General features: G+C 64.1%; 105 protein-coding genes, 1 tRNA gene and 1 other RNA gene (1 of these 107 cut by a window edge). 44 read left to right on the forward strand and 63 right to left on the reverse strand.

Going from position 1 to position 115343, the window contains the following annotated elements:
• Both ACODS0_RS04090 and ACODS0_RS04095 read left to right on the forward strand, forming a co-directional pair.
• Positions 1-211, forward strand: the 3' end of a protein-coding gene (locus tag ACODS0_RS04090) for an iron-containing alcohol dehydrogenase (protein WP_488833006.1). Its footprint begins 926 nt before the window's first position; only the last 211 of its 1137 coding nucleotides appear in the window; its start codon lies off the left edge, out of view; the stop codon is at positions 209-211.
• Positions 212-481: 270 nt separating this feature from the next.
• Positions 482-3316 (forward strand): bifunctional diguanylate cyclase/phosphodiesterase, encoded by a 2835-nt coding sequence (locus ACODS0_RS04095; RefSeq protein WP_488833265.1) that lies wholly within the window; start codon positions 482-484, stop codon positions 3314-3316.
• 3 nt (positions 3317-3319) lie between these two features.
• Here the strand turns inward: ACODS0_RS04095 and ACODS0_RS04100 are convergent, their stop codons facing one another.
• From ACODS0_RS04100 to ACODS0_RS04110, 3 genes are all read right to left on the reverse strand, one after another.
• Entirely contained in the window at positions 3320-4525 is a 1206-nt protein-coding gene (locus ACODS0_RS04100; protein WP_488833007.1) for a phospholipase, read from the reverse strand.
• A gap of 44 nt (positions 4526-4569) precedes the next feature.
• Positions 4570-5397 carry an HDOD domain-containing protein gene (locus ACODS0_RS04105; RefSeq protein ID WP_121420356.1) on the reverse strand — a complete coding sequence of 276 codons (828 nt, stop codon included), beginning with the start codon at positions 5395-5397 and terminating at the stop codon, positions 4570-4572.
• Between the two features lie 81 nt (positions 5398-5478).
• Complete coding sequence (locus ACODS0_RS04110; protein WP_055393981.1) at positions 5479-7848, reverse strand: Tex family protein; 2370 nt, start codon at positions 7846-7848, stop codon at positions 5479-5481.
• 376 nt (positions 7849-8224) lie between these two features.
• Between ACODS0_RS04110 and ACODS0_RS04115 the strand changes: the two genes are divergently transcribed.
• The 3 genes from ACODS0_RS04115 to ACODS0_RS04125 all read left to right on the forward strand — a co-directional run bounded on the left by ACODS0_RS04115 (position 8225) and on the right by ACODS0_RS04125 (position 11677).
• The gene (locus ACODS0_RS04115; RefSeq protein ID WP_488833010.1) at positions 8225-9880 is read left to right on the forward strand and encodes an IPTL-CTERM sorting domain-containing protein; all 1656 of its coding nucleotides are present in this window, start codon (positions 8225-8227) and stop codon (positions 9878-9880) included.
• Positions 9881-10112: 232 nt separating this feature from the next.
• Entirely contained in the window at positions 10113-10529 is a 417-nt protein-coding gene (locus ACODS0_RS04120; protein WP_057224757.1) for a hypothetical protein, read from the forward strand.
• 41 nt (positions 10530-10570) lie between these two features.
• Positions 10571-11677 (forward strand): DUF72 domain-containing protein, encoded by a 1107-nt coding sequence (locus ACODS0_RS04125; RefSeq protein WP_488833011.1) that lies wholly within the window; start codon positions 10571-10573, stop codon positions 11675-11677.
• 138 nt (positions 11678-11815) lie between these two features.
• Here the strand turns inward: ACODS0_RS04125 and ACODS0_RS04130 are convergent, their stop codons facing one another.
• The 15 genes from ACODS0_RS04130 to ACODS0_RS04200 form a co-directional block, all read right to left on the reverse strand.
• A complete protein-coding gene (locus tag ACODS0_RS04130; RefSeq protein ID WP_488833013.1) occupies positions 11816-13018 on the reverse strand; it encodes a multidrug effflux MFS transporter in 1203 nt (400 codons plus the stop codon).
• A 98-nt stretch (positions 13019-13116) separates the two neighbouring features.
• A complete protein-coding gene (locus ACODS0_RS04135; protein WP_121420361.1) occupies positions 13117-14139 on the reverse strand; it encodes a GGDEF domain-containing protein in 1023 nt (340 codons plus the stop codon).
• A 299-nt stretch (positions 14140-14438) separates the two neighbouring features.
• Complete coding sequence (gene istB, locus ACODS0_RS04140; RefSeq protein WP_116750439.1) at positions 14439-15242, reverse strand: IS21-like element ISThsp10 family helper ATPase IstB; 804 nt, start codon at positions 15240-15242, stop codon at positions 14439-14441.
• Positions 15232-16758, reverse strand: a complete 1527-nt coding sequence (gene istA, locus ACODS0_RS04145; RefSeq protein WP_488833016.1) for an IS21 family transposase — start codon at positions 16756-16758, stop codon at positions 15232-15234. Before istA ends, istB begins: the two co-directional genes overlap by 11 nt.
• Before the next feature lie 147 nt (positions 16759-16905).
• Positions 16906-17148: a hypothetical protein gene (locus ACODS0_RS04150; RefSeq protein ID WP_121506159.1), complete on the reverse strand. Its 243-nt coding sequence runs from the start codon at positions 17146-17148 to the stop codon at positions 16906-16908.
• Positions 17149-17310: 162 nt separating this feature from the next.
• Entirely contained in the window at positions 17311-17871 is a 561-nt protein-coding gene (locus ACODS0_RS04155) for a methylated-DNA--[protein]-cysteine S-methyltransferase (protein ID WP_488833018.1), read from the reverse strand.
• Between the two features lie 124 nt (positions 17872-17995).
• Positions 17996-18901 carry an SDR family oxidoreductase gene (locus ACODS0_RS04160; protein WP_431149488.1) on the reverse strand — a complete coding sequence of 302 codons (906 nt, stop codon included), beginning with the start codon at positions 18899-18901 and terminating at the stop codon, positions 17996-17998.
• Positions 18902-19053: 152 nt separating this feature from the next.
• On the reverse strand, positions 19054-19986 hold the full coding sequence (locus tag ACODS0_RS04165) for a glutathione S-transferase family protein (protein ID WP_431149489.1): 933 nt from the start codon (positions 19984-19986) through the stop codon (positions 19054-19056).
• 30 nt (positions 19987-20016) lie between these two features.
• Positions 20017-21687, reverse strand: coding sequence for an isovaleryl-CoA dehydrogenase (locus ACODS0_RS04170; protein WP_488833019.1), 1671 nt, complete (start codon positions 21685-21687; stop codon positions 20017-20019).
• A gap of 9 nt (positions 21688-21696) precedes the next feature.
• Complete coding sequence (locus tag ACODS0_RS04175; RefSeq protein WP_488833021.1) at positions 21697-22155, reverse strand: GNAT family N-acetyltransferase; 459 nt, start codon at positions 22153-22155, stop codon at positions 21697-21699.
• A 268-nt stretch (positions 22156-22423) separates the two neighbouring features.
• Positions 22424-23440, reverse strand: coding sequence for an NADP-dependent oxidoreductase (locus ACODS0_RS04180; RefSeq protein ID WP_488833023.1), 1017 nt, complete (start codon positions 23438-23440; stop codon positions 22424-22426).
• A 95-nt stretch (positions 23441-23535) separates the two neighbouring features.
• Positions 23536-23967: a PaaI family thioesterase gene (locus ACODS0_RS04185; protein ID WP_121420368.1), complete on the reverse strand. Its 432-nt coding sequence runs from the start codon at positions 23965-23967 to the stop codon at positions 23536-23538.
• 227 nt (positions 23968-24194) lie between these two features.
• Positions 24195-24986 carry an SDR family oxidoreductase gene (locus tag ACODS0_RS04190; protein ID WP_055394014.1) on the reverse strand — a complete coding sequence of 264 codons (792 nt, stop codon included), beginning with the start codon at positions 24984-24986 and terminating at the stop codon, positions 24195-24197.
• Between the two features lie 388 nt (positions 24987-25374).
• Positions 25375-25584, reverse strand: a complete 210-nt coding sequence (locus ACODS0_RS04195; RefSeq protein WP_488833026.1) for a hypothetical protein — start codon at positions 25582-25584, stop codon at positions 25375-25377.
• Positions 25584-27419: an acyl-CoA dehydrogenase family protein gene (locus ACODS0_RS04200; protein ID WP_488833028.1), complete on the reverse strand. Its 1836-nt coding sequence runs from the start codon at positions 27417-27419 to the stop codon at positions 25584-25586. The genes ACODS0_RS04195 and ACODS0_RS04200 overlap by 1 nt, the downstream gene beginning before the upstream one ends.
• 273 nt (positions 27420-27692) lie before the next feature.
• Here ACODS0_RS04200 and ACODS0_RS04205 point away from each other — a divergent pair, with 273 nt between their 5' ends.
• The 6 genes from ACODS0_RS04205 to ACODS0_RS04230 all read left to right on the forward strand — a co-directional run bounded on the left by ACODS0_RS04205 (position 27693) and on the right by ACODS0_RS04230 (position 34735).
• On the forward strand, positions 27693-28595 hold the full coding sequence (locus ACODS0_RS04205) for an alpha/beta hydrolase (RefSeq protein ID WP_067399857.1): 903 nt from the start codon (positions 27693-27695) through the stop codon (positions 28593-28595).
• A 120-nt stretch (positions 28596-28715) separates the two neighbouring features.
• Entirely contained in the window at positions 28716-30311 is a 1596-nt protein-coding gene (locus ACODS0_RS04210; protein WP_125953050.1) for a flavin-containing monooxygenase, read from the forward strand.
• A gap of 36 nt (positions 30312-30347) precedes the next feature.
• Positions 30348-31100 carry a glucose 1-dehydrogenase gene (locus ACODS0_RS04215; protein ID WP_067399863.1) on the forward strand — a complete coding sequence of 251 codons (753 nt, stop codon included), beginning with the start codon at positions 30348-30350 and terminating at the stop codon, positions 31098-31100.
• Positions 31101-31189: 89 nt separating this feature from the next.
• Positions 31190-32080 (forward strand): transporter, encoded by an 891-nt coding sequence (locus ACODS0_RS04220; protein ID WP_067399865.1) that lies wholly within the window; start codon positions 31190-31192, stop codon positions 32078-32080.
• A gap of 140 nt (positions 32081-32220) precedes the next feature.
• Positions 32221-33273: an alcohol dehydrogenase gene (locus ACODS0_RS04225; protein WP_067399868.1), complete on the forward strand. Its 1053-nt coding sequence runs from the start codon at positions 32221-32223 to the stop codon at positions 33271-33273.
• Positions 33274-33304: 31 nt separating this feature from the next.
• Positions 33305-34735, forward strand: coding sequence for an NAD-dependent succinate-semialdehyde dehydrogenase (locus tag ACODS0_RS04230; protein WP_067399871.1), 1431 nt, complete (start codon positions 33305-33307; stop codon positions 34733-34735).
• Positions 34736-35054: 319 nt separating this feature from the next.
• Here the strand turns inward: ACODS0_RS04230 and ACODS0_RS04235 are convergent, their stop codons facing one another.
• The 9 genes from ACODS0_RS04235 to ACODS0_RS04275 form a co-directional block, all read right to left on the reverse strand.
• Positions 35055-36002, reverse strand: coding sequence for a helix-turn-helix domain-containing protein (locus ACODS0_RS04235; protein WP_488833035.1), 948 nt, complete (start codon positions 36000-36002; stop codon positions 35055-35057).
• Positions 36003-36276: 274 nt separating this feature from the next.
• Entirely contained in the window at positions 36277-37452 is a 1176-nt protein-coding gene (locus ACODS0_RS04240; protein WP_488833036.1) for an acetyl-CoA C-acyltransferase, read from the reverse strand.
• Between the two features lie 35 nt (positions 37453-37487).
• Complete coding sequence (locus ACODS0_RS04245) at positions 37488-39587, reverse strand: 3-hydroxyacyl-CoA dehydrogenase NAD-binding domain-containing protein (protein ID WP_488833038.1); 2100 nt, start codon at positions 39585-39587, stop codon at positions 37488-37490.
• Between the two features lie 189 nt (positions 39588-39776).
• Positions 39777-40472, reverse strand: a complete 696-nt coding sequence (locus ACODS0_RS04250; RefSeq protein ID WP_055394026.1) for an ABC transporter ATP-binding protein — start codon at positions 40470-40472, stop codon at positions 39777-39779.
• Between the two features lies 1 nt (position 40473).
• Complete coding sequence (locus ACODS0_RS04255; protein WP_055394028.1) at positions 40474-41268, reverse strand: ABC transporter ATP-binding protein; 795 nt, start codon at positions 41266-41268, stop codon at positions 40474-40476.
• Between the two features lie 2 nt (positions 41269-41270).
• The gene (locus ACODS0_RS04260; protein ID WP_121420374.1) at positions 41271-42599 is read right to left on the reverse strand and encodes a branched-chain amino acid ABC transporter permease; all 1329 of its coding nucleotides are present in this window, start codon (positions 42597-42599) and stop codon (positions 41271-41273) included.
• Positions 42600-42603: 4 nt separating this feature from the next.
• Entirely contained in the window at positions 42604-43557 is a 954-nt protein-coding gene (locus tag ACODS0_RS04265; protein WP_055394032.1) for a branched-chain amino acid ABC transporter permease, read from the reverse strand.
• Positions 43558-43625: 68 nt separating this feature from the next.
• Positions 43626-44858 carry a branched-chain amino acid ABC transporter substrate-binding protein gene (locus ACODS0_RS04270; protein WP_055394034.1) on the reverse strand — a complete coding sequence of 411 codons (1233 nt, stop codon included), beginning with the start codon at positions 44856-44858 and terminating at the stop codon, positions 43626-43628.
• Positions 44859-45046: 188 nt separating this feature from the next.
• A complete protein-coding gene (locus ACODS0_RS04275) occupies positions 45047-46690 on the reverse strand; it encodes a 3-(methylthio)propionyl-CoA ligase (RefSeq protein ID WP_426307936.1) in 1644 nt (547 codons plus the stop codon).
• 216 nt (positions 46691-46906) lie between these two features.
• Here ACODS0_RS04275 and ACODS0_RS04280 point away from each other — a divergent pair, with 216 nt between their 5' ends.
• Positions 46907-47593 carry a Crp/Fnr family transcriptional regulator gene (locus ACODS0_RS04280; protein WP_121420376.1) on the forward strand — a complete coding sequence of 229 codons (687 nt, stop codon included), beginning with the start codon at positions 46907-46909 and terminating at the stop codon, positions 47591-47593.
• A gap of 40 nt (positions 47594-47633) precedes the next feature.
• Here ACODS0_RS04280 and ACODS0_RS04285 read toward each other — a convergent pair whose 3' ends face one another.
• A complete protein-coding gene (locus tag ACODS0_RS04285) occupies positions 47634-49340 on the reverse strand; it encodes a carboxylesterase/lipase family protein (protein WP_488833046.1) in 1707 nt (568 codons plus the stop codon).
• A gap of 194 nt (positions 49341-49534) precedes the next feature.
• Here ACODS0_RS04285 and ACODS0_RS04290 point away from each other — a divergent pair, with 194 nt between their 5' ends.
• The 6 genes from ACODS0_RS04290 (at position 49535) to ACODS0_RS04315 (ending at position 54241) form a co-directional block, all read left to right on the forward strand.
• Entirely contained in the window at positions 49535-50584 is a 1050-nt protein-coding gene (locus ACODS0_RS04290; protein WP_488833047.1) for an AraC family transcriptional regulator, read from the forward strand.
• Between the two features lie 61 nt (positions 50585-50645).
• Entirely contained in the window at positions 50646-52130 is a 1485-nt protein-coding gene (locus ACODS0_RS04295; RefSeq protein WP_488833049.1) for a protein adenylyltransferase SelO, read from the forward strand.
• A complete protein-coding gene (gene msrB / locus ACODS0_RS04300; RefSeq protein ID WP_055394045.1) occupies positions 52127-52540 on the forward strand; it encodes a peptide-methionine (R)-S-oxide reductase MsrB in 414 nt (137 codons plus the stop codon). Before ACODS0_RS04295 ends, msrB begins: the two co-directional genes overlap by 4 nt.
• Before the next feature lie 25 nt (positions 52541-52565).
• On the forward strand, positions 52566-53114 hold the full coding sequence (locus tag ACODS0_RS04305) for a septation protein A (protein ID WP_306555014.1): 549 nt from the start codon (positions 52566-52568) through the stop codon (positions 53112-53114).
• Between the two features lie 13 nt (positions 53115-53127).
• Positions 53128-53388 (forward strand): BolA family protein, encoded by a 261-nt coding sequence (locus tag ACODS0_RS04310; protein WP_488833053.1) that lies wholly within the window; start codon positions 53128-53130, stop codon positions 53386-53388.
• 67 nt (positions 53389-53455) lie between these two features.
• Positions 53456-54241 carry a peptidylprolyl isomerase gene (locus tag ACODS0_RS04315; RefSeq protein WP_055394051.1) on the forward strand — a complete coding sequence of 262 codons (786 nt, stop codon included), beginning with the start codon at positions 53456-53458 and terminating at the stop codon, positions 54239-54241.
• 150 nt (positions 54242-54391) lie between these two features.
• On the opposite strand, the gene ACODS0_RS04320 is transcribed toward ACODS0_RS04315, so the two are convergent.
• The 4 genes from ACODS0_RS04320 to ACODS0_RS04335 form a co-directional block, all read right to left on the reverse strand.
• Positions 54392-55186 (reverse strand): acetyltransferase domain-containing protein, encoded by a 795-nt coding sequence (locus ACODS0_RS04320; RefSeq protein WP_488833056.1) that lies wholly within the window; start codon positions 55184-55186, stop codon positions 54392-54394.
• A 171-nt stretch (positions 55187-55357) separates the two neighbouring features.
• Positions 55358-55434: transfer RNA gene (locus ACODS0_RS04325), tRNA-Pro, on the reverse strand.
• A gap of 206 nt (positions 55435-55640) precedes the next feature.
• Complete coding sequence (gene infA / locus ACODS0_RS04330) at positions 55641-55892, reverse strand: translation initiation factor IF-1 (RefSeq protein ID WP_010465645.1); 252 nt, start codon at positions 55890-55892, stop codon at positions 55641-55643.
• A 226-nt stretch (positions 55893-56118) separates the two neighbouring features.
• Positions 56119-57351: an HPP family protein gene (locus ACODS0_RS04335; RefSeq protein WP_488833059.1), complete on the reverse strand. Its 1233-nt coding sequence runs from the start codon at positions 57349-57351 to the stop codon at positions 56119-56121.
• A 481-nt stretch (positions 57352-57832) separates the two neighbouring features.
• Here ACODS0_RS04335 and ACODS0_RS04340 point away from each other — a divergent pair, with 481 nt between their 5' ends.
• The 7 genes from ACODS0_RS04340 (at position 57833) to asd (ending at position 64169) form a co-directional block, all read left to right on the forward strand.
• Positions 57833-59020 carry an ABC transporter substrate-binding protein gene (locus tag ACODS0_RS04340; RefSeq protein ID WP_488833061.1) on the forward strand — a complete coding sequence of 396 codons (1188 nt, stop codon included), beginning with the start codon at positions 57833-57835 and terminating at the stop codon, positions 59018-59020.
• Positions 59021-59175: 155 nt separating this feature from the next.
• Positions 59176-59817 (forward strand): LysE family translocator, encoded by a 642-nt coding sequence (locus tag ACODS0_RS04345; protein WP_488833063.1) that lies wholly within the window; start codon positions 59176-59178, stop codon positions 59815-59817.
• A 21-nt stretch (positions 59818-59838) separates the two neighbouring features.
• Complete coding sequence (locus ACODS0_RS04350) at positions 59839-60702, forward strand: branched-chain amino acid ABC transporter permease (RefSeq protein WP_121420385.1); 864 nt, start codon at positions 59839-59841, stop codon at positions 60700-60702.
• Positions 60703-60775: 73 nt separating this feature from the next.
• Entirely contained in the window at positions 60776-61774 is a 999-nt protein-coding gene (locus ACODS0_RS04355) for a branched-chain amino acid ABC transporter permease (protein WP_488833066.1), read from the forward strand.
• A complete protein-coding gene (locus ACODS0_RS04360) occupies positions 61767-62540 on the forward strand; it encodes an ABC transporter ATP-binding protein (protein WP_488833068.1) in 774 nt (257 codons plus the stop codon). The genes ACODS0_RS04355 and ACODS0_RS04360 overlap by 8 nt, the downstream gene beginning before the upstream one ends.
• Before the next feature lies 1 nt (position 62541).
• A complete protein-coding gene (locus ACODS0_RS04365) occupies positions 62542-63255 on the forward strand; it encodes an ABC transporter ATP-binding protein (protein ID WP_488833070.1) in 714 nt (237 codons plus the stop codon).
• 62 nt (positions 63256-63317) lie between these two features.
• Positions 63318-64169: an archaetidylserine decarboxylase gene (gene asd, locus ACODS0_RS04370; protein WP_488833072.1), complete on the forward strand. Its 852-nt coding sequence runs from the start codon at positions 63318-63320 to the stop codon at positions 64167-64169.
• A gap of 60 nt (positions 64170-64229) precedes the next feature.
• Here the strand turns inward: asd and ACODS0_RS04375 are convergent, their stop codons facing one another.
• The 29 genes from ACODS0_RS04375 to ompA all read right to left on the reverse strand — a co-directional run bounded on the left by ACODS0_RS04375 (position 64230) and on the right by ompA (position 88833).
• Complete coding sequence (locus tag ACODS0_RS04375; RefSeq protein WP_055394068.1) at positions 64230-64439, reverse strand: hypothetical protein; 210 nt, start codon at positions 64437-64439, stop codon at positions 64230-64232.
• Positions 64440-64569: 130 nt separating this feature from the next.
• Entirely contained in the window at positions 64570-65388 is an 819-nt protein-coding gene (gene hutG / locus ACODS0_RS04380; protein ID WP_488833075.1) for an N-formylglutamate deformylase, read from the reverse strand.
• 21 nt (positions 65389-65409) lie between these two features.
• Positions 65410-66792 carry a formimidoylglutamate deiminase gene (locus tag ACODS0_RS04385; RefSeq protein ID WP_488833077.1) on the reverse strand — a complete coding sequence of 461 codons (1383 nt, stop codon included), beginning with the start codon at positions 66790-66792 and terminating at the stop codon, positions 65410-65412.
• Positions 66793-66795: 3 nt separating this feature from the next.
• Entirely contained in the window at positions 66796-67635 is an 840-nt protein-coding gene (locus ACODS0_RS04390) for an alpha/beta fold hydrolase (protein WP_488833080.1), read from the reverse strand.
• Complete coding sequence (gene hutI, locus ACODS0_RS04395) at positions 67632-68915, reverse strand: imidazolonepropionase (protein WP_488833081.1); 1284 nt, start codon at positions 68913-68915, stop codon at positions 67632-67634. The genes ACODS0_RS04390 and hutI overlap by 4 nt, the downstream gene beginning before the upstream one ends.
• Positions 68916-69004: 89 nt before the next feature.
• Positions 69005-69619: a HutD/Ves family protein gene (locus ACODS0_RS04400; RefSeq protein ID WP_488833084.1), complete on the reverse strand. Its 615-nt coding sequence runs from the start codon at positions 69617-69619 to the stop codon at positions 69005-69007.
• Positions 69620-69640: 21 nt separating this feature from the next.
• Positions 69641-70531: a phytanoyl-CoA dioxygenase family protein gene (locus tag ACODS0_RS04405; RefSeq protein WP_488833086.1), complete on the reverse strand. Its 891-nt coding sequence runs from the start codon at positions 70529-70531 to the stop codon at positions 69641-69643.
• Between the two features lie 61 nt (positions 70532-70592).
• On the reverse strand, positions 70593-71387 hold the full coding sequence (locus tag ACODS0_RS04410) for an amino acid ABC transporter ATP-binding protein (protein WP_305000485.1): 795 nt from the start codon (positions 71385-71387) through the stop codon (positions 70593-70595).
• Positions 71384-72052: an amino acid ABC transporter permease gene (locus tag ACODS0_RS04415; protein ID WP_121506132.1), complete on the reverse strand. Its 669-nt coding sequence runs from the start codon at positions 72050-72052 to the stop codon at positions 71384-71386. The genes ACODS0_RS04410 and ACODS0_RS04415 overlap by 4 nt, the downstream gene beginning before the upstream one ends.
• Positions 72053-72086: 34 nt before the next feature.
• On the reverse strand, positions 72087-72836 hold the full coding sequence (locus ACODS0_RS04420) for a glutamine ABC transporter substrate-binding protein (protein ID WP_121506131.1): 750 nt from the start codon (positions 72834-72836) through the stop codon (positions 72087-72089).
• Positions 72837-72868: 32 nt separating this feature from the next.
• Positions 72869-73615 carry an IclR family transcriptional regulator gene (locus tag ACODS0_RS04425; RefSeq protein ID WP_199726983.1) on the reverse strand — a complete coding sequence of 249 codons (747 nt, stop codon included), beginning with the start codon at positions 73613-73615 and terminating at the stop codon, positions 72869-72871.
• A 105-nt stretch (positions 73616-73720) separates the two neighbouring features.
• On the reverse strand, positions 73721-75445 hold the full coding sequence (gene hutU / locus ACODS0_RS04430) for a urocanate hydratase (protein WP_488833091.1): 1725 nt from the start codon (positions 75443-75445) through the stop codon (positions 73721-73723).
• A gap of 39 nt (positions 75446-75484) precedes the next feature.
• A complete protein-coding gene (gene hutH, locus ACODS0_RS04435; protein ID WP_436129085.1) occupies positions 75485-77026 on the reverse strand; it encodes a histidine ammonia-lyase in 1542 nt (513 codons plus the stop codon).
• Between the two features lie 65 nt (positions 77027-77091).
• A complete protein-coding gene (gene hutC / locus ACODS0_RS04440) occupies positions 77092-77904 on the reverse strand; it encodes a histidine utilization transcriptional repressor HutC (RefSeq protein WP_228898276.1) in 813 nt (270 codons plus the stop codon).
• A gap of 22 nt (positions 77905-77926) precedes the next feature.
• Complete coding sequence (locus ACODS0_RS04445; RefSeq protein WP_488833093.1) at positions 77927-78706, reverse strand: ABC transporter ATP-binding protein; 780 nt, start codon at positions 78704-78706, stop codon at positions 77927-77929.
• Positions 78703-79539, reverse strand: a complete 837-nt coding sequence (locus ACODS0_RS04450) for an ABC transporter permease (protein WP_488833095.1) — start codon at positions 79537-79539, stop codon at positions 78703-78705. The genes ACODS0_RS04445 and ACODS0_RS04450 overlap by 4 nt, the downstream gene beginning before the upstream one ends.
• Positions 79540-79561: 22 nt before the next feature.
• Positions 79562-80527: an ABC transporter substrate-binding protein gene (locus tag ACODS0_RS04455; protein WP_488833097.1), complete on the reverse strand. Its 966-nt coding sequence runs from the start codon at positions 80525-80527 to the stop codon at positions 79562-79564.
• Positions 80528-80922: 395 nt separating this feature from the next.
• A complete protein-coding gene (locus tag ACODS0_RS04460) occupies positions 80923-82335 on the reverse strand; it encodes a HAMP domain-containing sensor histidine kinase (RefSeq protein ID WP_488833099.1) in 1413 nt (470 codons plus the stop codon).
• Positions 82332-83060: a response regulator transcription factor gene (locus ACODS0_RS04465; protein WP_121506124.1), complete on the reverse strand. Its 729-nt coding sequence runs from the start codon at positions 83058-83060 to the stop codon at positions 82332-82334. Before ACODS0_RS04465 ends, ACODS0_RS04460 begins: the two co-directional genes overlap by 4 nt.
• Before the next feature lie 17 nt (positions 83061-83077).
• A complete protein-coding gene (locus tag ACODS0_RS04470; RefSeq protein ID WP_055394234.1) occupies positions 83078-83404 on the reverse strand; it encodes a hypothetical protein in 327 nt (108 codons plus the stop codon).
• Positions 83405-83421: 17 nt separating this feature from the next.
• Positions 83422-83889, reverse strand: a complete 468-nt coding sequence (locus ACODS0_RS04475) for a Spy/CpxP family protein refolding chaperone (protein ID WP_055394104.1) — start codon at positions 83887-83889, stop codon at positions 83422-83424.
• 152 nt (positions 83890-84041) lie between these two features.
• Positions 84042-84317, reverse strand: a complete 276-nt coding sequence (locus ACODS0_RS04480) for a hypothetical protein (RefSeq protein ID WP_488833102.1) — start codon at positions 84315-84317, stop codon at positions 84042-84044.
• 40 nt (positions 84318-84357) lie between these two features.
• On the reverse strand, positions 84358-84558 hold the full coding sequence (locus ACODS0_RS04485; protein ID WP_488833104.1) for a hypothetical protein: 201 nt from the start codon (positions 84556-84558) through the stop codon (positions 84358-84360).
• A 168-nt stretch (positions 84559-84726) separates the two neighbouring features.
• Complete coding sequence (locus tag ACODS0_RS04490; protein ID WP_055394110.1) at positions 84727-85038, reverse strand: hypothetical protein; 312 nt, start codon at positions 85036-85038, stop codon at positions 84727-84729.
• Positions 85039-85187: 149 nt separating this feature from the next.
• A complete protein-coding gene (locus ACODS0_RS04495) occupies positions 85188-85448 on the reverse strand; it encodes a hypothetical protein (protein ID WP_121420406.1) in 261 nt (86 codons plus the stop codon).
• 867 nt (positions 85449-86315) lie between these two features.
• Positions 86316-86702, reverse strand: a transfer-messenger RNA (tmRNA) gene (ssrA, locus tag ACODS0_RS04500).
• A 12-nt stretch (positions 86703-86714) separates the two neighbouring features.
• Positions 86715-87380, reverse strand: coding sequence for an HAD-IA family hydrolase (locus ACODS0_RS04505; protein ID WP_176886246.1), 666 nt, complete (start codon positions 87378-87380; stop codon positions 86715-86717).
• A gap of 10 nt (positions 87381-87390) precedes the next feature.
• The gene (ubiG, locus tag ACODS0_RS04510) at positions 87391-88101 is read right to left on the reverse strand and encodes a bifunctional 2-polyprenyl-6-hydroxyphenol methylase/3-demethylubiquinol 3-O-methyltransferase UbiG (protein WP_218300001.1); all 711 of its coding nucleotides are present in this window, start codon (positions 88099-88101) and stop codon (positions 87391-87393) included.
• Positions 88102-88194: 93 nt separating this feature from the next.
• Positions 88195-88833, reverse strand: coding sequence for an outer membrane protein OmpA (gene ompA / locus ACODS0_RS04515; RefSeq protein WP_121506111.1), 639 nt, complete (start codon positions 88831-88833; stop codon positions 88195-88197).
• A 224-nt stretch (positions 88834-89057) separates the two neighbouring features.
• Here ompA and gyrA point away from each other — a divergent pair, with 224 nt between their 5' ends.
• The 16 genes from gyrA to mnhG all read left to right on the forward strand — a co-directional run bounded on the left by gyrA (position 89058) and on the right by mnhG (position 107977).
• Positions 89058-91724: a DNA gyrase subunit A gene (gene gyrA / locus ACODS0_RS04520; RefSeq protein WP_488833107.1), complete on the forward strand. Its 2667-nt coding sequence runs from the start codon at positions 89058-89060 to the stop codon at positions 91722-91724.
• A gap of 107 nt (positions 91725-91831) precedes the next feature.
• Positions 91832-92941 (forward strand): 3-phosphoserine/phosphohydroxythreonine transaminase, encoded by a 1110-nt coding sequence (serC, locus tag ACODS0_RS04525; RefSeq protein WP_121506109.1) that lies wholly within the window; start codon positions 91832-91834, stop codon positions 92939-92941.
• Positions 92942-92995: 54 nt separating this feature from the next.
• Complete coding sequence (pheA, locus tag ACODS0_RS04530; protein WP_121420410.1) at positions 92996-94093, forward strand: prephenate dehydratase; 1098 nt, start codon at positions 92996-92998, stop codon at positions 94091-94093.
• Positions 94094-94105: 12 nt separating this feature from the next.
• On the forward strand, positions 94106-94978 hold the full coding sequence (locus ACODS0_RS04535; protein ID WP_488833110.1) for a prephenate dehydrogenase: 873 nt from the start codon (positions 94106-94108) through the stop codon (positions 94976-94978).
• Positions 94979-95113: 135 nt separating this feature from the next.
• Positions 95114-97156, forward strand: coding sequence for a bifunctional 3-phosphoshikimate 1-carboxyvinyltransferase/cytidylate kinase (locus ACODS0_RS04540; protein ID WP_488833112.1), 2043 nt, complete (start codon positions 95114-95116; stop codon positions 97154-97156).
• A gap of 191 nt (positions 97157-97347) precedes the next feature.
• The gene (gene rpsA / locus ACODS0_RS04545) at positions 97348-99048 is read left to right on the forward strand and encodes a 30S ribosomal protein S1 (protein ID WP_304439398.1); all 1701 of its coding nucleotides are present in this window, start codon (positions 97348-97350) and stop codon (positions 99046-99048) included.
• Positions 99049-99185: 137 nt separating this feature from the next.
• On the forward strand, positions 99186-99521 hold the full coding sequence (locus tag ACODS0_RS04550; RefSeq protein ID WP_455423998.1) for an integration host factor subunit beta: 336 nt from the start codon (positions 99186-99188) through the stop codon (positions 99519-99521).
• 121 nt (positions 99522-99642) lie between these two features.
• On the forward strand, positions 99643-99972 hold the full coding sequence (locus ACODS0_RS04555) for a LapA family protein (protein WP_055402518.1): 330 nt from the start codon (positions 99643-99645) through the stop codon (positions 99970-99972).
• Complete coding sequence (gene lapB, locus ACODS0_RS04560; protein ID WP_488833117.1) at positions 99962-101119, forward strand: lipopolysaccharide assembly protein LapB; 1158 nt, start codon at positions 99962-99964, stop codon at positions 101117-101119. The genes ACODS0_RS04555 and lapB overlap by 11 nt, the downstream gene beginning before the upstream one ends.
• Before the next feature lie 40 nt (positions 101120-101159).
• Positions 101160-101624, forward strand: a complete 465-nt coding sequence (locus tag ACODS0_RS04565) for a ComEA family DNA-binding protein (RefSeq protein ID WP_488833118.1) — start codon at positions 101160-101162, stop codon at positions 101622-101624.
• Between the two features lie 115 nt (positions 101625-101739).
• The gene (locus ACODS0_RS04570) at positions 101740-104706 is read left to right on the forward strand and encodes a monovalent cation/H+ antiporter subunit A (protein ID WP_488833120.1); all 2967 of its coding nucleotides are present in this window, start codon (positions 101740-101742) and stop codon (positions 104704-104706) included.
• Positions 104697-105062 (forward strand): Na+/H+ antiporter subunit C, encoded by a 366-nt coding sequence (locus ACODS0_RS04575; RefSeq protein ID WP_015014440.1) that lies wholly within the window; start codon positions 104697-104699, stop codon positions 105060-105062. Before ACODS0_RS04570 ends, ACODS0_RS04575 begins: the two co-directional genes overlap by 10 nt.
• Positions 105059-106786 (forward strand): monovalent cation/H+ antiporter subunit D, encoded by a 1728-nt coding sequence (locus ACODS0_RS04580; protein WP_488833121.1) that lies wholly within the window; start codon positions 105059-105061, stop codon positions 106784-106786. Before ACODS0_RS04575 ends, ACODS0_RS04580 begins: the two co-directional genes overlap by 4 nt.
• The gene (locus ACODS0_RS04585) at positions 106783-107313 is read left to right on the forward strand and encodes a Na+/H+ antiporter subunit E (RefSeq protein WP_228898020.1); all 531 of its coding nucleotides are present in this window, start codon (positions 106783-106785) and stop codon (positions 107311-107313) included. The genes ACODS0_RS04580 and ACODS0_RS04585 overlap by 4 nt, the downstream gene beginning before the upstream one ends.
• Positions 107310-107588: a K+/H+ antiporter subunit F gene (locus ACODS0_RS04590; RefSeq protein WP_055402533.1), complete on the forward strand. Its 279-nt coding sequence runs from the start codon at positions 107310-107312 to the stop codon at positions 107586-107588. The genes ACODS0_RS04585 and ACODS0_RS04590 overlap by 4 nt, the downstream gene beginning before the upstream one ends.
• Positions 107585-107977 (forward strand): monovalent cation/H(+) antiporter subunit G, encoded by a 393-nt coding sequence (gene mnhG / locus ACODS0_RS04595; RefSeq protein ID WP_488833125.1) that lies wholly within the window; start codon positions 107585-107587, stop codon positions 107975-107977. The genes ACODS0_RS04590 and mnhG overlap by 4 nt, the downstream gene beginning before the upstream one ends.
• Positions 107978-108028: 51 nt before the next feature.
• On the opposite strand, the gene ACODS0_RS04600 is transcribed toward mnhG, so the two are convergent.
• Together ACODS0_RS04600 and ACODS0_RS04605 are read right to left on the reverse strand one after the other, a co-directional pair.
• Positions 108029-111679, reverse strand: coding sequence for a hydantoinase B/oxoprolinase family protein (locus ACODS0_RS04600; RefSeq protein WP_488833127.1), 3651 nt, complete (start codon positions 111677-111679; stop codon positions 108029-108031).
• A 79-nt stretch (positions 111680-111758) separates the two neighbouring features.
• Positions 111759-112295: a winged helix DNA-binding protein gene (locus tag ACODS0_RS04605; protein ID WP_487260468.1), complete on the reverse strand. Its 537-nt coding sequence runs from the start codon at positions 112293-112295 to the stop codon at positions 111759-111761.
• 187 nt (positions 112296-112482) lie between these two features.
• Here ACODS0_RS04605 and ACODS0_RS04610 point away from each other — a divergent pair, with 187 nt between their 5' ends.
• The 3 genes from ACODS0_RS04610 to ACODS0_RS04620 are packed head-to-tail and all read left to right on the forward strand — an operon-like array spanning position 112483 to position 115318.
• Entirely contained in the window at positions 112483-113466 is a 984-nt protein-coding gene (locus tag ACODS0_RS04610; RefSeq protein ID WP_488833130.1) for a TRAP transporter substrate-binding protein, read from the forward strand.
• Between the two features lie 17 nt (positions 113467-113483).
• A complete protein-coding gene (locus ACODS0_RS04615; RefSeq protein ID WP_488833132.1) occupies positions 113484-113993 on the forward strand; it encodes a TRAP transporter small permease in 510 nt (169 codons plus the stop codon).
• Between the two features lie 20 nt (positions 113994-114013).
• Positions 114014-115318 (forward strand): TRAP transporter large permease, encoded by a 1305-nt coding sequence (locus ACODS0_RS04620; RefSeq protein ID WP_488833135.1) that lies wholly within the window; start codon positions 114014-114016, stop codon positions 115316-115318.
• The last annotated feature ends 25 nt before the right edge of the window (positions 115319-115343 follow it).

Genomic DNA, 115343 nt, shown 5'->3' on the forward strand with positions numbered 1-115343 from the left:
CATGGGCCTGGCAAGCGCAGGCGATATTCCCGAAGCCATCCGCGACATGAACGCCCGCCTGGGCCTGCCCACCGGCCTGGCCGCCATGGGCGTGAACGAGGCGATGTTCGACGACATCATCAAGGGCGCGATGGCCGACCACTGCCACAAGACCAACCCGCGCATTGCCACGCCCGAGGAATACCGCGACATGCTGGCGCAGTCGCTGTAAGGGCCTGCCCAAAGCGTATTGGTGATCTCCCTGCGGCGGCGCCACAGCACCTGGCGTGCCGCCGCCTCCAACGCACATAGAAGCCTTCCTGCCGTGGCCGCTCCTGCGGGATTGCGCTGTCCAAACCCATCTCACGCGATTCACTACGCGCTAGACTCCGACTCGTCAACAATTAATTAACAATTCATTACCCTGGTGGAGAGCCAGTTCAATGTCGTTCTGGCGCTGCCCGGAGACTTTGATCAGGCCCTGGGGGGAGGGCCACTGTCGATGCGCACCGGAAATCTCAGCACCTGGCTCCTGCGGGGCACCTATCCCCGGCTGTATGTGCCTATCGTGCTGATCATCGTGCTGGTCAGCACGGTGCGCTACCACTACCTGGTGGCCACAGAAACCGACGAGGTGCGCCGCCATGCCGCCACCGAACTGCGCCGTGCTGGGGATGCGCTGCTGCCGTCGCTGGCGGCCCTGCTAGCCTCGGACCGCCAGGCCCAGGCCACGCTGCTCAGCGAAGGGATTGCCAGCTTCGGGCCGGGCATCCATTCGCTGAAATGGCAGGTGGACAACGAGCCCGCCACCGAAGCCAGGGCGCCCCGCCTGCCCGCCACCGCGCCAGACTGGTTTGCCCAATGGGTCAACATTGCACCGCCCTCGCAGCAGTTCAGCCAGGCGTTGTCCAGCGGCGGGGCCTCCGGGCGCCTGACGGTGACGCTGCAGGCGGCCCCCCTCGTCGGCCAGGTCTGGAGCACGGTGGTGGTGCAGTTGCGCATCTCGGCCCTCAACATTTTCACCATCCTGCTGCTGCTCACCCTGCTGCTGCGGGCCAATGCCCGCATGCTGCGCCGCCTGGCGGAAGCCACCGATGCGTTCCGCCAGGGCCGCCTGGACACGCGCATGGAGGTGACGGGCACGCTCGAATCGCGCGCCATGGCGGCCACCTTCAATGACATGGCGGGCAAGGTCCAGTCGCTGGTGCTGTCGCTGCGCGAAACCCAGCAGCAGCAAAGCGAACAACTGCACTTCACACGCCAGCTGATCGACGCCCTGCCCCTGCCGGTGTTCGTGCGGGATGCGAAGGGTGTCACCCTGGAAGTCAACTGCGCCTGGCAGCGGCTTTTTCATGCCCCTGCCGGTGCTGGCAGCGCTCAGGCCTCGCCACCCGCGTATCCCCAGGAGCTGTCGCCCGAGCGCTCCACCCAGATCGCCCAGGCGCAGGACAACGAGATCCGCGTGCACCCGGCCAACCACCAGCCCCCAAGGGACATGGCCTACTACGAGGCCCCATTCACCACCACCCGGGGCACGCTGGCCGGCACCATTGGCACCCTGGTGGATGTGACCGAACGCAAACGCGCCCAGGAGGCCCTGCGCGCCGAGAAGGAACGCGCCGAGGTCACGCTCGCCTCCATCGGCGACGGGGTGATCACCACCGACCCCTCGGGCTGCATCGAAACCATCAACGAGGCTGCACAGCTCATGACCGGCTTCACCGCCGACCAGGCGCTGGGGCGGCAGCTGGACGACGTGTTTCGCCTGTATGAAGAGCTTGCCAGCCGCAACGCCAGTTCTGCGGCCGAGCGGGACACCGTGCCCGGCGCGCTGCAGCCGGTCACGCACGAGGTGCTGATCCACCGCTCGGGCGAACGCTACGCCATCGAGTACACCGCGTCAGCGATCCGCCAGGGCGATGGCACGGCCGCAGGCTGCGTGCTGGTGTTCCGCGACGTGACCGAAACCCGCAACCTGCGCCACCAGATTTCATGGCACGCACGGCACGATCCGCTCACCGGGTTGTACAACCGCGCCGCCCTGGCCGAGCGGCTGACCCATGCCATCTTCGTGGCGCGGCAAAAAGGGCTGCTGCTGGCGGTGTGCATGCTCGACCTGGACCATTTCCAGACCGTGAACGACGCCCACGGAAACCGCGTGGGCGACCGCCTGCTCAAGGAAACCGCGCGGCGCCTGGGCGCCTTCATCACGCCGCAGGACGCCGTGGCGCGCATGGGGGGCGATGAGTTTGTGCTGCTGCTGGGCGAACTGCCCGACATACCCGCCATCGAGGCGCGTGTGGACGTGCTCATGCAGCAGCTGGCCGCCCCCTACGCCATCGACGACCGCGTGCTGCACACCACCGTGAGTGTGGGCGTGGCCGTGTTTCCGCAAGACGACGCCAACCCCGACACCCTGCTGCGCCACGCCGACCAGGCCATGTGCCAGGCCAAGGGCTTCGGCCGCAACCAGATGCATGTGTTCGACGTGCAGCTGGACCACGCCGTGCAGACCCGGCACACCCGCCAGACCCGCGTGGCCCAGGCGCTGCACGCGGGCGAGCTGGTGCTGCACTACCAGCCCAAGGTGAACCTGCGCACCGGCGAAATCCTGGGGCTGGAGGCCCTGCTGCGCTGGCAACACCCCGAGCAAGGCCTGCTGGGCCCGCAGCATGTGCTGCCCCTGATCGAGGATGCCGAGCTGGAGGTGGAAGTGGGTGAATGGGTGCTGCGCCAGGCCCTGGCACAGATGCGGCAGTGGACGGACGCCGGCATGCTGTGGGAGGTGAGCGTGAACATCTCCGCGCCCCACTTTCACCGGGCCAATTTTGTGGAGCGGCTCAAGGACATCCTGCACACCTGCCCCGAGGTGTCGCCCACCCGCCTGGAGCTGGAAATCCTCGAATCTGCGGCCCTGCAAGACATGCAGTACATGCGCCACATGATGCAAAGCTGCCAGGCTCTGGGCGTGCGTTTTGCGCTGGACGACTTCGGCACCGGCTTCTCCTCGCTGTCTTACCTGAAGCGCCTGCCCGCCGAAACCATCAAGATCGACCAGTCGTTCGTGCGCGGCATTCTGGAAGACGGCGACGACCTCACGCTCGTGAGCGCCATCGTCGCGTTGGCCGCCGCCTTCCACCGGCATGTGGTGGCCGAGGGCGTAGAAACCGCCGAGCAATGCGCCAAGCTGCTGGAGCTGGGCTGCGAGCGCGCCCAGGGCTTTGGCATTGCACGGCCCATGCCTGCGCACGAGGTGCTGACCTGGGCCCGGGAGCACGCTGCTCGCCATGCGGCCCGGGCGGTGCAGGAGGCGGCGCGGCGGCCTGCCTCAACCTGAGCACTACAGCGGTTGCACTGCGTTCATGTCGGGCCGCACCAGCCACGCCTGCCACTCGTCCACCAGCTGCTGGCTGGCCCGCGTAGCCGCAAGCCAGGCCTTGGCGCGCGCGGCGCTGTCGGTGCCGTAGTGGGTGAAATCGTTGCGGTCGGGCAGCTTGGCGTTGGGCAAGGAGCGCACCCAGTCGGGGCTGGGCGACAGCACCACCATGTTGTCCAGCGCCGGGGTGGAACGGTGGCGCCACTTGAGTCCCTTGTCCAGCCAGCCGGGCACCACCTGGTGCTGGAAATGCGGGTACAGCACCAGGCCGGGCGAGGCAGTCGGGCCAGAATCTGGGGGTTTTTGGCCGCCAGCGCTTGTTGGATAAGCGCTGCCAGCTATTAATTCAATAGCGTTCTGCGATTGCTGACCGTAGGCGAGGTGCAGGTGGTAGTCGGTGATGCCCCCGTCCCAATACGCTCCACGGGGCGCACCCGGAATGTTGTGCACGGCCTGCAGCACAAACGGGATCGAGCAGCTGGCTTGCAGCGCTGGCATGAAGTTGCCGCCGTGCAGCAGCACCTGCCGCGTGCGGTAGTCCGAGGTGCCAAACGGCAATGCAGCGCACGCAGCACCAACGCTCACACCAACACCATCGGCCGTGGCTGCATCGGACGAGGAGAACACCACCCGCTCCAGCCACGCCCCCATCGCCTTGCGGTGCACCGTGTTCGTCAGAAACGCGCCCAGATAGCCCAGCGGCGTGGCCACGCGGTGCTCGCGCCCTAGCAGGTGCCGCCCGCGCGAGGTGACGATGTGCAGGCGGTAGCGCGGGTGGCTCAGCACCTCGTCGATGCGCCCACCATAGAACGCCTGCAGGTTCTGCCCAAACCGCTCGCTCACATGCGCGGCCGTGGGGCGCTTCTTGCCCGGCGGCAGGTCGTAGTGCTGGTGGATGTAGTCGTGCTCCAGCCGCTCGAAAGCCGCCACCGATTGCTGCAGGCAGGCCGTGGCCATGCGCCAGGCGCCGATCGAGGCGCCCACCAGATGCACCGGCTGGCTGGACTGGGGCAGCCACTCCCCAAAGATAAAACGGTCCAGCGGACCCAGGATCAGGCCCTTGGGGCCCCCTGCCGCCGCAGGGATCACGCCCACATCGCCGGGCTGCAGCCCGTGGTTTTCAAGGCGTTGGCGGGCGCGGGGGCCGGCATGGATGCGCAGGGCTTTCATGGGCGGCATTTTCGCAAAGCCGCAAGGCGGCTCAAAACCAGCTCTCACACCACGTAGTCAGCAGCCTCAGGCTTCGCAGTCCAGTCGATAGGGTCTTGCTGCAGCACCATGTCGATGTCCAGCCCCAGGGCCAAGCCCACTTCGCCAGGGAACGACACGGCCAGTTCCTTTTCGCCCAGTTCTGCCTCGCGCGCTCGGGCGCGCCAGGACGCAAGGTGGATCACGCCCGCGAGGGGCTCGTAGGCATTGTTGTCAAACGGCGCGCTCTGGTGGTGCAGGGCATCCACCACCACCTCGGGCAAACGCCAGCGGCGCGCCAGCCCGGCCGTCACATGGCCATAGCAGTAGCCAAAGATGCGCTGCTCGATCTTGCCGCGCCGCAGGTCAAACGGGGCCACCAGTGTGTTGACCGACTGGGCTTTGTCCGGGTCGGCCAGGTGGATCACCAGCTCGCCCAGCGCGTGCAGCAGGCCGGTGGTGTACGCAGCGGTCTGGTTCTGGTGCACGATGCCCGCCAGCGACCGTGCCAGCTTGGCCGTGTTGAGGCTGTAGCGCCAGAACTGCTGCATGTGCACGCCGGGCACCGAGCGCGACGCGGTGCCCAGCGGTGCCGACGTGACCAGTGCGCGAACCTGGGCAATACCCAGCAGTGCCAGTGCCTCGGGGATGCCGGCAATCTGGCGCGGTACCTGGAAGGTGTGGGAATTGGCCAGCTCCAGCAGCCGCCCGGCCAGGGCCGGGTCGGTGCCGAAAAGCTGGTTCAGACGCCGCAGGCTGGGCTCTTCATGCGCCAGCTCGCTCATCAGCAATGCCACCGTGCGCGGAAGGCTGGGCAGAGCTACGGGTTGGGCCAGCAGTGCGTTCAGCTCCATGGGGTCAGGCACCAGAGTTGGGGTTGCTGGCGATTATGGCCCCCAACCTGCCGCAAACCCAGGCCATCCCGCCGCAATCCGTCAACGGCCCTTGGCCTGTTGCAACTTGGCAAATGCCGACGCCATGGCCGACTGTTGCACAGGCTCGGGCGCGCGGCGCTGGGGTTGTGCATAGCCGCGGCCAGCCCCCTCAAAGCGGTTGTCGCGGGGTGCACCCCGGTCGCCGCCCTGGCGCGGTGGCGCGTCGCCCAGCTTCATCGACAGGCCGATGCGCTTGCGCTCCACGTCCACCTCCATGACCTTGACCTTGACGATGTCGCCGGTCTTGACCACTTCGCGCGCATCGTTCACAAACTTGTGCGCGAGCTGGCTCACGTGCACCAGGCCATCCTGGTGCACGCCCAGGTCGATGAAGGCGCCAAACTGGGCCACGTTGCTCACCGTGCCTTCCAGGATCATGCCTTCCTTCAGGTCCTTGATGTCCTCGACGCCGTCGTTGAAGCGCGCCACCTTGAAGTCCGGACGCGGGTCGCGGCCGGGCTTTTCCAGCTCGGCCAGGATGTCCTTGACGGTGATCACACCGAATTTTTCGTTGGCGAACAACTCGGGCTTCAAGGTCTTGAGCATGTCGGCGCGGCCCATGATCTCGGCCACGGGCTTGCCCGTCTTCTCCATGATCTGCTCGACCACGGGGTAGGTCTCGGGGTGCACGCCGGTCATATCGAGGGGGTTGTCGCCCCCCCGGATGCGCAAGAAGCCCGCGCTCTGCTCAAACGTCTTGGCACCCAGGCCCGCCACGTCCATGAGCTGCTTGCGGCTCTTGAACGCGCCATTGGCCTCGCGCCAGCGCACCACCGCCTTGGCCACGCTGCCCGACAGGCCCGAGACACGGCTGAGCAAGGGCACGCTGGCCGTGTTCAGGTCCACGCCCACCGAGTTCACGCAGTCTTCCACCACCGTTCCCAGCGTGCGCGCCAGCTCGCTCTGGTTCACGTCGTGCTGGTACTGGCCCACGCCAATGCTCTTGGGGTCGATCTTGACCAGCTCGGCCAGCGGGTCCTGCAGGCGGCGTGCAATGGATGCCGCGCCACGCAGGCTCACGTCCACATCGGGCATCTCTTGCGAGGCGTATTCGCTGGCGCTGTAGACCGAAGCACCGGCCTCGCTCACCACCACCTTTTCAATCACGCGGTCCACCTTGGCCGCCAGCTTGATCAGGTCGGCGGCCAGCTTGTCGGTCTCGCGGCTGGCCGTGCCGTTGCCAATCGCAATCAGGTTCACGCCGTGCTTCTCGGCCAGCTTGGCCAGGGTATGCAGCGAGCCCTCCCAATCGCGGCGCGGCTCGTGCGGGTAGACAGTCGCGGTTTCCACCAGCTTGCCCGTGGCATCCACCACGGCCACCTTCACACCGGTGCGGATGCCCGGGTCCAGGCCCATCACCACACGCGGCCCCGCCGGCGCGGCCAGCAGCAGGTCGCGCAGGTTGTCGGCAAACACCTTGATGGCCACCTTTTCAGCGTCGTCGCGCAGGCGGGCGAACAGGTCGCGCTCGGTTGAAAGGCTGAGCTTCACGCGCCAGGTCCAGGCCACACACTTGCGGATCAGGTCATCGGCTTTGCGGCCCTGGTGGCTCCAGCCCAGGTGCAGGGCAATCTTGCCTTCGGCCATGCTGGGCTTGCCGGGTTCGGGCTCCACGGGCAGCACCAGCTTGGCCTCCAGAATCTCCAGGCCCCGGCCCCGGAACACCGCCAGCGCGCGGTGCGAAGGCACGCGGCCGATGGGTTCGTCGTATTCAAAGTAGTCGCGGAACTTGGAGACCTCGGGGTCGTTCTCGTTCTTGGACTCGACCTTCTTGCTGCGCAGCAGCCCCTCGGCCCACAGCCATTCGCGCAGGTTTTGCACCAGTGCCGGGTCTTCGGCCCAGCGTTCGGAAAGGATGTCGCGCACGCCGTCCAGCACTGCGGGCACGGTCGAAAAGTCCGCGCCCGTCTTGCCATCGTCCAGCACCTCGGGCGGCTTCGTGAAGGCGGCAGCCTCCACTGCGGGGTCCAGCGTGGGGTCGGCAAAGAGCTTGTCAGCCAGCGGCTCGATGCCGAACTCGCGGGCCATCTGGCCCTTGGTGCGGCGCTTTTGCTTGAACGGCAGGTAGATGTCTTCCAGCTCCTGCTTCGTTGGAGCTGCGGCAATGGCAGCACGCAGCGCATCGGTCAGCTTGCCCTGCTCGTCAATGCTCTTGAGCACCGCAGCGCGGCGGTCGTCCAGCTCGCGCAGGTAAGACAGGCGGGCTTCCAGTTCACGCAGCTGGATATCGTCCAGCCCACCGGTGACTTCCTTGCGGTAGCGCGCGATAAAGGGCACTGTGGCGCCCCCGTCCAGCAGCTCCACCGCTGCGCGCACCTGCTGTTCACTAACCCTGATTTCTGCGGCCAACTGCCGGATGATCTGCTGCATGTGTGGGCAAACTCTCTGAGACTCGGTCAAACAAACGAACAAAAACGCGAAGCGCGGGAGTTTGCCACAGGCACTTGGGGGCGTACGGGTGCAATAGCCCGGATGGTCGTGCCGGGTCGGCATTCAAAAAGCCTCGGACTGACCGCAATGCAACGGAACGCCTTCTGGCCTGCACCTATTGCGCGGGCCGCAGATAAGGCGCATTCTGTAAAAGCCCCGTAAAAGTTGCTTTTGTATGTGAACAGGTAGACAGCCTCCCTTCTCATTTACACATCCACCTGCGGCCCCAAACCACGCACTTTGTGCCGGAGGATCTATGAGATTTGAATATCTGGTTCGAGGTTTTCAAGTTTTGGTGCGTCGCCGTTTTAGTGCAATGGCCTTCATCCTGCTGTGCGTCGCAGCGCCCCAGGCCTCTGCACTGATCATCGGGGAATTCCGGGTGCGCGGACCCAACGGCGCCAACGACGAATTCATCAAGCTCTACAACGAAACCGCTTCACCACTCACCGTGGTCGCCACCGGTACCGGCACCGGGTACGGCGTAGCAGCTTCTGATGGCACGCTGCGGTGTTCCGTCCCCAACGGCACCGTCATCCCTGCCCACGGGCACTACCTGTGCGTCAACAGCGTGGCCTACTCCATCGGCGCCTACCCCGCTGGCAATGGCACGACAGCCACAGGCGATGCCACCTACGTCACGGACATTCCGGACAATGCAGGGATCGCGTTGTTCAGCAGCAATACCCCCGCCGAGTTCTTGCTGGCCAACCGGCTGGATGCCGTGGGCTCTACTTCAGAAGCCAATACGCTGTACAAGGAGGGCGCTGGTTATCCTGCCTTGACACCCTTCTCCATCGACTACGCGTTCACCCGCGACATCTGTGGAAAACAGGGCTCTATCACGACCTTCACCGCATGCCTGACGACCGGCGTGGCGCTGGACACCAACAACAATGCCGTCGATTTCTATTTTGTAGACACCAACGGCACCTCGGCAGGTGCAGGACAGCGGCTCGGGGCACCATCGCCCTCCAACCTCAGCAGCCCGGTTATCGGCAGCATTGTCAGCCCTGCTTTGCTAGACCCTTGCGTTGCGCCGCCCACACCGCCCAACTCGGTGCGCGATTTAACGAGCGACCCTGCCAACAATTCCACCTTTGGCACGCTGGACGTCCGCCGGACCTTCACCAATACGAGTGGAGGCGATCTAACACGGCTGCGGTTCAAAATCATCGATCTGACGACGTTCCCCGCCCCGTCGGGTACCGCTGACCTGCGCCCCCGCACGTCTTCAAGCGTGGTAGTCACCGTAGACCGCGCACCGTGCGGCGCAGGCACCAGCAACGTGACCGTCGAGGGCACCACGCTGGAGCAACCGCCTTCGCAGCCCAACGGTGGCGGCTTCAACTCCACCCTGTCCGCCGGGGCCGTGACCTTGGGCACACCCTTGGCCGCGGGTGCCTCCATCGACGTCCGATTCCTCCTGGGCATCCAGCAAACGGGTAGCTATCGTTTCAGCGTCGTGATCGAAGGCCTTCCAGAAGGCGGTGGCATCTTTGAAGTGAGCGGCTGTACCGACGGCTGTCCGGTCGTGCAGTCCATCGTTCGCGCTGATGCGGACCCGACGGCAGCAGCGTCGGTGGACTACACCGTCACCTTTAGCACCCCGGTCACTGGTGTGGATGCGGCGGACTTCGCTCTGACAAGCACCGGAACCATTGCGGGCGCCTCCATCACCGGCGTCAGTGGCGCAGGCGCCGTCTACACCGTGACCGTCAATACTGGAACAGGCAACGGCACATTGCGCCTGGACGTGACTGACGACAATTCGATCAACGCGGGTGGCTCCCCTCTGGGGGGCGCGGGTGTGGGTGACGGGAACTTCACCACCGGAGCTTTCTACACCATCGCCCGGGGCGTAGCGCCCGTCAGCAACATCCCCACCTTGAGCGAATACGCCATGATGCTTCTGGGCTTGGCGCTCCTGGGCTCAGTATGGCTGCAACGCAAGCGGGGCAATCTCCGCTGATCTGCCTCGCTTGAAATAACTGCATCGGCAGGGACTCGACTGGCGCGCCTTTCTGGCGCGCTAGTCGTTTCTGGCGGTGGTATCGAAGCCTGCCGACACCACATTCCTCCAGACCGGTGCATGGCGAGCAAGACCCACGGCCCTGTAGGGGCTCCGCAAGAACGAACTCACAGAGCACTACTTTTCGCAGGCACTCTTAAAATGCGCAGGCCACCGAGCCCCAGTCCCCTGCATGGATGCCCCTTCCCTCTCTTTCCCTATCCGCACAGAATGCCCGCCGGGCGCCTGTGTCTGCGACCGGGATGCCCTGCTGCAATCCCCCGATGCCGTGCTGGAGGCACGCATCCTGCAACTCACCCAGGCTGAAGAAAAGAAGTTACTGCAGCGGCTGGAGAACATCACCAGCCTGAGCGACCTGCGGCGTTTGCAGGAGCGCATGGAGCAGCAGCTGGGCCTGCGCCTGACCATTGCCCCCAGCCCCAACGAGGTGCGCACCCTGCGCGGCATCACCATCCTGGTCCACGAGCAGCGCGGGCTGTGCCGCAAGACGCGCCAGGCCATCCCGGCCGCCATCAAGAAGGGCATGGACCAGCGGCCAGAGATCACGTACGAGCTGCTGAACGAAGGCGGGTTGTTCTCGGGGTTGTGACCCCACGCAGCCGCCCTTCACCCACCCGCCCTGCCCGCCGCATGCAAGACGATCTGTTCGGCAGCCCCGAAGCCTCCACACCTCCTGTGCCTTCGCGGCATTCCACCCGGCCGACCAAAGCCGATGCGCCCGAAGCCGCAGAACACGCCGCGCCGCCTGCCCCGCGCAAGCGCTCCAGCCAGGTAACCGCCATGGCGCACGACGATGCGCTCACCGCCCTGGCCGCCGCCTTGCCCCGGCAGTTGCGCCTGGGCACCTCCAGCTGGACCTACCCCGGCTGGAAAGGCCTGGTGTGGGAGGGTGAACATTCCGACGCGCAGCTGTCCAAACAAGGCCTGGCGGTATATGCCCAGCACCCGCTGATGCGCACCGTGAGCATTGACCGCAGCTTTTACCGGCCGCTCACCGTGAGCCAGTACGAACGCTACGCCTCGCAGGTGCCCGACGACTTCCGGTTTGTGGTGAAGGCACCAAGTGTGGTGACCGACGCCCTGGTGCGCAGCGAAGACGGCCGGGGCCGCCAGGCCAACCCAGCATTCTTGAGCCCCGAACTGGCCCGCAGCGAGTGTGTGGAACCTGCCCTGCAAGGGCTGGGGCACAAGCTGGGTGCGCTGGTGTTCCAGCTCAGCCCGCTGCCGCTGGCGCAGTTGGACCGCCTGCCGCTGCTGCTGGAGCGCCTGCGCACCATGCTGCTCGCCCTGCCAGCCCTCGCGCCCACGGCGCCCGATGGGGTGATTGCGGTGGAAGTGCGCGACCCCGAATGGCTGACCCCGGACTTTGCCGCCGTGCTGCGCGAAGCTGGCGCCACCTACTGCCTGGGCCTGCACGCCAAGATGCCGCCGCTGCAGGCCCAGCTGCCCATGCTGCGCGCGCTGTGGCCAAGCCCCCTGGTGTGCCGCTGGAACCTGAACCCGGTGCATGGCCCCTATGGCTATGAAGAGGCGGAGCGCCTGTACGCCCCCTACGACCGCCTACACCACCCCGACCGGCCCACCCGCGCCGAGCTGGCCAGCGTGATTGCGGGCATCACGCGCCGGGGGCAGAACGCTTTTGTGACCATCAGCAACCATGCCGAGGGCTGCGCGCCGCTGACGGTGCGCGGTGTGGCCGACGAAGTGGCTGCGGTGCTGGCGGCAGCGCCACGCTGATGTGCACGCGCACCAGCGACGTCCCTGCGGGTGAGTCTGAGCGCGGTGTGAGCCGGATGCGATGTACCGCTCTGGAAGGCGAAATACTCACATATTCATAGCTGCTAGCGCTTATCCATCAAGCGCTTGCGGCACGGACTAGGCATGCACCATCGCCCCGCGCCTGCCGCCCAGCGTGATCCACGCCAGTGCCACGCCCACCAGCGCCCCGGTGGCCATGCCGACTACCATGGGCAAGGGCTTGCCGGTGGCAAACAGGCCGACCACGCCCATGGCCAAGGCGCCCGTCAGCATCTGCAGTGTGCCCAGCAGGGCCGATGCCGTGCCGGCGATGGCGCCATGTTTCTCCAGCGCCAGCACCGAGGTGGTGGGGATCACCAGCCCCATGAGCGCGCTGGCCACAAAGTACAAACCGATCAGCACGGCCAAGTCATCGCCGCCCAGCAGGTAGTACAGCAGCAACGACGCCATGACCGCGCCCGAGGCCGTGGCCCCGACCTTCACCACCCGCACCATGCCAAAGCGCTCACCCAGCGTGGCGGTGAACTGGGAGGCGCCGATGAACGCCGCCGCGTTAACCCCAAAGGCCAGGCTGTACTGCGTGGGCGTCAGCCCGTAGTGGTTGATGAGCACAAACGGCGAGCCCGCCAGGTACACAAAAAACCCGGCCATGGCACAGCCGCCAATGAACACCAGGCCCAGGTAGTGCCAGTCGCGCAGCAGCAGCGCGTAGGCGCGCAGGGCGCCGCCCAGGCTGCTTTCCACGCGGTCGGACGCGGGGCGCGTCTCCTGCAAGCTGCCGTACACCAGCGCCAGCCCCGCTACGGCGGCCACAGCCACCACCCAGAAGACGCCGCGCCAGCCCGTGAGCGCAATCACCCCGCTGCCCGCCAGCGGAGCCAGGATGGGCGACACGCTGAACACCAGGATCAGCAGCGACATCAGCCGCGCTGCATCGGTGCCCGTGTGCAGGTCGCGCACCACGGCACGCGGTATGGCCATACCCGCCGCCGCGCCCAGACCCTGTAAAAAGCGCAGGGCCACCAGGGTTTCGATGTCACTGGCCAGCGCACACCCCACGCTGGCCACCGTGAACAGGCCCAGGCCAAAGTACAGCGGCGGCTTGCGCCCCACCATGTCGGAGATAGGGCCGTAGAACAGCTGACCAGCCCCCAGCGCCAGGAAAAACGCCGTCAGGCTCCACTGCACAGCGCCCACCGATGCCCCCAGGCTGGCGCCAATATCGGGCAGCGCGGGCAGGTACATGTCGATGGCAAAGGGGCCGATGGCCGAGAGCAGGCCCAGGATGAGGGCCATTTTGAGGAAGCGGGAAAAATGCATAGCCGCCCATTGTCACCATTTCGGTGCATGGACTCGGGTAAACCCTGAATGAATGGCCAAAAGCGCTACCCGGGCACGGCAGGTACTGCGCCCACCCTTCAGTCCGGAGCCAGTTCGATGCGGTTGCGCCCGGCCTGCTTGGCGCGGTACATGGCGCGGTCGGCGCGGCGCACCAGTTCTTCGGGGGCCTGGTCACGCTGGGGCACCAGGCTGGCCACGCCAAAACTCACGGTAACGATCCCAAAGGGTGCCCCCTCATGCGGCAAGGCCAGCGCCTGGATGGCCTGCTGGATCTGGCGGGCCACTTCCATGGCAGCCTGCGCATCCGACGCCGGCAGCAGCACCACAAACTCCTCGCCACCAAAGCGTGCCGCCAGATCACCCTCGCGGCGCCCGCCGGTTTGCGCCAGGGTCAGGGCCAGCGCCTGCAGGCAGGCATCGCCCGCCAGGTGACCATAGTGGTCGTTGAAGTGCTTGAACACGTCCACGTCCAGCATGATCAGCGAGAGCGGCGTCTGCGCCCGCTGGGCGCGGGCCCATTCGTGCGCCAGGGTCTGGTCAAAATGGCGGCGGTTGGCAATGCCGGTGAGCCCATCGGTGTTGCTGATCAGTTGCAGCCGCTGGTTGGCCTGCGCCAGGGCCTGGGTGCGCTCTTCCACCAGCGCCTCCAGCTCCAGGTTGCGCTGCTGCAGGCGGCCTACCGGGTACACCTCGCCGTCACGCGCCAGGCCGTAGGGGATGGAAATGCTGCTGTGGGCAATCTTCCAGTCGCCCTCCTCATGGCGAAACACCAGCACCAGCCGCGCGGTCTCGCGGGCAAACAGTGCGTCAGGAATGGGCAGCCGGATGTGGAAAAACGCCGTGACGGCCACCACGTCATCGCTCAGTTCCTGGGGGAAGAGGTCCACCACGTCAATGCCGATGCGGCCGGGCACCTGGGCAAAGTCCTGCAAGGTGACGTCAACCCAATCGCTACGGCTCTTGACGAGCTGGTCGCTGCTGCCCGCAAAGCCGCTGAAGTTGTCGCTGAAACGGGTGACAAGCCTTGCATCCCGTGCGGCATACATTTCGATGTATTCATCAAACAACAGGCGGATCAGTCGCTGGCGTTCCGGTGACATGGGCGGGTTCCTCTGGAGCAGCGTTGGGGTGGTGCGTGCGGCCTGCTGTGCAGGCGGGGCTGGGCGCTCTGATGAATGTAGCACTGCGTGCGCGTGCTGTGCCCCCTGGACGGCCCGGAACACCCAACACTCTGATGACGCGGTTGCAAGCGTTGGGTACACGTGAAGGGCCCGTTGGAGTCGAAATCCTCGGCACTGCGCTCGCACTAGACGCTCAAGGCCCGAGTGTTGATTTCCACGCAAACCTAACCCACCATTTCCATCTCGATCTGACCCACCCTGGTTCGTGAACTTCACGCTCACGTTGTGGATAAGTTCTTGGTCGCCTTCTCCTTCTTGGTGGTCTGTGGTGGTTGCTGTGCGGAGCTGTTCTTGAACCTGTAGCTGTCGTTGCCGGTTTCCAGAATATGGCAGTGATGCGTGAGCCGGTCCAGCAGTGCCGTGGTCATCTTCGCATCTCCGAACACATTGGCCCACTCGCTGAAGCTCAGGTTGGTGGTGATCACGACGCTCGTGCGCTCGTACAGTTTGGACAGCAGGTGGAACAGCAAGGCTCCTCCAGAGGCACTGAATGGCAGGTAGCCCAGCTCGTCCAGAATCACCAGATCGGCATAGGCCAACCGGTGGGCCAACTGTCCGGGCTTGCCGTTGGCCTTCTCCTCCTCCAACGCATTGACCAGTTCCACCGTGGAGAAGAACCGCACCCTGCGGTGATGGTGCTCGATGGCTTGCACCCCGAGGGCTGTGGCGATGTGGGTCTTGCCCGTCCCCGGTCCACCCACCAGCACCACGTTGTTGGCGTCCTCCAAGAATTCACAGCGGTGCAGCTGGCGCACCAGCGCCTCGTTCACCTCACTGTGGCCGAAGTCAAACCCAGCCAGGTCCCTGTACGCCGGGAACCTGGCCACCTTCAATTGGTAGGCCACCGAGCGCACCTCCCGCTCGGCGGTCTCGGCCTTGAGCAGTTGGGACAGGATGGGCTGTGCTGCATCAAAGGCCGGTGCACCTTGCTCGGCCAGCTCAGCGACAGCCTGGGCCATGCCGTGCATCTTGAGCTCGCGCAGCATGATCACGATAGAAGCGATGGCAGGGTCATGACGCATAGCGCACCTCCCTCAATTGGTCGTAACGACGCACATTGGCTTGGGGTTCCACCGCCAGCTTGAGGGCCTGCGGCGATGTGACCGGTGCTGGAGCGGGCTTGCCGTCCAGCAAGCGGTGCAGCACGTTCAGGATGTGCGTCTTGCTGGCAGCCCCTGACTCCAGTGCCAACTCCACTGCAGCGAGCACAGCCTGTTCATCGTGGTGCAGCACCAGTGCCAGTACCTCCACCATCTCCCGGTCGCCGCCGGGTTGCTTGAGCAAGGTGGCCTGCAGTCGCTTGAAGGCCGCTGGCAGTTCCAGGAACGGCGCGCCATTGCGCAAGGCCCCGGGCTTACGCTGCAGCACCGCCAGGTAGTGGCGCCAGTCGTACACTGTCTGTTCCGCACCATGGTGGTTACGCTCGATCAAGCGCTGGTGCTCGCACACGATCTGGCCTTCGGCCGCGACCACCAAGCGATCCGCGTAGACCCGCAGGCTCACGGGTCGGTTGGCGAATGGCGCCGGCACGCTGTAGCGGTTGCGCTCGAAGTGGATCAGGCAGGTGGGAGAGACTCGCTTCGTGTGCTCAACAAAGCCATCGAAGGGACGCGGTACCGGCATCAAGGCAGCCCGCTCCGCGGCCCAGACATCCGCAACGGTACCCGGCAGCTTGCCGTGCTCGATCTCGTGCCACAGGGCCACACAACGCTCCTGAAGCCAATCATTGAGCTCCACAAGGCCAGGGAATGGCGGCACGACCTGCCACAGGCGATGGCGGGCATCGCGCACGTTCTTCTCCACTTGGCCCTTCTCCCAGCCCGACGCGGGATTGCAGAACTCGGCCTCGAACAGGAAGTGGCTGACCATGACCGCAAAGCGCGCATTGACGTCGCGCTCCTTGCCACGGCGCACCCGGTCTACGGCGGTGCGCATGTTGTCGTAGATGCCACGGCGGGGTACACCGCCCAGGACTACGAACGCATGGTTGTGGGCATCGAACAGCATCTCATGCGTCTGCAAGGGATAGGCGCGCAGGTAGAACGCTCGGCTGTGGCTGAGCTTGAAGTGGGCTACCTGCAGCTTGGTGCGCACGCCGGCGAGAACAGCCCAGTCCTCGCTCCAGTCGAACTGGAAGGCCTCACCCGGACCGAAGGCCAAGGGAACGAAGGTGCCGCGCCCGGTGGTCTGCTGCGCCACGAGGCGCTGCTCTTGCCAGATCCGGGCGAAGGCCGCTACGCGGTTGTAGGAGCCGCCGTAACCGAGCGCCTGCAGATCGATGTACATCTGCTTGACGGTGCGCCGCTGCTTGCGTGAGCGCCCCGCCTCGGTCTTGAGCCAGCCCGAGAGCTTCGATGCGAAGGGATCGAGCTTGGAAGGACTGACTCGCTTGGCGTAGTGCGGCTCGGCCTCGCCTGCGCGCAGGTACTTGCGGATGGTGTTGCGCGAGAGGCCCGTGCGGCGGGCGATCTCCCTGATGGACAACTGCTCTCGCAGGGCCCAGCGCCTGATGACACTCAGTGTTGCCACGTCTATCACTCCTGGTCTCCTGCTGCTCAGCAAAGCAGCAGGTTAGGGTTAGTACGTGGATCAGATTTAGATGGAAATCCTGGCGGTTAGTGGGTCACTTCTGCGTGGAAATCAACACCCAGGGCCATGGTGTGCGTAAGCCCATGCGTGCGCCCCCTATCGCACCAGCGATACGACCCCCACCAGCAACGTGATCAAGAGTGCAACGGTCACCACATGTTCGGCCACCAGGGTCTGCAGCCATGCAGCACCAGCGAGCAACTGGTCCACCGGCCCGCGCAAGGCGCCGCAGTGCGCCAAGTGTTCACCCAGGTGGGAAAGCTCCAGCAGCGATACGTCTGCCGGCTGCCCGACGCAAGACGTGTCCCACGCAGAGGCAAGGGTGGATGGATGGGACATAGGCGGCTCCTGGTACACAAGTGAATGGCGCCACCGCGTTGCGGCAGCGCTCTGATCCTCTTGTACAAGGGGCTGGGGCCGCGAGTCTGTACGCTGTCGAACAGACCACCAGAGAGGCCTTTTTCAGCCCAAAGGCAACCCACCAAGAACTGAAACGATCAGTTACCAATCAAAGAGCGATGGTGTTCCACCCGGGCACACGCCTTCAATCTGCAGCATGCGCAGCTTGGTCAGCGCGCCGCCTCCGGCCGAAAAGCCGCCCGGCCGGTCACCCGCAGCCAGCACCCGGTGGCACGGCACCACGGGCGCAAACGGGTTCAGGCCCAGCGCCTGCCCCACGGCGCGCGACAGGCCCTTGCTGCCGATCTGTTCGGCCACCTCGCCATAGGTGCGCGTGCGGCCCGGCGGGATGGCCCGGGCAATGGCATACACCTGCTGGTGAAACGGCGAAATGCCGGACATGTCGAGCGGCACCTCGCACAGGTCGCGGGGCTGCCCCGCCAGCAGCGCCTGGATGCCTTCGATAGCGCTGCGCACGGGGGCGGGAGGCTCCCCAGACTGCGCGCAGTGTGAATGGCTGCGCAGCAAACGCGCCCGGGTCGCCTCGGCATCCGCCTCGGGCAACTGCACGGCCACGATGCCGCCCGGGCCCCAGGCAATGCCGCAGGTGCCGATGGCGGTGTCGAACAGCGCATGGCCGTGGCCAGGGGCGGCATCAGGCACAGTGCGGGCCCCTCCTTGCAGGTTTGGCACTCACTACTCTTTTTATAGCTACCATCGCTTACTGGATAAGCGCTAGAGGCCAATTTTTCTCATATTTTCGGCACCAAAGCATGCGCGTGCGCCATCAATCGGCCCGCAGCGCCGCGCGCAGTTGCGCGCCCAGCTCGGGCTTGGCGGCAAACGGGTCGGTGGGGTTGCGGCCCATCATCACGTCTTCCATGCGCGTCTGCACCGAAGCCAGGGCCTTGGGGTGGCTGTAGATGTAGAACTGGCCTTGAGCCGCTGCGTCGAACACTTTTTGCGCTACCTCGGCGGCGGTCACCTTGCCGCTGCCCACGGCCTTGTCGCTCATGGCCTGGCCGATGAGCTGGCTCTTGGTGGGCTTTTCGGCAGGCAGGTCGCCGGGGCGGTTGCGGTGGCTTTGGTTGATGCCGGTGGGCACAAAGAAGGGGCACAGCACGCTGGCGCCGATCTGGTCAGTGACCAGCGACAAATCCTGGTACAGCGTTTCCGACAGGCTGACCACTGCGTGCTTGCTCACGTTGTAGATGCCCATGTTGGGCGCCGCCAGCAGGCCCGCCATGCTGGCGGTGTTGATGATGTGGCCGCGCCAGGCCGGGTCGGCCTTGGCCGCTGCCAGCATCATGGGCGTGAACAGGCGCACACCGTGCACCACGCCCCACAGGTTCACGCCCAGCACCCATTCCCAGTCCTTGACGGAGTTCTCCCACACCAGCCCGCCCGCGCCCACACCCGCGTTGTTGAACACCAGGTGCGGCGCGCCAAAGCGCTGCTGCACATCGGCGGCCAGCTGCTCCATCTGCGCAGCGTTCGATACATCCACCTTGCGGGCCAGCACCTGGCTGCCTGCGGCCTGCATCTCGGCAGCGGCGGCGTCCAGCGCGTCCTGCTGCACATCCACCAGCACCAGGTTCATGCCGAGGCGGGCACCGATGCGCGCGCATTCCAGGCCAAAGCCCGAGCCTGCGCCGGTGAGGACGGCGGTTTTGCCGGAAAAGTTGTCGATCATGGTTTTTGTCTCCTTGAGTCCGTAACAATTTAGAGCGTTGGGTTGAAACTGGCGGGGCCCACGCCGGGGACGCCGAGCAAGGGCCGCCCCGCAGCGAGGGCGTCGTCCCCCTTCCCGGCGAAGCCGAGAGAAGGGGGAAGCGGCGCAGCCGCTCAGGGGGTTGCTCTTAAAACATACCCAATGCGCGGGAAGTGCACATGCACCGTACCCGCGCGCGGGTCGGTACGCCGCAGCGTGTAGCGGGTGCGGGTGGCAGCAATCAGCTCGCCCTCGGTGGGCTCCGTGCCAAAGCTCTCGGCGGAAATCGTGACCTGGCTGCCCAGCGGGATGCCGTGTTCGTCCTGGAACACGTCGTCCATCAGGGGCAAAGGGTCCATGCCCGCAGCCACCGTAATGGCGTCCTGAGCGCTGAACTTTTCCATACGACCATGGCCCAGCGCTGCGATGCGGTCCATCCACTCCAGCACGGCGGGGGTGGCGGCAAAGATGTCGGCCATCACCGGCACACACTGGCGCGTGAACCACAGCGGGTGGTAGGCCGCAAAGTCGGCCAGGCAGGGCTCGGCACCAAACAAAAAGTCGTGCTCCTCGGCCATGTGGGCGATGCGGCGCAGGTACGAGCGGTAGGCAGCCGTCGCGTCGGCCGGTCGCAGGCGCTGCATGCCCGCGCTCATCTCGCGGCGGTCTTCGCCAAACACTTGCGCGGCGGCAGGTGGCAAGTTGGCAAACAGCACCGCAGCGCCTTTGGGCTGCAGGTTGTAGGCCATGGCGGCCCAGAACAGCGTGCTATCCGCCCACTGTGCAAACACACGCGCCACGCCCTTGAGGTGCGGCGGGTACAGCACCGGCTCGGGCTGTTCATGCTCCAGCACATCGCAGATGAGGGCCGAATCGCAATAGATGTCGGCACCGATCTGCAAGAACGGCGTCTTGCGGTAACCCCCCGTCAGCGCCACCACATCGGGCTTGGGCATGACGCTGGGGATGATCACGGACTTCCAGGCCAGCTGCTTGAAGCCGAGCACCGCGCGGATCTTTTCGGAGAACGGCGACGAGGGGTAGTGGTGCAGGATGAGGTGGGACATGGGGTTCTCCGCAAAATTCTGTAGGGTGAATCAGGCCGGGAGCGCACGGGCCAGGATGGCGTCAAGGTTTACACCCGCGCCCAGCGTGCCAAAGCTGTAGCCCCAGTCGCCGGAGAGGCGCGAGTCGCAAAACGCGCGGAAAACGGCACCGGGCGCACTGCGCAGCAGCAGGGCCGCCTGCACGGCCAGCGCCACATCCTGCGCGAGGCGCCGGGCCTCGGCCTCGGTGGTCATGGCGTCCACGCGCAGGGGCAACGCGCCGGCCAGACGGTCCAGCGCCGGATGGGCGCCGCGCGCGGATGCCAGTTCGGCGTCCAGAGCGGCAGCGGTGTCGGCGCGGCGCACGGCGCGCATCAAATCCAGCGCCATGATGTTTCCCGCGCCTTCCCAGATGGAGTTGAGCGGCATCTCGCGGTAGATGCGGGCCATCACGCCTTCGCCGCCCTCTTCCACATAGCCGTTGCCGCCCAGGCATTCCATGGCCTCCTGCGCAAACACGCTGCCGCGCTTGCACACCCAGAACTTGGCCACGGGTGTGAGCAGGCGGGCCATGATGGCCTCGTGCTCGCTCTTGTCTTTGTGGTCAAAGGCGCTCGCAAGCCTTATGGAGAGAGCGGTAGCCGCTTCACTTTCCAGCGCCAGATCGGCGAGCACGTTGCGCATGAGTGGCTGGTCGATGAGCTTCTTGCCAAAGGCCGAGCGCTGGCGCGTGTGGTGCAGAGCGATGCTGAGCGCCTGGCGCATGAGGCCGCTGGTGCCTAAAGCGCAATCGAGCCGCGTCATGGTGCCCATCTCCAGGATCTGCGCCACGCCACGGCCTTCCTCGCCCACGCGCCAGGCCAAGGCGTTGATAAATTCGACCTCGGAGCTGGCGTTGGCGTGGTTGCCCAGCTTGTCTTTCAGGCGCTGGATGCGAATGGTGTTGACCGCCCCTTCGCCACCATCAGGCAACACACGCGGCAGGAAGAAGCAGGTGAGCCCGCCGGGTGCCTGTGCCAGGATCAGGAAGGCGTCGCACATGGGGGCCGAGAAGAACCATTTGTGGCCGGTGATGCGGTAGCGCGCGCCCCAGGCGTCTTCACCATCGTGCACAGCCTGTGTGGTGTTGGCGCGCACGTCCGATCCGCCCTGCTTCTCGGTCATGCCCATGCCCATGGTGAGCGCGGATTTCTGCGAGAACAGCGCGAGGCGCGGGTCGTACTGCGTGCTCGCCAAACCCTTGCTCCAGTCCGCCCATACCGCTGAATTGCCTCGCAATGCCGGGGTCACGGCGTAGCTCATCGACACGGGGCACAGCACCGAGGGCTCGGCTTCGGTGAACAGCATGAAGCCTGCGGCCCGCTCGGTATGCGCGTGGCCCGTGTCCTGGCGCGACCACGGCGTGGCGTGCAGGCCGTGGCGCAGCGCAGTGCCGATGAGCGCGTGGTAGCTGGGGTGGAACTCCACCACATCGGTGCGGTGGCCGAAGCGGTCGTGGGTGCGCAGCTGGGGCTTGTAGGTGTTGGCGAGCCGAGCATGTGTCTGCATTTCGGCCGATCCCATCTCCGCGCCCAGCGCCGCGAGGCCCGCCAGCGGCAGGCTGGGGGCATGCAGGCGCAGCGCGTCCTGCAAGGGCTGGTTGGCGGTGAAGAGGTTCACGTCGGCCCAGGGCGTGCTCTGGTTGAACACCTCATGGGTGGCGGCAGGGCTGGCAGCGGTCATGGCGGCTCCTCAGGCGGCGGGGCTGTCACCCCGTCTCAGCATTTCGATGTGGGGAATATCGTCTTCCAGGTACTCATCGGACACGGCCTCAAAACCCAGGCTGCCGTAGAAGCCCTGCAGATGGGCCTGCGCGCTGATGCGGATGCCCCGCCCCGGCCATGCCTGGCTGCAGCGAGCGATGCCCTCGGCCATCAGCGCCCTGCCCGTGCCGTTGCCCCGCGCTTCCTTGGCGGTGACCACGCGGCCGATGGAGGGCTCGGGGTAGTTCACGCCCGGGTCCACCACGCGCAGACAGGCTTGCAGCGCACCCGCCTCGTCGTAGCCCAGCAGGTGGTAGGACTGCTTGTCCGCTCCGTCCGGGTCCTGGTAAGGGCCCTGCTCCAGGATGAACACCTTGCAGCGCAGCGCCAGCGCATCGTGCAGGGCGTGCACGCCCAGGTCGTCGAAGCGGGCCCAGGTCCAACGCATTAGAACCTGCTCCCGGCCTTTTCATGGGGTGCGTTGCCCCACAAAGGCAGTGGATGCAAGGCGCCCACCGAAAGCCGCACTGATGTGCGGCGAGGATGGGCAACGCAGCAGACGCTGCCTTTGCGGGGCAACCCGGAGGGCATGGCAGCAAACAGCCACGCTCGTCGTTGCCCACCTTGCCCAGGCCGCCAGCATGGGCTGCGGTGGACGCCTAGATCGTGACTGTTTGCTGTCATGCGCACCCCATGAAAAGGCCGGGAGCAGGTTCTTAGATCAGCTTCACCAGCTGTTTGCCGAAGTTCTTGCCCTTGAGCAGGCCCAGGAAAGCCTCGGGCGCGGCGGCGATGCCCTGCGCAATGGTCTCGCGTGGGCGCAGCTTGCCGGTGCCGACCAGCGTGCCCAGTTCCTTGAGCGCATCAGGCCAGACTTCCATGTGCTCGCTCACAATGAAGCCTTCGACTTTCATGCGGTTGATGAGCATGAGCGCGGGGTTGGCCATGGGCAGCGGCGCGCCGTCGTAGCCAGCGATCATCCCGCACAGGGCAATGCGGCTGAAGGCGTTCATGCGCAGCATGACGGCGTCCATGATCCAGCCGCCCACGTTTTCGAAGTAGCCATCGATGCCGTTGGGGCACGCTTCCTTCAGGGCTTTGGACATGGCCTTCACGTCGCTGTGTTCCTTGTAGTCGATGCAGGCGTCAAAGCCCAGTTCTTCCACTGCGTACTTGCACTTGTCGGCGCCACCGGCAATGCCCACCGCACGGCAGCCCCGGGCCTTGGCCAAAGCGGCAAAGGCGCTGCCCACGGCGCCAGTAGCGGCGCTTACCACCACGGTGTCGCCTTCCTTGGGCGCAATGATCTTGACCAGGCCGTACCAGGCCGTGACACCCGGCATGCCCACGGCGCCCAGGTAGTGCGACAGCGGCACATGGGTCGTATCGACCTTGCGCAGCGCGCCGGGCTGGTCGGCATTGACCACGCTGTATTCCTGCCAGCCACCCATGCCCACCACCTTGTCGCCCACCGCGTACTTGGGGTGCTTGCTTTCGGCCACCTCGCCCACGGTGCCACCGATCATGACTTCGCCCAGCGCCTGCGATGCGGCGTAGCTCTTGCTCTCGTTCATCCGACCGCGCATATAGGGATCCAGGCTCAGAAAGTGGTGGCGCACCAGCACCTCGCCGTCCTTGAGCGCGGGCGTGTCGGTGGCCACCAGCAAGAAGTTGCTGGCCACGGCTTCGCCTTGGGGGCGGTTGTCGAGAACGATTTGTTGGTTGCGTGGCATGAGAGGCTCCTTCAGAATGTCTATCACTATGAATTCAATAGCTGCTAGCGCTTATGGATAAAGCGCCAGGGGCCAATTTGGCTTAAAAATTTGACTCAATCGGTGGAAATGACCTTGAGGTCATTCACATTGCGCCCATCGACTGGCAGGCGCCGCACGTACTTGAACGTGCCGGTGGCATGGCAACACACCTTGCCCTGTGCGTCATACACCGTGCCTTCGGTAAAAGCCATGGTGGCCGTGCGGTGAATGAGCCGCCCCTTGGCCACCAGCGGCCCGCGTGCGGGCTGCATGAAGCTGGTCTTCATCTCAATGGTGACCACGCCCATGTCGGGCGTCTCGCTGCGCGCCGCCGTGGCCATGGTCACGTCCAGCAGCGTCATCGACGCACCGCCGTGGGTCACGGCAAACGAGTTCAAGTGCTCGGGCTGGGCTTCGTAATGCAGCTCAGACTCGCCGCCTTCCATACGCTGCAGCGTAAAGCCCAGGTGGTGGACAAAGGGAATTTCGACACCGAAACTTTTCAAGGGATTTCCTCAGTACACGAACTCAAAAACTGGCGCGGCCCAGACCAGGGCAGCCGAGCAAGGGCCGCCCCGCGGCGAGGGCTGCGTCCTCCTTCCCGGCGAAGCCGAGAGAAGGGGCTGAGGGCCGCGGCTCCAAGGCTGCCTGCGCAGGCTTGGACGTGCCCGAAGAGCTGCCGCCTCTGGCGGCCGCACCGAGGCGCACAGCGCCTCAGGGGCATGTACCGAATTCACCCTCCCGTGACAATACTCACGCCCCCGTCCACCGCCAGCCATTGGCCGGTGATGTGCTTGCCCGCATCCGACGCGTACAACGCGCACAGGCCCTTCAGATCTTCATCATCGCCGAGACGGCCCAGCGGGGCGTGGGCGGCCAGCGCTTCCTCGCCCATGGCCTTGAGCGTACCCACCGTCATTTTGCTCGGGAAGAAACCCGGGCAGATGGCGTTGACGCGGATGTTGTACGCGCCCCATTCAGCGGCCAGTGCCCGTGTGAAGTTGATCACCGCGCCCTTGGAGGTGTTGTAAGCAATGGTGTTCATGCCCTTGGGGTTGCCGCCCAAGCCTGCGATGGACGCTACGTTGATGATGCTGCCGCTGCGGCGCGCGATCATGCTGTGCTTGGCGATGTGCTGACTCAGGATGAAGTAACCGCGCACGTTGAGGTTCATCACCTTGTCCCACGCGTCCACGGGATGGTCTTCGGCAGGGGCGCCCCAGGCTGCGCCTGCGTTGTTGACGAGGATGTCCACATGGCCCAGGCGCTCCAGGGTCTCGTCGGCCAGGCGCCGGATGTCGTCTTCCTTGGCGCAATCAGCGGCGATCCACCGTGCATCGATGCCCGCAGCCTGCAGGTCGGCGGCGGCCTCTTCCAGGTCAGACGCCTTGCGCGAGCTGAGCATGATCTTGGCGCCCGCTTCGCCCAGCGCGTGAGCCAGTTGCAGTCCCAGGCCGCGCGAGCCGCCGGTGACCAGTGCGGTCTTGCCGGTGAGGTCAAACAGTTGTTGGATGGTACGGGTCATGCTGAAAGTCTCCTTCGGTTTTGGATGGATCTGTCGTTGGGTGTTTGCCCCACGCGCCCGAGGATTGTGCGATGCAATGCGGGCGCTTTGTGTCGCGGGGGTGTCGGGTGTTCAGCTAAGAGCCTGTTCAAAATTTTTCTGGAGCCGCACAAGTGCCTTGCCGGGATGGGATGCAAGGCGCGGTGCGCCGCCGATAGCACCGTGCTATCGGCAAGCGCCGCAACGCCGTAGACCGCCCGGCAAGGCACTTGCCCGAAGGGTTGGAATGAAATCGGGCGATTGGACGCCCCGGCTGCTTGCATGGGCATGAGCCCATGCGGCGCATCCGAAGCATCCACTCATCCCGATTGCACTCCAATGCGGTCTCCAAAAAGACTTTGAGCAGGCTCTAAGGGCCGGGGTCGGTGTGCAACCGGGCCCGCACCGCGATCAGCACCACACCCACCAGGGCCAGCACCCCGCCGCCCACGAAGAGGCTCCAGCCCAAAGCCTCATCGGTGCGGGCGGTGGCGATGCCCAGTATCAGCGTGAGCAACCCGCCGTAAATCAGCAGCCAGATGAGCTTGTGCAGGCGTTGCAGGGTTAGTTGCGCCGCCATCAAAATGCCTCTTCAGGGAAGGCCGCGCAGGTGGCATCGCGCGTGCTCACCACCTGCAGCCAGGCACCGATCTTGGGCAGCTCGTAGTGGAAGAAAAAGCGCATGCCGCCCATGCGTCCCACGCTCGCGGGCTGGGCCAGATCGGCATCCCGGGCCAGCGTGGCCAGGGCCACGTCCAGCCAAACCCAGGCGAGCACCGTGTGGCCAAAGGCCTGCATGTAAGGCACGGCATTGGCCAGCGCATCGGCAGGCTGGCCCGTGGCCCAGGCGGCCTTGGTGGCGGCGCCCACGTCCTGCAGCGCCTTGCCCAGCGCGTTGGCATGTGCCGCCAGCGCGGGCACCTGGATCGCGCGCTCGATGGTGGCATTGATGTGCCCGGCCAGCAGTTGCAGGCCGCGGCCGCCTTCCATCAGCACCTTGCGGCCCAGCAGGTCCATGGCCTGGATGCCGTGCGTGCCCTCGTGGATCATGTTCAGGCGGTTGTCGCGCCAGTACTGCTCCACCGGAAAGTCGCGCGTGTAACCGTAGCCGCCGTGGATCTGGATGGCCAGCGAATTGGCCTCCAGGCAAAACTCGCTGGGCCAGCTCTTGGCGATGGGGGTGAGCACTTCGAGCAGCAGGCGCGCCTCGTCGGCGGCGTCAGGCTCGCCGGTGTGCTGCTCGTCCACCAGGCGGGCGCAGAACAGGTTGAGCGCGAGCGCACCCTCGCCGTAGCTCTTTTGCGCCAGCAGCATGCGCTTGACGTCGGCGTGCTCGATGATGCGCACCTGGGGCTGCGCAGCGTCCTTGCCACTCGCCCCCACCAGGCGGCCCTGCGGGCGGTTTTTGGCGTAGTCCAGGCTGGCGTAATAGCCCGCCAGGCCCAGCATGGTGGCCGCCATGCCGATGCCGATGCGCGCCTCGTTCATCATGTGGAACATGCACGCCAGGCCACGGCCGGCCTCGCCCACCAGGTAGCCCACGGCCCCTGCCCTGCCCGCCACCGGGTATTTGCCCTCGCCAAAGTTGAGCAGCGTGTTGGTGGTGCCGCGCCAGCCCAGCTTGTGGTTGAGGCCGGCCAGCGCCACGTCGTTGCGCACGCCGGTCAGGTTGCCTTCGGTATCCACCAGATTCTTGGGCACGATGAACAGCGAAATGCCGCGCGTGCCCGGCACCAGCTTGCCGTCCGCCCCCGGAATCTTCGCCAGCACGAGGTGCACGATGTTCTCCGACAGCTCGTGCTCGCCCGATGAAATCCACATCTTGTGGCCCGTAAGCCGGTAGCGCGGGCCCAGCGGGTCACTTTCAAACGCTTCACCATCTGGCACAGCGCGCGTGGCCACGTCGCTCAAGCTGGAGCCCGCCTGCGGCTCGCTCAGGCACATGGTGCCCGAGAAGCGCCCCGAAAACTCATTGAGTGCAAACACCTTCTTCTGCAGATCGGTGCCATGCACCATCAGCAGGTTGGCATTGCCCACGCTCAGCAGGCTGGAGCTGATGCTGATCGACGCCACGGCAAAAAAGGCATTGGCCGCCGCGTCCACCGTGTAGGGCAACTGCATACCGCCGATGTCGTAGTCCTGCGCCGCGCTGAGCATGCCCGAGGCGGCGTAGGCGTCATACGCATCCTTGGTGGCCTGCGGCAGCGTGACGCGTTCACCATCGAAATGCGGCTCGTGCGTGTCCACCGTGCGGTTGAACGGCGCGTACTTCTCGCGCGCGATGCGCTCGCAGGTGTCGAGCACCGCGTCAAACGTCTCGCGCGAATGGTCGGCAAAGCGCTCGCGTGTGTTCAGCGTTTCGGCTTGCAGCCAGTTGTAAAGCAGGAAATCGAGGGTGGAGCGCAGGGTCGTCATGCGGGAAATTATGGGTGTGCACATCCCGTCGGGCATGTCCGTTGCGCGACGCGGCGAGGAGGGTGACCCAGGCCGACCGCTCCCGCACATTACTGCGGCCACACCCCTGCTGTGGCAATGGAATGCCATTGGCTCCGTAAATCCCGGGGGTTTACCCGTAGAACCATCCGTCACTGCGCATTTTCTACAACGCGCGTGCGCAGGACCTTCAATACGGGAGGGCAATGCCTCCGAATAATCAGTCGCTGCTCACCACAACCGAAGGAGACATGCATGGGTACTTCACCCCAATCCGATTTTCTGCGCGCGCTGTACCAGTCCTGGTCAGACCGCATGGCCGCCAACCCCGCGATGACCCTCGCCGACCTGCGCAGCCTGTTCGACGAGTGGCATCAACCCACGCTCGAGCCTGAAGGCGTGACCTACAAGTCGGACGTGCTCGCCGGCGTGGAAGCCATCTGGGCCCTGCCCCATGGCGCAGACACCAAGAAGGTCATCCTGTACACGCACGGCGGCGGCTTTGCCGTGGGCTCGGCCGCCAGCCATCGCAAGCTGGCCGGTCACCTGGCCAAGCATCTGGGCGCGACCGCGGTGGTGATCGACTACCGCCGGGCGCCCGAGCATCCGTATCCGGCCCAGATCGAGGATTCGACGGCTGTCTACAAAGAACTGCTGGCGCGTGGCTTCAAAGCAGCCGACATCGTCACCAGCGGCGACTCGGCGGGCGGCAACCTGGCCATCTCCACGGTGCTGAAGCTGCGCCAGGACGGCGTGGCGCTGCCGGGCGCGGTGATTGCCTTTTCGCCCTGGCTCGACATGGAGCATGTCGGCAAGACGCTGCAGACCAACGCGGCCACCGACGCCCTGGTCAGCAAGGCCGTTCTGGAGGGCATGTCGGGCATGTTCCTGGGCGAGAAGGGCTCACGCACCGACCCGCTGGCCAATCCGCTGAAGGCCGACTACACGGGCTTTCCGCGCCTGTACATCAACGCCGGCAGTGCCGAAACCCTGCTGGACAACGCGCAAGACCTGGAGCGCATCGCCAAGGCGGCGGGCGTGAACGTCACGCTATCGGTGGTGGACGGCATGCAGCACGTCTTCCCGTTCCTGGCGGGTCGCGCCCCCGAGGCCGACGACGAGCTGCGGCGCATTGCCCAGTGGTTCAAGGGCGCCTGAGCTCCAGTTAGCCAAGACCCCGAGGCCGAGGAGCCTTGGGGAAATTTTCCTCATTGCAACAACGCAGGCCACTACGTCGCCGCCAGGCGCAGCTGTGGCCGCAACTTAGAGAGACTCACCATGAAAAACACCAAACATCTGGACGCAATCGTCATCGGCGCCGGCTTTGGCGGCATGTACATGCTGAAAAAGCTGCGCGACGAGCAGGGCCTGAAAGTGCGCGTCTTCGACAAGGCCGGCGGCGTGGGCGGCACCTGGTACTGGAACCGCTACCCCGGCGCGCTGTCGGACACCGAGACCTTTGTTTACTGCTATTCGTGGGATAAAGAGCTGCTGCAGGAGATGCACATCACCACGCGCTATGTGACGCAGCCGCAAATCCTGTCGTATCTGGAGCATGTGGCCGACCGCTACAACCTGCGCCCCGACATTCAGCTGAACACCGGCGTCACGGCCGCGCACTTCAACGAAACCACCAACCTGTGGGAAGTGAAAACCGACACCGGCGAGGCCTACACCGCCAAGTTTTTGGTGACCGCGCTGGGCCTGCTGTCGGCCACCAACGTCCCCAAGATCAAGGGCCTGGACACCTTCCAGGGCGAGTGGCTGCACACCGGCAACTGGCCCGAAGGCGTGCAATACGACGGCAAGCGCGTGGGCGTGATTGGCACGGGCTCCACCGGCACCCAGGTCATCACCGCCATTGCGCCCAAGGTGGGCCATCTGACGGTGTTCCAACGCTCGCCCCAGTACAGCGTGCCCGTGGGCAACGGCCCGGTCACGCCCGAATACGTGGCAGAGGTGAAGAAGAACTACGACGAGATCTGGGAGCAGGTGAAGGGCTCGGTGGTGGCCTTTGGCTTCAAGGAGAGCACCGTGTCGGCCATGAGCGTGTCGGAAGAAGAGCGCCAGGCCGTGTTCCAGAAAGCCTGGGACAACGGCGGCGGTTTCCGCTTCATGTTCGAAACCTTCTGCGACATCGCCACCGATGAGCGCGCCAACAAGGCGGCGCAAGACTTCATCCGCGGCAAGATTGCCGAAATCGTCAAGGACCCCGAGACGGCGCGCAAGCTCATGCCGCAAGACCTGTACGCCAAGCGCCCTTTGTGCGACAGCGGCTACTACGCCACCTACAACCGGCCCAATGTCGATCTGGTCGATGTCAAGGCCAACCCGATTGTCGAAATCACCCCCAAGGGCGTGAAAACCACCGATGGCGTGGAGCACGAACTGGACATGCTGATTTTTGCCACCGGCTTTGATGCGGTGGATGGCAACTACACCAAGATCGACATCCGTGGCCGCAATGGCCTGACGATTCAAGAGCAATGGAAATCGGGCCCCAGCAGCTACATGGGCGTGGCCAATGCCAACTTCCCCAACATGTTCATGGTGCTGGGCCCCAACGGCCCGTTCACCAACCTGCCGCCGTCGATTGAGAGCCAGGTCGAGTGGATTGCCGCGCTGATCAAGGATGTGAACGCCAAGGATCTGAAAACCGTGGAAGCCACCACCGAGGCCGAAGCCGGTTGGACCAAAACCTGCCACGACATCGCCCACATGACGCTGTTCCCCAAGGCCGACTCCTGGATTTTTGGCGCCAACATCCCGGGCAAAACCAACACCGTGTATTTCTACATGGCCGGCCTCGGCGCTTACCGGCAAGAGCTGTCTGCAGTGCAAAACAAGGGCTACGAGGGTTTCGTATTCCAGTAAATGCGCATTTTTTAAAAAACCAACCAAGGAGACAACATGAAACGCGTAGAAAACAAAGTGATTTTGGTGACCGGCGGTGCCATGGGCATGGGCCGCTCGCACAGCGAGCTGCTGGCAGCGCAAGGCGCCTGGGTGTTCGTGGCCGACGTGAACGCAGCCGAAGGGCAAGCCACCGTGGACAGCATCCGCAAAAACGGTGGCAAGGCCGACTTTTTGCAGCTGGATGTGACACAAGAAGCCCAATGGAACGCCGCGCTGGCGCAAATCACAGAGCGTGCAGGCCGTCTGGATGTGCTGGTGAACAACGCCGGCATTCTGATCCTCAAGCCCATGCAAGACACGACCAACGACGAGTGGGATCGCGTCTTCGATGTGAACGTGCGCGGCCTGTTCATCGGCACCCGTGCGGCGGTGCCGCTGATGCAAAAGGCCGGCGGCGGCACCATCGTCAACGTGTCGTCGATTTACGGCCTGGTCGGTGCCCCCGGTGCCAGCGCCTATGAAGCCTCCAAGGGCGCGGTCCGCCTGTTCACCAAGTCTTGCGCCGTGGATCTGGCACCGTTCAATATCCGCGTCAACTCGGTGCACCCCGGCGTGATTGAGACCCAGATGACCAAGGCCATGCTGGACGACCCGGTCATCCGCCCGGCACTGCTCGGCCCCACGCTGCTCAAGCGCCCCGCGCAACCGATCGAGGTGTCACAGGCCGTGCTGTTCCTGGCCTCGGACGAATCATCGTTCGTGCATGGCGCAGAACTGGTCGTTGACGGCGGCTACACGGCCAATTGATCGTCAACCGCAACGCGCCGGACTCAAGCCGCGAGCGGGTAGTCCGGGGCGTCGCTGCAAGCACAAGACCCCCATCAGGAGACAAACCAATGAAGCAATTTTTCAAGCGACTGGCACCCCTGGCCACCGCACTGGCTGCCCTCGCGCAGGCCGGCACGGCCAGCGCCATCGAACTTGACGCCGGTGACTACACACCGCTGCCGGCCGGCACCACCGCGCTGGTGGTCTATGGCCAGCACACCACGCGCGACAAGCTATACAGCCAGGGCAACCGGCAGGCGATCAACCCGCAGCTGGACTCCACCGTGGGCATCTTGCGCGGTGTGCGCTTCATGGAAGTGGGCGGCCTCATCATCGACCCGCAGTTTCTGCTGCCCTTTGGCCGGCTCAGCGCCAAGGACGACATTGCGGGCCTGGGCTCGAAAAGCAGCGTGGGCGACCTGATCCTCGCGTCCGCAATCTGGTTCACCAAACCCGGTGACAAGAACCACTTCGCCATCACGCCTTACCTGTGGCTGCCGACCGGCTCGTATGACCGCAACCAGTCTTTGGGCCTGGGCGAAAACCGCTACAAGTTTGCGCTGCAGGCTGGCGGCATCGTGCAACTGGCGCCCGGCATCCACTGGGACTACGCCGGTGACGTGACGCTCTTTGGCAAGAACGACGACTTCAACAACGGCGCGGGCGGCAGAACCGAGATGAAGCAAAAGCCGCTGTACCAGCTGCAGACCCATTTGCGCTACCAGCTCAGCCCGACGCTGGACCTGCGCGCTGCCCTGTTCCACACCTTCGGTGGCGAGACCAAGGTGGGCGGCGTGGACCAGAACAACCGCCAGTCCACCACCAAGTTCAACGTGGGCACCGCGTGGTTCATGCAGCCCGACCTGCAGTTGATCGCCACCTATGGCCGCGACATCCATGTGCGCGAAGGCTTCAAGGCCAACAACCAGATCAACCTGCGCCTGCTGAAGCTGTATTGATCGCGCAGGCGGCCGCCGGGCACCGACGGCCGCCTGAAGAATTGGATGGCTCAGTTATAGCAAGCTGCCATTAGGCGATGGCCGCTGCGATGTAGCGTCTGCCATTTTTTGAAATCCAGATACTCAAGGAAACACACACCATGCGCTGTTATTGCGTGATGCACCATTCAAAGCCGCTTGAACTCGTCGAGCGTGAGACTCCGCAGCCCGTGGAAACCGAGGTGCTTGTGCGGGTGAAGGCCGCTGGCCTTTGCCACACGGACCTGCACATCTGGGAGGGCTTTTACGACCTGGGAGGCGGCAAGCGGCTGAACCTGGCGGACCGGGGCATCAAGCCGCCCATCATCCTCAGCCACGAAATCTGTGGCGAGGTGGTATCGGCCGGTGCGGACGCTGGTGAGGTCAAGGTGGGTGGCCGCTTCCTGATCCATCCCTGGATCGGTTGCGGTGAATGCCCCACCTGCCTGCGCGGCGACGAGAATCTCTGCCTGAAGGGCCGCGCCCTTGGCGTGGCACGCCCCGGTGGTTTTGCCGACTACGTGATCGTTCCCCACCCGCGCTACCTGGTCAACATCGACGGCCTGGACGAGGCCGAGGCAGCGCCTCTGGCCTGCGCGGGCGTGACGACCTACAGCGCCATCAAGAAGCTGGGCGACGGCATCCACCATGAGCCCGTCGTCATCATCGGTGCCGGCGGCCTGGGCCTGATGGCCATCGAGGTGCTCAAGGCCCTGGGAGGCAAAGGCGCCATCGTGGTGGACATCGACCCTGCCAAGCGCGAAGCCGCATTGGCCGCTGGCGCGCTGTCGGTGATCGACGGCAAGGCGGCCGATGCGGCCAGCCAGATCATCGCGGCGACCGAAGGCGGTGCCGGCCAGATTCTGGACCTGGTGGGCTCGGCCCCGACTGTCTCGCTGGCGATGCAAAGTGCCCGCCGCGGCGGACACATCGTCATCTGCGGGCTTATGGGTGGTGACCTGACCATCTCGCTGGCGACCATCCCGCTGCGCCCGCTGTGCATCGAGGGCAGCTACGTCGGCACCCTGTCCGAACTGCGAGAGCTGGTGGAACTGGTCAAGCGCAGCGGCATGAAGTCGATTCCGGTGTCGCGCCGCCCGATGGCCCAGGTGAACCAGGCCATTGACGACCTGCACCACGGCAAGGTGATCGGGCGTGCCGTACTGATCCCATGACTGATCCCATGAGTTTCTGAAAGAGCACACCATGTATCCCCAACTCAGCCTCTACATTGACGGACAAATGCTGCGCGGCGAAGGCCGCCGCGAGCAGGATGTACTGAACCCCGCCAACAACCAGGTGATCGGCCAGCTGCCGCATGCCACCCAGGCCGACCTGGACATGGCGCTGGCAGCGGCACAGCGCGCCTTCGCGTCGTGGCGCAGCAGCACGGCGATGCAGCGCGCGCAGGTGCTGAAAGCCGTCGCAGGATTGATTCGCGAACGTGCGCCGCAAATCGGCCGCAATCTCACCCTGGAGCAGGGCAAGCCCCTGGCCGAGGGCGTGGGCGAAGTGGCGGTCTGCGCCGAGCACGCCGAGTGGCATGCCGAGGAATGCCGGCGCATCTATGGCCGCCTCATTCCACCCCGCGATGCCAGCGTGCAGCAGACGGTGCTGCGTGAACCCATCGGCGTGTGCGTGGCCTTCTCGCCCTGGAACTTCCCGTTCAGCCAAGCCTTTCGCAAGGTGGTCGCGGCCATTGGCGCGGGGTGCACTGTCATCCTCAAAGGTTCCAGCGACACACCGGCCTCGGTGCTGGCAATTGCCCAGCTGTTTCATGACGCCGGCTTGCCGCCGGGCGTGCTGAATGTGGTGTCGGGCGATTCCGGAATGATCTCGGACTACCTGATCCGCTCTCCCATCGTGCGTAAGATTTCCTTCACGGGCTCCACACCTGTGGGGCAGCAGCTGGCAGCGCTGGCCGGTGCGAACATGAAGCGCAGCACCATGGAGCTGGGCGGCCACGCGCCCGTGATCGTGTGTGACGATGCGGACATCGACCGCGCGGCAGACGTGCTGTCGGGCTTCAAGTTCCGCAACGCGGGACAGGTGTGCATCTCCCCCACGCGCTTTTATGTGCAGGACGGCGTGTATGACCGTTTCGTCGAACGATTTGCGCAGCGGGCACAGGCACTGGCGGTCGGAGACGGGCTGGTTGAAACCAACCGCATGGGGCCGTTGGCGCAACCGCGCCGCGTCGCTGCCATGGAGGGTTTCGTGGAAGACGCCCGCCAGCGCGGCGCCAAGATCGTAACGGGCGGCCATCGGCTGCAAGGCGACGGCAACTTCTTCGCCCCCACGGTGCTGGCCGACCTGCCCGACGACTCGCGCTTCATGACCGAAGAGCCCTTCGGCCCGATGGCCGGCATGGTGCGATTCAAGACCGTGGAAGAAGTGCTTTCGCGCGCCAACAGCCTGCCCTTTGGCCTGGCGTCGTATGCCTTCACCACGTCACTGAAGAACGCGCACCAGATCTCGCGCGGGCTGGAAGCCGGCATGGTGTCCATCAACCACATCGGGCTTGCGCTGGCCGAGACACCGTTTGGCGGCATCAAGGAAAGCGGCTATGGCAGCGAGGGCGGCAGTGAAACCTTCGACGGCTACCTGACCACCAAGTTCGTGTCGCAACTCAATTAAGGCGCAAAGACTGCCAATCCACAAAAATGGGCAGTCTCACTGAAGCGCAGGCTGCCATTGCCCGCCAGCAGCACCCCATGGCGGCGCGGGCGTGTCGCGAACGGGCAGCTGACATTGGTACTCGTCAATTATTGATATTGCACGGTTTATTGCTGAGACATAACCCCGTTCAACCTGTGCTTGTCGAAGGGCTCAGCCCGAACGGGGTTGGCGAATAAATCCCGCCGGATCAACAGATCGCCCCCAGGCCCCGCTTGGCGCGTGCCACATGGATGAGGACCCTGACCTCGTCCATCGTCGGGTTTGACCAGCAGGCCGCTCAGTTGATGAAATTTTCGGTCGCGCGCAGCGCCGCCGCGTTCACCGTGCTGCGGTACTCCACGGGCGTTTGCTTGAAAGCCCGCTTGAAGTGGCGCACCAGATGGCTCTGGTCGGAGAAGCCGCAGTCCATGGCAATGCACTTCAGCGGCACAGCCACCGGACGGCTGAGCAGGCGCCGGGCGCGCTCCAGGCGCTGGCGCAAAACATAGGCGTGCGGTGCGCAGCCAAACTCTGCATGGAACTTGCGGATCAGCCCGGACACACTCACGCCCGCCTCGCGCGCCATCTCATCGAGCTTGAGGTTGCGATCCAGGTTGTCCTCGACATACTGCACAAGGCGCCGCCGCTGCCAATCTGCCATGCGGCCGGCCAGCGGCACCTCGCGCACGCCGGCCTTGGCATAGCGGCGAAGCAGATGAACGCAAAGCTGATTCACCAGCGACGACCGGTACAGCCCGCCGCCAAGCCCGCCGCTTTCCAACTCGGACTCGAAGGCGGACATTAGGCCGGGCAGGATGTCGTCCTGGGCACGCACGCAGTCTTCCATGCCCACATCACTCACGCTTCGCTCAAAAACTTCTTCGGCGACACGGCACAGCTCGGTGTGCGCCAGGTAGATGTGCGTGACGTCAATCGGGCGGTCCCACTTCCACTGAGACGACTCGCCGCGCGTCAGCAGCGAACACACGCCCCGCCCCACCCGCTCGCTGCGCCAAGCGCCACCTGCGCGCCGGCTCATGACCGCGTCATCGCACTTGTAACGCACGAGCATGTAGTCGCGCATGGAGGGAATTTCAACGTCAAGGGACGTGTACTGATAGCCCTTGAGCGTCACCTGATCCCAACCGACCGGCACGCTGTCAAGCGTCAGCTGGCCGGGTATCCAGCGGGGAACTTCATCAGGCGCAACAAGTTGACTCACAAACAGCAACTCCGGCAGGCCCATATGCAGGCCAAAGGTTTGATTTTCATCAAAGCAACCGGCGCCTACATCGGGGTTAACCCCATTTGCGGACTGCGCTCTGAGAACGAGCAAGATTGGACGTGGCCTTCATGCGGTCGAGCGGCGCGCACCCTTGGCATCTCCTCTGCGCGACACAGCGCGACGAAGCTGCGTTGTCAACTTGAAGCCGCCCGTTGGCAGGCCGTTCCACCCCCGACTGTGGAAGGCTGGCGTCCGGCCTGCGCAGGGCGTGTTCGCTTCAACCCGTCGTCAGCAACTACAACACTTCAAACACGCCCGCCGCGCCCATGCCGCCGCCAATGCACATGGTCACGCAGACTTTCTTTGCCCCGCGGCGCTTGCCTTCGATCAGCGCATGGCCCGTGAGGCGCTGGCCCGAAACGCCGTAAGGGTGGCCCACGGCGATGGCGCCGCCGTTCACGTTCAGGCGGTCGGCCGGGATGCCCAGCTTGTCGCGGCAATACAGCACTTGCACGGCGAAGGCTTCGTTCAGCTCCCACAGGTCGATATCCTGAACCGTGAGGCCCAGTTTCTTGAGCACCTTGGGCACGGCAAACACGGGGCCGATGCCCATTTCGTCAGGCTCGCAGCCCGCCACCGCGAAGCCGAGGAAGCGGCCCAGGGGCTTGAGGCCCTTCTTGCTGGCGTACTCTTCGCTGGTGACCACGCAGGCTCCGGCGCCGTCGGAGAATTGGCTGGCGTTGCCAGCCGAGATCAGGCCGCCGGGCAGCGCTGAGCGCAGGCCGCTGATGGCTTCTACCGTCGTGCCTTCACGCGTGCCTTCGTCCTTGCTCACCGTGACTTGCTTGGTGATCAGGCCGAGGGTCTTGTCGGCCACACCGGCCGTCACGGTGATGGGAGCGATTTCGGCATCGAACAGGCCAGCAGCCTGGGCTGCGCAAGCCTTTTGCTGGCTGCCTGCACCGTATTCGTCCATGGCTTCGCGGCCGATGTTGTAGCGCTTGGCCACCTGCTCGGCGGTCTGCAGCATGCTCCAGTAGATCTCGGGCTTTTGCTTGGCCAGGGCCAGGTCCTGGATCATGTGCAGGTTCATCTCCTGCTGCACGCAGGAGATGCTTTCAACGCCGCCAGCGACGAACACATCGGCCTCGCCAGCGATGATGCGCTGGGCGGCCATGGCAATGGTCTGCAGGCCCGACGAGCAAAAGCGGTTGACGGTGACGCCGGAGGCCGTGATGGGCAGGCCGGCCTTCAAGGCGATCTGGCGCGCGATATTGCTGCCGGTGGCGCCTTCGGGCGTGGCGCAACCCATGATGACGTCGTCTACATCAGCGCCGTCAATGCCTGCGCGCTGCACGGCGTGCTGCACGGCATGGCCGCCCAGGGTGGCGCCATGCGTCATGTTGAAAGAACCCTTCCAGCTCTTGGCGAGCGGCGTGCGGGCGGTGGAAACAATCACTGCGGAGGTCATGTGAATTCCTTTGATTCGGTATCTGTGGGTGCGGCTTACTGGAAGGCCTTGCCTTCGGCGGCCAGCTTGGCCAGCAGCGGAGCGGGCTTCCAGAACGCTGCGTCGTCCAGCGGGTTCTTGGCAAAACGGTCCATGGCCTGCACCACGTTGAACAGACCCACTTCGCTGGCGTAGTGCATGGGGCCGCCACGGTGGATGGGGAAGCCGTAGCCGGTCAGGTACACCATGTCGATGTCGCCGGACTTGCTGGCAATGCCGTCTTCCAGGATGTGCGCGCCTTCGTTGACCAGGGCGAACACCAGGCGCTGCACGATTTCTTCGTCCGAAATCTTGCGCGGCGTGATGCCCAGCTCCTTGCGGTGGTCTTCGATCATCTTGTTGACCAGGTCGCTCGGGATCGCATCACGCTTGCCAGCCTGGTAGTCGTACCAGCCTGCGCCGGTCTTCTGGCCGAAGCGGCCCAGCTCACACAGCTTGTCGGCCGTGCGGCTGTACTTCATATCGGCACGCTCCACCGCGCGGCGCTTGCGGATGGCCCAGCCGATGTCGTTGCCGGCCAGGTCGCCCATGCGGAACGGGCCCATGGCAAAGCCAAACTTTTCGATGGCCTTGTCCACCTGCTGGGGCGTGCAGCCTTCGTCCAGCAGGAAGCCAGCCTGGCGGCTGTACTGCTCGATCATGCGGTTGCCGATGAAGCCATCGCACACGCCCGAGACCACCGAGGTCTTCTTGATCTTCTTGCCAATGGCCATCACGGTGGCCAGCACGTCCTTGGCGGTCTCCTTGCCACGCACCACTTCCAGCAGCTTCATCACGTTGGCAGGGCTGAAGAAGTGCATGCCCACCACGTCCTGCGGACGCTTGGTAAACGCTGCGATCTTGTCCACGTCCAGCGTGGAGGTGTTGGAGGCCAGGATGGCGCCGGGCTTGGCCACAGCGTCGAGCTGCTTGAACACGGCTTCCTTCACGCCCATTTCTTCGAACACGGCTTCGATGATGAGGTCGCAGTCCTTGAGATCGTCGTAGCTCAGCGTGGTGCTCAGCAGGGCCATGCGCTGGTCGTACTTGTCCTGCTTGAGCTTGCCCTTCTTGACCTGGGCTTCGTAGTTCTTCTTGATCGTGGCCACGCCACGGTCCAGGGCTTCCTGCTTCATTTCCAGAATCTTGACGGGGATGCCCGCGTTCAGGAAGTTCATCGAGATGCCGCCGCCCATGGTGCCGGCACCGATCACGCCGACCAGTTTGATGTCGCGCTTGGGGGTATCGGATGCGACATCAGGGATCTTGCTCGCTGCACGCTCGGCCATGAACAGGTGGCGCAGGGCGCGGGACTCGGCAGTCCACATCAGGTTGATGAAGATCTCGCGCTCCACGGCCATGCCGTCGGCAAACTTCTTCTTGGTGGCCGCTTCAACAGCGTCCACGCACTTGGCGGGCGCAGGGAAGTTCTTGGCCATGCCCTTGACCATGTTGCGCGCGAACTGGAAGTACGCGTCGCCTTCGGGGTGCTTGCAGGGGAAGTTGCGCACCAGGGGCAGCGGGCGGGCATCCGCCACGCTCTGGGCAAACGCCAGGGCTTCTGCGGCCAGCGATTCGGCCGACGCTGCCATCTTGTCAAACAGCTTCTGGCCGGGCACGGCGCCAATCATTTCGCTCTTGATGGGCTCGCCGCTCACGATGAGGTTGAGCGCGGCTTCCACACCAATCACGCGGGGCAGGCGCTGCGTGCCGCCCGCGCCAGGGATCAGGCCCAGCTTGACTTCAGGCAGTGCAATCGAGCAGCCAGGCGCCGCAATGCGGTAGTGGCAACCCAGGGCCAGCTCCAGCCCGCCGCCCATGGCGACGCTGTGCATGGCAGCCACCACCGGCTTGGCCGAGTTCTCAATGGCAGTGATCACCGACAGCAGGTTGGGTTCTTGCAGCGACTTGTCGGTGCCGAACTCCTTGATGTCGGCGCCGCCAGAGAACGCACCGCCGGCACCGGTGATCACGATGGACGTGACCGCTGCATCGGCATTGGCACGGCCAAGGCCTTCGACGATGCCCTGGCGGGTCGATAACCCAAGTCCGTTGACGGGAGGGTTGGCCATGGTGATCACGGCAACGGAGCCGTGGACTTTGTATTCAGCGGTCATGGTGCTGTTGTTCCTTGGAAAGTGAAAAAGAACGATCGTGCGTTTTTATTGTAGAGACTTCAAACCCATTTGGCGTGTCAATTTGTCCCGGGCGGGACAAGGGGGTTTGCAGTGCAACATTTGGTAGAGCAAAAAAAGAGGCGCCTTCAGCTATCGGGCGCCTCTTTAGCCATGGTTTTTCAGAAATCGTCAGACTTCAAGCCATTCCTTGCGGATGTAGTTGTCGGCCCGCAGGCTGTCCGGTGTGCCCTGGAACACGATCGAGCCGTGCCCCATGACCAGCGCGCGGTCCGAGATCTTCATGGCAATGGTCAGCTTCTGCTCGATCAGCAGCACCGAGATACCCCGCGCCTTGATGGTCTGCAGGTACTGCCCCACCAGCTCGACAATCTTTGGGGCCAGGCCTTCGGTGGGCTCGTCGATGATGATCAGGTCGGGGTCGCCCATCAGCGTGCGGCACAGCGTAAGCATCTGCTGCTCGCCGCCCGACATCACGCCCGCCTCGGTGTGCTGGCGCTCCTTGAGGCGCGGGAACATCTCGTACATGTCGTCAAACGACCAGCGGCTACTCTTGCCTTTGCCTTTCTGGCCCAGCAGCAAGTTCTGGTGCACGGTGAGGTTGGGGAACACATCGCGGCTTTCGGGCACGTAGCCCACCCCCAGGTGGGCGATCTCGTAAGCCTTCTTGCCGTTGAGGTCCTGCCCCTTCCAGTTCAGCGTGCCCTCCCAGTCCACCAGGCCCATGATGGCCTTGGCGGTGGTGGAACGGCCCGAGCCGTTACGCCCCAGCAGGGCCACGATTTCACCGGGTTGTACGTCGAAGGTCACGCCATGCAGCACATGGCTCTTGCCGTAATAGGCGTGGAGATTTTCGATTTTCAGCATGTCAATGTCCCGCCCCTTGCTCGTCCGCAACGACAGAGCCCAGATAGGCCTCCTGCACGCGCTGGTTGGCGCGCACCTTGTCGGGCGTGTCATAGGCAATGACCTCGCCATAGACCACCACAGCAATCTTGTCCGCCAGGCCAAAGACCACGCCCATGTCATGCTCCACCGTCAGCAGCGTGCGGCCTTCGGTCACTTCCTTGATGAGGTGGATGAAGCGCGTGGTCTCGGTCTTGCTCATGCCGGCCGTGGGCTCGTCGAGCAGGATCACGTTGGCACCACCCGCGATGGTGATGCCGATCTCCAGGGCGCGCTGCTCGGCATAGGTGAGGTTCATCGCCAGCGTGTCGCGCTTCTTGTCGAGCTTGATCATTTCCATGAGCTGCTTGGCGCGCTCATTGGCATCGTGCAGGTTCGACAGGAAACGCAGGAACGTGTACTTGTAGCCCATGCTCCAGAGCACACCGCAGCGCAGATTCTCGAACACCGAGAGCTTGGGAAAGATGTTCGTGATCTGGAAGCTGCGCGACAGACCCTTGCGGTTGATCTCATACGGTGCCAGCCCGTTGATGCGCTGGCCATTGAGGATCACATCCCCGCTTGTGGGCGCAAAACGCCCACTGATGAGGTTGAACAGCGTGGACTTGCCCGCGCCATTGGGGCCGATGATGGCCACGCGTTCGCCCGAGGCCACGGACAGGTTCACGCCACGGATAATTTCCGTCTTGCCAAAGCTCTTGCGCAGGTCGCGCAGTTCCAGGGCATAGGTGGTGTTGGTTGGGTTGTCAGCTGCCATGTTTACAGCGCCTCCCCACGCTTGATTTCATGTTCGATCTCTTCCTGGATCGTGCTCCACTGCCGCAGGAACTGGCGGCGGCAGAGTTCAAAAAGTCCAAAGCCCGTGACCATCACGAAAATGGCGCCAAACCAGCTCGTAAAGCCCGCGGCATTGAGCGTGGCCCCCAGGAACGTCAGTTCTGGCCCCAGGGCCGCGTTGAGCTGCAGGTGGTAGGTCATTTCGATCATGCAGGCTGCGCCCATCACCCCCACCAGCGCCGTGCCGCCCAGCGCCAGGTAAGAACTCCAGAGCTGACGCAGCTTGCCGTACTTGGCCAGCCGCAGGTTCATCATGATCAGGCTGGCAATGCCTCCGGGCGCATACATCACCATGAACAGGAACACCAGGCCCAGGTACAACAACCAGGCTTTGGACAGTTCGGACAGCAACACCGACGCCAGCACCAACAGCACCGCGCCGATGATGGGGCCGAAGAAGAACGTGGCCCCGCCGAGGAAGGTGAACAGCAGGTAGCCACCGGAGCGAATCACGCTCAGGCTGTCAGCTCCCGTGATGATCTCGAAGTTGATGGTGGCCAGCCCACCCCCGATGCCAGCAAAAAAGCCCGCGATGATGAACGCGAAGTAGCGCACACGCTGGGTGTTGTAGCCGATGAACTCGACGCGCTCGGGGTTGTCGCGCACAGCGTTCAGGATGCGGCCCAGTGGCGTGCCGGTGAATGCAAACATGGCGGCAGTGCAGACAAAACAGTACGCTGCAATCAGGTAGTACACCTGAATCGCAGGCCCGAAACTGATGCCAAAGAAGGCTTTGCCATACACCCGGTCCGTGGTGATGCCGCCTTCTCCGCCGAAGAATTCGGGGAACATCAGCGCCATGGAGGCCACCAGTTCGCCAATACCCAGCGTGATCATGGCGAAGGTGGTGCCTGACTTCTTGGTAGTGACAAAACCGAGCAGGATGGCAAAGAATGCCCCTGCCAGGCCGCCCACCAGTGGGATGAAAACCAGCGGAATGTGCACAGAGCCCTTGGTGGCCATGTTCATTGCATGAATGGCGATGAACGAACCCAGGCCCGTGTAGACCGCATGGCCAAAGCTCAGCATGCCGCCCTGCCCCAGCAGGATGTTGTAGGACAGGCAGATGATGATCAGGTAGCCGATCTGCGAGAGCATGGTCAGCGCCAGGCTGCTGCGAAACAGCATGGGCGCCACGATGAGCATGACCGCGAACAACGTCCAGATGATGAGGCGCCCGACGTTCCAGGGCTTGAACCGGTAGTGCGACGTGGCGCTGGAAGCGACAGTAGTGGTTGTAGTGGAATTCATGGCATCAGTCCTCCCGCGTGCCCAGCAAGCCCTTGGGGCGGAAGATCAGGATCAGCACGAGGAACAGGTAAGGCAAGATGGGCGCGACCTGGGAAATCGTGAGCTTGAGCAGGGGGTAGCCGAAGGTTTGGTCAGTCACCGCCACGCCCACGGCCTTGAAGACATGGATCAGAGAGTAGTCCAGCGCCACGGCAAAGGTCTGCACCAGACCGATGAGCAGCGATGCCAGGAAGGCACCTGCCAGCGAGCCCATGCCACCCACCACCACCACGACAAAGATGATGGAACCCACTGAGGCCGCCATCGCGGGCTCGGTGACATAGGTGTTGCCACCGATCACCCCCGCCAGGCCGGCCAGCGCGGCACCACCGCCAAACACCAGCATGAAGACGCGCGGCACGTTGTGGCCCAACGCCTCGACCATCTCGGGGTACTTGAGGGCGGCCTGGATGACGAGACCGATGCGCGTGCGTGTGAGCAGCAGCCACACCGACACCAGCATCAGCAGGGCCACGAGCATCACAAACGAGCGCGACTTGGGAAATTGCGTGCCATAGAGCGAAAACAACGGACCCTGCAATTGCTCGGGCAGGCCATAAGGCACGGTGGAACGGCCCCAGACCAGTTGCACCACTTCCAGAATGAGGTAAGACAGGCCGAACGTGACCAGCAGTTCAGGCACGTGGCCGAACTTGTGCACCCGGCGCAGGCAGTAGCGCTCGAACGCGGCCCCCAGCGCAAACACGACGAGGGGTGCCAGCACCAGCGCTGGCCAGAAGCCCACCACCCCAGAGATGGTGAACGCGAAGTAGGCACCCAGCATGTAGAAGCTGGTGTGTGCAAAGTTGAGTACGCCCATCATGCTGAAGATCAGCGTGAGGCCGGAACTCAGCATGAACAGCAGGAGCCCGTAGCTCACGCCGTTCAGCAAAGAGATCACGAAAAACTCAGGATTCATTGGAATTTTTCACTGCAGGGGTAAAAAAAAGGCCCGAGTGGTCGGGCCTCGAAGCGATTGCGCAAGGCTTACGGGCGCTTCATCTGGCACGACGTGGGCGTGCTCGCCACATAGGGCTCGTAGTACTTCACAGGCACAAAGGTGTAACCCGTGTTTTCAGAGTCGATCGGGAACTTGCCGCCAGCCTTCTCCCACTTGGAGATGAACAGGCCCTGCTGCAGTTGGTGATCGGTCTTGCGCATCTCGACTTCGCCATTGAAGCTCTTGAACTTCATGCCCTCGAACGCAGCAGCCACCTTGACCGGATCGGTCGACTTGGCCTTGGTAAAACCTTCGGACAGCATCGTGAACGCGTGGTAAACCGCGCCCGTGTACATGTCGTCGTTGAACTTCTTCTTGTAGTCCACCACGATCTGGTTCAGCGGCCCGGGCAGGTTCATGTGGGCATAGGCCACCATGTAGACGCGCCCTGCTGCGGCCGAGCCCATAGCGGTGGGGCTGCCAGTGACCGAGCCGTAGTAGGTGTAGAAGTTGACGTTGTTCAGGCCCGCGTCGTTAGCGGCTTTGATCAGCAGCGCCAGATCAGAACCCCAGTTGCCGGTGATCACGCTGTCGGCGCCCGACTGCTTGATCTTGGCAATGTAGGGAGAGAAATCACGCACCTGAGCCAGCGGGTGCAGATCGTCGCCGACGAACTGCACGTCAGGGCGCTTGCGCTGCATCATTTCCTTGGCGAACTTGGAGACCTGGTGGCCGTGCGAGTAGTTCTGGTTGATCAGGTAGACCTTCTTGACCTCGGGCATGTCCTTCATGTACGTGGTCAGGGCTTCCATCTTCATGGAGGTGTCAGCGTCCAAGCGGAAGTGCCAGTAGCTGCACTTGCTGTTGGTGAGGTCTGGGTCCACGGCAGCGTAGTTCAGGAACAGGACTTCCTTGCCAGGGTTGCGCGCGTTGTGCTTTTCCAGCGCATCCATGATCGCCAGTGCGGGGCCGGAGCCGTTGCCCTGCACCACGTAGCGCGCACCCTGGTCCATGGCCGAGCGCAGGGCGCTGGTGGTTTCCTGGGGACTGAGTTTGTTGTCGATGCCGATGATTTCGAATTTGACGCCTGCCGGGTTCTTCTTGTTGAACTCTTCTGCGATGAACTGGAAGCTCTTGAGCTGGTTCGTTCCCACTGCCGCCATCAGGCCAGACAGGGGGTCGAGCCAGGCGATTTTCACCGTCTCGCCCTTTTGAGCGAAGGCCCCGCCAGCGCTTGCCAAGATTACCGAGGCTGCTACAGCCTTAATAGCGAACTTCATGCTTTTGTCTCCTTGTAAATCGACACAACGCAGCGTACCGCGTTGCAACAAAGCGATGCTCAGGGATTGCCCCTACCAGCGTCGCACACGTGACTGGCACAGCACTCCCCCGAGCGCGCACCAGCCTGGGGCAATGCAAAAAAATGGCGTTCGCAAGCGATGCGCGCATGTGCACTGCCCCACCCTGATCACTGGCCTGGAAGCTTGTAATCCTTGAGCTGCTCACGCAGCTTGGTTTTGAGCATCTTGCCGGTGGCGCCCAATGGAATGGCATCGACGAACACCACGTCATCGGGGATCTGCCACTTGGCCGTCTTGCCTTCGTAGAAGGCCAGCAGCTCTTCGCGCGTCACCTCGGTGCCCGGCCGCTTGACCACGGCCACGATGGGGCGCTCGTCCCACTTGGGGTGGGGCATACCCACACAGGCAGCCATGGCAATTGCGGGGTGGGCCATCGCAATGTTCTCGATGTCGATGGAACTGATCCACTCGCCACCGGACTTGATCACATCCTTGCTGCGGTCGGTGATCTGCATGAAGCCGTCAGCGTCGATGGTGGCCACATCGCCTGTGGGGAACCAGCCCCGGCCCTGCGCGTCTTTGACGAGTGGATTGCCGCCCTCGCCCTTGAAATAGCTGCCGACGATCCACGGCCCCTTGACCAGCAAATCCCCATAGGTCTTGCCATCCCAAGGCAACTCGCTGCCGTCGCCGCCTACGATCTTCATGTCCACACCGTAGATCGCGCGGCCCTGCTTTTGCAGGATCTTCATCTGGTCATCCTTGGACATGGCCAGGTGCTTGTTCTTCAAGGTGCACAGCGTGCCCAGCGGGCTCATCTCGGTCATGCCCCAGGCGTGCAGCACCTCCACGCCATAGTCTTCCTTGAAGGCATGGATCATGGCGGGCGGGCAGGCCGAGCCACCGATGACAGTGCGGCGCAGCGTGGAGAACTTCAGACCCGCGGGCTTCATGTGGCCCAGCATCATCTGCCACACGGTGGGCACGCCAGCTGCGTAGGTGACCTTCTCGCCTTCGATCAGTTCGTAAATCGACTTGCCATCCATGGCGGGACCAGGGAACACCAGCTTGCAACCCGTGAGTGCCGCCGAGTAAGGAATGCCCCAGGCATTGACGTGGAACATGGGCACCACCGGCAGCACGGAGTCGCGTGCGGAAAGGCACATCACATCAGGCAGCGCTGCCGCATAGGCATGCAGCGTGGTCGAACGGTGGCTGTACAGCGCGGCCTTGGGGTTACCTGTGGTGCCGCTCGTGTAGCACATGCTCGACGCGGAGTTCTCGTCAAACTCGGGCCAGGCGTAGTCGGGCGACTGCGCACCGATCCAGGCTTCGTAACTGGTGAGGCCAGGGATGCCTGAATCCGCAGGCAGCTTGTCGGCATCACACAGCGCCACCCACTTCTTCACCGTGGGGCACCTGGCATGCACGGCCTGCACGAGGGGCAGAAAGGTCACATCAAAACACAGCACCTGGTCTTCGGCATGGTTCATGATCCACGCAATCTGGTCGGGGTGCAGGCGCGGGTTCACGGTGTGCAGCACACGGCCCGAGCCGCTCACACCAAAGTACATCTCCATATGGCGGTAGCCGTTCCAGGCCAGCGTGGCTACGCGGTCGCTGAACTGCAGCTTCATTTCATCCAGCGCATTGGCCAGGCGGCGTGCGCGGACAGCCAGGTCGCGGTAGGTGTAGCGATGGATGTCGCCCTCGACCCGGCGGGACACGATTTCGGCGTCGCCATGGTGGCGCTCGGCGAACTCGATCAGCGACGAAATCAGCAACGGTTGGCTCTGCATCAGGCCCAGCATGTGTGCTCCTTGGATGTTGTAGTGAAGGGAACGATCATCGTAGCGCGGGGGTTCTCATGGCGGTGTCGCCCAGGCAAGCGGCCCCGCCAGACCGACACCCCCAACAGGGGTTCAGTGTGCGCGTGTCCAGCGTGCCTGCCAACACCTGTCGTCCCGTTGACAAAGGGCAAGGGAATACCCTGAACGTACGGCCCCCGAACAACGACAATCACGCCCATGCTCAGCTCCGCGCCGTCCGCACAGCGATTCATCGAAGCCCAGCCCTGGTTTGCAGGTGTCCCCGTGGCCTTGCAGGAGAGGCTGCGCGACGAGGTGTCCGTGCAGCACGCCGACAAGGGCACAGTCATGATGCCGGCCGGCAGCGCGGTGCAAGGCTGGCATGCAGTGTTGTCAGGCTTGGTGATGCTGCAAAGCCCCGCCAGCCAGGGCCGCGCCTCTGCGTTCATCGGAGTACCCGATGGCGAGTGGTTTGGCGAAGGCTCAGCCATGAAACCCGAGCCCCGCCGGTACCACGTGGTGGCGTTGCGGCCCACCACGCTGCTGTGCCTGCCTCTGCCACTGTTTGTCACGCTGCGCGAGACCAGCCTGGGCTTCAACCAGTTTCTGGTGCAGCACCTGAACATGCGCCTAGGCCAGGCCATGACGATCATCGAGGCCGGGCGCACGCAATCCCCCGAACACCGCGTGGCGCTGTACCTGAGCCGCCTGTTCTGGCGCAGCACACGGCGGTTGAACCTCACGCAGGAAGAGCTCGGCCAACTGGTGGGCCTGTCACGCCAGACGGTGAACAAGGTACTGCGTGTGCTGGAAGGCCGGGGCATCGTGTCGCTGGACTTCGGCCGTGTGGCTATCGTGGACGACGAGGCGCTGAACGCGTACCTCGCCGCCACTGCGGCACGCTGACGCACCGCAGAGTGCACAAACACGTTCACCCTCATCCCTCTCACTGCACGCTCAGGCGCACGGCCTTCTGGTCGGCGTCGAACACGAGACGACTGGGCCACGGCGTCCAGTTTTGGTTGACCGTTGCGTTGTTCGGGTTGCCCGTGTGCACAAAGGCACGCATGGTGTCCATCATCGCGCGCGACAGCGCCAGTCGGCCGGGCTGATTGGCCGTGCTGTTGGTGGCCTTGGCAAAGACCGAAGGTCCAAAGTTGCCGAACAGGAACGGCAGGTCAAACGCATGCGCCGCGCCGTACACATCGTTCCAGGGCGCGGGCTGCTGGGCCCAGTTGAACTGGTAGCTCCATACCGTGGATTGCTGACTGCGCAGGGTATTGAGCAGGTTGTCGCGGCTCGGATCGATGAACACACTGCCCAGCAGGCGGGTGCGCGCGTTGTAGCCCGTGCCGGGCGCCGTGACCGGCAGGTAAGAGGCATCCAGGATGTCGCCAGCCGTGAGCGTGGTAGGAGCATCGGGGTTGAAGTTCTGCATCATCACAAAGCGCTCGGCGTCGGAGATCTTCATGCCCGGCTTGCCGCCCAGCAGCGCAAGGAAAGGCGCAAACAGCTTGCCCTCCTCGCCCGTGTAGCCAGACAGCACGGGCACCTTGTGATAGCGGCCAGCGCCCATTTCGGCGATCGGGTCTGTGGGCACCACCACGCCATCAGGGATGGGGCCCGCGCCCGTGAGACCGTTCTTGAGCACCGTCTGCAGCACTGCCCGCGCGTCCTTGCCACGCAGGTAGCTGGCTATCTGCGCAGGGGTCCATCCCGCAACGAGCGCCTGTGCATCAGCAAGCGCAGGCGCCAGGCCATCGGCCAGCGCCAGATGCGCCAGCAGCAAGCCCGCCTGCGCGGTGTACCGGGAGGCCGGGTTGAGCGTGGGAATCGAACCGGGCGGCAGGTTCGTCGCCAGCGAAATTCCGCCACTGACCGGTACGAGCTTGTGGAACAACCCCGCGGCCTGGGGCGCGACCAGCAGCGCCAGCGCGTTGATGGCGCCCGCGGACTGCCCCATCAGCGTGACATTGCCAGCATTGCCGCCAAAGCTGGCAATATTGTTCTGGATGAAGCGAAGTGCCTGCACGTTGTCGAGCAGCGCGTAGTTGCCGGTGTAGGGCTGCGCTCCGGTGTGCAGTGGCGGCATCTGGAAGTAGCCCAGAACGTCGAGCCGGTAGTTGGCCGTGACCACCACGGCGTTGGCAGACCGTGCCAGCGCAGCGCCGTCGTAGACGGGATCTGCCGTATAGCCCGAGATGCCACTGCCGCCATGGAGAAACAGCAGCACAGGCAGCTTGTCTTGCGAGGTGGCTGGGCGCCAGATATTGAGGGTCAGGCAGTCCTCGCTGCCTACCGGCGTGCCCAGGGTCTCGCCAATCGTGTTGTCAAACCGGTTGTTGGCACCGGGGCCGTAGATGCGGCCCATTTGCAGGCAGGCACTGCCAAAACGTGTGGCGTCACGCTCTCCGGACCAGGCGGCTGGGGCTGCGGGCGGTTGCCAGCGCAGCTCGCCCACGGGTGGCTTGGCAAAAGGAACACCTTTCCACGCGTAGGTGCCGGTCACCGCACTGTCGTCCACACCGCGCAAGGTGCCGTACACCGTCTCGCGCACCTGGGGCGCAGAGCCGGAACCACCGCCGCAGCCCACCATTGCTGCGGCCGAAAACACCGCTCCCAACCATTGCAAACGCCAGCGCGAATCGACCATGTCTTGTCTCCTTGGGGGTTTTCAGGAATGGGTCGGGCCTCTGTCTGCAGTCACACTACGGGCAGGGCACAACCTCGGAGGCGATTGTGGGAACCGGGTGGCGTTTGGCTACTATCGCAACCTTGCCAAAACACTGACTTCAGGCCACCACCGCGCGTAAACCCTGATCCGCCATTTCTTCCATTCGCCACCCCATGACTCCCCGCACAAGCTCTGCCGCCTGGGTGCGCGGCATCACCGACATGATGGCCGCCGAAGGCTTGCCTGCTGCCGAGTTATGCGCCGAAGCGGGCATCGATCTGGCGGCGCTGCAACTGCCACAAACCCGTGTGGACGTGGACAAGATCAGCCGCCTGTGGGAGCTGGCGGTGGCACGTTCGGGCAAGGTGGCGCTGGGGCTGTGCCCGCAGCTCACGGCGCGCTACGGCAATGTGGATGTGGTGGGCTACGCGCTGGCGTCCGGCCCCAACCTGCTGATGGGTTTTCAGCACCTCACGCGCCATATGGCGGTGATCTCGGACTGCACCACCTTCGCGCTGGACCACGATGCACGCGGCTACTGGATCTCCATCGCGCACATCGGCGCCACCCGCCCCATTCCGCGCCAGCGTGTCGAATACGCCCTGCTCACACTGTTCACGCTGTGCTGCTGGCTCACACGCCGGGAGCTTCGCCCTCTGGCTGTGGAGCTGACCACGCCACAACCCGCCGCCGCCGGTGAGGCGCCCTACCATGTGGCGTTTGGCATGCTGCCCCGCTTCGGGCAGGCAGCCAACCGGTTTTTGCTGGCCGAGGCCGATCTGCGGGCCGACATCCCCACACACAACCCCAGCCTGTGGGCCCTGCACGAGCGGCTGGTAGAGACCGAACTGGACCACCTGGGCCAGTCTCTCACCAGCACACGCGTGCGCACCGAGGTAGCCCGCATCCTGCACCGGGGCGAACCCCGCCGCGAAGACGTGGCCGCGCGCCTGCACCTGACGGACCGCACGCTGCAGCGGCGCCTGCAGGCCGAATCCGTCAGTTACCAGCAGTTGCTGGACGACACCCGCTGTGAACTGGCACGCCAGTACCTCAGCGACGAGCGTCGAAGCCTGGCCGAGGTGGCCGACCTGCTGGGCTTTGCCGACCAGAGCAACCTGTTTCGGGCCTGCAAGCGCTGGTTTGGCCTCCCGCCGGGCCAGTACCGCGCGCAGGTGCTGTACCCCGAGGCCGAAGGCCAAGGCTCTACCCAGGCCGCATAGGCCGGGCCGTGGTCAAGGCCCTGCAAGCGCCGGGGCATCCGGGGTGCGAGACAATCCACCCATGAACCTGCCCGCCGAAAGCGTGACCCCCACCGCCGATATCGGCCTGGCCTGGAAGCACGGATTTACCGCCCTGGGACCGGACTTTTTCACCGAACTGCGCCCCACTCCGCTGCCCGCCCCCCACTGGGTGGGCACCAGCACTGCCGTTGCACAGCTGATCGGCCTGGACGCTGACTGGCTGCAGCGGGACGAAGCCCTGCAAGCCTTCACCGGCAATACGCTGCTTGCAGGCTCTCGGCCCCTGGCCAGCGTCTACAGCGGCCACCAGTTCGGCGTGTGGGCCGGCCAACTGGGTGATGGCCGCGCCATCTTGCTGGGAGAAACTGCGGCGGGCCTGGAAATCCAGCTCAAGGGCGCTGGCCGCACCCCCTACTCCCGCATGGGCGACGGGCGCGCTGTGCTGCGCTCCAGCATCCGTGAATTCCTGTGCAGCGAGGCCATGCATGGCCTGGGCATTCCGACATCGCGCGCACTGTGCATCACCGGTTCGCCCGCACCCGTTCGCCGTGAAGAGGTTGAGACGGCCTCCGTAGTGACGCGGGTGGCCCCCAGCTTTGTGCGTTTTGGCCATTTCGAGCACTTTGCAGCCAACGACCTGCAAGCACAGCTCCAGACCCTGGCCGACTACGTTATCGACCGCTACTACCCCAAATGCCGGGACACCCACGACTTCGGCGGCAACGCGTATGCCGCCCTACTACAGGCCGTGAGCGAACGCACCGCACACCTGATGGCACAGTGGCAGGCAGTGGGCTTTTGCCATGGGGTGATGAACACCGACAACATGAGCATCCTGGGGCTGACCATTGACTACGGTCCTTTCCAGTTTCTGGACGCCTTTGTGCCCGGCCATGTGTGCAACCACAGCGACAACCAGGGCCGCTATGCCTACAACCGCCAGCCCAATGTGGCGTACTGGAACCTGTTCTGCCTGGCGCAGGCCTTGTTGCCGCTGATCGGCGACCCGGAGCTGGCAAAAGGTGCCCTGGAGTCCTACAAAACCGTCTTCCCGGAAGCGTTCATGGCCCGCATGCGCAGCAAACTGGGGCTGGCCCAGGCACGCGAGAAAGATGCAGAACTGATCGACGGCATCTTGGTGCTGCTGGCCCAGAACGCCGTGGACTACACCATCTTCTGGCGCCGCCTGTCGCACGCGGTGCAGCAGAACGATTTTGAGCCGGTGCGCGACCTGTTCGCCGACCGAACCACCTTTGACGGCTGGTTGCTATCATATTCAGAGCTATTAGCGCTTGATAATCAAGCGCTGGCGGCCAATTTGATGCTAAAAAACAATCCCAAGTTCGTTTTGCGCAACCACCTGGGCGAGCAGGCCATCCGCGCCGCGAAACTTGGCGACTTCAGCGAACTCCAAACCCTGCAGCGGCTGCTGGAGCACCCCTTTGACGAGCACCCCGGGCACGACGCCTACGCAGCCTTCCCGCCCGACTGGGCCTCTTCCATCGAGATCAGCTGTTCATCATGACCTACCCCGTTCAGAAATCCGATGCCGAATGGCAAGCCATCCTCAAGGACAAGGGCGCCGAGCCCGTCGCGTTGCAGGTGACGCGCCACGCCGCCACCGAGCGGCCATTCACCGGCAAATACGAAGCCCATTGGGCCGATGGCAGCTACCACTGCATCTGCTGCGGTGCGAAACTGTTCGATTCCGTCACCAAGTTCGACGCCGGCTGCGGCTGGCCCAGCTTCTCGCAAGCCATCCCCGGCGCCATCACCGAGATCGTGGACCGCAGCCATGGCATGGTCCGCACGGAGACCGTGTGTGCACAATGCGGGGCCCACCTGGGCCATGTCTTTGAAGATGGCCCCACCCCCACCGGCCTGCGCTACTGCATGAACTCGGCCTCGCTGGATTTCGAATCCGGCAAGGACTGAGCCCCGAGACCCGCCCCCTGACCCCATGAAAATTCTGATCGACTTCTTCCCCATCCTGCTGTTCTTCGGGGCCTACAAGTTCTATGGCATCTATGTGGGCACTGCGGTGCTGATGGGTGCCACGGTCGCTCAAATGGCGCTGATCTACGCCATCGACCGGCGCCTGCAGACCATGCACAAGGTCACCCTGGTGCTGATCCTGCTGTTCGGCACGCTCACGCTGGTGCTGCAGGACGACCGCTTCATCAAGTGGAAGCCCACGGTGCTCTACGGCGCCATGTCCATCGCCCTCGCGGTGGCGGTGTGGGCCATGAAGAAGAACTTCCTCAAGATGCTGCTGGGCAGCCAGCTGACGCTGCCGGAGGGCGTGTGGCACCGGCTGAACGTCGCCTGGATCGTGTACTGCGCCTTCATGTCGGCCATCAACGCGTATGTCGTCGTCAACTTCAGCACCGAGGCCTGGGTGGATTTCAAGCTCTGGGGCTACGCCTTCCCGCTGGTCTTCCTGGTGGGCCAGGGCATCTATGTGGCGCCCCACATCAAGGGCGACGAAGGCGACGAGCCTGCTGCCTGAAGGACAACCTGCCATGACCTCCCTCGCTCAACAAATGCACCTGACCCTGGCGGACCGTCTTGCGCCCACCGCCCTGGAAGTGCTTGATGAAAGTGCCGCCCATGCAGGGCATGCGGGCGCCAACGGCACCGGCTTTGGCACCCATTTTCGGGTGCGCATTTCGTCACCTTTGTTTACAGGCAAGCCCCGCGTCGCGCAGCATCGCCTTGTGTATGATGCGCTGCAAGAATTTATTGACCAAGGCGTTCACGCCCTCGCCATTGAAGTTCTCTGAACCGGCCCCCATATCCTCTGTTGCCGGAACTCAGCTGGCAAACAACCTCTCATTTTTTGGATTCCGCATGAAGAAACAGCTCCTGTCCGGCCTCGTGGCCGCTGCCGTGCTGGGCACGTTGGCCCTGCCCGTTTCCGCCCAGAATGTCGCCATCGTCAATGGCAAGGCCGTGCCAAAAGAGCGCGTTGAAGCCCTCAAGCAGCAGGTGGAACGCTCGGGCCGTCCTGTAACGCCTGACATCGAAGGCCAGATCAAGGAAGAAGTCATCACCCGCGAAATCTTCATGCAGGAAGCGCAAAAGCGCGGCCTGGAAGGCTCGGCAGACTACAAGGCACAAATGGATCTGGCCCGCCAGACCATCCTGATCCGCGAACTGTTCGCCGACTACCAGAAAAAGAACCCCGTGACCGACGCCGAGATCCAGGCCGAGTACGACAAGTTCGTGGCAGCCAACAGCGGCAAGGAATACAAGGCCAGCCACATCCTGGTGGAAAAGGAAGCGGATGCCAAGGCCATCATCGCCTCCATCAAGAAGGGCGCCAAGTTTGAAGACATCGCCAAGAAGCAGTCCAAGGACCCAGGTTCTGGCGCCAAGGGTGGCGACCTGGATTGGGCCAATCCTTCGAGCTACGTGAGCGAATTTACGGAAGCCCTGGTCAAGCTCCAAAAGGGCAAGATGACCGACGCTCCCGTGAAGAGCCAGTTCGGCTGGCACGTTATCCGCCTGGACGACGTGCGCCAGGCAGAACTGCCCAAGCTGGAAGAAGTGAAGCCCCAGGTGGCCCAGCAACTGCAACAGCAAAAGCTGGCCAAGTTCCAGGAAGACCTGCGCGCCAAGGCGAAGGTCGAGTAACTGGCAAGGCAACTGCGCATCTGCTTTGGCAATGCACTCAAAAAACGCGGCCCAGGCCGCGTTTTTTTATGGGCGGGTGGAAAGCGCCCCACGGTGACCGGAGCGGCAGCGGGGCCTATGGTTGCAGACCCCAAAGCGGTCCCCGGCCCACTAACCCCTCGATATCCAGGCTACCGCCATCAGCAGCCCAATCATGACCGGCTGGTGCACCATGTAGTAGCTCAGGCTCCACCGCCCCAGCAGTGCCAGCGGCTGCAAGCCTTGGGGAAGCCGCCACCCCAGCCAGTGGCCCCGACCCGCAGCCATGGCCCATTGGCCGGCAGCCAGCCCCCACCACAACACCCCCAACCACGGCAGCACGGGTACGTAGTCTTCGGTAAAAGGCTTGCGCGACACCAGACCCATCCAGTTGAGCGCGCGCCCATTGAACCAGGGCGCAGCTTCAGCCCAGGCCCCCGCCAAAAGCTGGTGCGCTACCGATGGCGACGCCACAGCCACCAACCCGGCAAGCCACAACCACCGCCCCCACCCTGCGGTACACCGGGCAATGAACAGCATTACAGCCATACCGTGCAGCACGCCAAAATGGATGAAGCTGTGGGGAAACATCACGAACGACCCCGCAGACACCAGCAGCGCGCAGCCAGCGATCTGCAACCACCGCCGACCAAACCGAGCCCACCCCTGTCCCTGGTGCAGCGCAATGGCCTGCCCCAGCCCGGCGCAGAACAGGAACAAGCTCACAATCACCGTCCGCTGCGAGGTCCAGAATGGGTCGGCGCGGAAATTCTGCGGCCAGAAGCCCAGATGGCTCAGGTCAAAGCAAAAGTGGAAGACCGTCATCCACACCATTGCCAGGCCGCGCAATGCATCTACGCTGTCATAACGTGGTGACGGCTGGAGCGAGGAGAACGGGGCAAGCGGCAAGGGAAGCGCACGGTTCATGGCAATACCAGCGGAAGGTGTCGGTGCGGACACTTGCCCGCCCTATGGGCCCGATGGTACGCAAATCCAACTCCGTCTTGCCACGCGGGTCGAACCATACACGCCAACAAGCAAAAAGAATGCGGGCAAGAAAAAAGGCCTTGCAGCATGTGCTGCAAGGCCTTCAAACATTGGTCGGAGCGGCGGGATTCGAACTCGCGACCCTCTGCTCCCAAAGCAGATGCGCTACCAGGCTGCGCTACGCTCCGACAGCTCGTATTCTAACCCGGCAATTTCCCTGTTTTTGGTTCAATGCGTGCTTTTTGTGATTTTTTTAAAAGCACGGTGCGAAGACCTGAACCGGGAAAGCACCGCCTCTGGGAGAAACAGTGCGCAGATGAAGGAACACAAGAAACCGTTTGCCCCAAGAGCCGGAACAAGCAAGCGCCAGTCCGTGTCTCCCCGGGGCCGAATATCAACGATTGCCCGAAGGGCCGGGACCGCGACCGGCCAGATGGCGGAACGTGATGCGTCCTTTGGACAAATCGTAGGGCGACATTTCCAGCGACACCTTGTCACCCGCCAGAATGCGGATGTGGTGCTTGCGCATCTTGCCGCCCGTGTAGGCGATCAGTTGGTGACCGTTGTCCAGCGTCACGCGAAAGCGCGAGTCGGGAAGGACTTCCGTCACGGAGCCTTGCATTTCAATGAGTTCTTCTTTGGCCATGTTCTATCTTTTCAAAACAAATATTCTGTGATCGGCACCTGACGCTTGTGCATCCACCACGGCAGCTACGGCGTGGTCGGTGCTCGACACACGGTGCATTGCGGGCGGTGGGAGTCGCTGCACCCGGGGCGCAGATCAGGCAGAGGGCCGGGGGAGACGGCTTCAATGGACAGGCATAAGCACTGTGCAAAGCCTGTCAATTGTACCGCGATGTACCGTGTCTTGCCTATGGGGCAGCTTGCTCTTCGGTCGGCGCACGCCCGCGCACCGAGGTGGGACCCACAGAGCCTCCCTCATCGCGCCCTTGCACAGCTGCTGCCAACGTCCGCACAAGGTCCGTCTGTGTGATCACCCCTACCAAACGGCCCTCGCTCTCCACAATGGGAATGTGGTGGTGCCCGCCCTGGGAAAACAGAGGGACGAGATCCATGGCGTGCTGCCCCACGTGGGCCACCTGGACCGGGTGCGACATGATTTCGCCCACATTCTGGGGCTGCCCCGTACGCCCCATGACCAGCGTCCGCAAACGCTGCCCCAAACCTTCATGCATATCCAGGTTGGCCAGCCGCATGAAGTCCGCCACCGTCACGATACCTACCACCAGGCGTTGAGCATCCACCACGGGCAGCGCCTTGATCTGCTGGGCACGCATCAACGCCCAGGCGTCTTTAAGGGAAACCCCCGCCTCCACCGCAAACGGTGGCCTGGACATGATGTCCGAACAGCGAACCTCCCCCAGCGTCCGCTGGAAGGCTGCACGGCCCGCCAAGTGCAACAGCCCTTCCAGATCGGCACGGCTCACGTCCAGCACCTGGTTGTAGTGCGCCAACGCTGCATCCACATCCGAGGCGGTAAAAGCGCCCTGAGCAATATCGGTTCGGGCCGCCATCCGCTGAGGATGGGGGTACCGGCGCCCTGTCAGGCCGTTGTAGACCACGGCCGAGACCAATAGAACGATCACATTGAACAGGATGGGAAATGCGGCCAGGTGCCACCCGTCCCCCGCGGTCAGCACGACATACAGCGCCATTGCTCCGCCCGGTGGATGCAGGCAACGCAGGGGCACCATCAGCGCAATAGCCAACCCCACCGCAACCGCCCCTGCAAGTACCGGGTCCGGGATGAACGCGGAGCAAACGGCGCCCACCAGCGCAGACAAAGTGCTTCCTCCCAGGACCGGCCAGGGCTGGGCCAGTGGACTGGACGGCATGCCAAACACCAGGACCGCACTCGCCCCCAGCGATGCCACCATCCAGGGACCTGCGCTGCTTCCCCCTGCCCACCAGCGGCTGAGCAATCCCGTCAGCAGTACACCGATCACGGCGCCCACAATGAAGCGAAGCCTTTCGCGTCCGTCGATACCTAACGGTGCGGGCCAGAAATGGCGCAACCACCGGGCTAGACGCACCCGCATGGATTGGGAAGTGGACGATGAATATGGGGGTGGTGAAATGGGCATGAAGCAATCGGAAACATGCGGTTTGCCCGCCTTCCGGCGAGACGGGGCGCACCCCCTTCAAGAGCTGGCAACACCGGCCTCCAGCGTCACCCATGCCTCCATTTTGCAGGGCATTGAAGCACTCCCATCCATAGAGCCACTGCACTCGCGGCCAAACAACCCGTCAGGCTTTCAGAACCGTGCCTATGCTCGAAACTACTGATACCGGAGGCTCAAATAGCTGCCCACAGCAAAAATCACACGATCTATACTGCACAAAAAACACAAAACTGCACTTTAATTCATATACTTGGTTCTATGTCCGTCAAGCAGCCCTTGGTAAACCCATCATCGGCGGGCCTCTGCCGCCCGGCCCGGTTGCAGTCCTCGGGCACCTCGCAATGCGGGAGCCCCTTGCCCAACGGTACGGGTAACCCATAGGTATTCACCACCGAATGCTTGCAGTAAATTACTTTAAGCCTAAACAAAGGAGACAAGTCCAATGACCACCCGCCGCCTCGTCATCAGCCGTAGCGCCGCCCTCGTGGGCGCCGCATCTACAGGGCTGTTGCTGCCCTCCATCGTGCGTGCGCAAAGCGGCAAGGTGCGCGTGGGCTTCATGCTGCCCTACACCGGTACCTTTGCACAACTGGGGGTCGCCATCGAGAACGGCGTGCGCCTGGCCATAGACCAGCAGGGTGGCAAGCTCGGCGGTCGCGAGATCGAATGGTTCAAGGTGGATGACGAGTCTGAGCCCAGCAAGGGTGTCGAGAACGCGAGCAAGCTGGTGCAGCGCGACAAGGTGGATGTGCTGATTGGCACCGTGCATTCAGGTGTGCAGATGGGCATTCAGAAGGTGGCACGCGATACGGGGGTTCTCAACCTGATTCCCAACGCCGGCGTGCATGCCGCCACGCGCGCACTGTGTGCCCCCAACGTTTTCCGTACTTCGTTCAGCAATTCCCAGCCAACGCTGGCCCTGGGCAAAGCCATGGTCGAAAAGGGCCACAAGAAGGCTGTGTGGATCACCTGGAAATACGCGGCAGGGGACGAAGCCTTCGAAGGCTTCAAGCAAAGCTATACCGCAGCCGGCGGCACCATCGTGAAGGAACTGGGCCTGCCTTTCCCCAACGTGGAATTCCAGGCGCTGCTGACCGAAATCGCCGCCCTCAAGCCCGACGCCGTGGCCTGCTTCTTCGCGGGCGGCGGTGCTGCCAAGTTCATCAAGGACTATGCGGCCGCAGGCCTCAAGGACAAGATTCCGCTGTACGGCTCGGGCTTCCTCACCGAAGGCGTGCTGGACGCTGCCGGCCCCGCTGCCGACGGCATCATCACGACCATGCACTACAGCGACTCGCTGGACACACCGCGCAACAAGCAATTCCGCCTGGAATACGCCAAGGCCTTCCGCAGCCAGCCCGATGTGTACGCGGTACAGGGCTACGACACCGGCCTGCTGCTGGTGCAGGGCGCCAACGCCGTCAAGGGCGACCTGTCCGCCAAGGCTGCCGTCATCAAGGCGATGGAAAGCGCCACCATCGACAGCCCGCGCGGCAAGTGGACGATGAGCAAGGCACACAACCCCGTGCAGGACATCTACCTGCGCCGCGTCGAGAACAAGGAAAACAAGGTGATTGGCATTGCCGCCAAGGCCCTGGCCGACAGCGGTGCCGGCTGCCGCATGGGCTGACGCGCTCACCCCACTGCCCGGGGCACGGCGCGTGCTGGACTTCGGGTCCGGTCCGCCCCGCAGCTTTGACACAATGCATTGATGGACTGCCGCCATGGCAGGCCTGTCTGCTGTGCGCCCGGACTTTGCGGCCACCTTGCCTTCCACCCAATCCTATGTCGCTCAGTACCTACCTGCTCTACCTTGCCGCAGTGGCCCTGCTGGTTCTTTCGCCCGGCCCGACGATGCTCATGTGCATGACCAATTCTCTGCAGCACGGCCCGCGCAAGGCCCTCGCCGCTGCTGCAGGCAGCGTGACGGCAGTGCTGGGCACCATGTTGCTTTCGGCCCTGGGCCTTGGCGCATTGCTGGCGGCATCGGAAACCGCCTTCTGGGTGCTCAAGGCTGCCGGCGCGGCGTATCTGATCTGGCTTGGCATCAAGACGTTTCGCAGCCAGACAACGGTGTTTGACGAGATGCCCGCCAACGGCACGCAAACCAAGGCCGTGGTGCCCGCGCGCAAGCTCTACATCCAGGGTCTGATCGTGGGCGGCAGCAACCCCAAGGCCCTGCTGTTCTTCACGGCGTTCTTCCCCCAGTTTCTGGACCCGACCGCCGCATGGGCGTCGCAGTTTGCCGTGCTGGCAAGCACCTTTGTGGCTTTTGAATTCACGGTTCTCACGCTGTGTGCACTGGGTGTAGCACGGCTGGCACCCGTTTTGCGCTCTGGCGCACGCATGCGCTGGTTCAACCGCATTTCGGGCGGCCTGTTCACGTTGATGGGCACCCTTTTGCTGGCGACACGCCGCGCTACCTGATCCCCTGTCTGTTTGCCCACCATGGACTTCGCCACTTTCCTGATCCAGTTGCTCAACAGCGTGCAGTACGGGCTGCTGCTGTTCATGCTGGCCGCCGGCCTCACGCTGATTTTCGGAATCATGGGGGTGGTGAATCTGGCGCACGGCAGCTTTTACATGCTGGGGGCTTATCTCGGCTATTCGCTGTCGGGCCACTTTGGCAGCCTCACGCTGGCCATCCTGGGGGGTGCCGTGCTGGCCGTGTTGTTCGGTCTGGCGCTGGAGTGGCTGCTGTTTCGCCACTTCTACCACCGCGACCACCTGGACCAGGTGCTGCTGACCTTCGGCCTCATCTACATCTTTGAGGAACTGCGCTCCATCCTCTGGGGGGACGACGTGCACGGCGTCCCGATTCCGGCGATGCTGGACTGGTCCATTCCGCTCACCGACACCCTTTCCTACCCGGTCTACCGGCTGTTCATCTCCGGCGTGTGCATGGCGCTGGCGCTGGGCCTGTACCTGCTGATCTCCAAAACGCGGCTGGGCATGAAGATCCGCGCAGGCGCCTTCAACCGCGACATGGCCGAATCGCTGGGGGTGAACATCAAGCTGATCCACGCCATCGTCTTTGCGCTGGGCGTGGGCCTGGCGGCCGTCGCGGGCATGGTGGCCGCGCCGGTATCCAGCGTCTATCCCAACATGGGCTCGTCCGTTCTCATCATGTGTTTTGTGGTGGTGGTGATCGGCGGCATAGGTTCCGTGCGTGGCGCCCTGATCTCGGCCCTGCTTGTGGGGCTGGTGGACACCTTTGGCAAGGTGTTGCTGCCGTCGATGGCCGGAATGCTGGTCTACATGCTGATGGCGGCCGTGCTGCTGTGGAAACCCGAAGGCCTGTTCAAACAATGATGACCCCGATGCTTGCCACTGTCACCTCGCGCTCTTCCCACGCCATACACGCTTCACAGCCCGGCGCCCCCCTATGAGCACCCCCCGCGCCCATATCGAAGTGCTGCCCCGCAGTGTGCAGTTTGCCCTGGCACTCGGGCTGGCTGCGCTGCTGCTGTTCCCCGTGGTGGGCAGCGACTTCTACGTGCAGATGGTCACACGCATGATGATCATGGCCATCTTTGCGATGAGCTTGGATCTGCTGCAGGGCGTGACCGGCCTGGTGTCGCTGGGCCATGCCGCATACTTTGGCGTGGCGGGCTACGCGCTGGCCTTTCTCACGCCCGCCGATACGCCAGTGAGCCTCTGGTGGTCGCTGCCGCTGGCCGTTGCCGGTGCTGGGCTGGTGGCGCTGGTCATCGGCTTCTTTGTGGTGCGCACGCACGGCATCTACTTCATCATGGTCACCATGGCGTTCGCACAGATGGTGTTCTACCTGTTCTTCGACAACAAGGTGCTGGGCGGCTCGGACGGGCTGTACATCAACTTCCGGCCCGATGCCTCCATCTTTGGCTGGCTGCCTTTTGACCTCGAAGGCCGCAAGACCTTCTACTACTTCACGCTGGCGCTGGTGGTCATCGTCTACGCACTGCTGCGCCGCCTGCTCTGGAGCCCACTGGGCCGCGCACTTTCGGGCATCCGCATCAACGAGCACCGCATGCGCGCCATGGGTTTTGGCACGCAGGGCTACAAGCTCACTGCATTCACCGTGGCGGGTGCGCTGGCAGGCCTGGCGGGCTACCTGTGGGGCGCACAGACGGGCTACGTAAACCCTGAGCTGATGGGCTTTCACATGAGCGCGCACGCCATCATGATGATCATCCTGGGCGGCATGGGCAATTTTGCGGGAGCCATCGTGGGAGCGTTCGCGTTCGAGTACCTGCTGCATGTGTTCAAGGACATCACCAAACACTGGCAACTGCTGATGGGCAGCTTCATCGTGCTGGTGGTGGTGGCAGCACCGCGCGGGTTGCTGGGCATGCTGGGGCAGCGCCGGGCCACCAAGGCGCAGGAGGATCCACACCATGGCTGACGCCCTGCTCTCGGCCCGCCAGCTCACCAAACGCTTCGGAGGCCTGGCCGCTGTCAACGGCGTATCGTTGGACCTGTGGCGTGGTCAGATCCATGCCGTGATCGGCCCCAACGGCGCGGGCAAGTCCACACTGACCAACCTGCTCTCGGGCGACCTTCCACCGAGCGCGGGCCAAGTGCAACTTGGCAGCACCGATGTGACCGGCTGGGCACCCGAGCGCATATCGCGCCAGGGCCTGGGGCGCAGTTACCAAAAGACCAACATCTTTCTGCCGCTCACCGTGCATGAAAACGTGCGCCTGGCCGCGCAGTCGCGCGATGCGCAGCAGCCCTGGAACCCGCTGCGCTGGTGGCAGGACACACGTGCAAACTCTATCAAAAACAGAGCTACCAACGCCCGCCTGGAAAGCGCTATCGAGCTTTCTGGCTTGAAAGACCGGCGCATGGCGATTGCCGGTGCCATGAGCCACGGCGAGCAGCGCCAGTTGGAGATCGCCATGACCCTGGCCACCGAGCCCCAGGTGTTGCTGCTGGACGAGCCCCTGGCCGGCATGGGCGTGGCCGAGGCCGAGCGTATGGTGGACCTGCTGCAGCGCCTCAAGCCCGCCCACGCCATCATGCTGGTGGAGCACGATATGGATGCCGTGTTTGCGCTGGCTGACCGTCTCACGGTGATGGTCAACGGCGAGGTGATTGCGCATGGCACACCGCCCGAGGTGCGCGCCGATGCCACCGTGCAGGCGGCCTACCTCGGAGAGGACCACTGAGATGACCACTCCATGGATCGATGCCAAGGGCATCCACACCTTCTACGGCAGCAGCCACATCCTGCACGGCATTGATTTCACCGTGGGCCAGGGCGAAACCATCGGCCTCATGGGCCGCAACGGCATGGGCAAGAGCACCCTGCTCAAGTCCCTGATGGGCCTGGTCAAGCCCCGCTCTGGCAGCGTGGCCGTGGCGGGCCGCGACGTAACGGGCAAACCGCCCTACGAAGTCGCTCGCCTGGGCATTGCCTACGTGCCCGAAGGCCGTGGCATCTTTGGCAACCTGAGCGTGGTCGAGAACCTGCAGATGGCCGCGCGCGCCGGCACACGCGGCCAGCGCGACTGGACCTACGAGCGTGTGCTGGAGACCTTCCCGCGCCTGAAGGAGCGCCTCGGCCACGGCGGCCAGCAGCTCAGCGGGGGCGAGCAGCAGATGCTGACCATTGGCCGCGCGCTGATGACCAACCCGGATGTGCTCATCCTCGACGAGGCCACCGAAGGCCTGGCCCCGCTGATCGCCCGCGAGATCTGGCGCATCTGCAGCCTGATCAAGGACAGCGGCATCAGCAGCGTCATCGTGGACAAAAACTGGAAACACGTCACGCAGATCACCGACCGCAACATCATCCTGGTCAAGGGCCAGGTGGTGTTCGAGGGCAGCTCCGACGCATTGCACGCGCAGCCGCAACTGCTGGACCAGTACCTCGGGGTATGAGAATGCGGCCGATGGCGCCCCGCCGATAGAATCGTCCGCTTTCGTCTTCGAGGGGTTCGCCCGTGTCCGATCGCCTGGCAGTTCTGCCGCAATACCTCCTGCCCAAGCAGGCACTGACCACCCTGGCTGGCAAATTTGCGTCGGCCCAGTTGGGCGGACTGACCACCTCGGTGATCCGCCGCTTTGTGGCCCGCTACAACGTCAACATGGCCGAGGCCGCCAACCCCGACATCACCAGCTACGCATCGTTCAACGACTTCTTCACGCGTGCGTTGAAACCCGGGGCCCGCCCGCTGGCGGCGGCAGACCTGATCTGCCCCGTGGATGGCGCCATCAGCCAGTTTGGCCCCATCGCGAAGGACCAGATTTTCCAGGCCAAGGGGCACACCTACTCCACAACCGCCTTGGTGGGCGGCGATGCGGAAGCAGCAGCCCGTTTTGACAACGGCCACTTCGCCACGCTGTACCTGAGCCCGCGCGACTACCACCGCATCCACATGCCCTGCGCGGGCGAGCTGACGCGCATGGTGCATGTGCCGGGCGATCTGTTTTCGGTGAACCCGACCACGGCACGAGGTGTGCCCGGCCTGTTCGCGCGCAATGAACGCGTGGTGTGCTTTTTTGAGTCGGCCCAGGGGCCCTTTGTGCTGGTGCTGGTGGGCGCCACCATCGTGGGCAGCATGGCCACCGTGTGGCACGGGCAGGTCAACCCGCCACGCACGGGCACGCTGCGGCAGTGGGACTACGCCAAAGGCCAGGTCAGCCTGCAGCAGGGTGAAGAAATGGGCCGCTTCCTGCTCGGCTCCACGGTGGTGATGTTGTTTCCCCGGGGGCCATTGCAATTCAACCCGCAGTGGGCTCCGATGCGGGCGATTCAGCTGGGCGAGGCCATGGCACAGCGCGGGGCGGTCTGAGCGACCGCAGCCTTGCGACAGGCAAAGGGTGGTAAGCACCCTGCCCTGTGCACCAGCCCGTCAGATCCGGTCCGGGACACGCGTCAGCTGAAACGCGGTGGGGGCCAGTTGCAGGGTGTCGGGGTGCACCGCAGTGTCATTGCCCACCAAGTAGATCATCAGCGCATTGCGGCGGATGACCACATGGCTGACCGTTTCGCGCTGCTGCTTCCACTGGACGGAAGCGCCAGGCTTGAAATGGGGCATGTAGTAATAGGCGGTTGGATCCATGGGGTGCGGCTCCTTCCGCTTGAGTGGGTCAACAGGGAACCCCCTCAGCGGCCTGGTGCCGACCGCTGAACCATGGTAGCACCGAACCCCCATCAACAGTGAGAGGGTTAGCTCACAAGCTTGAGCAAGCTCAAGCCTTTGATGCGGACGTGGCGAAGGCCAGCGCCGCAGTCAACATGCGCTGCAGATGGGGCTGGACAAGCGCCGCAACCTCAGGCAGATAGCCAAACGGCAAGGCCTCCTGCATGTAGCTGCACTGTGTCATTTCCAGCTGGATGGCATGCACGCCTTGCTCTGGCTGGCCGTAGTGGCGTGTGATGTGCCCGCCCTTGAAACGGCCGTTGAGTACGGCGGTGTAGCCAGTGGCTTGTTGTGCAATCGACAGCAGTTCTTGCGCCAGGGCGGGGTTGCAGCTTTCGCCATCGGCCGTGCCCAGGTTCAGGTCGGGCAGCTTGCCCTCAAAAAAGCGTGGCAGTACCGAGCGGATGGAATGCGCATCCCATAGCACCGCCACGCCATGCCGGGCCCTGATGCGGTCCAGCTCGGCACGCAGTTGTGCATGGTATGGCACCCACACCGCATCGCGCCGCGCCGCCACCTCAGCATCATCCGGCACATCCCCTTGGGCGTAGATGGGCGTGTCATCAAAGGTATCGACCGGGCACAGGCCGGTGACGCTCTGGCCGGGATACAGGCTGGTGCCGTCAGGCGGGCGGTTCAGATCGACCATATACCGCGAATGCGTGGCCACAAGAACAGAGGCACCCAAGTCTTTGGCAAAGCCATACAGCCGCTCCATATGCCAGTCGGTGTCGGGCACCTGGCGGGCCTCGTCGGTAAAGCGGGCCGCCAGCGCCGGGGGCACATAGGTGCCCGCGTGGGGCATGGACACTAGCAGTGGTGCGGTACCGGGGTAGAGAACAAAAGGTGGTGGAGAGGTATCAGTCATCACAAATCCAAAGGTATGGGTTCAATCTGGCGCGATGGTGGCGGAACGCGCGGTCACAAACGCATGGGCAGCACCATCGTGCAGTGCGTGCCGGCCAGCAGCGATGCGCCGCTGGCCCGCCACCCACACACTGTCAATGGCGGAGGTGCGGTGGCTGCCAAACACATGGGCCGACAGCATGCTGTGCGCGGGCAGATCGCGCAGCGCCACATGCTGCGCATTGAGAGCCACCAGGTCGGCCTGCTGCCCCACTGCGATGCCGCCAATGGCGCGCCCTGCGGCCTGCGACCCGCCTGCAACGGCCTGCAAGGTCATGGCCGTCGCAACTTCGGGCTGCGCTGCATTGGCAAGCACATTGCGCTGGCGCAGCGACAGGCGCTGGCCGTATTCGAGCATCAGCAGTTCCTCGGCCGCGTTCACGCAGGCATGGCTGTCAGAGCCCACGCCCCAACGGCCGCCGTGCTGCAGCCACAGCGGCATGTTGAAGATGCCGTCGCCCAGGTTGGCTTCCGTGGTGGGGCAGATGCCAGCCACGGCACCCGTGCGGGCAGCATCGGCGTATTCCTGCGGCGTCATGTGCGTGGCATGCACCAGGCACCAGCGCTCATCCACCGGCGCGTGCTCCAGCAGCCACTGCACAGGGCGCTGGCCGCTCCAGGCAATGCAGTCATCCACCTCCTGCGTTTGCTCAGCAATGTGGATGTGGATAGGGGCCTCGGGGTTGAGCGCCGTGAGGCCCTGCACCGCAGCGGCCAGGCTGTCGGGCGGCACCGCACGCAGCGAGTGCGGTGCAAGACCCAAAACGGCCCCTTGCGCCTGTGCAGCGGGCGTGATCCGCTCCAATAATGAGAGCATGTTATCCGTGCTGCGGATGAACCGGGCCTGGTCTGCACGCGGCGGCTTGGCGCCAAACCCGCTGGTCTGGTACAGCACCGGCAGCAGCGTGATGCCCATGCCCGCGTTGCGCGCTGCGCGCAGCAATGCCTGCGACAGCGTGGCATCGTCGGCATACGGTGTGCCATCCTGGTCGTGGTGCACGTAATGGAACTCGCACACCGACGTGTAGCCTGCCTCCAGCATCTCCACATACAGCCAGGTGGCGATGGCCTCCAGAGACTCGGGCGTGATGCGTGCGGCAAAGCGGTACATCAGGTTGCGCCAGCTCCAGAAGCTGTCCTGACTTTCCCCCCTGTACTCGGTGAGGCCCGCAAACGCGCGCTGGAAGGCGTGCGAATGCAGGTTGGGCATACCAGGCAGCACAGGCCCTGGGGCCACGGGAGTGCCCTGTGGCACAGCGGCATCCGGTGCGACGGTGCAAAGGCGCCCAGCCTCATCCCATTGCAGCAGTACATTGCGCGCCCAGCCGATGGGCAGCAGGGCGTTCGCGGCAAACAGCTCATTCATTGATCACGCTCCAGAAGGGTAGGCGCTGCGCCAGAAGGCTTCCAGTGCGTCGCAAAAAGCCTGCGGCGCCTCGTCAGGCCACATATGGGTGGCCTGATGCACCACCAGATGGCGCGCATGCGGCATGGCACGCGCCGCAGCGCTGGCGACTTCGCCAAAAACGGGGCGTGTGTCACCGCCCTGGGCAATGCACACAGGCAGCGTGATGGCCGCCAGGTCGGTGGCAGACAGCGGCAGCGGCGGCGTCTGCGACATGATGCGCGGCAGCGTGTACGCGTTGTCCAGTTGCAGGGCGCGCCGCTCTGCAGGCTGGCGGTCAAAGTACCCCGGCGACTGGCCCGAGGCATCCATGAGGATGCGGGTAGCAGCGGCCAAATCACTCTGCAACACGGCCTCGGCCAACGGGCCGTACATGAGCTGTGCATCGGCCTGAAAGCGTGCCAGCGCTTCCGGCTCCTGCAGATAGGTCGGAAAGCCTGGCTCGTACACGAACACGCTGCGCAGCCGCGTGGCGTGGTGCCGCGCCATGTACAAAGCGGCATGTGCTGAATACGACCAGGCCACCAGATGCACCGGGCCCTGGCCCCATGCGTCGATGGCCTGCACCAGGTCATCCAGATGCGTGGCCAACCCAAAGGGCGGGCCATCGTCGGGCCAAGCCTCCGTACCAAAGTAGCGCAGCGTGACGGCCAGTGTGTTCCAGCGCGCAGCCAGATGGCTCTGGTGGGCCGACCACATCCGCGCATCGGCCAGCGCACCGTGCACCAGCAGCACGGGCGCCCCCTGCCCTTGCTGGCGCCCGGGCATGGGGCCCAAGCGCAGTTCCGATACAGCCATGCTCATGCCTCACTCCTTGCCCTTGCAATACGCCCTTGCCGCACGATGGTGCAGTCGGGCTTTTGGCCCAGCCAGTAGGCCAGCTCGGCCGCCTCGCCCACAGGCCACAGCACAAAATTGGCGGGCCTGCCAGAAGCGATGAGGCCGTGGGAATCTTGCAAGCCCAGCGCGCGCGCGGCATGGGTGGTGATACCGGCCAGCGCCTCGGGGACCGTCAGGCGGAACAGCGTGCAGGCCATGTTGGCCATGAGCAGCAGGCTGAGCGCGGGCGATGTGCCCGGGTTGTGGTCGGTGGACACCGCCATGGGCACACCGGCCTCGCGCAGCTGCGCAATCGGCGGCAGGTGCGTGTCGCGCAGCGTGTAGTAGGCGCCGGGCAGCAGCACAGCCACGGTGCCTGCGGCCTTCATGGCAGCGATGCCGTCGGCCGAAAGGTGCTCGATGTGGTCGCATGACAGCGCGCCGTAGCGTGCTGCCAGCGCCGAGCCGCCCATGTCCGACAGCTGCTCGGCATGCAGCTTGACGGGAATGCCCAGCTTTTGCGCAGCCTGGAAGACCTGTTCGGTTTCGGACAGCGTGAAGGCGATGCGTTCGCAGAACACATCCACCGCATCCACCAGGCCCTCGGTGGCCAACGCGGGCAGCATCTCATTGCAGACCAGATCGACATAGGCTTGGCTGCGGCCTGCGTACTCGGGCGGCAGGGCGTGCGCGCCCAAAAAGGTGGTGCGCACCGTCACGCCAAACGCTTCGCCCAGACGGCGGGCCACGCGCAATTGCTTGCGTTCGTGCTCCAAGGCCAGGCCGTAGCCGGACTTGATCTCGATGGCGCATACGCCTTCGGCCAGCAGGGCCTGCAGGCGCGGCGCGGCCTGGTCAAAGAGTTCGTCTTCGGTGGCAGCGCGCGTGGCCTTCACCGACGAGACGATGCCCCCACCCGCCTTGGCCACTTCTTCATAGGTGGCACCGGCCAGGCGCATGGCGAATTCGTTGGCACGCTGACCACCATAGACCAGGTGCGTGTGGCAGTCCACCAGCCCGGGGGTGGCGAGTGCGCCCCGCGCATCATGGCGCGGCAATGCCTGGTAGGCGGCAGGCAACTGCGCCTCGGGCCCCACCCAGGCCATCTGGCCTTGCTGCACCACCACGCAGGCGGGCTGGCCCTCGGGCACGGGCACATCGGCCACCCACAGGCCGGGCGCGGGTTTCAGGTTCTGCCACACGCCATCGGCGTTCTGGCTGGCGGCCCATCCGTTGTGGTGACTGGGGTTGTCCTTGTTTTGCATCTGCCTGCCCACCCGTGGGCTCCGTGTTGAATGCTATACAAATAATAGCTACCAGCGCTTATCCATCATGCGGTGGTGGCCATTTTTATTCAAACTTTAGGGGCTGCACCGCGCTGCAAGGCGATCCAGACCAGTGCGGGCGCATCGGCGTCGGCCCCCGCATGCAGCGGCTCCAGTTGGCTCGGCGTCGCACCGCCCTCACCCGCCCACCAAAAGCCCTGCCCTGCCGCCAACGCACGCGGCCCGGCGCCCTGCGCCACCCATTGCCAATCGCCCTGCAGCACCAGGCACAGGCCTGCGGGCGTGTCGCCCGGAGACTGCGCATCGCCCACCACCTGCAGCGGCCCGTGCCACAGGCCCCGCCGTTGCATCAGGTTGAAGTCCTTGGAGGTGCCGCCCAGCATGGCGCCATCCACCGCGTCATCGCCCGAGAACGCAAACGGTTGCCAGCGCTGCTCCAGCCGGTGCTCCCAGCCAGTGCTGCGCAGGTGCAGGCCATCGCCCCCCAGCAGCATGATCTGCCGGTCAATGGCCGGGAAGACGGAGAAGGGTCCGGGCCGGTCCACCGTGGCCAGGCTCACGCGCCACTCGAAGCTGTTCATGTCCGCGCCGGGGGGCCAGCAGGCCAGCTCCTGCGTGCTGCCGCCGCCGTTTTTCCAGGGCATGCTGGGGGTGGTGGCCAGGTCCAAAAAATGCATTGCCATCGTTGTTGTCGTGTTCATCAATCAGGATGCTGCGGTGGTCAGCTCTGCGCCCTTGACCAGCAGCGGAAACAGCGGGTGGTCCATCTGCGCGCCAGCGGGCAACTCGTCGGCCAGGCCCGGAAACTCGGGCGACGTCTTCCACGGCCGGGGCGCATGGCGCGTGTCGTCGCCCAGGAACCGCACCGAGAACACTCGGCGGCGGTTAGTGCCCTCTACCCCACCGGCGGCATGCAGCGTGAGCATGTGAAAACACACCACGTCACCGGGCTCGATCTCCCAGCCCACGATGGGGAAGGCATCGCGGTCGGCCTCAACATTGGGCAGGTCCTGCAGGCTGCCTTCGGGGAACCACTTCGCCTGGTTGTCCATGAAAGTGCGCGGCATGAGCCATGGGCCTTTGTGTGAACCCGCCACAAATTCCAGCGTGGCCGCACGCGACACCGGGTCCACCGGTATCCACATGCTGATGTTCTGCTGGCCGTCGATGTTGTAGTAGGGCTGGTCCTGGTGCCAGGGCGTGCGCTGGCGCGTGTCCGGCTCCTTCACCAGCACATGGTCGTGGTACAGCCGCACGGTGCGCGACTGCATCAGGCGCTGCGCAACCAGCGCCAGCGGTGTCTCCTGCACAAAGCGGCCAAACTGCGGGATGTCCTGCCAGTTGCAGAAGTCCTCGAAGAAGCGGCCCGGGTCATCCGGCCTGCTGGCCACTTTGGCGCGCGGGCTGGGCGCGGCCAGGTTGGCGTCGATGCCGTCGCGCAGCAAGGCCACTTCATCGCGCGTGAGCAGCTGCTTGATGCAGATGGCGCCGTCGCGGTCAAAACGCGCGATGTCGTCTGCGGTCAGGCGCTCCTGCAAGCGCTGCTGAAAGCGTGCTTGCAAGGGTGTGTCCAAAGCAGATGAAGGCTGGGGCATCGGGGTTGTCTCCTTGATTGTTATTGACCATGGTGCACCACGCCGCTCCCAGCCTCAGGCCTCAGGCGCGCGTGAGCACGGCTTGCAGGAAAGAGCGCGTGCGCTCCTGCGTCGGGTTGGTGAAGATGGTGGCAGGTTCACCGGCCTCAATGATGCCGCCGCCGTCCATCACCACGACCACATCGCCCACCTCGCGTGCAAAGTCCATTTCGTGCGTGACCACCATCATGGTCATGCCTTCGCTGGCCAGCAGCTTCATGACCTGCAGCACCTCGCCCACCAGCTCGGGGTCCAGCGCTGAGGTGGGCTCGTCGAACAGCATCACGCGCGGCTCCATGGCCAGCGCGCGGGCAATGGCCACACGCTGCTTCTGTCCGCCCGACAAGCTGGCGGGCATGGCCGTGGCTTTGTGCGCCAGGCCCACCTTGGCCAGCAGGGCCTGGGCACGCTCCTCGGCCTCCTTGCGCGACAGGCCGTGCAGCTTGCGTGGGCCCAGCGTCACGTTGTCAAGCACCGACAGATGCGGGAACAGGTTGAACGACTGGAACACCATGCCCACCTCCTCGCGCAGCGCGTTGAGGTCATGGTCGGGCAGCATGCGGCCGTCCTGCACCAGTGTGCGGCCACAAATCTCGACCGTTCCGCCTTCGGGCTGCTCCAGCCCGTTGCAGCAGCGCAAAAAAGTGCTCTTGCCCGAGCCGCTGGGCCCGATGACCACCACCACCTGCGACGGCAGCACATCAAAGTCGATGCCGTTCAGCACCACATGGTTGCCAAACGCCTTGCGCAGCCCGCGGATGCGCACGATGGGCTCGGCGGACGGGCTTGCTCCGGTCATCACAGAATTTTTCTTCATTGCACCATCCCCCCGGCACGCAGGCGCAGCTCCATGCGGCGCAGCACCAACGAAGTGACACCCGTGAGGATGAAATACACCACCGCAATTGCCAGGTACACCTCCAGCGAACGGTACGACACGCTGATGATCTTCTGCCCTTCGTGCATCAGGTCGTGGATGGTGAGAAGCGACACCAGCGCCGAGTTCTTGATCAGCGCGATGAACTCATTGCCCAGCGGCGGAATCATGCGCACCACGGCCTGTGGCAGCACCACGGTGCGCATGGCCAAGCCCGAAGACATGCCGATGGAGCGCGCCGCCTCCATCTGCCCCTTGTCAATGGACTGGATGGCGCCGCGCACCACCTCGGACACATAGGCGCCCGAGTAGATGCCCAGGCCGATCACGCCACACACGAAGGCAGGCAGGAGGATGCCAAACTGAGGCAGGCCAAAGAACAGGATGAACAGCTGCACCAGCAGCGGCGTGCCGCGTATCGCGGCCACGTAGGCAGTGCACAGGGCGTAGACCACGCGGCGCTTGGGGTTCAGGCGGCCAATGCCCACCAGCAGGCCCATGGCGCAGCCCAGCAGCAGCGAGGCGGCCGTGATTTCCACAGTGACCAGCGCGCCCGCCAGCAATTGGGGCAACCCGGCCCAGACAGGAGAAAAATCGAGTTCCATGGCTCAGTTCGGCAACGGTCAGTGGGTCAGTGGCTTACTTGGCAGCGCTGTTGCTGAACCACTTCTTGACGATGGCCGCATAGGTGCCGTCGGCCTTGAGCTTGGTGATGGCACCGTTGACGGCCTTCGTCAGCTCCGGCGTGTCCTTGCGCAGGGCCATGCCGTATTCCTCGGTGGTGAGCTGCTCGTCGAGCACGCGCAGACCCGGGCGGGTGCGCACATACTGGAACGCGGCGGGCTTGCCGGTCACGGCGGCGTCGGCGCGGCCGATGTCCACCAGGTTGAACATCTCCTGGTTCTTCTCGACCTCCACGCGCTGCACCTTGGGGAATTTTTCGGTCAGGTACGACACCGACTTGGTGCCCACCTGCACGCTGACCTTCTTGCCGTCCAGGTCGGCCAGCTTGTTGATGGCCTTGTTGTCGGCCTTCACCATCACCACCAGGCCGCCGGCGTAGTAGGAGTCGGTGAAGTCCACCACCTTCTTGCGCTCGTCGGTGATGTAGATGGCCGACACCGCCATGTCAAAACGCTTGGAAATCAGGCCGGGAATCAGGCCCTTGAAGTCGATGTCCACCCACTCGACCTGCTTGCCCATGGTCTTGGCAATGGCCTCCACCAGCTCGACATCAAAGCCTGTGCGTTTGCCGTTCTCGACAAACTCCATGGGCGGGAACGTGGCATCGGTGCCCACACGCAGGACGTTGTCCTGGGCCTGTGCACCCGTGGTGCAGAAGGCTGCGGCGGCCAGGCTGGCCAGAAGAAGGTTGCGGCGAAGGTTCATGGGGAAAGCTCCTTGGGAAGGGGTGAGGGAAATCAGGGAGAAGTGAGCTGGCGGGAGATGCGCGCTGCGGCGACGACAGCCATGCCGGTGAGTGCGGTCTCCTGCCCCTGGGCCCGCAAGATCGGGGCCATCAGGGTGATGGCTCCGGCGGCCTGCCGCGGAGAACCGAACACGGGCACGCTGACGCCCCAGACACCGGCATCCACTTCGCCGGAGCTGACGGCGTAACCCGCCTTGGCAATGCCCTCCAGCTCGGTCAGCGCCGCCTGGCGCTCAGCAGTGTCTGCGCCGTAGTGCAGGTCCAGAATGGCATTGCGCGTAGCCGGTGCCACATGGGCAAGCAGGCACTTGGCGGAGGCACCCGCGCGCAGCGGCACGCTGCGCCCTTTTTCAAACGAGCAGCGCAGGGCCTGCGTGCTGTCCACCATGTCCAGGCACACCACGCTGTCATTCACGGCCACCACCAGTCCCACGCTTTCGTGGGACTGCCGGGCCAGGGCCTGCATGTCCGGCCGCGCGTGGTGCACCAGGTGCGACGCCATGTCAAAGCCCAGGGCCAGTTGCAGGCTCAGCGGCCCGGGCGCGTAGTGCCCGCTGCTCTCCAGCACAAAGCCCCACTGCTTGAGCCGCGCCAACTGGCGGTACAGCGTGCTGCGCGCCAGGCCCGTGGCCTCCATCAACTCGGCCGCCGACATGGGCTGCCCATGTTGCGCCAGCACCGCCAGCACGTGCAAAACACGGTCGGCAGCAGCAACGGAGGTGGGTCCACGGGTGGGCATGGACTCAGTATCAAAGGATTGCAGCGGCATTCAAACCCAACATTCCCAACGACTGGGAATGCAGTTCCCTTTTTTCACATTCCTGTCATTCCCTCCCTCGCCCCTTCACTTCACCATGGGCAGCTTCAGGCCCTGCTTCTTGGCCGTCTCCACGGCCAGTTCATAGCCAGCATCGGCATGGCGCATCACGCCGCTGCCGCAGTCGTTGACCAGCACGCGCGCCAGGCGCTCGGCCGCGTCATCGGTTCCGTCGGCCACGATGACCATGCCCGAGTGCTGCGAGTAGCCCATGCCCACGCCGCCGCCGTGGTGCAGGCTGACCCAGGTGGCGCCACCCGAGGTGTTGAGCAGCGCGTTGAGCAGCGGCCAGTCGCTCACGGCGTCGGTGCCGTCCTTCATGCCTTCGGTCTCGCGGTTGGGGCTGGCCACGCTGCCGGTGTCCAGGTGGTCACGGCCGATCACGATGGGTGCCTTGAGTTCGCCGTTCTTCACCATCTCGTTGAAGGCCAGGCCCGCAATGTGGCGCTCGCCCAGGCCCAGCCAGCAGATGCGCGCGGGCAGGCCCTGGAAGGCAATGCGCTCGCCCGCCATGTCGAGCCAGCGGTGCACGTGCTTGTTCTCGGGGAACAGCTCCTTGATCTTGGCGTCGGTCTTGCGGATGTCTTCCGGGTCGCCGGAGAGCGCCACCCAGCGGAACGGGCCCTTGCCTTCGCAGAACAGCGGGCGGATGTACGCGGGCACAAAGCCGGGGAAGTCGAATGCGTCCTTCACGCCTTCGTCAAACGCCACCTGGCGGATGTTGTTGCCGTAGTCCACCACCGGGGTGCCCATGTGCTGGAAGTCGAGCATGGCCTGCACGTGCACGGCGCAGGACTTGGCAGCGGCCTTCTTCAGCACCTCGTGCTGCGTCACGTCCTGCTGCGCGGCACGCCACTGGGCCACCGTCCAGCTTGCGGGCAAGTAGCCGTTGACGAGGTCGTGGGCCGACGTTTGATCGGTCACCAGGTCGGGCTTCAAGCCACCGGCCTTGGCGCGGCGCACCAGCTCGGGCAAAATTTCTGCGGCATTGCCCAGCAGCGCAATCGACACCGCCTCTTTGGCTGCGGTGTGCTGCTGGATCAGCTCAAACGCATGGTCGATGTCGCGCGCCTGCTTGTCCACGTAGCGCGTGCGCAAACGGAAGTCGATGCTGCTTTGCTGGCATTCAATGTTGAGCGACACCGCTCCCGCAAACGTGGCCGCGAGCGGCTGTGCACCGCCCATGCCGCCCAGGCCTGCGGTCAGGATCCACTTGCCTTCGAGTGACCCGCCATAGTGCTTGCGGCCCGCCTCGGCAAAGGTTTCGTACGTGCCCTGGACGATGCCCTGCGTGCCGATGTAGATCCAGCTGCCTGCCGTCATCTGGCCGTACATGAACAGGCCCTTCTGGTCCAGCTCGCTGAAGTGTTCCCAGTTGGCCCACTTGGGCACGAGGTTGGAGTTGGCCAGCAGCACGCGCGGTGCATTGGCGTGGGTCTTGAACACGCCCACGGGCTTGCCGGACTGGATGAGCAGGGTCTCGTCGTCGTTCAGGTCCTTGAGCGACGCGAGGATCTGGTCAAAACACTCCCAGTTGCGCGCGGCACGGCCAATGCCGCCGTACACCACCAGGTCTTGCGGGCGCTCGGCCACTTCGGCGTCCAGGTTGTTCTGGATCATGCGATAGGCCGCTTCGGTGAGCCAGCTCTTGCAGGTGAGCTGGCTGCCACGCGGCGCGCGGATCACGCGGCTGGCGTCGTGGCGGGGGTCGGTATTGGAGGCGGCGGCGATGATGGCGTCGTTGGCATTCATGGTGGGCTCCTGTGAATCAGTGGGTGTGCGTGGAAAAAATCAGGCGAAGCTGGGCAGGCATTGCGTGAGCGCGGCAGGCCATGTGGACTGCTGGGCCCATGCGCGCATGGCTTCGATGTCGGTGGCAAGGTAGCGGTCTTGCTCCAGGTAGGCCACGCGCTCGCGGATGGCGGCGAACTGTGCTTCGACGAGCGGAGAGGATTTCAAGCTGCGGTCGAACTCCATGCCCTGCGCAGCGGCCATGGCCTCGATGCCCACCATCACGGCCGCGTTGCGCACCATGTCGCCCAGTCGGCGTGCGCCGTAGGTGGCCATGGAGACATGGTCCTCCTGGTTGGCCGATGTGGGCAGGCTGGTCACGCTGCTGGGGTTGGCCAGGCACTGGTTCTCGGCTGCCAGCGCGGCAGCGGTGACCTGGGCGATCATGAAGCCCGAATTCACGCCGCTGTCGCGGATCAGGAACGCGGGCAGGCCCGAGAGGCCCGGGTCCAGCAGCAGCGACAGGCGGCGCTCGGAGATGGCGCCGATCTCGGCCACGGCGAGCGCAATGATGTCGGCCACGAAGGCGACCGGCTCGGCGTGGAAGTTGCCGCCGGAGATCACGTCGCCGTTGTCGAACACCAGGGGGTTGTCCGACGCGGCGTTCGCCTCGATGGTGAGCACGCGCGCGGCGTGGTGCAGGTTGTCCAGGCACGCGCCCATCACCTGCGGCACGCAGCGAATGGAGTACGGGTCTTGCACGCGGCCGCAGTTGGGGTGCGATGGGTCGATGGCGCTGCCGTCGAGCAAGGCGCGCACAGCGGCCGCCACGGCAATCTGCCCGGCCTGGCCGCGCGCTTCGTGGATGCGCGCATCAAAGGGCTTGACCGAGCCCTTGATGGCTTCGAGTGACAGGCAGCCCGCGACCAGCGCTGCAGCGAACACGCTCTCCGCGCCAAACAGCCCGGCCAGCGCGAGTGAGGTGGACACCTGCGTGCCGTTGAGCAGCGCCAGCCCTTCCTTGGGACCCAGCACAAACGGCTGCAAACCGATGGAGCGCATGGCCTCGGCACCGGGCACCACCTTGCCATCCACCTTGGCCTGCCCTTCCCCGATTAGCACACAGGCCAGGTGGGCGAGCGGCGCCAGGTCACCCGATGCGCCGACGGAACCCTTGGCCGGAATAACAGGAAGCACATTGGCGTTGGCCATGGCCAGCAGCGCATCCACGATCTCGGGCCGGATGCCCGAATGGCCACGCGCCAGGCTGATGGCCTTGGTCGCAAGGATGAGGCGCACCACATCGTCCGCAAGCGCATCGCCCGTGCCCACGCTGTGCGACAGCACCAGGTTGCGCTGCAGCTCGGCCAGGCGCTCGTGCGCAATCTTGGTGCTGGCGAGCTTGCCAAAGCCGGTGTTGATGCCATAGACGACCTGGTCTTCATCAACGATACGCTGCACCGTGACCAGCGACGCCTGCATGAGGGCCCGCGCGGACGGGTCCAGCGACAATTGCACGGGCGCGGCATAGATGCTGCGCAGCACGGCCAACGACACATGGCCGGGGAGCAGGGTCAGAGAGGAAGTGGTGGCTTTTGTCATGGCGTTGATCCTGTATATACAAGTAGGTACAAGCGAAAAAATCTGGGGCTTTTGACCAACAGCCATCAACCGGCAACGGGGTTGCCGTCGGCTCGGAAGCGGCTGCCCAAACGGTAGCGGGTGGCAGGGTGCAAACACCGCACCACGGTGATGGGCACCCCGCGCGACCAGGTGCGGCGGGTGAGCAGCAGGCAGGGCTCCTGCGGCGACATCTCCAGCAGCGTGGCCTGCTCCGCGGTGGGCATGACGGCATCGACCACATGCTCGATCTGGTCGAAGGGCACGTTGCGCACTAGGTACTCGGAGGGTTGCAGCAGCGTGAAGTCCTGCGCGGCGAACTGAGGCACCTGGCGCGGGTTCACGTGACGGTCTTCGAGCTGCACAGGCAGGCCGTCTTCGCGGTGGATGCACAGCGAGTGGAACACCGACTCGCCGGTGCGCAGGTCCAGCGCGGCGGCCACTTCGAGCGTTGCCGAGATGCGCTCTACCGCCAGCACGTCGCAGCGGTAGTCGTGCCCGCGCTGGCGGATCTCGCTCGCGAGGTTGGCGATCTGCAGCAGCGTGGACTGCGGCTTGTCTTCGGCCACAAAGCTGCCCACGCCCGCCACGCGCACGATGCGGCCCTGCTCTACCAGCTCGCGCAGCGCGCGGTTCACCGTCATGCGCGAGATGCCGAACTGGGTGACCAGCTCGTTCTCGGACGGCAGGCGGTCGCCCGCGCGCCAGATGCCTTCCTGGATCTTGCGCGAGATGTGGTCCTTGACCTGCTCGTACAGCGCCATGGCCTGCGCGGGCGCAGCCACGGCGGCCACGGCCTTGGCGGGCGTGGCACTGCGGGGTGCAGTGGCGGCGGTGCGGCGGGAAGGACGGGCGCTCATGGTAGGAAGCAGTCAGTCAGGCTCAATGCAGATCCGCTGCCATGGATTCGGCGCGGATCTCCTCCGTCAGGCGCGCCTTGAGGTCCATGAACTCGGGGCTGGTCTTGATCGTGTAATGGCGCGGGTGCGGCAAGTCCACCGCCAGCTCGGTCTTGATGCGACCGGGCCGGGCGCTGAACACGGCCACGCGGTTGGCCATGAAGATGGCTTCGTCGATGTCGTGGGTGACAAACAGCACGGTCTTGCGCTCGGCCTCCCAGATGCCCAGCAGCAGCTCTTGCATGAGCACGCGGGTCTGGTTGTCGAGCGCGCCGAAGGGCTCGTCCATCAGCAAAATCTTGGGGTCGTTGGCCAGCGCGCGCGCAATGGCGGTGCGCTGCTGCATGCCGCCCGACAGCTGCTTGGGAAAATGCTGCTCGAAGCCGCGCAGGCCGACCTTGGCTAAAAAATAGTCGGCACGCTCTTTCTGCTGCGCCTCGGGCATGCCGCGCTCGCGCAGGCCAAAGCGGATGTTCTGCTCAATGGTGAGCCAGGGGAACAGCGTGTAGCTCTGGAAGACCATGCCGCGCTCGGCGCCGGGGCCTTCGACCGGCGCGCCATCCAGCAGCACACGGCCGCTGGTGGCGTGGTCCAGCCCGGCCACGATGCGCAACAAGGTGGACTTGCCACAGCCCGAGGGGCCGAGGATGGTGACGAAGTCGTTGTCCTTGACCTCGAAGTCGACCGGCTGTAGCGCCTGTGTGCGCTGGCCCTTGGCGGTCTCGAAGACACGCGAAACAGCTTGTATGGAAACGCGGCTCATCGCACAAAACTCCAGGCAAACAGACGGTGGTTGAGGGCCTTGAAGGCGAAGTCGGACACCAGCCCGATAAGTCCGATGACGATGATGCCGAAGATGATCTGGCCGGTGTTGAGCAGCGACTGGCTGTCGGTGATCATGTGGCCGATGCCGCTCGACGATCCGATCAACTCGGCCACGATCACATACGTCCAGGCCCAGCCCAGTACCAGGCGCAGGGTTTCCGCAATGTCGGGGGCAGCACCGGGGATGAGCACCCGCGTGACGATGCCCTTGTGGCCCGCACCCAGGGTGTAGGCAGCCTCCACCAGGTCGCGCCGCGCGCCGCCTACGGTCACGGCCACCATCAGCGTGATCTGGAAGACCGAGCCGATGAAGATGACGAGGATCTTCTGCGCCTCGCCAATGCCCGCCCACAGGATCAGCAGCGGGATGAAGGCCGAGGCTGGCAGATAGCGGCAGAACGAAATGAAGGGCTCAAAGAACGCCTCGATGCCCTTGTAAGCACCCATGGCAATGCCCAGCGGCACGGCAATGATGGCGGCCAGGATGAAGCCGCCGAACACACGCCACACCGTCATGCCGATGTCCTTGTGAAAGCCGTACTCTGCAAACAGCAGCCAGCCCTCCTTGGCCATCGTGACGGGGCTGGCCAAAAACGTGGGCGACACATAGCCGCCCAGCGTGAAAAACGCCCACACCAGCACAAACAACACAAAAAAACCAAAGCCCAGCAACCAACGGGCGCGGGCACTCACAGGCTCCAGTGGAGCCAGTGAACGCCGCCGCACAGGGGCTTTTGGCGCGGTAACGGACAGGGGTTGCACGGCAGACATGGCGCGTTCTTCTTCCAGTTTCTTACTTGATGAAGCTCGCGTCGAAGGTGACCGCCAGGTCTTCATTCGCCTTGCGAATGATGCCGGCCTCCAGCAGGATGGCCGTGGCGTCCTTCATGAAGGTCTGCAGTTCGCCCGCAAAGAACTTCTGGTTGGCAGCCTTGTCCTGCCAGCGCAGGAAGGACGACGACTTGGCGAACTGCTCGCCCGTCTGCTTGACCGCAGCGCCCATGATCTCGTTGGACTTGGTCGGGTCGGCCTTGATCATGTCGAGCGCCTGGAAGTACGAGTTGGCGAGCGCCTGCGCGGCCTTGCCGTTGGCCTTGAGCCAGGTGGGGTCGCAGCCCACGGTGTCCATCACCATGGGGTAGTCGAGCGTGGTGGCCAAAATCTTGCCCGAGGTGGGGTTGTCGCGCACGGTGGACAGGTAGGGCTCATACGTCATGGCGGCGTCGTTCTGGCCCGCCACGAAGGCCTGCGCGGCCGCCTGGGGCGACAGCGTGGTGGTCTTCACGTCCTTGAGGCTCATGCCGTTCTTGCTCAGCATCCAGGCCAGGCCGAAGTAAGGCGCGGTGCCGGGCGCATCCACGCCGATGGTCTTGCCTTTGAGATCTGCAAAGCTCTTGATATCGCCACGCACCGCAATGCCGTCGGCGCCGTAGGACTTGTCCATCTGGAAGATCTGCACGATGGGCACGCCGTTGGCGTTCCAGGCCACATGCGTCTCGACCGTAGTGGCAGCGCACTGGATGGACTTGGAGGCCAGGGCCAGGTGGCGGTCCTTCTGCGGGATCATCTTGATCTCCACATCAAGGCCGTTCTTCTTGAAGATGCCGGCCTTGTCGGCGAGGGTGAGCGGCGCAAAGCCCGTCCAGCCGGACATGCCCAGCACAATCTTGGTGTCCTGCGCCTGGGCCGGTGCGGCCAGTGCCATCACGCATGCCGTTGCCGCTGCCAGCGACGTCCATTTCGCAACCGATCGAGTCATCATCTGCTCCTGTGTGAAGAAAGTTCGTTGGCCCACCCAGCCGGGACGCCTGCGTGCCGGTTGCCATGATGACAGCCGGAGCATACCTGTATATACAGGGTAAACGCTAGGCCCTCACCATGTGCGGAGGTAGTGCCAAGGTTGAGCAAGATCGGGGCCAGCTGATCTGGCTTGGCGGCTTGGGTCTCCATGGGCCGGGCAATTTCACTATTAAAATAATAGCTATTAGCGCTTACCCATAAAGCGCTAGCAGCCATTTCAGGCATTATTTTGACACCTACCGCAAAGCACAGGGCTGCCAGGGCGGGTTGGAGCAGCACCCGTTGCGCCATCTCGATGCAGGCCACAAGCGCACCAACCGTGTGCGCCAGATATCGGCGTGGACTGCGCCGCGCTCAGCCTGGCGCGCCAGCAGTTGCCTGTGCCGCACCGTCAGGACACGGCAAGCGCGCCGTGACTCTCAGGCCCGGTTCCGCATTGCGCACCAGCAGGGTGCCGCCGTGGGCCTGCGTGACCAGGCGGCACAGGTACAGCCCCAGCCCTACCCCCCCTGTGGTGCGCTGGCGCGCCGTGTCGGGGCGGTAGAACGCCTGGGCCAGATGCGGCAGATGCGCAGGCGGCACGCCGGGGCCGTGGTCCCGCACTTCGATCTCCACCACGCCTTCGTTCATTCGCAGTTCGATCTGCGGCGGCTGGGCTGCGGGGTCGTTGTGGCGCAGGCTGTTGTCCAGCAGATTGCGCATCAGCAGGCGCACACGGGACCGGTCGAGCATGCAGGTGGGCAAAGTGCCGGGCACAAGCAGCGTGATCGCTGTTGCCCCAGGGTGGCGCACTTCCAGTTCCGCCACCACCTCACGCGCCAGATCGGCCAGGTCAGTGGGCTCGCGGTGCAGGGCCGCATGACGCCCGGCCAGGCGCTCGCTTTCGAGCAAGTCGGTAATGAGCCGTGCCATTTCACCCAAGTCGCGCATCAGGGCTGCGCGCTGGGCAAGCACATCGGGCGATTCGGGCAACAGCTCGGTGTTCAGGCGCGCCCTCGTGAGCGGGCTGCGCAGCTCGTGGCTCATGGCCAGCAGCAGCGCCCGCTTGGCCTCCAGCATCTGGTGGATGTCTTCGCCCATGGTGTTGATGGTGCCCGCCAGCTGTCCCAGCTCATCGGGCCGGTGCGCGTGGCGCACCGGAATAGGTTCGCCAAAGTCGCCATTGCCAAAGCGCCGCGCACCATGCCGGATGTCGTCCAGGGGCCGCAACAGGTGGCGCACATACACAAATGCCAGCGCTGTGAGCAACAGCAACACCGTGAGCGTGCCCCAGGCGATGCGCGGGCGCTTGTCCCACGACAGCGCGTTCAGCCCGAATTCGATGTGGTGGCCATCTGCCGTGGTGCGCTGCAGTAGGCGGTAGCCGGTGTCATCGCGGCTCCAGTGGTCCTGGCGCTGGACCTTGTCGCTCATCCAGTCCGGGCGCGGCCGATCGGGGTGCGAATCCCAGTGGATCTGCGGCCCGTCGATGCGCAGCGTCACCGGAAGCCGGTCGGCTATGGCCTGTGCCCGCTCGATGCTGGGCGGGCTGCCAATCTCAGCAGTGAGGCGGTCCACATAGTCCATCAGCAGCGGACGTGCGGCCTCCTTCCAGCCCAGAGCAACCACCTTCTGCATGCCACCCATGAAGACCACGGCCACGGTCACGGCGAGTGCCATGAACACCAGCACCAGGCGGATGCGCAGCGAATACCCGACGGCATCGCGCGCACGTCGGTGCCATGGGCAGGCGGGATCGTGCCCGAGCTGTGAATCGGAGGGCTTCATGGCCAGGTCGATGCCGAAGAAGGGGCGCCAGGCGGAGCACTGGCCGCCCTGCGCAGTGCCAGCGAATAGCCCGCGTTGCGCAGCGTCTTGATGCAGTCCAGCGGCTCCAGCTTCTTACGAAGGCGGCTGACCACAATATCGACCGCGCGCGTGTACAGCTCGGCCTCATGCCCGCGCAGCTGGTTGAGGATGTCGTCGCGGCTGAACACCTTGCCAGGCTCCCGGGCCAACAGGTGCAGCAGGTCGAATTCGGTGCCCGTCAGCTCCAACGCCACCCCCTGGCGCAACACGCTGCGGCGGGCTGCATCAATGCTCAGGCCTTCAAACTCCAACGTGGCACCCGAGCCGTTCCCGGGCGCGCTGGCCCGGCGGCGGCGCAGCACGGTCTGCAGTCGGGCCACCAATTCACGCGGCTCAAAAGGCTTGGGCAGGTAGTCATCGGCTCCCAGCTCCAGCCCCACCACCCGGTCCATCACCTCGCCCCGGGCGGTCAGCATCACGATGGGCAGATCGCCCTGCTTGCGAATGGTGCGGCACAGCTCAAACCCGTCCATTTCGGGCAGCATGACATCCAGGATGGCGGCATCAAATCCGCCTGTCGCCAGCTGGGCGAGCCCGTCGCTCGGTTTGAGGGCATGGATCAACTCCAGCTCGAACCGTTGGAAGTAGGTGGCCAGTGGCGGGCCCAGCTGCGCGTCGTCGTCAATAAGCAGGATGCGGTGCATGCGCAATTCTCACACCGTCAGGCATCCGCTCCGTGGGCGGGCCCCCGAGCGCTGTCCACCACACGCAATGCGCGGTGTCGCACGATAAGTTTGCGCAGGCGGCCCTGGGCGCCGGAATGCAGCGTGTCAAAGTGGTCTGCGGCGGCCAGCAGCGCCGGCAGGGTCTGCGCTGCGGCCGCAGGCTGGCGAGCGACCAAGCCCAGCGCATGTTCGCGGTCAAAACGCGGCCCCCAGACCAGCGACATCAACTCGTCGTGGGGGTCGGGCATGCCCGCCAGCAGCGCAGGCCCATGTTTGCGCACGCCCTGTGCCAGGCGGTGGATGGGTTCCAGCGTAGGAGACATGTGAACGCCCCCCGCCATCAGCCGCGCGCCATCCAGCCCTTGCGCCTCTGCATCATCTCGCGCACTTTCTGCTGCTGGTCGGGGTTCAGGCTGTCGTAGAAATCGGCCAGTGCGCTGATGACTTCGGGGCTGTTGGCCTGGACCGCGCGGGTTTTCTCATCCAGCAAGGTCTGCGCACGCGCGCGGTCAAACTTGGCGCCCGCCACAATGGCCTGCATTTCGGTGCGCGGGTCCGCAGTCTTGCCGATGAAAGCTGCCCGCTGGGCTTCCATCTTGTCGGCCAGCACATTGAGCTTGAGCTTTTGCGCCTCGTTCAGGTCCAGCTTGCTGCTGACGCGCTCCACCACTTTGCCACGCACCTCGGTCATCTTCTCGGGGCTCATCGGGCCGCGGTGATGGTGGCTGCTGGAGCAGGCCGTCAAGCCGCCCACGGCAATGGAGGCGCCGAAGATGCCCATCAGGGTTTTCTTGATCCAGGGTTTCATGGTGCAGTCCTTTCATGGACGGTGTTGAACATGACCCTGATGGTGCCGACAGACCCCGCCGATGGGGTCTCGACGCAGTTTCGGTTTATTTCATTTTGTTTCACCCCCCGTGCTATGCCACCCACCAGCCTGCAACATAGCTGCGAGTGCCCTTAACGGACCACGGCGGAAAGCACAACAAGGCGATTTGCCAACTCGGCAGCCTCAGTCCGCATCCGGTCGAGTGGTATGGTGCCGACGCTCCAGCCGCCATACCAGATATGGAAGGCAATCACCCCCGCGAAGCCTTGGCCCAAGCCATACACCTCTATCGCCTCCTTGATGCCGGGGTGCAAGGTCGGAACACCGACCAGAATTTTTCCGTCGAACACCCTTGCCAGATACTGCTGGGCACCTTCCGGGCGGATGTGCAGTGTCAGCACCGACATCGCTTTGCTCCGCAACCACCCATTTGCAGGCGAAAAGTCATCAGCCCATCGCCTGCGGCTCTTGACAGTCCAGATCGGCAAACTGCAACTCCCGCTCCAGGCCGTGACTATCGCTGCGGCCCAGAGGCAGGTTGTCGGTTTGCTGGCGTTGCAAGAGCCTGTCTGCGGGCTGGCCCATTTGCAGAAAGGGAGCTTGTGGGCAAGCTTCCAGGTGGTGAGAAAGCGTGGGATCGTAGTACAACATTTTTACTCCTCAGGCCGCTCCGATGAAGGCCGGTAAAAAGATTGGTACATGCCCATGCACGAGCGCATGTCAGAGCCCAGAGAACACGGATGTGGGACAGCGCATACACGCCAAGTGCGTAAGACCAAGGGGCCGGGTTTGCAAGTGCCCTTGCCCGGAAGAGGACTACGCCGCCTTTTTCAGCAAAGGAGACTCCCCCATTCCGAGCGCATCGCCTTCACCGGCCAGCAAACCAATGCAGTCCAGTGCTGTCGGGGAATCACACGGCTGTGCATACACACGCAATGCGATGTCCTGCGCGGCCGGGGAAAAGTACAGCCAGAGGTTGTCGTTCGCCTTGTCGTAGCAAGAAAAAAGTGCCCTGCCAGAACCAGGAGGACACATCAAGAACTTCGACATGAACATCTGCTGGATTCGCAAGGCAGGCTCAAAGGCCTCATCGTCGTTGCCAAGCGCCAATTTGTACCAACTGCTCATATGCACCTTTCGTCTGGCCGTGCCAGCAATACAGATGCTTCATCGTATTTTTGGCCTGCGACTATGGCCCTTCTGGTGCAGCGCAACACTCTGTAGGACGATTTCTCCCGGTGCCTGGAGTTTTTCCAGGAATCCCCCCACCAGGGACCTCAGTCGTAGGAAGACTCCAGATCGCAATGCGATTCCCGGTGGTGTATCTTGACGCGGGCTCCACAGGCTCGCAGGGTCGCACAACCGAGGCCGGTGACATACAGCACCTGGGCTTTCTGATGGGGTGAATCGACGGGCGGAAGCTGCACCTCCACCATTCCAGCCGCGCGCAGGATGCGCAGCTTGTCGATGTTGACGACATCCGATTCAATCAGGGGAAGCGCGTCGCGCTCCAGCGCTCTCAAGTACTCCATTGGCATGGTGGCCTCCGGCGTGAACGAGCGTGCATTGTGCGGCGTGAGCCCCTCAGGCTCAAGAATTGATACACGAAGCTACAACCTCGCGATCTAATCAGGCTGCGTCGCCCAGTGACAACCTGCGCCGCTTGGAGATACGGTCCGTAGACCCAAACCCATCTTCACAACGCTGCGATTGCGATGTATGGAACAAGCGGCACTGCAGCCAAGAGCGGCGAACAAAACCTAGCGCAGCGGCCCGGGCTAAGCGTTCCTTCGCAGGCAGTACAAGCCGTACAACAAGACGGGCGGCCGCCAGGGGAGTTTTGTTCGCCGCGCTAAAACCTTCAAACCCTGCTGACACGTCGGAGGCCCGTGTAAACCGGACATATTTCACGATTTACTGACCCGCCCATCGCACACCAATCGGAACCGGACTTAGGATGCACCTACCGTCAAATCTGGCGGTTCGCCCCTCCCCTGTGCGAGTGATGCAATGATTTAGCCCGCCTCGTGCGGGCTATTTTTTTCGAACCTCGCGGCTCTCGCCGCAGGCAAACAGCCCCTGCCGACCAATCTATCGCACTCAATTGCCAATATTTCCCAGGGCATCGACGGTCAGCACACCAACCCCTGGGAGGCAAACAAGGATCTTTCGGTGCAGCAGTTTCTGGAAAGAGTCTTGGAATGCATGGATGCAATAGCCCCCGAAGGAAACGCGGGAACAACTAGGCGCAGTCGGTGATTTTTCAGGTTTGTTCCCCCATCCGTTCCCCGGTTTAGCTGTGGCTACCAGCGAACTACGGCGCATGTCCATGCACCGTAAGTACCTGTTTTACCAATGAAAAAGGGCGTTCGCTGGAAATCAGCGAACGCCCTTGGACGTTATGGTGGTGGAGCTGGCGGGAATTGAACCCGCGTCCGCAAGCCTTCATCGGGCAGATCTACATGTTTAGCGATCTGATTTGAGTCTCGCCGCCTGTGTCGCGCAGTCGCACGCTACACAGGCCGCCAGCACCCTATTTTCTCGCTCCAACCCAAGGTACCCGGATCAGAGCCAGCCCATGTAATTATCCTTGCAGCCGGGAGGCACTGATTGCTCAGAACCCCCTTGCCCAGCCCATCGGCCAACTGTTGCAAGGCTCACTGGCAATTAAGCAGCGAGTGCGAAACGTTCGTCGTTTGCAGTTAGTTTTTTAAATCGAGATTTACGAGCGTGACTCAAGCTCGACATGCACCACACCGATTCCGAACCCACGTCGAAACCAGGACAGCCCCAGACCCTCTATTTTAGGTGCGTACAAGCAATTGCAAGAGCTCGACCGGAGATTTAATTGCAGCATGGGCGCCCCACTCCGCCGGATTGGTCTTGGCCCCCAGGTATCCGTAGGTTGCTGCGACAGTTCCCATGCCCGCAGCGAGGCCTGCAAGAATGTCGCGCTCATCGTCCCCCACATAGATGCACTGCCCCGGCTCCAGTTTCAAGCGCGACGCCGCTTCGAGCAAAGGGGCTGGATGGGGTTTTGCATGGGGAGTGGTATCTCCGCTGATCACCGCTCCTGCGGTCGCAAACAGTGGAATGGCGCGGGTCAGAGGGTCCGTAAAGCGGGTCGCCTTGTTGGTCACCACGCCCCATGCCAAATTGCGGCGGAGGATCTGGGATACCAGCTCCGGCACCCCCTCAAAAATGCTGGTGCGTTCTGTCATGCACGACTCATAGTTCACGAAGAACTCCTCGCGCATGGTCAGAAAGTCGGGATGGTCGGGCGCCATGCCAAATGCCTCGCCCAACATGCCACGGGCGCCAGCACCGGCCATCGGACGATAGCGCTCCAGCGGCAGGGAGGGCAAACCACGGTCCGTGCGCATCTTGTCGGCAGCAGCACCTAAATCAGGGGCACTGTCAATCAGTGTTCCATCCAGGTCAAACAGCACCGCGCGGATATTCTGAAACATTGGCTGGGCCTCAGGCTGCGCGCCGCGTGGCAAACAGGTAGTTCACACTGGTGTCGCTGCTCAACCAGTAACGTTGCGTAAGGGGGTTGTACTCCAGGCCTCGGGTGGTCTGCACGTCAAGGCCCGCACTGCGGCAGCTGGCGGCCAGTTCGCTGGGTCGAATCATCTTGGCGTATTCATGCGTTCCACGGGGCAGCATGTTCAATACATATTCAGCGCCCACAATGGCCAGCATGAAAGCCTTGGCACTTCGGTGTATGGTCGAAAAGAACACCCATCCGCCCGGCTTCACGAGCTTAGAGCAGGCTCGCACAACCGATGCAGGATCAGGCACATGCTCAAGCATTTCCATGCAGGTCACCACGTCAAAGCTGGCGGGTTGCTCTTTGGCGAGCGCCTCCACACTGACTTCCCGGTACTGGATATTGGTGGTCTGGGCCTCCAGCGCGTGCAACTGGGCCACTCGCAGCGCCTTGGAAGCCAGGTCAATACCCAACACGTCCGCGCCTTTGCGGGCCATGGAATCGGCCAAAATACCGCCGCCACAGCCAACATCCAGTACACGCTTGCCTGACAGGCTGCACTGCGCATTGATCCAGTCGAGCCGCAAAGGATTAATCTGGTGCAAGGGGCGAAATTCACTTTCGGGATCCCACCAGCGATGGGCCAATTCCGAAAACTTGGCCAGTTCGGCCGGATCTGCATTGACAATTTCACTCATGCACTGATTCTCCACGACGAAAGGCAATGGACAAAAAACCTCAGACGCAAAAAAGCCCCGATAACGGGGCTTTTTTGGGAAGCAATCCGAGGATTACTTGGAAGCGCGGGTACCGACCACTTCGATTTCCACGCGACGGTTCTTCGCACGGCCTTCGGCAGTCTTGTTGTCAGCCACGGGTTGCTTTTCGCCCTTGCCTTCGGTGTAGACGCGGTTCTTTTCGATGCCCTTGGACACCAAGTAAGCCTTCACGGCTTCGGAACGACGCACCGACAGCTTCTGGTTGTAAGCATCGGAGCCCACGGAGTCGGTATGACCCACGGCAATGATCACTTCCAGGTTGATGCCCTTGACCTTGGAGACCAGGTCATCCAGCTTGGCCTTGCCTTCTGGCTTCAGCACCGACTTGTCGAAGTCGAAGAATGCGTCAGCAGCGTAGGTCACCTTGGTGGCCACAGCAGGAGCTGGAGCGGCAGGAGCTGGAGCAGCGGCAGCAGGAGCTGGGGCAGCAGCAGGAGCGGCAGCAGCAGGAGCAGGAGCGGCGATAGCGCCATCGCAGCCAGGAGCAGCCGTTGCAGGCGTCCAGTTGGCATTGCGCCAGCAGTATTCGTTGGTGCCGTTCTTCCAGACGATGCCAGAAGCGTTTCTCCAGTTGTCAACGGTTTGTGCGCCAGCGGCGGTTGCGAGCGCTGCAGAGGCAAACAACATCGCCACTTTGTTCAGTTTCTTCATGGTTCTCCTCTTGGGGAAAAAGCCGCAGCCGCGCTGCGAATCAGGACGCTTGGAGTGACCATCACCCAAAGCGTTCAAACGATTGTGCCATACGTAACAGGGCAAAAGCGGGGGCACCCGCCTGGGGGCCGTAGGACAAAACCGGAATTGCTTCGATATGTTGCGTGGTCGCTACACGGTCTTACCTCTAAAATGGTTCTCCTTCGCCGCCACCGCAGTCCCCAATGACCCAGTTTGCCAAAGAAACCCTGCCGATCAGCCTCGAAGAAGAGATGCGGCGCAGTTACCTTGATTACGCGATGAGCGTGATCGTGGGCCGGGCCCTGCCCGACGCGCGCGACGGCTTGAAGCCAGTGCACCGCCGCGTGCTTTTTGCGATGCACGAGCTCAACAACGATTGGAACCGGCCCTATAAAAAGTCGGCCCGTATCGTAGGCGACGTGATTGGTAAATACCACCCACACGGTGATTCCGCTGTATACGACACCATCGTGCGGATGGCACAGGATTTTTCGCTGCGCCATATGCTGGTGGACGGCCAAGGAAATTTCGGATCGGTGGATGGCGATAACGCCGCAGCGATGCGGTATACCGAAATCCGCCTGGCCAAAATCGCGCATGAAATGCTGGGCGATATCGATAAGGAAACCGTCGATTTCGGCCCCAACTACGACGGCAGCGAAAAGGAACCGCTGGTATTGCCCAGCAAGCTCCCGAATCTGCTGGTCAACGGTTCGGCCGGTATTGCCGTGGGCATGGCCACCAATATCCCGCCCCACAACCTCAATGAAGTGGTCGATGGCTGCCTGCACATGCTGCGCAACCCCGATGCCACAGTTGATGAGCTGATGGAGATCATTCCCGCGCCCGACTTCCCCACGGCCGGCATCATCTATGGCATCAACGGCGTCAAAGACGGTTACCGCACGGGGCGCGGGCGTGTGATCATGCGCGCCAAGTGCCATTTTGAGGACATCGACCGGGGCCAGCGCCAGGCCATCATCGTCGATGAGCTGCCCTACCAGGTCAACAAAAAGACGCTGCAGGAGCGCATGGCCGAGCTGGTGCACGAGAAGAAGATCGAAGGCATCAGCCACATCCAGGACGAGTCTGACAAGTCGGGCATGCGCTTGGTGATTGAACTCAAGCGCGGCGAAGTGCCCGAGGTAGTGCTCAACAACCTGTACAAGCAGACGCAGCTGCAGGACACGTTCGGCATGAACATGGTGGCGTTGATCGACGGCCAGCCCCGCCTGTGCAACCTGCGCGACCTGATCAGCGTCTTTTTGCAGCACCGCCGTGAAGTGGTCACCCGCCGCACAGTGTTCGAGCTGCGCAAGGCGCGCGACCGTGGCCACGTGCTCGAAGGCCTGGCCGTGGCGTTGGCCAACATCGACGACTTCATCGCCATCATCCGCAACGCACCCACCCCGCCGGTGGCCAAGGCCGAGCTGATGACCCGCCCCTGGGACAGCAAGCTGGTGCGCGAGATGCTCACCCGCACGCGTGCCGACGGTGGCGTGATCAATGCTGACGACTATCGCCCCGACGGCCTCGAAAAAGAATTCGGCATGGGCCAGGACGGCCGGTACCGCCTGTCGGAAACGCAGGCCCAGGAAATCCTGCAGATGCGCCTGCAGCGCTTGACCGGCCTGGAGCAAGACAAGATCGTGGCCGAGTACAAGGAGGTCATGGCGGTCATCGAAGACCTGCTGGACATCCTGGCCAAGCCCGAGCGCGTCTCCACCATCATTGGCGACGAACTCACCTCCATCAAGACCGAGTTCGGCCAGCACAAGCTGGGTGCTCGCCGCAGCATCGTCGAGTACAGCGCGCAGGACCTCTCCACCGAGGACCTGATCACCCCCACCGACATGGTGGTGACGCTCAGCCACACTGGCTACATCAAGAGCCAGCCCCTGTCCGAATACCGTGCCCAGAAGCGCGGCGGACGCGGCAAGCAGGCCACAGCGACCAAGGAAGACGACTGGATCGACCAGCTCTTCATCGCCAACACGCACGACTACATCCTGTGCTTCTCCAACCGAGGCCGCCTGTACTGGCTCAAGGTCTGGGAAGTGCCCGCCGGCTCGCGCGGATCGCGTGGCCGCCCCATCGTGAACATGTTCCCGCTGCAAGACGGCGAAAAAATCAACGTCGTGCTGCCACTGACCGGCGACATGCGCACTTTCCCGGCCGACCGCTATGTGTTCATGGGCACCAGCATGGGTACCGTGAAGAAAACGGCGCTGGATGAATTCAGCAACCCGCGCAAGGGCGGCATCATCGCCGTCAACCTGGATGACGGCGACTACCTGATCGGCGCCGCCCTCACCGATGGCAAACACGACGTGATGCTGTTCAGTGATGGCGGCAAGGCCGTGCGTTTCGACGAAAACGACGTGCGCCCACTGGGCCGTGCGGCACGTGGCGTACGCGGCATGATGCTGGAAGACGGCCAGAGCGTGATCGCCATGCTGGTCGCCGAAGACGAAACGCAGAGTGTGTTGACCGCCACCGAAAACGGCTATGGCAAGCGCACCAGCATCACTGAATACACCCGCCACGGCCGGGGCACCAAGGGCATGATCGCCATCCAGCAAAGCGAGCGCAATGGCAAGGTGGTGGCCGCCACGCTGGTGCATGCTGACGACGAGATCATGCTGATCACCGACAAGGGCGTGCTGGTGCGCACCCGCGTCTCCGAGATCCGCGAACTGGGCCGCGCCACGCAGGGTGTCACACTGATCGCATTGGACGAAGGCTCCAAGCTCAGCGGGCTGCAACGTATTGTTGAAAACGATGCCAATGTGGCTGAGGGCGAAACCGAAGGCAACGCCAACGACGGAAACCCGCCAGCCGCCGAAACCCCGGAACCACCAGACGCTTGAGTCAGACCAGCGGGTGCTGCCCCGACGGCGCAGCACCCATTGCGCTATTAAAACTGAAGCTGCTAGCGCTTATCTGATAAGCGCCAGCAGCCATTTTGACCAAAAAAATGAAACGCCCATACAACTTCTCGGCCGGCCCGGCCGCCATACCCACCGAAGTCCTGGAGCAGGCCGCCGCCGAGATGCTGGACTGGCATGGCAGCGGCATGGGCGTGATGGAAATGAGCCATCGGGGCAAAGAGTTCCTGTCCATCTACGAACAGGCGGAAGCCGATCTGCGCGAGCTTCTGGCCGTGCCCGCCAACTTCAAGATCCTGTTCATGCAGGGCGGTGGCCTGGCCGAGAACGCGATCGTCCCGCTCAATCTCTCACGGGCCGGTGTGGTTGATTTTGTGGTGACTGGCAGCTGGAGCCAAAAGTCGCAGAAGGAAGCGCGCAAATACGCATCCGAAGTGAACATCGTGGCCTCCTCCGAAGACACCGGCTTCACCACCGTGCCCGACCCGGCCTCCTGGACGGTGAGCCGGGGCGCGAGCTATTTGCACATCTGCAGCAACGAAACCATCAATGGCACCGAGTTCCACGAGTTGCCCGACCTGAAGGCGCTGGGCAGCGATGCACCGCTGATCATTGACTTCTCTTCCCATGTCGCATCGCGGCCGGTGGACTGGTCACGTGTCGGACTTGCCTTTGGCGGTGCGCAGAAGAACCTCGGGCCTGCAGGCCTCACGCTGGTGATCGTGCGCGAGGACCTGCTGGGCCACGCCCTGCCCGCCTGCCCCAGCGCGTTTGACTACCGCGTGGTGGCAGAAAACCAATCCATGTTCAACACCCCCCCCACCTGGGGCATCTACGTTGCAGGCCTCACCTTCCAGTGGCTCAAGCGCCAGACCGAAGGGGCCTTGAGCGGTGTGGCAGCCATGGAGCAGCGCAACATGGCCAAGGCGGATCTTCTCTACAAAGCCATCGACAGTTCGCAGTTGTATGTGAACAAGGTGGCTGCCAACTGCCGCTCGCGCATGAACATCCCGTTCTTCCTGCGCGACGAAAGCCGCAACGAAGCCTTCCTGGTCGGCGCCAAGGAGCGCGGCCTGCTGCAGCTCAAGGGCCACAAGTCCGTGGGCGGCATGCGCGCCAGCATCTACAACGCCATGCCCCTGGCGGGCGTGCAGGCGCTGGTGGACTACATGCGAGAATTTGAACAAAAACACGCCTGAGCGGACTACGGCCCACCCACGTTTTCGCGACAGCGCACCGATATTTTCCCATCCATGAACACTCCGCAAGCCTCACCCGACCTCGCCAGCCTGCGCGTGCAGATCGACAGCATCGACCAGCAACTGCTCACGCTGCTGAACCAACGGGCGCTCGTGGCCGAACAGGTGGGTGAAGTCAAGAAGCGCGAAGGCACGCCCTTTTTCCGACCCGACCGTGTAGCCCAGGTCATCGACAAGATCACCAACGCCAACCCTGGGCCGCTCAAGGGTGCGCACGTCGCTGCCATCTGGCGCGAGATCATGTCCGCCTGCCTTGCGCTTGAATCGCCCCAGCGTGTGGCCGTGCTGGGCCCCGAGGGCACGTTCTGCGAGCAGGCAGCGATCGAGTTCTTTGGCGGCGCAGCCGACCTGATGTACTGCGCCAACTTCGACGAAGTGTTCCACGCCACAGCCGCTGGCAGCGCGCAGTACGGAGTGGTGGGCGTTGAGAACTCCACGGAGGGCGTGGTCACCCGCTCGCTCGACCTCTTCCTGCACACCCCCACCCATGTGGTGGGCGAAGTGAGCCTGCTGGTGCGCCACAACCTGCTGCGCACCAGCAACTCACTGGATGGCATTGAGGTGGTGCTGGCCCATCCGCAAGCGCTCGCACAATGCCAGGCATGGCTGTCCAAGCACCTGCCGCATGCCGAGCGCCGCCCGGTGTCCAGCAATGCCGAAGGCGCACGCCTGGCCACCACCAACCCTGCCTGGGCGGCACTCTCCAGCGAACGCGCAGCCACTCAGTTCGGCTTGCACATCGTCTCCCACGCCATTCAGGACGACGCCTACAACCGCACCCGCTTCGCCATCATCTGCCTGCCGCACACGCTGCAGACGCCACCGCCCTCGGGCAAGGACTGCACCAGCCTTGTGGTGTCGGTGCCCAACCGCCCTGGCGCCGTGCACGACCTGCTGGTGCCACTCAAGACGCACGGTGTGTCCATGACGCGCTTCGAATCGCGCCCCGCCCGCACCGGCCAGTGGGAGTATTACTTCTACATCGATCTCGACGGCCATCCTGCCCAGCCCCATGTGGCCAGGGCGCTGGAAGAACTGCGCAGCCTGTGCGCGTTCTACAAGGTCCTGGGCACCTACCCTGTCTCGTCATAAGGAGCCGTCGCCATGTTCGAACAACTGGGACTGATCGGCTGCGGGCTCATGGGAGGCTCATTCGCCCTGGCAATGAAGAAGGCCGGCCTGGTCAAACGCGTGGTGGGTTACAGCAAATCACCCTCCACCACCGACCGCGCCCGTCAGCTGGGTGTGATCGATGTCGAGGCGCCGTCCGCCTTGCTGGCCGTTGCTGGCGCTGACATTGTGCTGGTGGCCGTGCCCGTGGCCGCCACCGAAGCCACGCTCAAGGCCATCAAGCACCTGGTCACCCCCCAGATGCTGATCATGGACGTGGGCTCCACCAAGGCCGATGTGGTGCAGGCCGCACGCCGCGCCTTGCGCGATCAGGTGGGCTCGTTTGTGCCCGCACATCCCATCACCGGGCGCGAAGTGTCGGGCGTGGAACACGCCGAGGCCGATCTCTACAGCGGGCGCCAGGTGATCCTGACGCCCACCGAACGCACCTTCACCGCGCAGCTGCAAAAAGCCCAGGACATCTGGACGGCACTGGGCAGCCGTGTGACCAGCATGTCGCCCGAGTCGCACGATGCGGCGTTTGCAGCTGTCAGTCACCTGCCCCATGTGCTCGCCTTTGCGATGATGAACAGCATCACGGGCCAGGACGCCGGAGACGACTTCCTGTCGCTGGCGGGCCCGGGGTTCCGGGACTTCACGCGCATTGCAGCCAGTGATCCCAAGGTGTGGCGCGACATCCTGCTGTCCAACCGCGACGAGCTGATAGCCCAGTCCAAACTGTTCCAGCAGGCACTGCACACCATCGAGCAGGCCATGCAAAAGGGCGATGCCCAGGCGCTGGAAGACATGCTGACGCTGGCCAGCGAGACCCGGGCGCATTGGCGCATGGGTGCGAAGAGAAAGTAACCCCCTGAGTCGCCTGCGGCGCCTTCCCCCAAGGGGGACGCACCCAGTGGCCTGGCAAAGCCAGTTCCACGGGTGCACTGGGATGGGCCTGCGCCAGTAATGACGGGCGCTTGGACCAATGGACGAAAGATACCGATGTACAGCACCGCATTTATTGACCTGCCCCCCTTGCAAGCCGCTGCAGGTGAAGTCCACCTGCCGGGCTCCAAGAGCATCTCCAACCGGGTGCTGCTGCTGGCGGCGCTGAGCAATGGCACCACCACCGTGCACGACCTGCTGGCGTCCGACGACACCCGCGTCATGCTCGATGGGCTGCGCCAGATTGGCTGCACCGTGGACGAGGCGGGCAGCACCGTGCACATCACGGGCCTGGGCGGCCGCGCACCGCAGTCGCCGGCCAAGCTCTTCATGGGTAATGCTGGCACTGCCATGCGCCCGCTGACGGCCGCACTGGCCTTGCTGGGCGGTGAATTCGAACTGTCGGGCGTCCCGCGCATGCACGAGCGCCCTATTGGCGACCTGGTGGATGCACTGCGCCAGCTGGGCTGCCAGATCGACTACCTGGGGAACGACGGCTACCCGCCGCTGCGCATCGCCCACGCCAATGGCGTCCCTGCGCTGGCACTGGCAGAGCCAATCCGCGTGCGCGGCGATGTGTCCAGCCAGTTCCTGACCGCTCTGCTCATGGCATTGCCACTGGCGGCTGGCACCCAGAACATCGTGATCGATGTGGTGGGGGAATTGATCTCCAAGCCCTACATCGCCATCACCCTCCAGCTTCTGGCGCGCTTCGGCATCGTGGTCGAGCACCAGAACTGGCAGCGGTTCACGATTGCGGCGGGCAGCCGCTACCAGTCGCCCGGCACCATCCACGTCGAGGCCGACGCATCATCTGCTAGCTATTTCATAGCGCTTGGCGCAATCACATCAAGCGCCAGCGGCCAAAATGGCATCAGAATTCAAGGCGTGGGCCTCGATTCGATCCAGGGCGACATCCGCTTTGTCGATGCCGCCCGCGCCATGGGTGCCGTGGTCACCGGTGGCCCTAACTGGCTGCACATCCAGCGGGGTGAACCGGGCCAGGGCTGGCCGCTCAAGGCCATTGACCTGGACTGCAACCACATCCCCGATGCCGCCATGACGCTGGCCGTGATGGCGCTGTATGCCGAGGGCACCACCACGCTGCGCAACATCGCCAGCTGGCGCGTGAAGGAAACCGACCGCATCGCCGCCATGGCCAACGAACTGCGCAAGCTTGGAGCCACGGTGGAAGAAGGGGCGGACTTCATCCGCGTCACGCCACCTGCCCAAGTCCAAGACTGGAAAGCGGCCAGCATTCACACCTACGACGACCACCGCGTGGCCATGTGTTTCTCGCTGGCGGCGTTCAACCCGGCGGGCCTGCCCGTGCGCATTGAAGACCCAAAATGCGTGGCGAAGACCTTCCCGGATTACTTTGAAGCCCTGTTCTCGGTGGCAAGCACTGCCACTGGCCACATCCCGGTGATCTGCATCGACGGCCCCACCGCCTCGGGCAAGGGCACCGTGGCGGCGGCGATCGCGCAGCGCCTGGGCTACCGGTTCCTGGACTCTGGTGCGATGTACCGCATCACGGCCCTCGCCGCCCTGCGCGCTGGCCTGGCCATCAGCCCCGAGCACGAGGCCCGCATTGCCGCCTTGGCGCAGACGCTGCCCGTGCGTTTCGAAGGGGGCCGGGTGTGGCTGGGCAGCGACGATGTAACGGAAGCCATCCGCACCGAAGAGGCCGGCATGAACGCATCCCGCGTCTCTGCCCTGCCTGCCGTGCGGGGGTCGCTCGTGGATCTGCAACACAGCTTCCAGCGTCTGCCGGGGCTGGTGGCCGACGGCCGGGACATGGGCACGGTGATCTTCCCCGAGGCCCCTTTGAAGGTCTATTTGACGGCCAGCGCTGCCTGCCGCGCCGAGCGCCGTTATAAACAGTTGATTTCAAAGGGTTTTTCGGCTAGTATCGCAGACCTCCGCGCAGATCTGGAAGCGCGCGACGCCCGGGACAGCACCCGCAGCGTTGCACCTCTCAAGCCCGCGCAGGACGCTCTGGTCCTGGACAACTCCGATTTGACGATTGAACAAGCCGTTGAAAAGGTGCTGGCCTGGTGGCAAGAGCGTCAACCTTTCGCAGGGTCTGCGCAGGGTTGAAACGTGTGGCGCCTTTTTTAGAACGGGCTCCACAGGCAATGCTGAAAGGCCTTGCCACAGGCCCACGCAACTCCTCTCGCGCGCCAGCGCACAGGTTGTGTGGATCGATAACCTAACCCGCGGTTCTACCGCAAAAAACCACCGCAAGCAGCTATAAAAACAGTAGCAATGGTGCTACTGGAATCCTGTTTGTGGCAAGGAAACACATGTCCGAATCTTTTGCCGCCCTTTTTGAAGAATCTTTGCAGCGCACGGAAATGCGCCCAGGCGAAGTCATCACCGCTGAAGTCGTGCGCGTTGAGCACAACTTCGTGGTCGTGAACGCTGGCCTCAAGTCCGAAGCCTACGTGCCGCTGGAAGAGTTCAAGAACGACAAGGGCGAAGTCGAAGTCCAAGTGGGTGACTTCGTGTCGGTGGCCATTGGCTCCATCGAAAACGGCTACGGCGACACCATCCTGTCGCGCGACACCGCCAAGCGTCTGGCTTCGTGGATGAGCCTGGAAAAGGCCCTCGAATCCGGCGAATTCGTCACTGGCACGACCAGCGGCAAGGTCAAGGGCGGTCTGACCGTTCTGGTCAACGGCATCCGCGCATTCCTGCCCGGTTCGCTGATCGATACCCGTCCGATCAAGGATCTGACGCCGTACGAAAACAAGACCATGGAATTCAAGGTCATCAAGCTGGACCGCAAGCGCAACAACGTGGTGCTGAGCCGCCGCGCTGTGGTGGAAGCCTCCATGGGCGAAGAGCGCGCCAAGCTGATGGAAACCCTGAAGGAAGGCTCCATCGTTCAAGGCGTGGTCAAGAACATCACCGAATACGGTGCGTTCGTGGACCTGGGCGGCATCGACGGCCTGCTGCACATCACCGACATGGCATGGCGCCGCGTGCGTCATCCCTCCGAAGTGGTGACGGCTGGCCAGGAAATCACGGCCAAGATCCTGAAGTTCGACACCGAAAAGAACCGCGTGTCCCTGGGTCTGAAGCAAATGGGCGACGACCCATGGATGGGCGTGAACCGCCGCTACCCCCAAGGCACCCGCCTGTTCGGCAAGATCACGAACATTGCCGACTACGGCGCATTCGTCGAACTCGAACCCGGCATCGAAGGCCTGGTGCACGTGTCTGAAATGGACTGGACCAACAAGAACATCGCTCCCGCCAAGCTGGTTTCGCTGGGCGACGAAGTCGAAGTCATGGTCCTCGAAATCGACGAAGACAAGCGCCGTATCAGCCTGGGCATGAAGCAGTGCAAGGCCAACCCATGGCAAGAATTCGCACAGGACACGAAGCGCGGCGACCGCGTGAAGGGTCCTATCAAGTCGATCACCGACTTCGGCGTGTTCGTGGGCCTGGCTGCCGGCATCGACGGCCTGGTTCACCTGTCTGACCTGTCGTGGAACGAAGCTGGCGAAGCCGCAGTTCGTAACTACAAGAAGGGCCAGGAAGTGGAAGCCATCGTGCTGGCCGTGGACGTGGACCGTGAACGCATCTCGCTGGGCATCAAGCAGCTCGACGGCGACCCATTCACGACCTTCGTGACCGTGAACGACAAGGGCCAGACGGTGACCGGCAAGGTCAAGACCGTGGACGCCCGTGGCGCTGAAATCGACCTCGGCGAAGACATCGTTGGCTACCTGCGCGCTTCGGAAATCTCCCGCGACCGCGTGGAAGATGCCCGCAACGTGCTCAAGGAAGGCGACGAAGTCACGGCCGTGGTGGTCAATGTGGATCGCAAGACCCGCAACATCCAGCTGTCGATCAAGCAAAAGGACATGGCTGACGAACAAGGCGCCATGGCCAACCTGAGCCAACAGTCCAGCCGCGAAAGCGCCGGCACGACCAGCCTGGGCGCCCTGCTGCGCGCCAAGCTGGACAACTCGGAAAAGTAAAGCGCTGACCCGTTGAGGAGCCTCAGCGCACATTGCGCGGTAAGCTCCTTGTACGGTCAGACAGCGGGCGCCTCGGCGCCCGCTCTTTTTTCAGCAAAGACCTGCCCACCCGCAGCCTGCCCATGCCCCAAGATTCCATGACCCGCTCAGACCTCGTTGAAGAACTGGCCGCGCGCTTTGGTCAGCTCACCCATCGAGATGCCGAATACGCCGTCAAGACCATCCTGGACGCCGTGGGCGAGGCCCTGGTGCGTGGGCACCGCATCGAGATCCGGGGCTTTGGCAGCTTCTCGGTCAACCACCGCCCACCCCGCATGGGACGCAATCCGCGCAGCGGCGAGGCCGTGGCCATTCCCGAAAAACGGGTGCCCCATTTCAAGCCTGGCAAGGCCCTGCGTGAAGCCGTGGACAAGCGCACCGCCGAGATGGAAGAAAACTCCGGTGCCGCCAGCAGCACAACCATTCAAAAATAATAGCTGCTCGCGCTTTACAGATAAGCGCTAGAGGCCTATTTGACTTGAATTTTTATCCTGCAAGGGCCATGCGGCCCAGCAGGCACAAGCTCTTAGAATCGCCCCACCACTGGGGAGACCGATGAAATACCTCCTGTGGCTGCTCAAGGCAGCCATTTTTTTTACGCTGTTTGCCTTCGCGCTGAACAACCAGCAGGACGCCACCGTGCACTTCTTCTTTGGCACGCAATGGCGCGCGCCGTTGGTGCTGGTGGTGTTGACCGCATTTTCAGCGGGCCTGGCCGTGGGAGTGCTGGGCATGGTGCCGCGCTGGTGGAGGCACCGCACCGCAGCGCGACGCGCCCATGCAGCGGTGGCAGCGCCTACGCCCGTGGCATCCTCCGCAGCAGCGGGCTCCATGCCCCCCGCCCCGCCACCACCGCCCGACCTGCCTTCAGCCCATGGAATTTGACCTGACCTGGATCCTGCTGGGTCTGCCCGTGGCCTTTGTGCTGGGTTGGCTGGCTTCGCGTTTTGACCTGCGCCAACTGCGTGCAGAAAACCGCCGCGCGCCCAAGGCCTATTTCAAAGGCCTGAACTTCCTGCTCAACGAGCAGCAGGACCAAGCCATCGACGCTTTCATCGAGGCCGTGCAGAACGATCCCGATACGTCTGAACTGCACTTTGCCCTCGGCAATCTGTTCCGCCGCCGGGGCGAATACGACCGCGCCGTGCGCGTGCACGAGCACCTGCTCTCGCGCGGCGACCTCTCCCGCACCGACCGCGAACGCGCCCAGCACGCGCTGGCGCTCGACTTCCTCAAGGCCGGCCTGCTTGACCGCGCGGAAGAAGCCTTGCACCGCCTGGAAGGCACCCCCTTCGAAGCCCAGGCCCGCTTGGCGCTGCTGGCCATTTATGAACGCTCACGCGACTGGCCCCACGCAGCCACCATCGCCCGAAAGATGCACGACGCGGACCAGGGCGACTTCAGCACCCGCCAGGCCCACTACCTGTGCGAGCAGGCGCTGGCGCTGAGTGCCCAGGGCGACCTGCCCGGTGCCCAGGCCTTGCTGGAACAGGCCGTGGCCGCCGCCCCTGAAGCTGCACGCGCGCGCATTGAGCTGGCGCGCCTGCAGCGCCTCATGGGCCAACCGGCGGCAGTGCTGGCCACACTCAAGGCCCTGGGCGAGCGCAACCCTGCCGCACTGCCGCTGGCCGCCCAACTGATGGTCGAAGCCGCCACGGCCGCCGGGCGCACCGAAGAGGTCCACGCCCTGCTCCAGGCCCACTATGCGCAGGCCCCTTCGCTGGATGTGCTGGAGAGCATCGTGGCCATGGAAACCACCGACGAGGCCACCCGCCCCTCCGCCCGGCAGCGCTACGTGGAGCACCTGGACAAAGAGCGCTCGCTGGTCGCCGCTGCCAAGTGGCTGGCCACCGAAAAGCTGGAACACGAAGAATTTCACCCCCAGATCCAGCGCGCGCTGGACCACGCGGTCAAGCCCCTGACCCGCTACCGCTGTGCGGCCTGTGGCTTCGAGGCCCGCCAGCATTTCTGGCAATGCCCCGGCTGCCAGACCTGGGACAGCTACCCCGCACGCAGGGTCGAAGAACTCTGACCCGCCATTCCAGCCCTCCACGCCAAGGACACCCGCCACCATGCTGAAGACACTGCTGACCCTGATCGCCACCTTGCTGCTGGCCACCACCACCGCCTTCGCCGCCGTGGACGTGAACACCGCCACCGAAGCCGAACTCGACGGCATCAAGGGCATCGGGCCCGGCCTGTCGGGCCGCATCCTGGAAGAACGCAAGAGCGCCCCCTTCAAGGACTGGGCCGACTTCATTGGCCGCGTGGGTGGCGTGGGCAACAAAAGCGCCGTGAACTTCTCCAAGGAGGGCCTGACCGTCAACGGCAAGAAGTACAGCGCAGCGGCCGCCGCCAAGGCGGAAGCCAAGAGCAAACAGAAAGAGAAAGAAAAAACCGCCAGCCACCAGGGCACCGAACGCAAGGCCCGCAGCAGCGCAGACAAGACCGCCGCAGCACCAGCCACACCATCAACAGCGGCACCTGCAGCCCCCGCCCCTGCCGCTACCCCAGCAGCCAGCGCTAGCAAAAACTAAGCAGACTTCACAAGCAGCAAGCCCGCTCCAGCGGGCTTTTTTTTTGCACCCACCACAAGCTCGGCAGCAAGGGCTGGGCAGGGTTTTTAGGGGCTGCCCCTAAAATTGTTCGCGCATGCCCCTGATCACCCTCATCCTCCTCCCCTTCATCGGCAGCCTGCTGGCGGCAGTGTTGCCCGCCAATGCCCGCAACACCGAGTCCACGCTCGCCGGGCTCATTGCCTTGTTCTGCACGGTGCAGGCGGCGCTCTACTTCCCGCAGATTGCAGACGGCGGCGTGCTCCGGCAAGAGCTGGCTTGGCTCCCTGCCCTGGGCCTGAACCTCGTCATCCGCATGGATGGCTTTGCGTGGATGTTCTGCATGCTGGTGCTGGGCGTGGGTAGCCTGGTGGTGCTGTATGCGCGCTACTACATGTCGGCCGCCGACCCGGTGCCACGCTTCTTCTCGTTTTTTCTGGCGTTCATGGGAGCTATGGCGGGTGTGGTGCTGTCGGGCAACATCATCCAGATTGCGTTCTTCTGGGAGCTGACCAGCCTGTTTTCCTTCCTGCTGATCGGCTACTGGCACCACCGCAAGGATGCGCGGCGCGGCGCACGCATGGCGCTCACGGTGACGGGCACAGGCGGGCTGGCCATGCTGGCGGGCATGCTGGTGCTGGGCCACATCGTGGGCAGCTACGACCTGGACCATGTGCTCGCGGCCGGGCAGCTCATCCAGAACCACCCGCTGTACCTCACGGCCCTGGTGCTGATACTGCTGGGCGCGCTCACCAAAAGCGCACAGTTCCCGTTCCACTTCTGGCTGCCCCACGCCATGGCCGCGCCCACACCCGTGTCGGCCTACCTGCACTCGGCCACCATGGTGAAGGCCGGTGTGTTCCTGATGGCCCGGCTGTGGCCCGCGCTGTCGGGCACGGAAGAGTGGTTCTGGCTGGTGGGCGGTGCGGGCCTGGCCACACTGCTCGTGGGCGGCTATGCGGCCATGTTCCAGAACGACCTCAAGGGCCTGCTGGCCTACTCGACCATCTCGCACCTGGGCCTCATCACCCTGCTGTTGGGCCTGAACAGCCCGCTCGCTGCCGTGGCCGCCGTGTTCCACATCATGAACCACGCGACCTTCAAGGCCTCGCTGTTCATGGCTGTGGGCATCGTGGACCATGAAAGCGGCACGCGCGACATACGGCGCCTGTCGGGCCTGCGCAGGATGATGCCCATCACCGCCACCCTGGCCATGGTGGCCAGCGCGGCCATGGCGGGCGTGCCGCTGCTCAACGGCTTCCTGTCCAAGGAAATGTTCTTTGCCGAGACGGTGTACGTGAACACCACGCCGATGCTCGAATGGCTGCTGCCCGTCGCCGCCACAGTGGCCGGCATGTTCAGCGTGGCGTACTCGCTGCGCTTCACGGTGGATGTGTTCTTTGGCCCACCCGCTACCGACCTGCCGCGCCCGCCCCATGAGCCGCCGCACTGGATGCGCGTTCCGGTCGAACTGCTGGTGCTGGCCTGCCTCGTGGTGGGCACGTTGCCAGCATGGTCTGTGGGGGCCTACCTGGCCGCCGCCGCACGGCCCGTGGTGGGCGGCGAGCTGCCCACGTACAGCCTCGCGGTGTGGCATGGCTTTAATACCCCGTTTGTAATGAGCCTGGTGGCATTGGGCGGTGGCATTGCGTTGTATGCGCTGCTGCGGCGTCAGCGCGCGCGCGGCATGCTGGATGCACCGCCCCTCATGCACCACCTGAGCGGCCAGCGCATGTTCGAGCACCTGCTGGCCGCCCTCACGCTGGCGGGCCGCAATGGCCGCCGCCTGCTGGGCACCAGCCGCCTGCAGTGGCAGATGCTGTGGCTGGCCGCAGCGGCCCTGGTGGCGGGCACCTTACCCCTGTGGGCGTGGGGACTGCCAATTGGCGACCGCGTGCAGTTGCCGCTGTCGCCCACGTTTGCGCTGCTGTGGCTGCTGGGCGCCGTGTGCGCCGTGGCGGCGGCCTGGCAGGCCAAGTACCACCGGCTGGCCGCCCTCACGCTGCTTGGCGGCTCGGGCCTGTGCGTGTGCCTGACCTTTTTGTGGTTCTCGGCGCCCGACTTGGCGCTCACACAGATCGTGGTGGAGATCGTGACCACCATCCTCATCCTGCTGGGCCTGCGATGGCTACCCCGCCGCGACGAAAGCCTGCGCGTGCCCACCCTGGCCGAAGAGCGCCGGACCCAGCTGCGCCGCTACCGGGACCTGGCACTGGCGTTGAGCGCGGGCGCTGGCATGGCGCTGCTGTCGTTTGCGATGATGAGCCGCCCCTTCCCTGACAGCACCTCCACCTTCTTCCTGGAGCGCGCACTCACCGAAGGCGGCGGCACCAACGTGGTCAATGTGATGCTGGTGGATTTCCGAGGCTTTGACACCTTTGGCGAAATCGTGGTGCTCGGCATCGTGGCGCTCACGGTCTACGCGCTGCTGCGGCGCTTCCGCCCAGCGCGCGAGGTGATGGACCTGCCACCCCAGCAGCGCGCACTGCCCGCCGATGTGGACACCGACCTGGCCAACCCGCGCCAGACCGCCGACACCGCCGTGGGCTACCTCATGGTGCCTGCCGTGCTGGTGCGCTTGCTGCTGCCGTTTGCCACGCTGGTGTCCATGTACCTCTTCATGCGCGGGCACAACGAGCCCGGTGGCGGCTTTGTGGCGGGGCTGGTGTTCTCGGTGGCGCTGCTGCTGCAGTACATCGTCTCGGGCACTTCCTGGGTCGAGGCCCACCTGCCCCTCTATCCACGCCGCTGGATCGGCGTGGGCCTGCTGGCCGCACTGGCCACCGGCCTGGGCGCCTGGGCCTGGGGCTACCCGTTCCTCACCAGCCACACGGCCCACCTGCACTTGCTCCTAGTGGGCGAGGTGCATGTAGCCAGCGCGCTGTTCTTCGACATCGGCGTGTTCACCCTGGTGGTGGGCTCCACCATGCTCATCCTCACCGGCATTGCCCACCAGTCGGTGCGCAGCCACCGCTACAACAATGCGCGCGCCGACGACGAGGCGGCAGAACAAGCCGCTGCTGCCACAGCGCCCACCACCCGGGGAGAAACTGCATGGAACTGATACTGGCCCTGGCCATTGGCGTGCTCACCGGCTCGGGTGTGTGGCTGCTGCTGCGCCCACGCACCTTCCAGGTCATCATGGGCCTGTCGCTGCTGTCGTACGCAGTCAACCTCTTCATCTTCAGCATGGGCCGCCTGGGCCTGGCGATTGACAAGGAGCCCGTGCTGCAGCCCGGGGTGCCGCAAGACCTGGCCCACTATGCCGACCCCATGCCCCAGGCACTCACGCTCACGGCCATCGTCATCGGCTTTGCCATGACCGCCCTCTTCCTCGTAGTGTTGCTGGCATCGCGTGGCATGGCGGGCACCGACCATGTGGACGGCACCAAGGGTAAAGACGTGCAGGAAATGCCATGACGGGAGGCACCAGCATCACCGCATCGATCACCGCGTGGTTGATGCCGCACCTGATCCTCGCGCCCATTGCGCTGCCCCTGCTCACGGCGGGGCTCATGCTGCTGCTGCGCGAAGAGCGCCAGCGCACCAAGGTCACGCTCAACATCACCTCGACCTTTCTGGGCCTGGTGGTGGCCGTGCTGCTGCTGGTGCAGGCCAAGGACCCGAACCTGCCCGGCGGCTTGGGCGTGTACCTGCCCGGCAACTGGCCCGCGCCCTTTGGCATTGTGCTGGCCATCGACCGGCTCTCCGCGATGATGCTGGTGCTGGCAAGCACCGTGGCGCTGGCCACCGTGCTGTTCTCTGCGGCGCGCTGGCACCGCGCGGGCGTGCACTTCCACCCGCTGTTCCAGTTCCAGCTCATGGGGCTGGCCGGTGCCTTCCTCACCGCCGACCTGTTCAACCTGTTCGTGTTCTTCGAGATCATGCTGGCGGCATCCTACGGGCTGCTGCTGCATGGCTCGGGGCGACCACGCGTGTCTGCCGGGCTGCACTACATTGCCATCAACCTCGCGGCCTCCTCGCTGTTCCTGATTGGCGTGTCGATGCTGTATGGCATCACCGGCACGCTCAACATGGCCGACCTGGCGCAGAGCATTGCAGGCATTGCGCCTGCAGACCGGGGCCTGCTGCATGCGGCGGCGGCCATCCTGGCGGTGGCTTTTCTCATCAAGGCCGCTGTGTGGCCGCTCAACTTCTGGCTGGTACCCGCCTACAGCGCGGCCACGGCGCCCGTGGGCGCACTGTTTGCGCTGATGACCAAGGTGGGCGTGTACAGCGTGCTGCGGCTGTGGACGCTGTTGTTTGGCCCCGAGGCCGGTGAATCGGCCCAGTTTGGCAGCCAGTGGCTGATTGGCGGCGGCCTGCTCACCATGGCCTTTGGCGCCATCGGCATGCTGGGCTCGCAGCGCCTGGGGCACCTGGCAGGCTTCAGCGCCGTCCTGTCGTCGGGCACGCTGCTGGCGGCCGTGGGCTTCGGCCAGAACCTGCTCACAGGCGGACTGCTGTACTACCTGCTCAGCTCCACGCTGGCGGTGAGCGCCCTCTTCCTGCTGACCGACCTGATCGACCGCTGGCGCAACGACGGCTCCAACCTCGCCCCCTACGAGCAGACCGACGACGCGCCGTTCCTGTCGGCCGATCTGGTGCCCACCGAAGGCATGAACCTCGACGACAAGGAGGAGGCGCTCATCGGCGAGGTGATCCCTGCGGCCGCTGCCTTCCTGGGCCTGGCCTTTATCGCCTGCACGCTGGTCATTGCAGGCCTGCCACCGCTGCCAGGGTTTGTGGGCAAGTTCGCCATGGTGCATGCGCTGCTCAACCCGCTGGGGCTGGGCGCATCCAGCGGGTTCCAGCTGGGCGCGGCGGGCTGGACGCTGGTGGCCCTGCTGGTGGCCTCGGGCCTGCTGGCGCTGGTGGCCTTGACCCGTGCAGGCATCCGCCATTTCTGGGCCGCACATGATCGGTCGGCCCCCAAGCTGCTGGTACTGGAAGGCTTGCCGATTGCCCTGCTGCTGGGTGCCTGCGCGGCGCTGGCCTGGCAGGCCGGCGCCGTGATGCGCTACACCCAAGCAACGGCCGACGCATTGCACGCGCCCGCTGGCTACATGCGCGCGGTGATGACCGCTGAGCCCGTGCCCAACCCGCCCCAGCCTGCCACCACACCGGGGGGCAACCTGCCATGAAGCCAGAGCCCCTTCCCACATCCACATCGCCCCGGCCCTTCAAGCGGCTGGTGCCCGCGCCCCTGCTGTCGCTGGCGCTGCTGGGCCTGTGGCTGCTGCTCAACCGCAGCCTGAGTGCCGGGCATTTTGTGCTTGGCACCGTGCTGGCGCTGGCGATTCCGCTGCTCACGGCCGGACTGCGCCCGCTACCGGTGCGCGTGCGCAAACCGGGCGCCGTGCTGCGCCTGGCCTTCACGGTGGTGGCCGACACCACCCGCTCTAACCTGGCCGTGGCCCGCCTGCTGCTGGCGCCCGGCCGCAGGCGCCACCCTGCCGGGTTTGTGCACATCCCTCTGGATGTGCGCGACCCCAACGCGCTGGCCGTGCTGGCGATGATCGTCTGCATCACCCCTGGCACGGCCTGGGCCGAGCTGTCGCTGGACCGCAGCGTGCTGCTGCTGCATGTGCTGGAACTGGACGACGCGACCACCGTGATCGCCGACGTGAAGCGGCGCTACGAGGCCCCTTTGATGGAGATTTTTGAATGACCCCGATACTGGATTGGGCCCTCCCCATCGCCCTGTTCATGCTGGCCCTGGCCATGGGCTGCGCGCTGATCCGCCTGCTCAAGGGCCCCTCCGCACAAGACCGGGTGCTGGCGCTCGACTGCATGTACCTGAGCGGCATGCTGGTGATGCTGGTGCTGGGCCTGCTGTATGGCAGCAAGAACTACTTCGAAGCTGCGCTGCTGCTGGCGCTGTTCAGCTTTGTGGGCAGCATGGCCATGGCCAAGTTTCTGCTGCGTGGCGAGGTGATCGAATGACCGAAGCCGCTACCACTGCCGCCGCCGTGCTGCCGCTCTGGCTCGAAATCATCGTGGCCGTTCTGGTGCTGGCGGGCGCCGGGCTGGCGCTGCTGGGCTCCACCGGCTTGCTGCGCCTGCCCACGTTTTTTGAACGGGTGCACGCGCCTGCCATCATCGCCACGCTGGGCTGCTGGCTGATCATGCACGGCACCGTGCTGTACTTCTCGGTGGCCGACCGCAGCCTGGCGCTGCATGCGCTGCTGATCGCCGTGTTTGTGGCGATCACGGTGCCGATCATGTCGATCTTCTTGATGCGCGCGGCGCTGTTCCGCGCGCGGCAGATGGGGCTGGACGTGCCGCCCAGCCTCAGCCAGCCCAAGGCACCCGTAGAAGGCAAAGACTCCTGATTTGATAGCTGCTTGCGCTTTATGGACGCGCGCAAGCAGCCATTTTTACTCCTACTTTTGGTCTGAAGATCCAAAACCGCCGCCGCCCGGTGTGTGGATTTCAAACACGTCGCCCGGCAGCATTTCGGCTTGGCCGATATGGTCCAGCAGCTCCACCCGGCCATCGCTGCGCACCACCTTGTTGATGCCCACGGCCCCCGGCTGGCCGCCCGCCATGCCAAACGCGCCATGGTGGCGGCCGTTCGACAGGATGCTGGCCGTCATCGGCTCCAGGAAACGCACGCGGCGCACGCCGCCATCGCCGCCCTTCCAGCGCCCCGCGCCGCCCGAACCCTTGCGGATGGCATAGCCCTCCAGCCGCACCGGAAAGCGGAACTCCAGCACCTCGGGGTCCGTGAGGCGCGAGTTGGTCATGTGGCATTGCACGACGCTGGTGCCGTCAAAGCCGCCCGCCAGCTGCCCGTTCGCATCCCACACCCCGCCCGCGCCGCTGCCCCCCGAGATGGTCTCGTAATACTGGTAGCGCGTGCTGCCAAAGGTGAAGTTGTTCATGGTGCACTGCCCCGCCGCCATCAGGCCTAGCGCGCCGTACAGCGCATTGGTGATGCAGGTGGATGTCTCCACATTGCCCGCCACCACCGAGGCTGGCGGATTCGGGTTGAGCATGCTGCCCGGCGGGATGATGACGTTGAGCGGCTTGAGGCAGCCCGCGTTCAGCGGAATGTCGTCGTCCACCAGCGTGCGGAACACATACAGCACCGCCGCCATGCACACCGCCGTGGGCGCGTTGAAGTTGTTGGTCTGCTGCGGGCTGGTGCCGGTGAAGTCGATGGTGGCGCTGCGACTCGCTGCATCCACCTTCACGGCCACGCTGATCTGGGCGCCGTTGTCCAGAGGCAGAGTGAACGCACCATCCTTCAGCCGTGTGATGACACGGCGCACGGACTCTTCGGCGTTGTCCTGCACATGGCGCATATAGGCCTGCACCACGTCCAGCCCAAACTCGGCCACCATGCGGCGCAGCTCCTGCTGGCCTTTCTCGTTGGCGGCGATCTGCGCGCGCAGGTCGGCCATGTTTTGCTGGGGGTTGCGGCTCGGGTATTTGCCGCTTTCCAGCAGCGCAATCATCTCGGCCTCGCGCAGCACACCGCGTTCCACCAGCTTCACGTTATTGATCTGCACGCCCTCTTCTTCAATGCGCGTGGAGAACGGCGGCATGGAGCCCGGCGTGGTGCCGCCCACATCGGCGTGGTGGCCCCGGCTACCAACATAGAACGTGGGCTCGGCCTCGTTGGCGATGTAGACCGGCGTGATGACCGTGATGTCCGGCAGGTGCGTGCCGCCGTGGTACGGGTCGTTGAGCACGAACACATCGCCGGGCTGCATGCGGCCCGCGTTCTCGCGGATCACGGTCTTGATGCTCTCGCCCATGCTGCCCAGGTGCACGGGCATGTGGGGCGCGTTGGCGATCAGGTTGCCTGCGGTGTCAAACAGCGCGCAGCTGAAGTCCAGGCGCTCTTTGATGTTCACCGAGTACGCCGTGTTCTGCAGCTGCAGCCCCATCTGCTCGGCAATGTTCATGAACAGGTTGTTGAACACCTCCAGCAGCACCGGGTCCACCGTGGTGCCCACGGCATGCTGCACGGCGCGCGCCACACGGCGGTTGAGCAGCAGGTGGTCCAGGTCGGTCAGCTCGGCCTCCCAGCCGGGCTCTACGATGGTGGTGGCGTTCTTCTCGGCAATGATGGCCGGGCCGGGGATCACATCGCCGGGGCGCAGGTCTTCGCGCACCACCAGCGCGGCATCGTGCCACACGGGCACACCGTCCACGCCCCCGGTGTACATGCGCACGGTGCTGCGGCGCGGCACTTCGCGCGCGGGCTGCAGCGCGTGGCGCGGCTCCACGGGTGCATCGCCGGGCACCACGGCCTCGACGGAAACGGCCTCCACCACCAGGCCCTTGCCCTGCATGAGGAACGCAAAACGCTGGCGGTAGGCGTTCTCGAACGCGGCGGTGATTTCGGCCAGCGAGCCAAATGGCACGATGAGTGCGGAGTCGCTGCCCTCGTAGCGCACATGCACGCGGCGGTGCACCACGGCTGTGCCCGCGCCCACCTGCTGGCGCTCCAGCTCGGTGCGCGCGGTGGTGGCCAGTTGCTCCAGCGTGGCCTCAATGCCTGCCAGCGCCTCGGGCGCGAGCTTGGCCTCCACCGCCTGTTCGCGGATCACGTTCTGGTCGGCTAGGCCCATGCCGTAGGCGCTCAGCACGCCCGCCAGCGGATGCACAAACACGCGCGTCATGCCTAAAGCATCGGCCACCAGGCACGCATGCTGGCCGCCCGCGCCGCCAAAGCATTGCAGCGTGTAGCGCGTCACGTCATACCCGCGCGCTACGCTGATCTTCTTGATCGCATTGGCCATTTGCTGCACAGCGATCTGGATAAAGCCGTGGGCCACATCCTCCGCGCTGCGACCAGTCTGCGTGGCGAGGTCGTCAAACTTCTGCGCCACGGCATCGCCATCGAGTGCCTCATTGGCCGCATGGCCAAACACCTTGGGAAAGTGCGCGGGCTGGATCTTGCCCACCATCACGTTCGCATCCGTCACGGCCAGCGGGCCGCCGCGGCGGTAGCTGGCGGGGCCAGGGTTGGCACCCGCGCTTTCGGGGCCGACGCGGAAACGTGCGCCATCAAAACCGAGGATGGAGCCGCCACCGGCCGCCACGGTGTGGATGCTCATCATGGGCGCCCGCATGCGCACGCCCGCCACCTGCGTCTCGAACTCGCGCTCGAACTCGCCCGCGTAGTGGCTCACGTCGGTGCTGGTGCCGCCCATGTCAAAGCCGATGACCTTGTCGTGGCCTGCCAAACCTGCGGTGCGGGCCATGCCGACGATGCCGCCTGCGGGGCCCGACAGGATCGCGTCCTTACCCTGGAACACCTGCGCATCCGTGAGGCCGCCCGACGACTGCATGAAGAACAGCTTCACGCCCGGCATTTCGCTCGCCACCTGGTCCACATAGCGGCGCAGGATGGGCGACAGGTACGCATCCACCACCGTGGTGTCGCCCCGGCTCACCAGCTTCATCATGGGGCTGGTGGCGTGCGATGCACTCACCTGCGTGAAGCCCACCTCCCGCGCAATCCGGGCCGCAGCCTCTTCGTGGGCGGTGTAGCGGTAGCCGTGCATGAACACGATGGCCGCGCTGCGCAGGCCCGCGTCGTAGGCCGCCCACAGTCGTTCTTTCAGGTGCGCTTCGTCCAGCGGCTCAATCACCTCGCCCCGTGCGCCCACACGCTCCTGCGCCTCGATCACGCGCTCATACAGCAGCTCGGGCAGCACGATGTGGCGGTCGAACAGACGCGGGCGGTTCTGGTAGGCGATGCGCAGCGCGTCCTTGAAGCCCTTGGTGGTGATGAGCAGCGTGGGCTCGCCCTTGCGCTCCAAGAGCGCGTTGGTGGCCACGGTGGTGCCCATCTTCACGCACTCTACCAGTGCGGGCGTCACGGGTTCGCCGGGCTTCAAACCGAGCAGGTGGCGGATGCCTGCGACAGCCGCGTCCTTGTACTGCTCGGGGTTCTCCGACAACAGCTTGTGCGTGACCAGCGTGCCGTCCGGCCGCTTGCCCACCACGTCGGTGAAGGTGCCGCCCCGGTCGATCCAAAACTGCCAGCGGGACATGGGTGAAACTTGGTGGGACATGAATAACTATCTTTTTGATAGCTACCAGCGCTTATCAGATAAGCGCTAGAGCACGGTTTTATTCAAAATTCTGCGCCGATCAAAGGGATGCCGCCGAGCGCGCCGCCTGGTCGTACATGCCTGAGAGCACACGCAGCAACCGGGCCAGCTCGCCGATGTCGCGGTTCAGCGCGTCGTCGGCTTTCAGGGCGTCGATCAGGCAGCTCTCGCGGATCTCGCGGTAGCGCTGCACGTAGGCGCGGCCCACATCGGTGGCAGCGTAGGTCACTTCCTTGCCGTTCTTTTGCGAGGCTACGACGCCCAGGTTCTGCAGCTTTTTCAGCGCATAGTTCACCAAGTGCGTGTCCTCCACATTCATGATGAAGCAGATGTCGGCCAGGCGTTTGTCGCGCGCGCGGTGCGTGACATGGTGCAGCACCACCACATCCAGCGGCGTCAAGTCCTTGAGCCCCGCCGCTGCCATGCAGTGCACCACCCAGCGGTGGAAGGCATTGCCCGCCACGATGAGGCCGAATTCGAACTCGCTCATTTCTGCGCTCTGTGCCGACACCAGGTGTGCCGATGACACGATGGGGCCGGAGTCGGTTTTGGCCTTGGACTTGGCGTCAGATTTCATGGAGGTTTCGGGCCTACGGGTTCTGTCATTGGCACGGGATATGCATGGGGCATTGTAGGCAAGTCGATGGTAATTTGTTGGCAATTTGTCAGCGTTTAGGCAAAACACCTATCGCAATCGGATCGGCTTCCGATACAGTGATTTGTTACATCCAATCTTGTACATACAACTCTGCGGAGCAATATCCATGAAGCGTCGAATCTTCCCCGTGACCGCACTTGCCCTGACCCTGGCGGCGGGCCTCTCTGCCACCTCGGCATTCGCTCAGACCAAGTGGGATCTGGCGGCCGCCTACCCAGCCACCAACTTCCACACCGAGAACATGGTGCAGCTGGCCGGCGACGTGGACAAGGCCACCGGCGGCAAGCTCAAGATCACGGTGCATGCCAACGCCGCACTGTTCAAGGCCCCCGAAATCAAGCGCGCGGTGCAAGGCGGCCAGGCGCAGATGGGTGAGATCCTGCTGGCCAACTTCCAGAACGAATGGCAGCTGTTTGGCGTGGACGGCCTGCCCTTCCTGGCCGACAGCTACGACGCCTCCAAGAAGCTCTACGCTGCGCAAAAACCTTTCCTGGAGAAGAAACTGGCCGAACAAGGCATGGTGCTGCTGTATGCCGTGGCCTGGCCTCCCCAAGGCATCTACACCAAGAAGCCTCTGGCCTCCGCCGCCGACCTCAAGGGTGTCAAGTGGCGCGCCTACAGCCCCGCCACCGCCCGCATTGCCGAGCTGGTGGGTGCACAGCCCGTGACGGTGCAGGCCGCAGAATTCTCGCAGGCCCTCGCCACAGGCGTGGTCGAATCGACGATGACCTCGGGCGCCACCGGTGTGGACAGCAAGCTGTATGAGCACCTCAAGTTCTACTACGACACCCAGGCCTGGCTGCCCAAGAACGCCGTGCTGGTGAACAAGAAGGCGTTTGACGCGCTGGACAAGCCCAGCCAGGACGCCCTGCTCAAGGCCGGTGCCGACGCCGAAGCACGTGGTTGGGCTGCCAGCGCCAAGGTCAATACCGACACCATCGCCAAGCTCAAGGCCAATGGCATGTCCGTGGAAGCGCCGCCCGCAGCCCTGAAGGCCGACATGGCCAAGGTCGGCGACACCATGCTCAAGGAATGGCTGGACAAGGCCGGTCCTGAGGGCAAGGCGCTCATCGACGCCTACCGCAAGTAAGCCCGGGCACCTGCGCAATGCGTCGTCTGCTGGACTTTCTGTACGACAGCGCCGCCGCCCTGGCGGCGCTTTTCATGGTCGGCCTGCTGGGCATGGTGCTGTTGTCCATCATCAGCCGGCAGTTCCACTTCCACGTGCCGGGCACCGATGCCTATGCGGGCTACCTGATGGCCGCTGCAGGTTTTCTGGCGCTGGCCCACACCTTGAAGCGCGGTGAGCACATCCGCGTCACGCTGCTGCTCAACTTTCTGAAGGGCGGCGCTAAGAAAGCCTTTGAGATCTGGGCCCTGGCCATTGCCACGCTGCTGGCCGTGCTGTTTGCGGTGTACAGCTGCAAGCTGGCCTGGCAATCGCACGAGTTCCACGACATCTCCACCGGCAGCGATGCCACCCCCCTGTGGATTCCCCAGATCGCCATGGCTGTGGGCACGGTGATTCTGGCCATCGCCTTCATCGACGAGCTGGTGCTGGAGGTGATGAACAAACGCGCCGAAGCCCATCCCGGCGAAGCCTTGCGCAATGAATAAGACAACCAGGTCCACCTACCATGAGTGATCTCGCCATTACCGGCCTGCTGGTCCTGTCGCTGTTCCTGATCCTGGGCAGCGGTGTGTGGATCGGCCTCACCCTCTCGGGCGTAGCCTGGATCGGCATGCAACTGTTCTCGTCGCGCCCAGCGGGCGATGCGATGGCGGTGACGATCTGGGGCAGCGCCTCCAGCTGGACCTTGACCGCCCTGCCCCTGTTCATCTGGATGGGGGAAATCCTGTTCCGAACGCGGCTGTCGCAAGACATGTTCAAGGGCCTCGCCCCCTGGGTGCAGGCCCTGCCGGGCCGCCTGCTGCACACCAACGTAGTGGGCTGCACGATTTTTGCGGCCGTGTCGGGGTCGAGTGCCGCCACCTGCGCCACCATTGGCAAGATGACACTGCCCGAACTGACACGCCGGGGCTACCCTGAGCACATGGTGGTGGGCACCCTGGCCGGTGCCAGCACGCTGGGCCTCTTGATCCCGCCGTCGATCATCATGATCGTCTACGGCGTATCGGCCGAAGTGTCCATCTCGCAGCTGTTCATTGCGGGCGTGCTGCCGGGCATTCTGCTGGCGGCCTTGTTCTCAGGCTACATCATGGTCTGGGCGCTGCGGCACCCCGACCAGATTCCCGCCGCCGACGTGCGCCTGACCTTTGCGCAAAAGCTGGCCGAGTCGCGCAGCCTGATCCCTGTGGTGCTGCTGATTGCAGCGGTGCTGGGCAGCATCTACACCGGCTTTGCCACGGCCACCGAAGCCGCAGCCGTGGGTGTGGTGGGCTCGCTGGTGCTCTCGGCCGTGCAGGGCTCGATGAGTTGGAACACATTCAAGGAATCGCTGATGGGCGCCACGCGCCTGTACTGCATGATTGCGCTGATCCTGGCCGGTGCCGCGTTTCTCACGCTATCGATGGGCTATATCGGTCTGCCGCGCCACCTGGCTGAATGGATTGCGTCGCTGGGGCTGAATCAGGGGCAGCTCCTCGTCGCGTTGGCCGTGTTCTTCATCATTCTGGGCTGCTTCCTGGACGGCATCTCCATGGTGGTGCTCACCATGGGCGTGCTCATGCCCACGGTGCAGGCTGCGGGCATCGACCCCATCTGGTTCGGCATCTTCATTGTGCTGGTGGTCGAGATGGCGCAGATCACACCGCCCGTGGGCTTCAACCTGTTCGTGCTGCAAGGAATGACGGGCCGCCAGCTGCCCTGGATCGCCAAGGTGGCCCTGCCCATGTTCCTGCTGATGTGCGCGGCCGTGGCGCTGCTCTATATCTTCCCCGGCATCGTCACCTGGCTGCCGCAGCAGATGGCGACGCGCTGAGCCGCCGGCATGCGAAACGGGTGTG

The sequence above is a fragment of the Acidovorax sp. FG60 genome (genome assembly GCF_057808995.1).

Bases quoted from the DNA above. Each gene is read 5' to 3' on its own strand.
- ACODS0_RS04135 (WP_121420361.1), bottom strand. From the start codon at position 14,139: ATGTCACCGGAACGCCAGCGACTGATCCGCCTGTTGTTTGATGAATAC.
- ACODS0_RS04225 (WP_067399868.1), top strand. From the start codon at position 32,221: ATGCGCTGTTATTGCGTGATGCACCATTCAAAGCCGCTTGAACTCGTC.
- ACODS0_RS04130 (WP_488833013.1), bottom strand. From the start codon at position 13,018: ATGCATTTTTCCCGCTTCCTCAAAATGGCCCTCATCCTGGGCCTGCTC.
- ACODS0_RS04585 (WP_228898020.1), top strand. From the start codon at position 106,783: ATGAAGCCAGAGCCCCTTCCCACATCCACATCGCCCCGGCCCTTCAAG.
- ACODS0_RS04610 (WP_488833130.1), top strand. From the start codon at position 112,483: ATGAAGCGTCGAATCTTCCCCGTGACCGCACTTGCCCTGACCCTGGCG.
- ACODS0_RS04620 (WP_488833135.1), top strand. From the start codon at position 114,014: ATGAGTGATCTCGCCATTACCGGCCTGCTGGTCCTGTCGCTGTTCCTG.
- ACODS0_RS04315 (WP_055394051.1), top strand. From the start codon at position 53,456: ATGAAGAAACAGCTCCTGTCCGGCCTCGTGGCCGCTGCCGTGCTGGGC.
- ACODS0_RS04480 (WP_488833102.1), bottom strand. From the start codon at position 84,317: ATGTCGGTGCTGACACTGCACATCCGCCCGGAAGGTGCCCAGCAGTAT.
- ACODS0_RS04575 (WP_015014440.1), top strand. From the start codon at position 104,697: ATGGAACTGATACTGGCCCTGGCCATTGGCGTGCTCACCGGCTCGGGT.
- ACODS0_RS04265 (WP_055394032.1), bottom strand. From the start codon at position 43,557: ATGAATCCTGAGTTTTTCGTGATCTCTTTGCTGAACGGCGTGAGCTAC.
- ACODS0_RS04105 (WP_121420356.1), bottom strand. From the start codon at position 5,397: ATGGAGCTGAACGCACTGCTGGCCCAACCCGTAGCTCTGCCCAGCCTT.
- ACODS0_RS04540 (WP_488833112.1), top strand. From the start codon at position 95,114: ATGTACAGCACCGCATTTATTGACCTGCCCCCCTTGCAAGCCGCTGCA.
- ACODS0_RS04600 (WP_488833127.1), bottom strand. From the start codon at position 111,679: ATGTCCCACCAAGTTTCACCCATGTCCCGCTGGCAGTTTTGGATCGAC.
- ACODS0_RS04490 (WP_055394110.1), bottom strand. From the start codon at position 85,038: ATGAGCAGTTGGTACAAATTGGCGCTTGGCAACGACGATGAGGCCTTT.
- ACODS0_RS04115 (WP_488833010.1), top strand. From the start codon at position 8,225: ATGGCCTTCATCCTGCTGTGCGTCGCAGCGCCCCAGGCCTCTGCACTG.
- istB (WP_116750439.1), bottom strand. From the start codon at position 15,242: ATGCGTCATGACCCTGCCATCGCTTCTATCGTGATCATGCTGCGCGAG.
- ACODS0_RS04400 (WP_488833084.1), bottom strand. From the start codon at position 69,619: ATGGCAATGCATTTTTTGGACCTGGCCACCACCCCCAGCATGCCCTGG.
- ACODS0_RS04445 (WP_488833093.1), bottom strand. From the start codon at position 78,706: ATGAGCCGCGTTTCCATACAAGCTGTTTCGCGTGTCTTCGAGACCGCC.
- msrB (WP_055394045.1), top strand. From the start codon at position 52,127: ATGACCTACCCCGTTCAGAAATCCGATGCCGAATGGCAAGCCATCCTC.
- ACODS0_RS04590 (WP_055402533.1), top strand. From the start codon at position 107,310: ATGACCCCGATACTGGATTGGGCCCTCCCCATCGCCCTGTTCATGCTG.
- ACODS0_RS04455 (WP_488833097.1), bottom strand. From the start codon at position 80,527: ATGACTCGATCGGTTGCGAAATGGACGTCGCTGGCAGCGGCAACGGCA.
- ACODS0_RS04410 (WP_305000485.1), bottom strand. From the start codon at position 71,387: ATGAAGAAAAATTCTGTGATGACCGGAGCAAGCCCGTCCGCCGAGCCC.
- ACODS0_RS04305 (WP_306555014.1), top strand. From the start codon at position 52,566: ATGAAAATTCTGATCGACTTCTTCCCCATCCTGCTGTTCTTCGGGGCC.
- ACODS0_RS04280 (WP_121420376.1), top strand. From the start codon at position 46,907: ATGCTCAGCTCCGCGCCGTCCGCACAGCGATTCATCGAAGCCCAGCCC.
- ACODS0_RS04345 (WP_488833063.1), top strand. From the start codon at position 59,176: ATGTCGCTCAGTACCTACCTGCTCTACCTTGCCGCAGTGGCCCTGCTG.
- ACODS0_RS04340 (WP_488833061.1), top strand. From the start codon at position 57,833: ATGACCACCCGCCGCCTCGTCATCAGCCGTAGCGCCGCCCTCGTGGGC.
- ACODS0_RS04615 (WP_488833132.1), top strand. From the start codon at position 113,484: ATGCGTCGTCTGCTGGACTTTCTGTACGACAGCGCCGCCGCCCTGGCG.
- ACODS0_RS04165 (WP_431149489.1), bottom strand. From the start codon at position 19,986: ATGTCCCACCTCATCCTGCACCACTACCCCTCGTCGCCGTTCTCCGAA.
- ACODS0_RS04415 (WP_121506132.1), bottom strand. From the start codon at position 72,052: ATGGAACTCGATTTTTCTCCTGTCTGGGCCGGGTTGCCCCAATTGCTG.
- ACODS0_RS04160 (WP_431149488.1), bottom strand. From the start codon at position 18,901: ATGATCGACAACTTTTCCGGCAAAACCGCCGTCCTCACCGGCGCAGGC.
- ACODS0_RS04390 (WP_488833080.1), bottom strand. From the start codon at position 67,635: ATGAGCATGGCTGTATCGGAACTGCGCTTGGGCCCCATGCCCGGGCGC.
- hutH (WP_436129085.1), bottom strand. From the start codon at position 77,026: ATGACAAAAGCCACCACTTCCTCTCTGACCCTGCTCCCCGGCCATGTG.
- ACODS0_RS04270 (WP_055394034.1), bottom strand. From the start codon at position 44,858: ATGAAGTTCGCTATTAAGGCTGTAGCAGCCTCGGTAATCTTGGCAAGC.
- ACODS0_RS04310 (WP_488833053.1), top strand. From the start codon at position 53,128: ATGACCTCCCTCGCTCAACAAATGCACCTGACCCTGGCGGACCGTCTT.
- ACODS0_RS04285 (WP_488833046.1), bottom strand. From the start codon at position 49,340: ATGGTCGATTCGCGCTGGCGTTTGCAATGGTTGGGAGCGGTGTTTTCG.
- ACODS0_RS04360 (WP_488833068.1), top strand. From the start codon at position 61,767: ATGGCTGACGCCCTGCTCTCGGCCCGCCAGCTCACCAAACGCTTCGGA.
- ACODS0_RS04385 (WP_488833077.1), bottom strand. From the start codon at position 66,792: ATGAATGAGCTGTTTGCCGCGAACGCCCTGCTGCCCATCGGCTGGGCG.
- ACODS0_RS04335 (WP_488833059.1), bottom strand. From the start codon at position 57,351: ATGCCCATTTCACCACCCCCATATTCATCGTCCACTTCCCAATCCATG.
- ACODS0_RS04175 (WP_488833021.1), bottom strand. From the start codon at position 22,155: ATGCGTTGGACCTGGGCCCGCTTCGACGACCTGGGCGTGCACGCCCTG.
- ACODS0_RS04125 (WP_488833011.1), top strand. From the start codon at position 10,571: ATGCAAGACGATCTGTTCGGCAGCCCCGAAGCCTCCACACCTCCTGTG.
- ACODS0_RS04255 (WP_055394028.1), bottom strand. From the start codon at position 41,268: ATGGCAGCTGACAACCCAACCAACACCACCTATGCCCTGGAACTGCGC.
- ACODS0_RS04180 (WP_488833023.1), bottom strand. From the start codon at position 23,440: ATGCCACGCAACCAACAAATCGTTCTCGACAACCGCCCCCAAGGCGAA.
- ACODS0_RS04495 (WP_121420406.1), bottom strand. From the start codon at position 85,448: ATGCCAATGGAGTACTTGAGAGCGCTGGAGCGCGACGCGCTTCCCCTG.
- ACODS0_RS04210 (WP_125953050.1), top strand. From the start codon at position 28,716: ATGAAAAACACCAAACATCTGGACGCAATCGTCATCGGCGCCGGCTTT.
- ACODS0_RS04425 (WP_199726983.1), bottom strand. From the start codon at position 73,615: ATGCCCACCCGTGGACCCACCTCCGTTGCTGCTGCCGACCGTGTTTTG.
- serC (WP_121506109.1), top strand. From the start codon at position 91,832: ATGAAACGCCCATACAACTTCTCGGCCGGCCCGGCCGCCATACCCACC.
- ACODS0_RS04405 (WP_488833086.1), bottom strand. From the start codon at position 70,531: ATGCCCCAGCCTTCATCTGCTTTGGACACACCCTTGCAAGCACGCTTT.
- ubiG (WP_218300001.1), bottom strand. From the start codon at position 88,101: ATGAGTGAAATTGTCAATGCAGATCCGGCCGAACTGGCCAAGTTTTCG.
- ompA (WP_121506111.1), bottom strand. From the start codon at position 88,833: ATGAAGAAACTGAACAAAGTGGCGATGTTGTTTGCCTCTGCAGCGCTC.
- ACODS0_RS04465 (WP_121506124.1), bottom strand. From the start codon at position 83,060: ATGCACCGCATCCTGCTTATTGACGACGACGCGCAGCTGGGCCCGCCA.
- ACODS0_RS04555 (WP_055402518.1), top strand. From the start codon at position 99,643: ATGAAATACCTCCTGTGGCTGCTCAAGGCAGCCATTTTTTTTACGCTG.
- ACODS0_RS04290 (WP_488833047.1), top strand. From the start codon at position 49,535: ATGACTCCCCGCACAAGCTCTGCCGCCTGGGTGCGCGGCATCACCGAC.
- ACODS0_RS04570 (WP_488833120.1), top strand. From the start codon at position 101,740: ATGCCCCTGATCACCCTCATCCTCCTCCCCTTCATCGGCAGCCTGCTG.
- ACODS0_RS04170 (WP_488833019.1), bottom strand. From the start codon at position 21,687: ATGACCGCTGCCAGCCCTGCCGCCACCCATGAGGTGTTCAACCAGAGC.
- ACODS0_RS04205 (WP_067399857.1), top strand. From the start codon at position 27,693: ATGGGTACTTCACCCCAATCCGATTTTCTGCGCGCGCTGTACCAGTCC.
- ACODS0_RS04250 (WP_055394026.1), bottom strand. From the start codon at position 40,472: ATGCTGAAAATCGAAAATCTCCACGCCTATTACGGCAAGAGCCATGTG.
- ACODS0_RS04550 (WP_455423998.1), top strand. From the start codon at position 99,186: ATGACCCGCTCAGACCTCGTTGAAGAACTGGCCGCGCGCTTTGGTCAG.
- mnhG (WP_488833125.1), top strand. From the start codon at position 107,585: ATGACCGAAGCCGCTACCACTGCCGCCGCCGTGCTGCCGCTCTGGCTC.
- ACODS0_RS04200 (WP_488833028.1), bottom strand. From the start codon at position 27,419: ATGACGACCCTGCGCTCCACCCTCGATTTCCTGCTTTACAACTGGCTG.
- ACODS0_RS04260 (WP_121420374.1), bottom strand. From the start codon at position 42,599: ATGAATTCCACTACAACCACTACTGTCGCTTCCAGCGCCACGTCGCAC.
- ACODS0_RS04505 (WP_176886246.1), bottom strand. From the start codon at position 87,380: ATGTTTCAGAATATCCGCGCGGTGCTGTTTGACCTGGATGGAACACTG.
- ACODS0_RS04245 (WP_488833038.1), bottom strand. From the start codon at position 39,587: ATGACCGCTGAATACAAAGTCCACGGCTCCGTTGCCGTGATCACCATG.
- ACODS0_RS04460 (WP_488833099.1), bottom strand. From the start codon at position 82,335: ATGAAGCCCTCCGATTCACAGCTCGGGCACGATCCCGCCTGCCCATGG.
- hutU (WP_488833091.1), bottom strand. From the start codon at position 75,445: ATGAATGCCAACGACGCCATCATCGCCGCCGCCTCCAATACCGACCCC.
- hutC (WP_228898276.1), bottom strand. From the start codon at position 77,904: ATGAGCGCCCGTCCTTCCCGCCGCACCGCCGCCACTGCACCCCGCAGT.
- gyrA (WP_488833107.1), top strand. From the start codon at position 89,058: ATGACCCAGTTTGCCAAAGAAACCCTGCCGATCAGCCTCGAAGAAGAG.
- ACODS0_RS04450 (WP_488833095.1), bottom strand. From the start codon at position 79,539: ATGTCTGCCGTGCAACCCCTGTCCGTTACCGCGCCAAAAGCCCCTGTG.
- ACODS0_RS04235 (WP_488833035.1), bottom strand. From the start codon at position 36,002: ATGGGCCTGCCGGAGTTGCTGTTTGTGAGTCAACTTGTTGCGCCTGAT.
- ACODS0_RS04350 (WP_121420385.1), top strand. From the start codon at position 59,839: ATGGACTTCGCCACTTTCCTGATCCAGTTGCTCAACAGCGTGCAGTAC.
- ACODS0_RS04230 (WP_067399871.1), top strand. From the start codon at position 33,305: ATGTATCCCCAACTCAGCCTCTACATTGACGGACAAATGCTGCGCGGC.
- ACODS0_RS04110 (WP_055393981.1), bottom strand. From the start codon at position 7,848: ATGCAGCAGATCATCCGGCAGTTGGCCGCAGAAATCAGGGTTAGTGAA.
- hutI (WP_488833081.1), bottom strand. From the start codon at position 68,915: ATGCAAAACAAGGACAACCCCAGTCACCACAACGGATGGGCCGCCAGC.
- ACODS0_RS04365 (WP_488833070.1), top strand. From the start codon at position 62,542: ATGACCACTCCATGGATCGATGCCAAGGGCATCCACACCTTCTACGGC.
- ACODS0_RS04420 (WP_121506131.1), bottom strand. From the start codon at position 72,836: ATGAACCTTCGCCGCAACCTTCTTCTGGCCAGCCTGGCCGCCGCAGCC.
- ACODS0_RS04565 (WP_488833118.1), top strand. From the start codon at position 101,160: ATGCTGAAGACACTGCTGACCCTGATCGCCACCTTGCTGCTGGCCACC.
- ACODS0_RS04320 (WP_488833056.1), bottom strand. From the start codon at position 55,186: ATGAACCGTGCGCTTCCCTTGCCGCTTGCCCCGTTCTCCTCGCTCCAG.
- ACODS0_RS04475 (WP_055394104.1), bottom strand. From the start codon at position 83,889: ATGAAACCCTGGATCAAGAAAACCCTGATGGGCATCTTCGGCGCCTCC.
- ACODS0_RS04295 (WP_488833049.1), top strand. From the start codon at position 50,646: ATGAACCTGCCCGCCGAAAGCGTGACCCCCACCGCCGATATCGGCCTG.
- ACODS0_RS04375 (WP_055394068.1), bottom strand. From the start codon at position 64,439: ATGGATCCAACCGCCTATTACTACATGCCCCATTTCAAGCCTGGCGCT.
- ACODS0_RS04470 (WP_055394234.1), bottom strand. From the start codon at position 83,404: ATGTCTCCTACGCTGGAACCCATCCACCGCCTGGCACAGGGCGTGCGC.
- ACODS0_RS04095 (WP_488833265.1), top strand. From the start codon at position 482: ATGCGCACCGGAAATCTCAGCACCTGGCTCCTGCGGGGCACCTATCCC.
- ACODS0_RS04605 (WP_487260468.1), bottom strand. From the start codon at position 112,295: ATGAAATCTGACGCCAAGTCCAAGGCCAAAACCGACTCCGGCCCCATC.
- ACODS0_RS04580 (WP_488833121.1), top strand. From the start codon at position 105,059: ATGACGGGAGGCACCAGCATCACCGCATCGATCACCGCGTGGTTGATG.
- ACODS0_RS04535 (WP_488833110.1), top strand. From the start codon at position 94,106: ATGTTCGAACAACTGGGACTGATCGGCTGCGGGCTCATGGGAGGCTCA.
- hutG (WP_488833075.1), bottom strand. From the start codon at position 65,388: ATGACTGATACCTCTCCACCACCTTTTGTTCTCTACCCCGGTACCGCA.
- ACODS0_RS04220 (WP_067399865.1), top strand. From the start codon at position 31,190: ATGAAGCAATTTTTCAAGCGACTGGCACCCCTGGCCACCGCACTGGCT.
- ACODS0_RS04240 (WP_488833036.1), bottom strand. From the start codon at position 37,452: ATGACCTCCGCAGTGATTGTTTCCACCGCCCGCACGCCGCTCGCCAAG.
- ACODS0_RS04190 (WP_055394014.1), bottom strand. From the start codon at position 24,986: ATGACCCGTACCATCCAACAACTGTTTGACCTCACCGGCAAGACCGCA.
- infA (WP_010465645.1), bottom strand. From the start codon at position 55,892: ATGGCCAAAGAAGAACTCATTGAAATGCAAGGCTCCGTGACGGAAGTC.
- pheA (WP_121420410.1), top strand. From the start codon at position 92,996: ATGAACACTCCGCAAGCCTCACCCGACCTCGCCAGCCTGCGCGTGCAG.
- ACODS0_RS04215 (WP_067399863.1), top strand. From the start codon at position 30,348: ATGAAACGCGTAGAAAACAAAGTGATTTTGGTGACCGGCGGTGCCATG.
- ACODS0_RS04120 (WP_057224757.1), top strand. From the start codon at position 10,113: ATGGATGCCCCTTCCCTCTCTTTCCCTATCCGCACAGAATGCCCGCCG.
- lapB (WP_488833117.1), top strand. From the start codon at position 99,962: ATGGAATTTGACCTGACCTGGATCCTGCTGGGTCTGCCCGTGGCCTTT.
- ACODS0_RS04100 (WP_488833007.1), bottom strand. From the start codon at position 4,525: ATGAAAGCCCTGCGCATCCATGCCGGCCCCCGCGCCCGCCAACGCCTT.
- ACODS0_RS04195 (WP_488833026.1), bottom strand. From the start codon at position 25,584: ATGGCGGCGCAACTAACCCTGCAACGCCTGCACAAGCTCATCTGGCTG.
- ACODS0_RS04150 (WP_121506159.1), bottom strand. From the start codon at position 17,148: ATGTCCCATCCATCCACCCTTGCCTCTGCGTGGGACACGTCTTGCGTC.
- ACODS0_RS04275 (WP_426307936.1), bottom strand. From the start codon at position 46,690: ATGCTGGGCCTGATGCAGAGCCAACCGTTGCTGATTTCGTCGCTGATC.
- ACODS0_RS04355 (WP_488833066.1), top strand. From the start codon at position 60,776: ATGAGCACCCCCCGCGCCCATATCGAAGTGCTGCCCCGCAGTGTGCAG.